113 protein-coding genes and 3 pseudogenes (2 of these 116 cut by a window edge) are annotated in these 110,947 nt (G+C 67.3%); 57 read left to right on the top strand and 59 right to left on the bottom strand.

Annotation, left to right across the window (positions count from 1 at the left end):
- Positions 1-1,670 carry the 5' portion of an amidohydrolase gene (locus ACNQVK_RS05950; RefSeq protein ID WP_418028791.1) on the bottom strand. The gene continues 43 nt to the left of window position 1, outside the view, so only the first 1,670 of its 1,713 coding nucleotides appear in the window; its start codon is at positions 1,668-1,670; its stop codon lies off the left edge, out of view.
- 72 nt (positions 1,671-1,742) lie between these two features.
- Between ACNQVK_RS05950 and ACNQVK_RS05945 the strand changes: the two genes are divergently transcribed.
- Positions 1,743-2,423, top strand: a complete 681-nt coding sequence (locus ACNQVK_RS05945; protein WP_418028790.1) for a response regulator transcription factor — start codon at positions 1,743-1,745, stop codon at positions 2,421-2,423.
- Here the strand turns inward: ACNQVK_RS05945 and ACNQVK_RS05940 are convergent.
- The 3 genes from ACNQVK_RS05940 to ACNQVK_RS05930 all read right to left on the bottom strand — a co-directional run bounded on the left by ACNQVK_RS05940 (position 2,420) and on the right by ACNQVK_RS05930 (position 10,919).
- A complete protein-coding gene (locus tag ACNQVK_RS05940; protein ID WP_418028789.1) occupies positions 2,420-3,886 on the bottom strand; it encodes a glutamate synthase subunit beta in 1,467 nt (488 codons plus the stop codon). The genes ACNQVK_RS05945 and ACNQVK_RS05940 overlap by 4 nt on opposite strands.
- The gene (gene gltB, locus ACNQVK_RS05935) at positions 3,879-8,468 is read right to left on the bottom strand and encodes a glutamate synthase large subunit (RefSeq protein WP_418028788.1); all 4,590 of its coding nucleotides are present in this window, start codon (positions 8,466-8,468) and stop codon (positions 3,879-3,881) included. The genes ACNQVK_RS05940 and gltB overlap by 8 nt, the downstream gene beginning before the upstream one ends.
- A 393-nt stretch (positions 8,469-8,861) precedes the next feature.
- The gene (locus tag ACNQVK_RS05930) at positions 8,862-10,919 is read right to left on the bottom strand and encodes a heavy metal translocating P-type ATPase (protein ID WP_418028787.1); all 2,058 of its coding nucleotides are present in this window, start codon (positions 10,917-10,919) and stop codon (positions 8,862-8,864) included.
- A 62-nt stretch (positions 10,920-10,981) separates the two neighbouring features.
- On the opposite strand from ACNQVK_RS05930, the gene ACNQVK_RS05925 reads away from it, so the two are divergent.
- Together ACNQVK_RS05925 and aqpZ are read left to right on the top strand one after the other, a co-directional pair.
- Positions 10,982-11,782, top strand: coding sequence for a hotdog domain-containing protein (locus ACNQVK_RS05925; RefSeq protein ID WP_418028786.1), 801 nt, complete (start codon positions 10,982-10,984; stop codon positions 11,780-11,782).
- A gap of 153 nt (positions 11,783-11,935) precedes the next feature.
- On the top strand, positions 11,936-12,697 hold the full coding sequence (gene aqpZ, locus ACNQVK_RS05920; RefSeq protein ID WP_418028785.1) for an aquaporin Z: 762 nt from the start codon (positions 11,936-11,938) through the stop codon (positions 12,695-12,697).
- A gap of 13 nt (positions 12,698-12,710) precedes the next feature.
- On the opposite strand, the gene ACNQVK_RS05915 is transcribed toward aqpZ, so the two are convergent.
- The 4 genes from ACNQVK_RS05915 to ACNQVK_RS05900 all read right to left on the bottom strand — a co-directional run bounded on the left by ACNQVK_RS05915 (position 12,711) and on the right by ACNQVK_RS05900 (position 15,461).
- Complete coding sequence (locus tag ACNQVK_RS05915) at positions 12,711-13,535, bottom strand: hydrolase (RefSeq protein ID WP_418028784.1); 825 nt, start codon at positions 13,533-13,535, stop codon at positions 12,711-12,713.
- A gap of 34 nt (positions 13,536-13,569) precedes the next feature.
- Positions 13,570-14,121, bottom strand: coding sequence for a Dps family protein (locus tag ACNQVK_RS05910; RefSeq protein ID WP_418028783.1), 552 nt, complete (start codon positions 14,119-14,121; stop codon positions 13,570-13,572).
- A 71-nt stretch (positions 14,122-14,192) separates the two neighbouring features.
- Positions 14,193-15,092, bottom strand: a complete 900-nt coding sequence (locus tag ACNQVK_RS05905) for a DNA-3-methyladenine glycosylase family protein (protein WP_418028782.1) — start codon at positions 15,090-15,092, stop codon at positions 14,193-14,195.
- A gap of 9 nt (positions 15,093-15,101) precedes the next feature.
- Positions 15,102-15,461, bottom strand: a complete 360-nt coding sequence (locus tag ACNQVK_RS05900; protein WP_418028781.1) for a DUF427 domain-containing protein — start codon at positions 15,459-15,461, stop codon at positions 15,102-15,104.
- 51 nt (positions 15,462-15,512) lie between these two features.
- Between ACNQVK_RS05900 and ACNQVK_RS05895 the strand changes: the two genes are divergently transcribed.
- The gene (locus ACNQVK_RS05895) at positions 15,513-16,493 is read left to right on the top strand and encodes an aldo/keto reductase (RefSeq protein WP_418028780.1); all 981 of its coding nucleotides are present in this window, start codon (positions 15,513-15,515) and stop codon (positions 16,491-16,493) included.
- A 20-nt stretch (positions 16,494-16,513) separates the two neighbouring features.
- Positions 16,514-16,969 (top strand): SRPBCC family protein, encoded by a 456-nt coding sequence (locus tag ACNQVK_RS05890; RefSeq protein WP_418028779.1) that lies wholly within the window; start codon positions 16,514-16,516, stop codon positions 16,967-16,969.
- A gap of 22 nt (positions 16,970-16,991) precedes the next feature.
- Here the strand turns inward: ACNQVK_RS05890 and ACNQVK_RS05885 are convergent, their stop codons facing one another.
- The gene (locus ACNQVK_RS05885) at positions 16,992-18,515 is read right to left on the bottom strand and encodes an HNH endonuclease signature motif containing protein (RefSeq protein WP_418028778.1); all 1,524 of its coding nucleotides are present in this window, start codon (positions 18,513-18,515) and stop codon (positions 16,992-16,994) included.
- 69 nt (positions 18,516-18,584) lie between these two features.
- On the opposite strand from ACNQVK_RS05885, the gene ACNQVK_RS05880 reads away from it, so the two are divergent.
- Together ACNQVK_RS05880 and ACNQVK_RS05875 are read left to right on the top strand one after the other, a co-directional pair.
- Positions 18,585-19,091: a DUF4262 domain-containing protein gene (locus ACNQVK_RS05880; RefSeq protein WP_418028777.1), complete on the top strand. Its 507-nt coding sequence runs from the start codon at positions 18,585-18,587 to the stop codon at positions 19,089-19,091.
- A gap of 136 nt (positions 19,092-19,227) precedes the next feature.
- Positions 19,228-19,446 (top strand): hypothetical protein, encoded by a 219-nt coding sequence (locus ACNQVK_RS05875; RefSeq protein ID WP_418028776.1) that lies wholly within the window; start codon positions 19,228-19,230, stop codon positions 19,444-19,446.
- 63 nt (positions 19,447-19,509) lie between these two features.
- On the opposite strand, the gene ACNQVK_RS05870 is transcribed toward ACNQVK_RS05875, so the two are convergent.
- The 4 genes from ACNQVK_RS05870 to ACNQVK_RS05855 form a co-directional block, all read right to left on the bottom strand.
- Positions 19,510-20,328 carry a class I SAM-dependent methyltransferase gene (locus ACNQVK_RS05870; protein WP_418028775.1) on the bottom strand — a complete coding sequence of 273 codons (819 nt, stop codon included), beginning with the start codon at positions 20,326-20,328 and terminating at the stop codon, positions 19,510-19,512.
- Positions 20,329-20,390: 62 nt separating this feature from the next.
- Entirely contained in the window at positions 20,391-21,407 is a 1,017-nt protein-coding gene (locus ACNQVK_RS05865; protein WP_418028774.1) for an NAD-dependent epimerase/dehydratase family protein, read from the bottom strand.
- A complete protein-coding gene (locus tag ACNQVK_RS05860) occupies positions 21,404-21,910 on the bottom strand; it encodes a nuclear transport factor 2 family protein (RefSeq protein WP_418028773.1) in 507 nt (168 codons plus the stop codon). Before ACNQVK_RS05860 ends, ACNQVK_RS05865 begins: the two co-directional genes overlap by 4 nt.
- 42 nt (positions 21,911-21,952) lie before the next feature.
- A complete protein-coding gene (locus ACNQVK_RS05855; RefSeq protein WP_418028772.1) occupies positions 21,953-22,357 on the bottom strand; it encodes a hypothetical protein in 405 nt (134 codons plus the stop codon).
- Positions 22,358-22,392: 35 nt separating this feature from the next.
- Between ACNQVK_RS05855 and msrA the strand changes: the two genes are divergently transcribed.
- Positions 22,393-22,908, top strand: coding sequence for a peptide-methionine (S)-S-oxide reductase MsrA (gene msrA / locus ACNQVK_RS05850; RefSeq protein WP_044513966.1), 516 nt, complete (start codon positions 22,393-22,395; stop codon positions 22,906-22,908).
- Between the two features lie 6 nt (positions 22,909-22,914).
- On the opposite strand, the gene ACNQVK_RS05845 is transcribed toward msrA, so the two are convergent.
- On the bottom strand, positions 22,915-24,276 hold the full coding sequence (locus ACNQVK_RS05845) for a cytochrome P450 (protein ID WP_418028771.1): 1,362 nt from the start codon (positions 24,274-24,276) through the stop codon (positions 22,915-22,917).
- 92 nt (positions 24,277-24,368) lie between these two features.
- On the opposite strand from ACNQVK_RS05845, the gene ACNQVK_RS05840 reads away from it, so the two are divergent.
- A complete protein-coding gene (locus ACNQVK_RS05840; RefSeq protein ID WP_418028770.1) occupies positions 24,369-24,986 on the top strand; it encodes a TetR/AcrR family transcriptional regulator in 618 nt (205 codons plus the stop codon).
- Here the strand turns inward: ACNQVK_RS05840 and ACNQVK_RS05835 are convergent.
- A complete protein-coding gene (locus tag ACNQVK_RS05835; protein ID WP_090429779.1) occupies positions 24,963-25,532 on the bottom strand; it encodes a TetR/AcrR family transcriptional regulator in 570 nt (189 codons plus the stop codon). The two genes, ACNQVK_RS05840 and ACNQVK_RS05835, sit on opposite strands and share 24 nt — an antisense overlap.
- Before the next feature lie 54 nt (positions 25,533-25,586).
- Between ACNQVK_RS05835 and ACNQVK_RS05830 the strand changes: the two genes are divergently transcribed.
- The gene (locus ACNQVK_RS05830) at positions 25,587-26,258 is read left to right on the top strand and encodes a class I SAM-dependent methyltransferase (RefSeq protein ID WP_418028769.1); all 672 of its coding nucleotides are present in this window, start codon (positions 25,587-25,589) and stop codon (positions 26,256-26,258) included.
- Here ACNQVK_RS05830 and ACNQVK_RS05825 read toward each other — a convergent pair.
- The 6 genes from ACNQVK_RS05825 to ACNQVK_RS05800 form a co-directional block, all read right to left on the bottom strand.
- On the bottom strand, positions 26,255-27,337 hold the full coding sequence (locus tag ACNQVK_RS05825; protein WP_418028768.1) for a prenyltransferase: 1,083 nt from the start codon (positions 27,335-27,337) through the stop codon (positions 26,255-26,257). The genes ACNQVK_RS05830 and ACNQVK_RS05825 overlap by 4 nt on opposite strands.
- A 9-nt stretch (positions 27,338-27,346) precedes the next feature.
- Entirely contained in the window at positions 27,347-28,084 is a 738-nt protein-coding gene (locus ACNQVK_RS05820) for a class I SAM-dependent methyltransferase (RefSeq protein WP_418028767.1), read from the bottom strand.
- Positions 28,078-29,322 carry a glycosyltransferase family 4 protein gene (locus ACNQVK_RS05815; RefSeq protein ID WP_418028766.1) on the bottom strand — a complete coding sequence of 415 codons (1,245 nt, stop codon included), beginning with the start codon at positions 29,320-29,322 and terminating at the stop codon, positions 28,078-28,080. Before ACNQVK_RS05815 ends, ACNQVK_RS05820 begins: the two co-directional genes overlap by 7 nt.
- Positions 29,323-29,452: 130 nt before the next feature.
- Entirely contained in the window at positions 29,453-29,833 is a 381-nt protein-coding gene (locus tag ACNQVK_RS05810; protein ID WP_418028765.1) for a PPOX class F420-dependent oxidoreductase, read from the bottom strand.
- A gap of 7 nt (positions 29,834-29,840) precedes the next feature.
- A complete protein-coding gene (locus ACNQVK_RS05805) occupies positions 29,841-30,812 on the bottom strand; it encodes an IS481 family transposase (RefSeq protein WP_043988055.1) in 972 nt (323 codons plus the stop codon).
- Positions 30,813-30,977: 165 nt separating this feature from the next.
- Positions 30,978-31,520 carry a hypothetical protein gene (locus tag ACNQVK_RS05800; protein ID WP_418033987.1) on the bottom strand — a complete coding sequence of 181 codons (543 nt, stop codon included), beginning with the start codon at positions 31,518-31,520 and terminating at the stop codon, positions 30,978-30,980.
- A gap of 124 nt (positions 31,521-31,644) precedes the next feature.
- Between ACNQVK_RS05800 and ACNQVK_RS05795 the strand changes: the two genes are divergently transcribed.
- The 7 genes and pseudogenes from ACNQVK_RS05795 to ACNQVK_RS05765 all read left to right on the top strand — a co-directional run bounded on the left by ACNQVK_RS05795 (position 31,645) and on the right by ACNQVK_RS05765 (position 37,150).
- A complete protein-coding gene (locus tag ACNQVK_RS05795; protein ID WP_418028764.1) occupies positions 31,645-31,935 on the top strand; it encodes a hypothetical protein in 291 nt (96 codons plus the stop codon).
- A gap of 36 nt (positions 31,936-31,971) precedes the next feature.
- Positions 31,972-32,766 carry a DUF427 domain-containing protein gene (locus ACNQVK_RS05790; protein ID WP_418028763.1) on the top strand — a complete coding sequence of 265 codons (795 nt, stop codon included), beginning with the start codon at positions 31,972-31,974 and terminating at the stop codon, positions 32,764-32,766.
- Between the two features lie 77 nt (positions 32,767-32,843).
- A pseudogene (locus tag ACNQVK_RS05785) lies at positions 32,844-34,669 on the top strand (hypothetical protein).
- Complete coding sequence (locus ACNQVK_RS05780; protein WP_418028762.1) at positions 34,666-34,851, top strand: hypothetical protein; 186 nt, start codon at positions 34,666-34,668, stop codon at positions 34,849-34,851. The pseudogene ACNQVK_RS05785 and the gene ACNQVK_RS05780 overlap by 4 nt, the downstream one beginning before the upstream one ends.
- Complete coding sequence (locus ACNQVK_RS05775) at positions 34,848-35,288, top strand: hypothetical protein (protein ID WP_418028761.1); 441 nt, start codon at positions 34,848-34,850, stop codon at positions 35,286-35,288. Before ACNQVK_RS05780 ends, ACNQVK_RS05775 begins: the two co-directional genes overlap by 4 nt.
- Positions 35,285-36,570 (top strand): annotated as a pseudogene (locus tag ACNQVK_RS05770) (hypothetical protein). Before ACNQVK_RS05775 ends, ACNQVK_RS05770 begins: the two are co-directional and overlap by 4 nt.
- A gap of 10 nt (positions 36,571-36,580) precedes the next feature.
- A complete protein-coding gene (locus tag ACNQVK_RS05765) occupies positions 36,581-37,150 on the top strand; it encodes an isochorismatase family protein (RefSeq protein WP_418028760.1) in 570 nt (189 codons plus the stop codon).
- Here the strand turns inward: ACNQVK_RS05765 and ACNQVK_RS05760 are convergent.
- Positions 37,143-37,958 (bottom strand): enoyl-CoA hydratase/isomerase family protein, encoded by an 816-nt coding sequence (locus ACNQVK_RS05760; protein WP_418028759.1) that lies wholly within the window; start codon positions 37,956-37,958, stop codon positions 37,143-37,145. The genes ACNQVK_RS05765 and ACNQVK_RS05760 overlap by 8 nt on opposite strands.
- Positions 37,959-38,027: 69 nt before the next feature.
- Between ACNQVK_RS05760 and glgX the strand changes: the two genes are divergently transcribed.
- The 6 genes from glgX (at position 38,028) to ACNQVK_RS05730 (ending at position 44,864) form a co-directional block, all read left to right on the top strand.
- Positions 38,028-40,145 (top strand): glycogen debranching protein GlgX, encoded by a 2,118-nt coding sequence (gene glgX / locus ACNQVK_RS05755; protein ID WP_418033985.1) that lies wholly within the window; start codon positions 38,028-38,030, stop codon positions 40,143-40,145.
- A gap of 290 nt (positions 40,146-40,435) precedes the next feature.
- Complete coding sequence (locus ACNQVK_RS05750; RefSeq protein WP_418028758.1) at positions 40,436-40,906, top strand: MarR family winged helix-turn-helix transcriptional regulator; 471 nt, start codon at positions 40,436-40,438, stop codon at positions 40,904-40,906.
- Positions 40,903-41,730 (top strand): ATP-binding cassette domain-containing protein, encoded by an 828-nt coding sequence (locus ACNQVK_RS05745; protein ID WP_418028757.1) that lies wholly within the window; start codon positions 40,903-40,905, stop codon positions 41,728-41,730. The genes ACNQVK_RS05750 and ACNQVK_RS05745 overlap by 4 nt, the downstream gene beginning before the upstream one ends.
- Before the next feature lie 10 nt (positions 41,731-41,740).
- A complete protein-coding gene (locus tag ACNQVK_RS05740; RefSeq protein ID WP_418033983.1) occupies positions 41,741-42,526 on the top strand; it encodes an ABC transporter permease in 786 nt (261 codons plus the stop codon).
- A gap of 71 nt (positions 42,527-42,597) precedes the next feature.
- On the top strand, positions 42,598-43,755 hold the full coding sequence (locus ACNQVK_RS05735; RefSeq protein WP_044514000.1) for an acyl-CoA dehydrogenase family protein: 1,158 nt from the start codon (positions 42,598-42,600) through the stop codon (positions 43,753-43,755).
- Between the two features lie 8 nt (positions 43,756-43,763).
- On the top strand, positions 43,764-44,864 hold the full coding sequence (locus ACNQVK_RS05730) for an acyl-CoA dehydrogenase family protein (RefSeq protein WP_418028756.1): 1,101 nt from the start codon (positions 43,764-43,766) through the stop codon (positions 44,862-44,864).
- Here the strand turns inward: ACNQVK_RS05730 and ACNQVK_RS05725 are convergent.
- The 3 genes from ACNQVK_RS05725 to treS all read right to left on the bottom strand — a co-directional run bounded on the left by ACNQVK_RS05725 (position 44,814) and on the right by treS (position 49,508).
- The gene (locus ACNQVK_RS05725) at positions 44,814-46,316 is read right to left on the bottom strand and encodes an MFS transporter (protein WP_418028755.1); all 1,503 of its coding nucleotides are present in this window, start codon (positions 46,314-46,316) and stop codon (positions 44,814-44,816) included. The genes ACNQVK_RS05730 and ACNQVK_RS05725 overlap by 51 nt on opposite strands.
- Before the next feature lie 124 nt (positions 46,317-46,440).
- Positions 46,441-47,763 carry a maltokinase N-terminal cap-like domain-containing protein gene (locus tag ACNQVK_RS05720; RefSeq protein WP_418028754.1) on the bottom strand — a complete coding sequence of 441 codons (1,323 nt, stop codon included), beginning with the start codon at positions 47,761-47,763 and terminating at the stop codon, positions 46,441-46,443.
- Positions 47,760-49,508 carry a maltose alpha-D-glucosyltransferase gene (treS, locus tag ACNQVK_RS05715; protein WP_273734140.1) on the bottom strand — a complete coding sequence of 583 codons (1,749 nt, stop codon included), beginning with the start codon at positions 49,506-49,508 and terminating at the stop codon, positions 47,760-47,762. The genes ACNQVK_RS05720 and treS overlap by 4 nt, the downstream gene beginning before the upstream one ends.
- Before the next feature lie 296 nt (positions 49,509-49,804).
- Between treS and ACNQVK_RS05710 the strand changes: the two genes are divergently transcribed.
- The 3 genes from ACNQVK_RS05710 to pyrE are packed head-to-tail and all read left to right on the top strand — an operon-like array spanning position 49,805 to position 51,626.
- The gene (locus ACNQVK_RS05710) at positions 49,805-50,194 is read left to right on the top strand and encodes a hypothetical protein (RefSeq protein WP_418033981.1); all 390 of its coding nucleotides are present in this window, start codon (positions 49,805-49,807) and stop codon (positions 50,192-50,194) included.
- A 31-nt stretch (positions 50,195-50,225) separates the two neighbouring features.
- A complete protein-coding gene (locus ACNQVK_RS05705) occupies positions 50,226-51,023 on the top strand; it encodes a HugZ family protein (protein WP_418028753.1) in 798 nt (265 codons plus the stop codon).
- 33 nt (positions 51,024-51,056) lie between these two features.
- Positions 51,057-51,626 carry an orotate phosphoribosyltransferase gene (gene pyrE / locus ACNQVK_RS05700; RefSeq protein ID WP_055118848.1) on the top strand — a complete coding sequence of 190 codons (570 nt, stop codon included), beginning with the start codon at positions 51,057-51,059 and terminating at the stop codon, positions 51,624-51,626.
- Positions 51,627-51,640: 14 nt separating this feature from the next.
- Here pyrE and ACNQVK_RS05695 read toward each other — a convergent pair whose 3' ends face one another.
- The 4 genes from ACNQVK_RS05695 to ACNQVK_RS05680 are packed head-to-tail and all read right to left on the bottom strand — an operon-like array spanning position 51,641 to position 55,477.
- On the bottom strand, positions 51,641-52,681 hold the full coding sequence (locus ACNQVK_RS05695) for an ABC transporter ATP-binding protein (RefSeq protein WP_044514012.1): 1,041 nt from the start codon (positions 52,679-52,681) through the stop codon (positions 51,641-51,643).
- Positions 52,678-53,451, bottom strand: coding sequence for an ABC transporter permease (locus ACNQVK_RS05690; protein WP_418028752.1), 774 nt, complete (start codon positions 53,449-53,451; stop codon positions 52,678-52,680). Before ACNQVK_RS05690 ends, ACNQVK_RS05695 begins: the two co-directional genes overlap by 4 nt.
- Complete coding sequence (locus ACNQVK_RS05685) at positions 53,448-54,332, bottom strand: ABC transporter permease (protein ID WP_418028751.1); 885 nt, start codon at positions 54,330-54,332, stop codon at positions 53,448-53,450. Before ACNQVK_RS05685 ends, ACNQVK_RS05690 begins: the two co-directional genes overlap by 4 nt.
- Positions 54,333-54,340: 8 nt before the next feature.
- The gene (locus tag ACNQVK_RS05680) at positions 54,341-55,477 is read right to left on the bottom strand and encodes an ABC transporter substrate-binding protein (protein WP_418028750.1); all 1,137 of its coding nucleotides are present in this window, start codon (positions 55,475-55,477) and stop codon (positions 54,341-54,343) included.
- A gap of 68 nt (positions 55,478-55,545) precedes the next feature.
- Between ACNQVK_RS05680 and ACNQVK_RS05675 the strand changes: the two genes are divergently transcribed.
- From ACNQVK_RS05675 to ACNQVK_RS05665, 3 genes are all read left to right on the top strand, one after another.
- Positions 55,546-55,977, top strand: a complete 432-nt coding sequence (locus ACNQVK_RS05675; protein ID WP_418028749.1) for a hypothetical protein — start codon at positions 55,546-55,548, stop codon at positions 55,975-55,977.
- 36 nt (positions 55,978-56,013) lie between these two features.
- Entirely contained in the window at positions 56,014-56,442 is a 429-nt protein-coding gene (locus ACNQVK_RS05670; RefSeq protein ID WP_418028748.1) for a TIGR03668 family PPOX class F420-dependent oxidoreductase, read from the top strand.
- 74 nt (positions 56,443-56,516) lie between these two features.
- Positions 56,517-58,676: an elongation factor G-like protein EF-G2 gene (locus tag ACNQVK_RS05665; RefSeq protein WP_418028747.1), complete on the top strand. Its 2,160-nt coding sequence runs from the start codon at positions 56,517-56,519 to the stop codon at positions 58,674-58,676.
- Here the strand turns inward: ACNQVK_RS05665 and ACNQVK_RS05660 are convergent.
- The 3 genes from ACNQVK_RS05660 to ACNQVK_RS05650 are packed head-to-tail and all read right to left on the bottom strand — an operon-like array spanning position 58,673 to position 60,694.
- A complete protein-coding gene (locus tag ACNQVK_RS05660) occupies positions 58,673-58,861 on the bottom strand; it encodes a ferredoxin (protein WP_418028746.1) in 189 nt (62 codons plus the stop codon). The genes ACNQVK_RS05665 and ACNQVK_RS05660 overlap by 4 nt on opposite strands.
- Positions 58,858-60,132 carry a cytochrome P450 gene (locus tag ACNQVK_RS05655; protein WP_418028745.1) on the bottom strand — a complete coding sequence of 425 codons (1,275 nt, stop codon included), beginning with the start codon at positions 60,130-60,132 and terminating at the stop codon, positions 58,858-58,860. The genes ACNQVK_RS05660 and ACNQVK_RS05655 overlap by 4 nt, the downstream gene beginning before the upstream one ends.
- A gap of 1 nt (position 60,133) precedes the next feature.
- Positions 60,134-60,694, bottom strand: coding sequence for a carboxymuconolactone decarboxylase family protein (locus ACNQVK_RS05650; protein ID WP_418028744.1), 561 nt, complete (start codon positions 60,692-60,694; stop codon positions 60,134-60,136).
- A gap of 104 nt (positions 60,695-60,798) precedes the next feature.
- On the opposite strand from ACNQVK_RS05650, the gene ACNQVK_RS05645 reads away from it, so the two are divergent.
- The 3 genes from ACNQVK_RS05645 to ACNQVK_RS05635 all read left to right on the top strand — a co-directional run bounded on the left by ACNQVK_RS05645 (position 60,799) and on the right by ACNQVK_RS05635 (position 63,508).
- A complete protein-coding gene (locus ACNQVK_RS05645) occupies positions 60,799-61,353 on the top strand; it encodes a TetR/AcrR family transcriptional regulator (RefSeq protein WP_418028743.1) in 555 nt (184 codons plus the stop codon).
- 43 nt (positions 61,354-61,396) lie between these two features.
- A complete protein-coding gene (locus ACNQVK_RS05640) occupies positions 61,397-62,113 on the top strand; it encodes an SDR family NAD(P)-dependent oxidoreductase (protein WP_211156588.1) in 717 nt (238 codons plus the stop codon).
- A 243-nt stretch (positions 62,114-62,356) separates the two neighbouring features.
- Positions 62,357-63,508 (top strand): MCE family protein, encoded by a 1,152-nt coding sequence (locus tag ACNQVK_RS05635; RefSeq protein WP_418033979.1) that lies wholly within the window; start codon positions 62,357-62,359, stop codon positions 63,506-63,508.
- An 8-nt stretch (positions 63,509-63,516) separates the two neighbouring features.
- Here the strand turns inward: ACNQVK_RS05635 and ACNQVK_RS05630 are convergent, their stop codons facing one another.
- Entirely contained in the window at positions 63,517-63,921 is a 405-nt protein-coding gene (locus ACNQVK_RS05630) for a DUF1761 domain-containing protein (RefSeq protein WP_418028742.1), read from the bottom strand.
- Positions 63,922-63,997: 76 nt separating this feature from the next.
- Here ACNQVK_RS05630 and ACNQVK_RS05625 point away from each other — a divergent pair, with 76 nt between their 5' ends.
- Positions 63,998-64,648, top strand: a complete 651-nt coding sequence (locus tag ACNQVK_RS05625) for a winged helix-turn-helix transcriptional regulator (protein ID WP_418028741.1) — start codon at positions 63,998-64,000, stop codon at positions 64,646-64,648.
- Here ACNQVK_RS05625 and ACNQVK_RS05620 read toward each other — a convergent pair.
- The 3 genes from ACNQVK_RS05620 to ACNQVK_RS05610 form a co-directional block, all read right to left on the bottom strand.
- Complete coding sequence (locus tag ACNQVK_RS05620; protein ID WP_418028740.1) at positions 64,645-65,544, bottom strand: DMT family transporter; 900 nt, start codon at positions 65,542-65,544, stop codon at positions 64,645-64,647. The genes ACNQVK_RS05625 and ACNQVK_RS05620 overlap by 4 nt on opposite strands.
- Before the next feature lie 115 nt (positions 65,545-65,659).
- A complete protein-coding gene (locus tag ACNQVK_RS05615; protein WP_273734125.1) occupies positions 65,660-65,947 on the bottom strand; it encodes a hypothetical protein in 288 nt (95 codons plus the stop codon).
- 118 nt (positions 65,948-66,065) lie between these two features.
- Complete coding sequence (locus ACNQVK_RS05610) at positions 66,066-66,758, bottom strand: histidine phosphatase family protein (RefSeq protein WP_418028739.1); 693 nt, start codon at positions 66,756-66,758, stop codon at positions 66,066-66,068.
- A 29-nt stretch (positions 66,759-66,787) separates the two neighbouring features.
- Between ACNQVK_RS05610 and ACNQVK_RS05605 the strand changes: the two genes are divergently transcribed.
- Together ACNQVK_RS05605 and ACNQVK_RS05600 are read left to right on the top strand one after the other, a co-directional pair.
- Positions 66,788-67,447 (top strand): O-methyltransferase, encoded by a 660-nt coding sequence (locus ACNQVK_RS05605; RefSeq protein WP_418028738.1) that lies wholly within the window; start codon positions 66,788-66,790, stop codon positions 67,445-67,447.
- A gap of 27 nt (positions 67,448-67,474) precedes the next feature.
- Complete coding sequence (locus ACNQVK_RS05600; RefSeq protein WP_418028737.1) at positions 67,475-68,293, top strand: DUF2127 domain-containing protein; 819 nt, start codon at positions 67,475-67,477, stop codon at positions 68,291-68,293.
- Here ACNQVK_RS05600 and ACNQVK_RS05595 read toward each other — a convergent pair.
- Positions 68,202-69,068 carry an AraC family transcriptional regulator gene (locus ACNQVK_RS05595; RefSeq protein WP_418028736.1) on the bottom strand — a complete coding sequence of 289 codons (867 nt, stop codon included), beginning with the start codon at positions 69,066-69,068 and terminating at the stop codon, positions 68,202-68,204. The genes ACNQVK_RS05600 and ACNQVK_RS05595 overlap by 92 nt on opposite strands.
- A gap of 24 nt (positions 69,069-69,092) precedes the next feature.
- On the opposite strand from ACNQVK_RS05595, the gene ACNQVK_RS05590 reads away from it, so the two are divergent.
- The gene (locus tag ACNQVK_RS05590) at positions 69,093-70,355 is read left to right on the top strand and encodes an amidohydrolase family protein (protein WP_418028735.1); all 1,263 of its coding nucleotides are present in this window, start codon (positions 69,093-69,095) and stop codon (positions 70,353-70,355) included.
- A gap of 4 nt (positions 70,356-70,359) precedes the next feature.
- On the opposite strand, the gene ACNQVK_RS05585 is transcribed toward ACNQVK_RS05590, so the two are convergent.
- Both ACNQVK_RS05585 and ACNQVK_RS05580 read right to left on the bottom strand, forming a co-directional pair.
- On the bottom strand, positions 70,360-70,863 hold the full coding sequence (locus ACNQVK_RS05585; RefSeq protein WP_418028734.1) for a hypothetical protein: 504 nt from the start codon (positions 70,861-70,863) through the stop codon (positions 70,360-70,362).
- Positions 70,860-72,068: a cytochrome P450 gene (locus ACNQVK_RS05580; RefSeq protein WP_418028733.1), complete on the bottom strand. Its 1,209-nt coding sequence runs from the start codon at positions 72,066-72,068 to the stop codon at positions 70,860-70,862. The genes ACNQVK_RS05585 and ACNQVK_RS05580 overlap by 4 nt, the downstream gene beginning before the upstream one ends.
- A 231-nt stretch (positions 72,069-72,299) precedes the next feature.
- On the opposite strand from ACNQVK_RS05580, the gene ACNQVK_RS05575 reads away from it, so the two are divergent.
- Positions 72,300-73,271 carry an IS481 family transposase gene (locus tag ACNQVK_RS05575; RefSeq protein WP_043988055.1) on the top strand — a complete coding sequence of 324 codons (972 nt, stop codon included), beginning with the start codon at positions 72,300-72,302 and terminating at the stop codon, positions 73,269-73,271.
- Here the strand turns inward: ACNQVK_RS05575 and ACNQVK_RS05570 are convergent.
- The 3 genes and pseudogenes from ACNQVK_RS05570 to ACNQVK_RS05560 form a co-directional block, all read right to left on the bottom strand.
- Positions 73,268-75,004: an ABC transporter ATP-binding protein gene (locus tag ACNQVK_RS05570; protein ID WP_418028732.1), complete on the bottom strand. Its 1,737-nt coding sequence runs from the start codon at positions 75,002-75,004 to the stop codon at positions 73,268-73,270. The two genes, ACNQVK_RS05575 and ACNQVK_RS05570, sit on opposite strands and share 4 nt — an antisense overlap.
- Positions 75,001-77,605 (bottom strand): annotated as a pseudogene (locus tag ACNQVK_RS05565) (ABC transporter ATP-binding protein/permease). The gene ACNQVK_RS05570 and the pseudogene ACNQVK_RS05565 overlap by 4 nt, the downstream one beginning before the upstream one ends.
- A complete protein-coding gene (locus ACNQVK_RS05560) occupies positions 77,605-78,324 on the bottom strand; it encodes a TetR/AcrR family transcriptional regulator (RefSeq protein ID WP_418028731.1) in 720 nt (239 codons plus the stop codon). The pseudogene ACNQVK_RS05565 and the gene ACNQVK_RS05560 overlap by 1 nt, the downstream one beginning before the upstream one ends.
- A gap of 102 nt (positions 78,325-78,426) precedes the next feature.
- Between ACNQVK_RS05560 and ACNQVK_RS05555 the strand changes: the two genes are divergently transcribed.
- Together ACNQVK_RS05555 and ACNQVK_RS05550 are read left to right on the top strand one after the other, a co-directional pair.
- Entirely contained in the window at positions 78,427-79,056 is a 630-nt protein-coding gene (locus tag ACNQVK_RS05555) for a TetR/AcrR family transcriptional regulator (RefSeq protein WP_418028730.1), read from the top strand.
- Positions 79,040-79,714, top strand: coding sequence for an enoyl-CoA hydratase-related protein (locus ACNQVK_RS05550; protein WP_418028729.1), 675 nt, complete (start codon positions 79,040-79,042; stop codon positions 79,712-79,714). The genes ACNQVK_RS05555 and ACNQVK_RS05550 overlap by 17 nt, the downstream gene beginning before the upstream one ends.
- Here the strand turns inward: ACNQVK_RS05550 and ACNQVK_RS05545 are convergent.
- Positions 79,711-80,613, bottom strand: coding sequence for an SDR family NAD(P)-dependent oxidoreductase (locus ACNQVK_RS05545; protein WP_418028728.1), 903 nt, complete (start codon positions 80,611-80,613; stop codon positions 79,711-79,713). The two genes, ACNQVK_RS05550 and ACNQVK_RS05545, sit on opposite strands and share 4 nt — an antisense overlap.
- Positions 80,610-81,314, bottom strand: a complete 705-nt coding sequence (locus tag ACNQVK_RS05540) for a TetR/AcrR family transcriptional regulator (RefSeq protein WP_418033977.1) — start codon at positions 81,312-81,314, stop codon at positions 80,610-80,612. Before ACNQVK_RS05540 ends, ACNQVK_RS05545 begins: the two co-directional genes overlap by 4 nt.
- A 53-nt stretch (positions 81,315-81,367) precedes the next feature.
- On the opposite strand from ACNQVK_RS05540, the gene ACNQVK_RS05535 reads away from it, so the two are divergent.
- The 3 genes from ACNQVK_RS05535 to ACNQVK_RS05525 are packed head-to-tail and all read left to right on the top strand — an operon-like array spanning position 81,368 to position 84,890.
- Positions 81,368-82,444: a VOC family protein gene (locus ACNQVK_RS05535; RefSeq protein WP_418028727.1), complete on the top strand. Its 1,077-nt coding sequence runs from the start codon at positions 81,368-81,370 to the stop codon at positions 82,442-82,444.
- Positions 82,441-83,379: a fumarylacetoacetate hydrolase family protein gene (locus ACNQVK_RS05530; protein WP_418028726.1), complete on the top strand. Its 939-nt coding sequence runs from the start codon at positions 82,441-82,443 to the stop codon at positions 83,377-83,379. The genes ACNQVK_RS05535 and ACNQVK_RS05530 overlap by 4 nt, the downstream gene beginning before the upstream one ends.
- Entirely contained in the window at positions 83,376-84,890 is a 1,515-nt protein-coding gene (locus tag ACNQVK_RS05525; protein ID WP_418028725.1) for a bifunctional 3-(3-hydroxy-phenyl)propionate/3-hydroxycinnamic acid hydroxylase, read from the top strand. The genes ACNQVK_RS05530 and ACNQVK_RS05525 overlap by 4 nt, the downstream gene beginning before the upstream one ends.
- On the opposite strand, the gene ACNQVK_RS05520 is transcribed toward ACNQVK_RS05525, so the two are convergent.
- The 5 genes from ACNQVK_RS05520 to ACNQVK_RS05500 all read right to left on the bottom strand — a co-directional run bounded on the left by ACNQVK_RS05520 (position 84,841) and on the right by ACNQVK_RS05500 (position 90,085).
- Positions 84,841-85,119, bottom strand: a complete 279-nt coding sequence (locus tag ACNQVK_RS05520; RefSeq protein WP_418028724.1) for a hypothetical protein — start codon at positions 85,117-85,119, stop codon at positions 84,841-84,843. The genes ACNQVK_RS05525 and ACNQVK_RS05520 overlap by 50 nt on opposite strands.
- 44 nt (positions 85,120-85,163) lie before the next feature.
- Complete coding sequence (locus tag ACNQVK_RS05515) at positions 85,164-85,586, bottom strand: Zn-ribbon domain-containing OB-fold protein (RefSeq protein WP_418028723.1); 423 nt, start codon at positions 85,584-85,586, stop codon at positions 85,164-85,166.
- Between the two features lie 5 nt (positions 85,587-85,591).
- Positions 85,592-86,743, bottom strand: a complete 1,152-nt coding sequence (locus tag ACNQVK_RS05510; RefSeq protein WP_418033976.1) for a thiolase family protein — start codon at positions 86,741-86,743, stop codon at positions 85,592-85,594.
- Between the two features lie 79 nt (positions 86,744-86,822).
- Positions 86,823-89,081 (bottom strand): acyl-CoA dehydrogenase family protein, encoded by a 2,259-nt coding sequence (locus tag ACNQVK_RS05505; protein ID WP_418028722.1) that lies wholly within the window; start codon positions 89,079-89,081, stop codon positions 86,823-86,825.
- Positions 89,078-90,085 carry an NAD-dependent epimerase/dehydratase family protein gene (locus ACNQVK_RS05500; protein WP_273734105.1) on the bottom strand — a complete coding sequence of 336 codons (1,008 nt, stop codon included), beginning with the start codon at positions 90,083-90,085 and terminating at the stop codon, positions 89,078-89,080. The genes ACNQVK_RS05505 and ACNQVK_RS05500 overlap by 4 nt, the downstream gene beginning before the upstream one ends.
- A 119-nt stretch (positions 90,086-90,204) precedes the next feature.
- Between ACNQVK_RS05500 and ACNQVK_RS05495 the strand changes: the two genes are divergently transcribed.
- Entirely contained in the window at positions 90,205-90,795 is a 591-nt protein-coding gene (locus ACNQVK_RS05495; RefSeq protein WP_418028721.1) for a TetR/AcrR family transcriptional regulator, read from the top strand.
- 11 nt (positions 90,796-90,806) lie between these two features.
- Here ACNQVK_RS05495 and ACNQVK_RS05490 read toward each other — a convergent pair whose 3' ends face one another.
- Positions 90,807-91,475 (bottom strand): GNAT family N-acetyltransferase, encoded by a 669-nt coding sequence (locus ACNQVK_RS05490; RefSeq protein ID WP_418028720.1) that lies wholly within the window; start codon positions 91,473-91,475, stop codon positions 90,807-90,809.
- 50 nt (positions 91,476-91,525) lie between these two features.
- Positions 91,526-91,684, bottom strand: a complete 159-nt coding sequence (locus tag ACNQVK_RS05485) for a hypothetical protein (protein WP_418028719.1) — start codon at positions 91,682-91,684, stop codon at positions 91,526-91,528.
- Between the two features lie 146 nt (positions 91,685-91,830).
- On the opposite strand from ACNQVK_RS05485, the gene ACNQVK_RS05480 reads away from it, so the two are divergent.
- Positions 91,831-92,931, top strand: a complete 1,101-nt coding sequence (locus tag ACNQVK_RS05480) for a helix-turn-helix transcriptional regulator (RefSeq protein WP_418028718.1) — start codon at positions 91,831-91,833, stop codon at positions 92,929-92,931.
- 2 nt (positions 92,932-92,933) lie between these two features.
- On the opposite strand, the gene ACNQVK_RS05475 is transcribed toward ACNQVK_RS05480, so the two are convergent.
- The 4 genes from ACNQVK_RS05475 to ACNQVK_RS05460 form a co-directional block, all read right to left on the bottom strand.
- Positions 92,934-94,154: a Dyp-type peroxidase gene (locus tag ACNQVK_RS05475; RefSeq protein ID WP_418028717.1), complete on the bottom strand. Its 1,221-nt coding sequence runs from the start codon at positions 94,152-94,154 to the stop codon at positions 92,934-92,936.
- Positions 94,147-94,653 (bottom strand): copper chaperone PCu(A)C, encoded by a 507-nt coding sequence (locus tag ACNQVK_RS05470; RefSeq protein WP_418028716.1) that lies wholly within the window; start codon positions 94,651-94,653, stop codon positions 94,147-94,149. Before ACNQVK_RS05470 ends, ACNQVK_RS05475 begins: the two co-directional genes overlap by 8 nt.
- Positions 94,646-96,049, bottom strand: coding sequence for a PepSY-associated TM helix domain-containing protein (locus ACNQVK_RS05465; RefSeq protein WP_418028715.1), 1,404 nt, complete (start codon positions 96,047-96,049; stop codon positions 94,646-94,648). Before ACNQVK_RS05465 ends, ACNQVK_RS05470 begins: the two co-directional genes overlap by 8 nt.
- A gap of 108 nt (positions 96,050-96,157) precedes the next feature.
- Complete coding sequence (locus ACNQVK_RS05460) at positions 96,158-96,700, bottom strand: hypothetical protein (protein ID WP_418028714.1); 543 nt, start codon at positions 96,698-96,700, stop codon at positions 96,158-96,160.
- Positions 96,701-96,762: 62 nt separating this feature from the next.
- Between ACNQVK_RS05460 and ACNQVK_RS05455 the strand changes: the two genes are divergently transcribed.
- The 5 genes from ACNQVK_RS05455 (at position 96,763) to lipE (ending at position 100,282) form a co-directional block, all read left to right on the top strand.
- A complete protein-coding gene (locus tag ACNQVK_RS05455; protein ID WP_418028713.1) occupies positions 96,763-97,398 on the top strand; it encodes a class I SAM-dependent methyltransferase in 636 nt (211 codons plus the stop codon).
- 115 nt (positions 97,399-97,513) lie between these two features.
- Entirely contained in the window at positions 97,514-97,867 is a 354-nt protein-coding gene (locus ACNQVK_RS05450; RefSeq protein ID WP_418028712.1) for an ArsR/SmtB family transcription factor, read from the top strand.
- Positions 97,864-98,499, top strand: a complete 636-nt coding sequence (locus ACNQVK_RS05445; protein ID WP_418028711.1) for an SRPBCC family protein — start codon at positions 97,864-97,866, stop codon at positions 98,497-98,499. Before ACNQVK_RS05450 ends, ACNQVK_RS05445 begins: the two co-directional genes overlap by 4 nt.
- 56 nt (positions 98,500-98,555) lie before the next feature.
- Positions 98,556-99,041 (top strand): peroxynitrite isomerase, encoded by a 486-nt coding sequence (locus tag ACNQVK_RS05440; RefSeq protein ID WP_418028710.1) that lies wholly within the window; start codon positions 98,556-98,558, stop codon positions 99,039-99,041.
- Positions 99,038-100,282 (top strand): lipase LipE, encoded by a 1,245-nt coding sequence (gene lipE, locus ACNQVK_RS05435; protein ID WP_418028709.1) that lies wholly within the window; start codon positions 99,038-99,040, stop codon positions 100,280-100,282. Before ACNQVK_RS05440 ends, lipE begins: the two co-directional genes overlap by 4 nt.
- 1 nt (position 100,283) lies before the next feature.
- Here lipE and ACNQVK_RS05430 read toward each other — a convergent pair whose 3' ends face one another.
- Positions 100,284-100,724: a PPOX class F420-dependent oxidoreductase gene (locus ACNQVK_RS05430; RefSeq protein ID WP_418028708.1), complete on the bottom strand. Its 441-nt coding sequence runs from the start codon at positions 100,722-100,724 to the stop codon at positions 100,284-100,286.
- Positions 100,725-100,773: 49 nt separating this feature from the next.
- Here ACNQVK_RS05430 and ACNQVK_RS05425 point away from each other — a divergent pair, with 49 nt between their 5' ends.
- On the top strand, positions 100,774-102,321 hold the full coding sequence (locus tag ACNQVK_RS05425) for an acyl-CoA carboxylase subunit beta (RefSeq protein WP_418028707.1): 1,548 nt from the start codon (positions 100,774-100,776) through the stop codon (positions 102,319-102,321).
- 3 nt (positions 102,322-102,324) lie between these two features.
- On the opposite strand, the gene ACNQVK_RS05420 is transcribed toward ACNQVK_RS05425, so the two are convergent.
- Positions 102,325-102,810: a GNAT family N-acetyltransferase gene (locus tag ACNQVK_RS05420; protein ID WP_418028706.1), complete on the bottom strand. Its 486-nt coding sequence runs from the start codon at positions 102,808-102,810 to the stop codon at positions 102,325-102,327.
- Positions 102,811-102,868: 58 nt separating this feature from the next.
- Here ACNQVK_RS05420 and ACNQVK_RS05415 point away from each other — a divergent pair, with 58 nt between their 5' ends.
- From ACNQVK_RS05415 to ACNQVK_RS05405, 3 genes are all read left to right on the top strand, one after another.
- The gene (locus tag ACNQVK_RS05415; protein ID WP_418028705.1) at positions 102,869-103,333 is read left to right on the top strand and encodes a DUF4383 domain-containing protein; all 465 of its coding nucleotides are present in this window, start codon (positions 102,869-102,871) and stop codon (positions 103,331-103,333) included.
- Between the two features lie 304 nt (positions 103,334-103,637).
- Positions 103,638-104,036 (top strand): heme-binding protein, encoded by a 399-nt coding sequence (locus ACNQVK_RS05410; RefSeq protein ID WP_418028704.1) that lies wholly within the window; start codon positions 103,638-103,640, stop codon positions 104,034-104,036.
- Between the two features lie 65 nt (positions 104,037-104,101).
- Positions 104,102-106,051, top strand: coding sequence for a CocE/NonD family hydrolase (locus ACNQVK_RS05405; protein WP_418028703.1), 1,950 nt, complete (start codon positions 104,102-104,104; stop codon positions 106,049-106,051).
- Here ACNQVK_RS05405 and ACNQVK_RS05400 read toward each other — a convergent pair.
- Positions 106,020-106,613: a class I SAM-dependent methyltransferase gene (locus ACNQVK_RS05400; protein ID WP_418028701.1), complete on the bottom strand. Its 594-nt coding sequence runs from the start codon at positions 106,611-106,613 to the stop codon at positions 106,020-106,022. The two genes, ACNQVK_RS05405 and ACNQVK_RS05400, sit on opposite strands and share 32 nt — an antisense overlap.
- A gap of 74 nt (positions 106,614-106,687) precedes the next feature.
- Here ACNQVK_RS05400 and ACNQVK_RS05395 point away from each other — a divergent pair, with 74 nt between their 5' ends.
- The 3 genes from ACNQVK_RS05395 to ACNQVK_RS05385 all read left to right on the top strand — a co-directional run bounded on the left by ACNQVK_RS05395 (position 106,688) and on the right by ACNQVK_RS05385 (position 109,408).
- Positions 106,688-107,566 carry a helix-turn-helix domain-containing protein gene (locus ACNQVK_RS05395; RefSeq protein WP_418028700.1) on the top strand — a complete coding sequence of 293 codons (879 nt, stop codon included), beginning with the start codon at positions 106,688-106,690 and terminating at the stop codon, positions 107,564-107,566.
- A gap of 89 nt (positions 107,567-107,655) precedes the next feature.
- On the top strand, positions 107,656-108,888 hold the full coding sequence (locus tag ACNQVK_RS05390; protein ID WP_418033974.1) for an esterase family protein: 1,233 nt from the start codon (positions 107,656-107,658) through the stop codon (positions 108,886-108,888).
- Positions 108,889-108,991: 103 nt separating this feature from the next.
- Positions 108,992-109,408: a cupin domain-containing protein gene (locus tag ACNQVK_RS05385; protein ID WP_273734088.1), complete on the top strand. Its 417-nt coding sequence runs from the start codon at positions 108,992-108,994 to the stop codon at positions 109,406-109,408.
- On the opposite strand, the gene ACNQVK_RS05380 is transcribed toward ACNQVK_RS05385, so the two are convergent.
- Complete coding sequence (locus tag ACNQVK_RS05380; protein WP_418028699.1) at positions 109,384-110,520, bottom strand: FAD-dependent oxidoreductase; 1,137 nt, start codon at positions 110,518-110,520, stop codon at positions 109,384-109,386. The two genes, ACNQVK_RS05385 and ACNQVK_RS05380, sit on opposite strands and share 25 nt — an antisense overlap.
- A 59-nt stretch (positions 110,521-110,579) precedes the next feature.
- Between ACNQVK_RS05380 and ACNQVK_RS05375 the strand changes: the two genes are divergently transcribed.
- Positions 110,580-110,947: the beginning of an acyl-CoA dehydrogenase family protein gene (locus ACNQVK_RS05375; protein ID WP_418028698.1), read on the top strand. The gene runs 835 nt beyond the window's last position; only the first 368 of its 1,203 coding nucleotides appear in the window; it begins with the start codon at positions 110,580-110,582; its stop codon lies beyond the right edge, outside the window.

Below are 110,947 nucleotides of genomic sequence, written 5' to 3'. Positions count from 1 at the left end.
AGGGTCCGGTGGACCTGGGTGTTCTTGAGGTCGTCGATGTCGCAGGTCGAAGGATCACGATCGACGAAGATCAGGTCAGCGTGATTTCCCGGCCGAATGGATCCGATCCCGCTCCAGCCCAGGATCTTCGCGGCGCTCGTCGTCCACATGGCAAGCGATTCCATGCGGGTGATCACCTGATCGGGGCCGTCGTTGCGAAGGTCGGTACCGGCGATCTCATGGGTCTGCGCGAGGGCGATCTGCTCCCACGGGCTCTTGGGTCCCCAATCCGAGCCACCGGAGACATCGAGACCCGCGTCGAGCAGACGCCGCAACGGCACCATGTCACGCCAGATGTGCCGGCCGATGCGCTCGTCGTACATCGCGCCTTTGCCCCAGGCGAATCCGACGGATGTGGTGATCTGGAATCCGAGAGCCTTGTACCGGCGCACATGATCGGGACTGATCGTGATGGCGTGCTGCAGAATCCAGGCCTTGTCACGGAAGTCGTGCTCGGTGACCACGCGCTCGGCGATCTCCAGGAAGTCGTCGTGCTCCCGGTAGGAGCCGATACAGATGTTCGCCCTGATCCCGTTCTGCGCACAGAAGCGGACGAACGATTCTTCCTTCTCCAGTGAGACGAATCGTTGGCCCTTGGTGGGCCGGCCGAACGGATCCGCATACGATTCGTGCATCGCGAAATGGCCTGCGAAGCAGGGGCCACCGGGGCTGATGGTCATGCCCGTGATTCGAAAGAGATCATCGGCGGTGTCGGATGACTGCGGGGCAAGGGATTTCAACCGTTCGTCGAAATCGGGCAGCGACATGGGCTCGAAGGGGTAGAAGATCACCGACTCCACGTCGAATGTCGCCTGCACCCGCATGGTGAGCATCCCGGCAGCACGCAACTGCTGATACATCGCCAGGTGCACGGGTTCCATCGCATGCCCCTCGTACAGGGTGGTCACCCCGCGGGCGGAGAAGCGGGCCATTTCGTCGAGGACACCGGGTACGGCGTGGTCGGGATTCAGCGGCGGCAGCTTGAGCAGGATCTGACCCCAGAACGGGTCGTATGTGTAGTAGTTGTTGACCGGTCCGCGCAGAATGCCGGTCAATCGGCCGGCTTCGTCCTTGTCGATCTCGACGTCGCAGACACGATCGGGGATGAAGTCCGACAGCCCCACGGCCCGCAGCCCCGCGCTGTTGAACGCCACGACGTTCGGCGTCCGGGGCGCCCACGCCTGGATGAGCACCGGATGGTCGACGGTGGCCAGGTCGAGGGTGTGACGGTCGGGCAGGCGGCGTTCGGCAAGGTCTCGCCATGACCTTCGGATGAAGTAATGGGCTTCACCGACCGGCGTGCAGACGATCCACTCGCCGGGGGGAGTCTCGGCGGCGCGGGCGCGGATCCGCGCGACGATGTCCGCATGGTCGACGGCATCGCTCAAATCGACCAGGCCGCCGCGTAGCGCGCCGAAGTGCATGACGTGGGGATGGGTGTCGATCAGCCCCGGCATGACGACCGCGCTTCCGGCATCCATGATTCGGGTGTCCGGACCGGCGGACTCGGCCAGCTCCGCGAAGCTACCGACCTCGACGATCACGCCGTCCTCGACAAGGAGCGCCTCGGCGGTCGGCCGCGTCTCGTCGAAGGTCAGGATCTTCGATGACCGGATCAGTGTTCTGCTCACGTGGGCACTCTATGAGCGGCCTACCCTGGTGAAAATCATCCGAAGGGATGAAGTCCCGTGGAGGTGTACGACATGGCGGTCACGCGCAACATCCAGTTCAAGCGCAACACCATGGCGTTCTTGTCCCGGTTCGTTCGTGTCTCGGGGATGGTCTTCTACTCGGTGGATCACCGCATGAATGCAGGCGAGCACGTGTTCGACCGGATCCGTCCCGAGGACAACGGCCCGTACACCGGCTATTTCCACGAATTGGACCCGTTTCATCCCCGCAGGTTCGCGGGGTCCGGTGCTGAGCTCGCGACGTCGCGCGATCTCGGCCAGCGATTGGACAGAACCGACTACTACGCGGGGTTCTTCCGCCCGATGGGCTACCGGTACGAGGCGGAGCTGTACCTGCGCCATGCCGGGCGCATCGTGGCCGGGGTCTCGCTGCTGAAGAGCGCCGACGACGGCGACTTCACAAAAGACGAAATCCAGTTCCTGCAGAAGTCACACGGATTTGTCGAGCAGTCCTACTGCATGCTCGGTCAATTGCCGGGTGCACCGAATTCCTCTGCGGTTCCAGAGCATTGGCAACTGTCTGCCCGGGAGCGCGACGTCGTCGAGCTACTCGCGCAGGGCGCGAGCAACAACGACATCTCCCGCGCCCTGTTCGTCAGCCTTCCGACGGTGAAGAGCCATCTGCAGCACGTCTATCGAAAATCGGGCGTGCATTCGCGGACCGAACTGGTCACCCGCCTGCTGAACGGCTAGCGCTGCGGTGCGGCGGTGGGCTTGATCGGCACCGGCAGGGCGGTGTTGCCCATCAGGTAACGATCCACGCCCGCGGCAGCGGCCCGGCCTTCGGCAATGGCCCACACGATCAGCGACTGCCCGCGACCCATGTCGCCGGCGACGAAGACGCCGGGCACCGAGGTCTGGAAGTTGTTGTCGCGTGAGACGTTTCCGCGGTCGGTCAGCTCGACACCGAGCTTGGTCAGCAGACCTTCCTTCTCGGGTCCCACAAAGCCCATCGCGAGCAACACCAGGTCGGCCTTGAGCTCGAAGTCGCTCCCTTCGACCTTCTCGAACTTGCCGGCGTTCATCTTGACCTCGTGCGCACGCAGGGCGGTCACGTGACCGTCGGCCCCGGTGAATTCCTCGGTGTTGACCGAGAACACGCGATCGCCGCCCTCTTCGTGGGCCGAGGACACCCGGAACATCAGCGGGTAGGTCGGCCACGGGGTCGAGTCGGCACGGGTCTCCGGCGGACGCGGCATGATCTCGAACTGGTGGATGCTGGCCGCGCCCTGACGGTGCGAGGTGCCGAGGCAGTCCGCGCCGGTGTCGCCACCGCCGATGATGATGACGTTCTTGTCCTTGGCGGTGATCGGCGGCTGGCCGTTCTCGTCGAGGACGTCATCGCCGAGCTGGACGCGGTTGGCCCAGGGCAGGAACTCCATGGCCTGATGGATGCCGTCGAGCTCGCGACCCGGGACCGGCAGATCGCGCCATGCGGTGGCACCGCCTGCCAGCACGACCGCGTCGTAGTTCAGCCGCAGCTGGGCCACCGTGATGTCGACGCCGACGTTGACGCCGGGCCGGAACTGGGTGCCCTCGGCAGCCATCTGCTCCAGACGCCGGTCGATGTGGCGCTTTTCCATCTTGAACTCGGGGATGCCGTAGCGCAGCAGACCGCCGATGCGGTCGGCACGCTCGAACACCGTGACGGTGTGGCCGGCCCGGGTCAGCTGCTGGGCGGCGGCCAGTCCGGCCGGTCCGGACCCGACGACGGCGACCTTCTTGCCGGTCTGCACATCGGGCATCTTCGGAACGACCCAGCCCTGGTCGAAGGCGTTGTCGATGATCTCGACCTCGACCTGCTTGATCGTCACCGGATCCTGGTTGATGCCAAGGACGCACGATGCCTCACACGGTGCGGGGCACAGCCGTCCGGTGAACTCCGGGAAGTTGTTGGTGGCATGCAGCCGCTCGATCGCGTCGCGCCACCGGTCTTTGTAGACCAGGTCGTTCCACTCGGGTATCAGGTTCCCCAGCGGGCAGCCGTTGTGGCAGAACGGGATACCGCAGTCCATGCATCGTGATGCCTGGTCCTGCAAGGAGTCGTGGGAGAAGTCCTCGTAGACCTCTTTCCAGTCCTTCAGGCGCAGCGGAACCGGCCGGCGGGACGGAAGCTCCTTTGAGGTGTGCTTGAGGAAACCGCGCGGATCAGCCATTGGCCGCCGCCATGATCGCCTCGTCCACATTGACGCCGGCCTGTTCAGCTTCGGCGATGGCGGCCAGCACGCGCTTGTAGTCGCGCGGCATGACCTTCACAAAATGCTTCAAGTTGTCATCCCAATCAGACAGGACCCGTTGTCCCACAGCCGAATCGGTTGCGTCGACATGGGCGGCAATGAAGTTGCGCAGCCACTCGACATCAGCGGCCTCCAAGGCCTCCAGCTCCACCATCTCGGTGTTCAGGTTCTCGCCCAGCACGCCGGCCGGGTCGTAGACGTAGGCGACACCGCCGGACATACCCGCCGCGAAGTTGCGGCCGGTGGGTCCGAGGATGACGACCTTGCCGCCGGTCATGTACTCGCAGCCGTGGTCGCCGACACCTTCGACGACCGCGTGGGCGCCGGAGTTACGGACCGCGAACCGCTCGCCGACCTGACCCCGCAGGAACGCCTCGCCGCTGGTGGCACCGAAGAGCACCACGTTGCCGGCGATGATGTTGTCCTCGGCGGCGAAGTCGGCCGGTGCTTCGTCGGCCGGGCGGACCACGATGCGGCCACCCGACAGACCCTTGCCGACGTAGTCGTTGGCGTCCCCGTAGACCCGCAGCGTGATGCCCTTGGGCACGAACGCACCGAAGCTGTTGCCGGCCGACCCGTCGAACGTGATGTCGATGGTGCCGTCCGGAAGTCCCTGCCCGCCATAGGCCTTGGTGACCTCGTGGCCGAGCATGGTGCCCACCGTGCGGTTGACGTTGGTGATCTTCGTCGAGAATCGCACCGACGAGCCGGAGTCCAGGGCCTCGCGGCTCTGGGTGATCAGCTGCTGATCCAGTGCCTTGTCCAGGCCGTGGTCCTGACGCGAGCTGCAGTACAGGTCCTGGTTCATGAACGCCGACTCGGGCTCGTACAGCACCGGCGTCAGGTCCAGCTTGTGGGCCTTCCAGTGTTCGGCTGCCTGGGTGGTGTCCAGTGCGCCGACCTGGCCGACCATCTCGTTGACTGTCCGGAAGCCCAACTGCGCCATGAGTTCACGGACTTCTTCGGCGATGAACATGAAGAAGTTCTCGACGAACTCGGGCTTGGCGTTGAACCGCTGACGCAGCACCGGGTTCTGAGTGGCCACACCCACCGGGCAGGTGTCGAGGTGGCAGACGCGCATCATGATGCAGCCCGCGACCACCAGTGGGGCGGTGGCGAAGCCGAACTCCTCGGCGCCCAGCAGCGCGGCGACCACCACGTCGCGGCCGGTCTTGAGCTGACCGTCGACCTGGACCACGATGCGGTCACGCAGGCCGTTCAGCAGCAGGGTCTGCTGCGTCTCTGCGAGCCCGAGTTCCCACGGTGCGCCCGCGTGCTTCTGTGACGTCAGCGGGGTGGCACCGGTACCGCCGTCGTGGCCGGAGATCAGCACGACGTCGGCATGCGCCTTGGAGACACCCGCGGCGACCGTTCCGACACCGTTCTCCGACACCAGCTTCACGTGCACACGAGCGGCCGGGTTGGCGTTCTTCAGGTCGTGGATCAGCTGTGCCAGATCCTCGATCGAGTAGATGTCGTGGTGCGGCGGCGGCGAGATCAGACCCACACCCGGGGTCGAGTGCCGCACCTCGGCCACCCACGGGTACACCTTGTGCCCCGGAAGCTGGCCACCCTCACCAGGTTTCGCACCCTGGGCCATCTTGATCTGGATGTCGGAGCAGTTGGTCAGGTAGTGACTGGTCACACCGAACCGGCCGGAGGCCACCTGCTTGATGGCGCTGCGGCGCCAGTCACCGTTCTCGTCCGGGTCGAACCGGTCGACGCTTTCGCCGCCCTCACCCGAGTTCGACCGGCCGCCGAGGCGGTTCATCGCGATGGCCAGGGTCTCGTGCGCCTCGGCCGAGATCGAGCCGTAGCTCATGGCACCGGTGGAGAAGCGCTTGACGATTTCGGCGGCGGATTCCACCTCGTCGATCGAGATCGGCTGGCGCACAGCTTCATCGCCGGAGCGGAACTTCAGCAGGCCACGCAGCGAGGCCATCCGCTCACTCTGGTCGTCGACCAGAGCGGTGTACTCCTTGAAGATCGAGTACTGGCCGGTGCGGGTGGAGTGCTGGAGCTTGAACACCGTGTCCGGGTTGAACAGGTGGTACTCGCCCTCGCGGCGCCACTGGTACTCGCCGCCGACCTCGAGCTCGCGGTGGGCGCGCTCGTCGGGGCGGTCCAGGTAGGCCAGTGAGTGGCGGGTCGCGACGTCGGCGGCGATGTCGTCGAGGTCGATGCCGCCCACCGGGCAACTCAGCCCGGTGAAGTACTGGTCGAGCACCTCCTGGGAGATGCCGATCGCCTGGAACAGCTGCGCACCGGTGTAGGACGCCAGGGTGGAGATGCCCATCTTGGACATCACCTTGAGCACGCCCTTACCCGCGGCCTTGACGTAATTGGCCTTGGCCTTATCGCTGTTGATTCCGGAGATCACGCCCCGGTCGACCATGTCCTCGATCGACTCGAAGGCCATGTACGGGTTGACCGCGGCGGCACCGAAGCCGCACAGCATGGCCATGTGGTGCACCTCGCGGGCGTCACCGGCCTCGACAACCAGGCCGACCTTGGTACGCGTGCGCTCGCGGACCAGGTGGTGGTGCACCGCGGCCACCGACAGCAGCGACGGGATCGGCGCCATGGTCTCGTTGGATTCGCGGTCGGACAGCACGATGATGCGGGCGCCCTCGCGGATCGCCTCCGAGACCTTGGCGCGGACGTTGTCCAGCGCCTCTTTGAGTCCCTGGCCGCCCCGGTTGACCGGGTACAGGCAGCGGATCACCGCGGCGCGCATGCCGTGCTTGTGGCCCCGGACCTCGTGGTCGGGATCGACGCAGACCAGCTTGGACAGGTCCGCGTTGCGCAGGATCGGCTGCGGGAGCACGATCTGCCGGCACGATTCCGGACCGGGGTTGAGCAGGTCGCCTTCGGGTCCGATGACGCCCTGCAGGCTGGTGACCACCTCTTCGCGGATGGCGTCCAGCGGCGGGTTGGTGACCTGGGCGAACAGCTGCTGGAAGTAGTCGAACAGCATCCGCGGCCGCGCCGAGAGGATGGCGACCGGGGTGTCGGTGCCCATCGAACCCAGCGCCTCGGCACCGGTGCGCGCCATGGGCGCCACCAACAGGTTCAGCTCCTCGTAGGTGTAGCCGAAGATCTGCTGGCGCAGCACCACTCGGTGGTGCGGCATCCGGACATAGTCACCCGGCGGCAGCTCGTCGAGGGGGAACAGGCCCGCCTCGATCCATTCCTGGTAGGGCTCCTCACTGGCCAGCTGAGCCTTGATCTCCTCGTCGGAGACGATGCGGCCCTGGGCGGTGTCCACCAGGAACATCCGGCCGGGCTGCAGGCGCAGCTTCTGGACCACGGTGGACGGGTCGAGCGGCAGCACGCCGGCTTCGGACGCCATCACGACGAGGCCGTCGTCGGTCACCCAGATACGGGAGGGGCGCAGGCCGTTGCGGTCCAGCACGGCGCCGATGACCGTGCCGTCGGTGAAGCACACCGAGGCCGGGCCGTCCCAGGGCTCCATCAGCGAGTCGTGGAATTCATAAAAGGCGCGGCGGGCGGGATCCATCGACTCGTGGCGTTCCCACGCCTCGGGGATCATCATCAGCACGGCGTGCGGCAGGCTGCGGCCGCCGAGGTGCAGCAGCTCGAGCACCTCGTCGAAGCGCGCGGTATCCGACGCGCCGGGGGTACAGACCGGGACGATCTTGTCGAGTCCGTCGGTGCCGAACACCTCGGTGCGGATCAGCGCCTCACGTGCGCGCATCCAGTTCTCGTTGCCCGTGACGGTGTTGATCTCGCCGTTGTGGGCGATCCGACGGAACGGGTGGGCCAGCGGCCAGGACGGGAACGTGTTGGTGGAGAAGCGGGAGTGCACGATGCCCAGCGCGCTGGTCATCCGGTCGTCCTGCAGGTCCAGGTAGAAGGCCTTGAGCTGCGGGGTGGTCAGCATGCCCTTGTAGACGAAGGTCTGGCCGGACAGGCTCGGGAAGTACACCGTCTCGCGGCCGGGACCGTCCTGGCCCGGGCCCTTGGTGCCCAGCTCGTGTTCGGCCCGCTTGCGCACGACGTACGCCTTGCGCTCCAGGTCCATGCCGGAGGCACCGCCGATGAACAGCTGCCGGAACGTCGGCATGGCGTCACGGGCCAGTGCGCCCAGTGACGAGTCGTCGGTGGGCACCTCGCGCCAGCCCAGCACCTGCAGGCCCTCGGCTTCGACGATCTTCTCGACGGCTTCGGCTGCCGCGGCCGCATCGCGCGAAGACTGCGGGAGGAAGGCCATACCGGTGGCGTAGCTACCGGGCTCCGGGAGCTGGAAGTCGACGACCTCACGCAGGAACGAGTCCGGGACCTGCAGCAGGATGCCTGCGCCGTCGCCGGTGTTCGGCTCGGCGCCCTGAGCACCGCGGTGCTCCAGGTTCACCAGTGCCGTGATGGCCTTGTCCACGATGTCTCGGCTGCGGCGACCATGAATGTCTGCCACCATTGCCACACCGCACGCATCATGTTCGTATGCGGGGTTGTACAGCCCGACCTTGCTGGGCGCCATTCCCACCTTGCCCTTCAACACGCTTCTACGAAGAAGCCGGCTCGGCGTGGGTGGCCTCCGTGCAGCACTGGACGACGGCTATGTCCCACACGCCATAAGTGGAGAAAACGATAAGGCAACTACCGTGGCAGATGCCAACTTAGCCAAGGCTAACTATACTCTGTCGCCAGCTTTTAACCCCGCGGACAGACCTGTCGCAGAAATCATCAATCACATTGCAGCCCTTGATATTTGACACATTCCCAACAGGGGGACCCCCACCCCCCTTCCGGGCCAACCACTGCCCGAATCATCAGATCTGTTTGCTGGGACATATAAAAACACTGTTATAGTGCTGTTATATCCACTTTTATATTTGCAGGAAAGCTTAGTCAGATTCTTAGATTTGCACAGTCAGCGCCCCGAGACCCGCGTAACGCTGCGTACGCCGGCCTCGGGCCGCAAGTCGAGGCGACGTAGCGACTGCGCATTGAGTGCCACGACAACCGTCGACGCTGACATCAATATCGCTCCGATGGACATCGGCATTACAAAACCCAGCGGAGCGGCCACACCGGCGGCCAACGGGACCGAGATCAGGTTGTAACCCGCTGCCCACCAAAGGTTCTGCTTCATCTTGCGGTAGGACTGCCGGGAAAGCTCGATCACCGAGAGCACCGATCGCGGGTCCGAGCTCGCCAGGATGACGCCCGCCGAGGCGATGGCGACGTCGGTACCCGCGCCGATGGCGATGCCGACGTCCGCGGCGGCCAGTGCCGGCGCATCGTTGACGCCGTCGCCCACCATGGCCACCCGCATGCCTTCGCGCTGGAGTTCGGCGACCTTGGCAGCCTTGTCTTCAGGCCGTACACCTGCGAATACGCGGTCGATGCCCAGCTCTGAGGCCACCGCGGAGGCCACCGGAGCGGCGTCGCCAGTGATCATCACCACTTCGATGCCAAGTTCGTGCAGCGCGTCGACGGCCTGCCGGGATTCCGGCCGGATCTCGTCGGCCAGGGCCAACGCGCCGGCCACGCTCCCGTCGACCAGGACGTGCAGCACGGTGGCGCCATCCCACCGGGCGGTGTCCGGCAGCGGGGCCTGCCCGGTCTGTTCGAGTAATGCGGGCCCGCCGACCTGCACGCGCTGCCCACCGACCAGGGCGCTGACCCCGACCGCGGGCGAGGAGCTGAAATCGCTCGCCGCCGGGATGTCGAGGCCGCGGTGCTGCGCTGCCGCGACGATGGCGCGGGCCAGCGGGTGTTCGGAATCCGCCTCCGCGGCTGCCGCCAATGCCAGTACGTCGTTCTCCGGACGGTCTGTGGCCACCACCGCGGTGACGGCCGGTTCGCCCTTGGTCAGGGTTCCGGTCTTGTCGAACAGGACCGCGCCGACCGTGCGCATGGTTTCCAGCGCCAGGCGGTCCTTGATCAGCACCCCGCCCCGGGCGGCCCGCTCGGTCGCGATGGACACCACCAGCGGGATCGCCAGCCCCAGGGCGTGCGGGCACGCGATGACCAGCACCGTGATCGTGCGTACGACGGCCTGGTCGGGTTCGCCCAACAGGGTCCACGCCAACGCCGTCAGCACAGCCGATCCCAGCGCGAACCAGAACAGCCAGCCCGCGGCCCGGTCGGCCAGGCGCTGCGCCCGCGACGAGGAGTTCATCGCCTCGCCGACCAACCGTTGGATGCCGGCCAGCGCGGTGTCGTCGCCGACGGCCGTCACCCGGATCCGCAGCCCGGAGTCGGTGGCGACGGTGCCCGCGACGACGTCGTCACCCGCACTTCGGCGCACCGTTCGCGACTCCCCCGTCACCATCGACTCATCCATGTCGGCGGCACCGTCGACGATGCGGCCGTCGACGGGCACGCTGCCGCCCGGCCGCACGATCACCAGGTCGCCGACCTGCAGATCGGCCGGGGCCACGGTCACCACCTGCTCGGCATCGCCGTCGTTCTCGACGCGTTCGGCTTCGTCGGGCAGCAGCGCGGCCAGCGAGTCGAGTGCCGAAGTGGTCTGGGCCAGCGACCGCATCTCGATCCAGTGGCCCAGCAGCATGATCACGATCAGCAGAGCGAGCTCCCACCAGAAGTCCAGCTCGTGGTGCAGCACTCCGAGGCTCGCCCCCCACGACGAGATGAACGCGACGGTGATCGCCAATCCGATCAACAGCATCATTCCCGGTGCGCGCGAACGTATCTCGCTGATCGCGCCGGTCAGGAACGGCCGTCCGCCCCACACGTACATGACCGTGCCGAGCACCGGCGAGATCCAGCGCGCCCCAGGGAAGCCCGGAAGGTCGTAGCCGAGGAGCATCGCGAACATCGGTGAGAGTGCCACCGTCGGCACGGCCAGCGCCGCCATGACCCAGAACAACCTTCGGAACTGCGCGACATGGTCGCCGTGGCCGCCATGCCCAGCGTGACCGGTGTGTTCGTGCTCGTGCATCGCGTGTTCGGTCGTGGTCATGTCGCCACTGTATACCCCTAGGGGGTATCTGGCCACCGTGATGGGCGTAACTGTTGACGGCGATGCACTATCCGCTGAACACCCCGCTGGGCCGCATGGGCGTACAAACCCTTGAAGAGGGCCCGGATCGTTGCGTGGCCTCCATACCCGTGGGCGGCCTGCTCAATCCGCTGACGCACGCCCCGACCCTCGCTCCGCTGGCGATGCTGGTCGACCACATCGGCGGCCTGGCCAACCACTATCGCCGCGATGAGGACGAGTGGACGGTGTCCAGCGAGCTGGCCATCGAGCTGACCCCGCACGCGCTGGACCTCGTCGCCGCGGCACCGGATGAACCCGTGGTCGCGACGGCACGGCCGTTCGGCCCGAAGGGCACGGGTTCGTTGAGCCTGTCCGAGCTGACCCACGGCGGCCGGCTGATGGCGACGGCGACGGTTCGGTCCTTCCACATCCACACCCCTGGACACATCGCCGCCTGGCCCTCCGACTCGACCGAGGGGACGCCGCCTGCCGCTCTCGAAGACCGCATTTCGGTCGAGATCGCCGAGACGGGCGGCCAGGCCGCGGTACTGCGGCAGCTGCCGGATCCCGTTATCAACAACAGCATCGGCATCGTGCACGGCGGGGTGTCCGCGGCGGCGCTCGAACTCGTGGGCTCCGCCGCCCTCGGCGACGGCACTGGTGCGCCGTGGCGGACGGCTTCGTTGCGGGTCAATTATCTGCGCCAGTTCCGCGGCGGCAACGAATCCCGTTATGAGGCACGGGCATTGCGCACCGGACGGAGCTCGGGAGTAGCCGACGCGCAGGCCATCGGCGATGACGGCGCGGTCGCCTTGATCGCCCGGCTAACCGCGTACCGCTGAGCAGCGGTCCCGTGTTTGAGCGTCTGATCTCGGGCTAGTTTCGTTGCTGCGGCGTAAATTTCACTATGCAATCGATTCGGCAACAACGATCCTGCCATTGGCCACTGGCGTGACACGCTCCGGGTGAACCACACCTATACGGAGGAGTTCGCCATGAGTACGCCAACCATGTCACATCGATTGGCAGCCGAGTTCATCGGGACGTTCTGGCTGGTCCTGGGCGGCTGCGGTAGCGCGGTGTTCGCCGCGAAGTTTCTCTCCGACGGCTTCTCCGTGGGTATCGGTTTCCTGGGGGTCGCCCTCGCGTTCGGCCTGACCGTGCTGACCGGCGTGTACGCCTTCGGCACCATCTCGGGCGGGCACTTCAACCCCGCGGTCACGCTGGGCGCCGCGCTGGCCCGCCGCGTCGAGTGGGCAGCCGTTGTGCCGTACTGGATTTCACAGGTCGTCGGCGGCCTGGTCGCCGGTCTGGTGATCTACGTGATCGCCAGCGGCAAGGACGGCTGGTCCGCCACCGGGAACATGGCCGCCAACGGTTTCGGCGAACACTCCCCAGGCGGGTACTCACTGGCCGCTGTGCTTCTCGCCGAGGTGATCCTCACCGCGGTGTTCCTGCTGGTCATCCTCGGTGCCACCGATGACCGTGCGCCGAAGGGCTTTGCCGGCCTTGCTATCGGGCTCACCCTGACGCTGATCCACCTGATCTCGATCCCGATCTCCAACACCTCGGTGAACCCGGCCCGCTCCACGGCAGTCGCCTTCTTCAACGGCAACGGCGCGCCCGCACAGTTGTGGGCGTTCTGGCTGGCCCCGCTGGTCGGTGCGGCCATCGCCGGCCTGGCCTACGCGTTCCTGTTCGGTACGGCCGAGGAGCTGGCCGACCGGCCGGTGCGTGAGGACGCTCTCGACCGGTAGCCCGCCCGCCAGATCAGGTCAGGTGGTCGAATTCACCACTGACCCAACGAATATGTGTCTCGGCCGACCGGTGCACTACATCCTTGGCGGCGCTGTCGATCTCGTCGCCGCCAAGGGTGTAGAGCCGGTCGTAGTCGTATTCGTCGAGCCGGTCCACGATCCGCCGCACCACCGCGGCCGACAGCGGGACGTGCTTGGGGAAATTCCGCTGGAAAGACACCCAGTTCCGGGCCAGCCCACCAGAGATGGTGTCCCCGACCAGCAGAGTGCCATCGGCCGTCAGCGCCACCGAACTGCCCCGCATGTGGCCGCCGACATGTATCAGCCGTAGCCCGGGCAGTGGTTCGGATTGCCCGCCCCACAGCTCGATCAGCGGATCCGGACCCGGAAGCCACTCGGCATCAAGGGAGTTCACATATACCGGCACTCCCCCGAATGCCCTGCTCCAACTGAGTTGCGCACCGAACATGTGCGGATGGCTGGCGGCAACAGCAGCGACACCACCGAGGCCGTGGACGAGGCCGACGATCTCGTCGTCCAGGTAGCCCGGCGAATCCCACAGCAGGTTTCCGTTCGCGGTCTGCACAAGGAACGACCGGTGCCCGATGGCGAACTTGGGCGCTCTGCGCAGGCTGTGCACCCCGCGGCCGTGGTCGACGTGTTCGGTGTGGTGTGCCTGAGCCGCCAGTTCATCCAGCGTGGTCCAGGTACCGTGCGGCGGCAGGTCACCACGTTCCTCGATCGATACCTCCTCGGACGTCAGCACGCAGCTGCTCGCCGGTTCGGTGTCGGAATCAGGGTGTTCCACACCGCATCCCGTGCAAATCCAAGTAGGCATACCGCCGAGCTTGGCACCTCAACAATGGTTCAGGTCAAGCGCTCTTACGTCGCGCCTTGCCCGCCGCGCCGCGCTCGGTGGGCGCGCCCTCATGGGCCAGCGTGCCCCCGGCGCTCTCCAGATGGGCCCGGACGAACCATTGGAACTTCTCCAGTTCGGCGGCGTGATCGATGAGAACGTCCTGGGAGACCAGGTCAAGTTTCTCCAGACGGGCGATCGCCTTACGGATGTCCTCGATCACCCCGTTGTAGACGAGGTCGAGCGCCGCGAGGTGGGCTTGCACCTTGTCACGCCCGACGGAGTAGTCGTCCCAGGTGCGGTCGGCGACGATGGCGCCCGGAGTGCCCTTCGGCGATTTACCCAGTGCGGCAATCCGTTCAGCGACCTCGTCGGCGTAGGCCCGCACCAGCTCCACCTGCGGGTCGATCATCTCGTGCACGCCGATGAAGTTCGGACCGACGACGTTCCAGTGGACATGCTTGAGCGTCAGATGCAGGTCGTTGTATGTGCTGAGCTGCTTCTGCAACAGCTCGGCCACGTCGCTCCCCTGCTTGTCCGTCAGTCCGGGAATGGTGAACGAGGTCATTGCGGCTCCTTTCGAGTCACGATCGGTTCCCGTCCCGGGTACCCGACAACCGCGGCGCGCAATCAGGCCGGCTACAACGAACGCAGATTCGGAATCGCCTGACGCGCTCCGAATCGCGGATTGGTGGCCAGCCCGCTGGCTTCCAGCAGTCGGACAGCCCGTTGCCGGTGTGGGCGCAGTGGTTCGAGCAGCTCCACCATGGCCGCATCATCGATCGGCCTGCCGAGCAGGGTGCGCCCCACCATCGTCGCCAGGTGATAGTCCCCCACCGACAGGGCGTCGGCGTCGCCGAAGGCACGCTGCACGGTTTCGGCTGCCGTCCATTCGCCGACGCCGGGCAGCGACCGCAGCGCCGACACGGCCCGTTCAGCGGTGAGCCGCTCGAGGGCGTCGGCACGCTGAGCGCACCCGACGATGGTGCGGGACCGGCCCGGGTCCACGTTGGCCCGGTGGAATTCCCACGACGGGATGCGTCGCCACGCCTCGGCCGTGGGCGGTACCCGCATCCCGGCGGGCGCCGGTCCCGGAGCCGGAGCGCCGTACGTCGTCACCAACCGCCGCCAGGCCCGCCAGGCATCCATGCCCGAGACGCGCTGCTCGATGATCGCGGGCACCAGGGCCTCCAGGACCCGGCCGCTGCGACCCAGGCGCAGATGCGGCACCCGCCGATGGGCCTCGGCGATCGTCGGTTCGACCGGGTCGAAGCCGGTCAGGTCGTCATCGGCGCCCATCAGCGCCGCGAACCCGTCGAGGAACTCCGCGCTCCCGGCGCCCCACGCCTCGCAGTCCACGGTTTCTGGGGCCGATTTGGTGATCCGCGCGGTGACCGGGCCGGTGTTCATCGCACTGACGCGCCAGATCGCACCGTCGGCACCGACCCGGTTACAGGGGTCGCCACCGCCGCGCCGCCATGGGCCCAACGTCAGGCCCGGGCTGGCCGGACCCTCGAATACGACGCTGGTTGAGGGCACAGCACCAGGTTAAGCCAGGGCGATCCGAGCCTTCTCCGGGTAGAACGCCAGGTGGCCGGCGATTTCGGCGACGGCCGGATACGGGTCCTCATACGTCCAGACCACGTCGGCGACTCCGCCCACGTTGTAGTAGTTCGCCTCACCTTTGTACGGACAGTAGGTGGTGTTGGCACTACGGGACAACGTCTCGAACACCACGTCGGTGCGCGGAATGTACTGCACCGCCGGGTAGGTCGACTCTTGCAGGGTCAGGGCATCATCGGTCTGGGCGACGATCGCGCCGCCGATCGTGACGGTGACCCGACGCCCGGTCGGGGTGATGGTGATGGGGTGGGCTGCGCTGGGCAGCAGCACCTGGCGCTCGGTCATATGCGGGACAACACCGAGGTGCTGCCACCGATTCCCGGGCAGACTGGGGAGATGGGAACTTTGCAGAAGGCGCGGCTGGGTGACCTTGAGGTGGCACGGATCGGGCTGGGCACGATGGGCATGTCTTTCGCCTACGGCAGCGCGGGTCGCGACGACGCCGAGTCCATCCGCACCATTCATCGTGCGATTGACCTGGGTGTCAGCCTCATCGATACCGCGGAGGTGTACGGGCCGTACGTGAACGAGGAGTTGGTCGGCCGGGCGCTTCAGGGCCGGCGCGACGAGGTCGTGCTCGCCACGAAGTTCGGGATGATCTCCCACACCGGACGAGACGGGGTGGACAGCAGCCCGGCCAACATCCGCACCGCCGTGGAAGGGTCACTGCGCCGGCTGGGCACCGACCACATCGATCTCTACTACCAACACCGGTTGGACCGGTCGACGCCGATCGAGGAGACCGTCGGTGTGCTCGCCGAACTCATCGGCGAGGGCAAGGTGCGCCACATCGGGTTGTCCGAGGTCGGAGTCGAGACCATCCGCCGTGCCCACGCGGTCCATCCGATCACCGCACTGCAATCGGAGTATTCGTTGTTCACCCGAGATCCCGAGGACGGGATTCTGGACACGTTGCGCGAGAACGGGATCGGTTTCGTGGCGTACTCGCCGCTGGGCCGCGGGTTCCTCACCGGGCAGATCCGGTCGGTCGACGATCTGGCCGACGACGACACCCGCCGGGACAACCCTCGGTTCGCCGGTGAGAACTTCGCGACGAACCTGCGCCTGGCCGACGAGGTGCGGGCGATCGCCGACGATTCAGGCGTAACGCCGGGGCAGGTAGCCCTCGCCTGGCTGCTGTCGCGCGGCCCCGACATCGTGCCGATCCCCGGAACCAGACGTGTCGAGCGGCTGGAGGAGAACGTCGCCGCCGATGCCGTGACGCTCAGTGCCGATCAGCTGTCCAGGCTCGACAACCTCGCGCCTGCCGCGGGCGACCATCACACCGCTGCTCAGATGCGAATGATCGACCGGTAGCCCGGGGCTACGATCGCCCCATGACCGAGCCTGTGAAAGCCACCGTGTCCATCGCCGCCGATCCCGCGGCGGTGTACGCACTCATCACCGACCTGTCCACGCTGGCCTCACTCGCCGAGGAGGCCCATGCGATGGAGTGGCAGAAGGGCTCCTCGGCCACCCCCGGTTCGGTTTTCAAGGGACACAACCGCAATGGCTCCAAAGCCTGGAGCACCGTCTGCACGATCACCGACGCCGAGCCGGGCAAGACCTTCGCCTTCGACGTGAAGTCCCTGGTGTTCCCGGTGGCCCACTGGCGTTACGACATCGCGGCCGCCGACGGCGGCTGCACGGTGACCGAGTCCACCTGGGATCGCCGCGCAGGATGGTTCAAGAAGGTCGCGGGGCTGGCCACCGGAGTTCCCGACCGTGACAGCGCCAACGCCGAGCACATCCAGCTCACCCTGCAGCGGCTCAAGGAGCGCGCCGAGGCTTGAGCCGAGGGCTACATCTGGTGGCTCAGAACGGTGGCGGTGGTCCGCATTCTTCGGCGAGCCAGGCTTGGTAGTGGCGTTCGATTTCGAGGTCGTTGTTGAGTTCAGCGCGTAGGCGTCGTTCGGCGGTGATGCGGTCTTGGCGGTCTTGTTCGCGGGTGTGGCGGCGTCTTGGCATCATGGCGCCGCGGTCCGGGCTCGCAGCTGGCGGTTCGGGCAGGTTCAGTTCTCCGGTCGGGGTGCCCAGGGTCGGGAACATGCCGGCGCCGTGGGGTTCGGTGGTGTAGGTGTGGCCGGTGGGTGCGGTGATTTCGACGGTGCCGTCGGGTAATTGGCGGTCCGACCAGCCGGGGCAGAACGTTTTGACCAGGTGATGGGTGCGGCAGTAAAGCTTGGTGTTGGACGGATGGGTCGGACCCAGCGGATAGGGCATCGTGTGGTCGATATCGCAACGCTGGACCGGGGCGTCACAACCCGGGAACCGGCAGGTCAGGTCCCGCCACCGGATGAACTCCGAGAGCGCCACCGACGGGCGATACCCCGGCTCAGACGCATCAGACGCCGTCGACGTATCAGCGGTCTCGCCGGACTCAGCGCAGTCGGTGGGTTTGGCCGCCTCACCGGATTCGGTTGGCGCAGGGGTGCCAGCCTTTTCGGCGGGCACATGCAACGGCTTGAGTTTCGCGCTTGCGGCCAGGTCGCGCACGCGGTCGGCGGGCAGGATCCCATACCCGGGTAGATAGCCCGGATCATCACTGGTGCCATCCAAGGTGGTGTGGTCGACCAGCACATGAATCACCGCGGCATTGGCGGCGGCCCGCTTCTGAGCGGCGGGGCACTCCGGTAGCCCGCACCGGCACACCAATTGGGATTCCAGCCGCGCCAACGGACCCACAGCATCACAGCGGCGCTGCTGCTGGGTGCGCGGATCGTTCTCACACACCGTCGCCGCCAAAGCATCCAGGCGTTGATTCAACGCCGCCCCGTCGGCGGCATCGACGTTGCCCCACACCGAGGCCCTACCCGGGCTGTGCGGCTCAATCTGCACAAACCGCTCCTCGACCAGATTCGGCGGCACCCGCTCCCCGTTCGGATCGAGTTTGGCGATCCACTGATCCACCCGATCCCGCAGTTTGGGTTCCGACAGCCGCATCCACCGATGCGCCCGCGCCGCCAACTCCGCATCCAACACCGCCCACACCTCCGGATCGGCGATGCCGGTACGGGCGATGATCATGCACACCACCCGATAATCGATCTCCCCGGCCGCCAACCGCGCCGCCACCAACGGCAGCTTGTCGCGCAACACCCGAGCCCGCTGAACCTGCGTGCCCGCGCGGCCCCGACTGATCCGCAACGCCGCCGACACCTCGGCAGCCACCTCCTCGAACGGATCAGTCCGCCAGAAAATCGACTCGATCAACTCCTGCTCGCGCAAAGAGTCCAACGCCCCGATCGCGGCCAACCGGGCCGCGATCGCCACCGACTCCGCCCGCGCGGTGGCACTGATCCTGTCGATCAACGCCACATCGGAATCGCTCTCGAACATACGTTCGAGTATGCCACCACCCACCGACACCCGCAGGCCCTTCCGGACATGTCGTACCCCGGGAGGAATGTGACGGCCGAGCACCAACGAAAGGGGAACCTGATGTGCTGGATCTGCGATCACCCCGAGGCAACCAGACAGGACTATCTCGAGTGCCTGCGGGAGAAGACCTTCAAGCGTGGCTGGGCCGTGCAATACGTCGAGCACGAACGCAGGCCGTTCGGCTACACCATCGGGCTCAGCGAGGCAGGGCTACCCGAGTTGCTGATCACCGGACTGGAGCCGCTGATGACGTGGAAGCTGCTGAACACAGTGGCGGAATACATGGTGGACGAGACGGAACCCGCCCCGGGCGACACCATCACGCTGCCCGATGACTGGTTCGCCGAGTTCGTCGAAGTCAGCGAGCCCACCGCCCATCTCGGCTTCGCGGTGGAGTTGTGCGGTTACGACATCCGCGCGCTGCAGGTCGTGTGGCATGACCGGCAAGGCCACTCGCCCTGGTGTTCCGAGTTCAACCGGGGCGGTCCCCGCCAGCCTGTTCTCGGCGTGCGGGTACCGCGCGAAACCGCTTGAACATGCTTCTTTCTGCCATGAGGCGATCAATTTCTGCCATCGGAAATTGTCGCTCTGAGCTCTCGGTTTACACAGTCATAACCGGCACGGACAGCACCAGAAACAACAGCCGGAAGTAACAGAGAGAAGCAGGGAAATGAAGAAGTTCGGATTCGCCATCGTCGCCGCCAGCGGACTGGGTGCAGCCGTTCTGGGGCTGGCCGCACCGGCCCAGGCCGCCGAGCCCGCTCACGTCGCAGCTCCCAACAGCGTCACCATCTCGGCAGGTGTGGACCACCTGAACTGGCTCGATCAGCTGCACCCGAAGCCGATGGTTCCCAAGGTGGACAACACCGTTCGCCACAGCGGCCGCTGATACCGGCAGACGACAGAGGGGCAGCCCAGAGATGGGTTGCCCCTCTTCGCTTTTCGGAGACACTCAGAACGCGTAGCGGTGATACTGCGCCATGTACCGCAGCACAGGTACCGGCTTCATGATGGCCAGCATCATCCGGTAGTACCAGGGCAGCGTGTTGAACACCTTGTCATCGAAGGGCGATGCCCAGGCCAACAGCCTGGTACCCGGTACCGCACGCAGGATGTCCTCGGGCTTGTTGATGGCCCAGTGCAGTTTGGCGCCGGACCGGCGCACCACGGTGTTGCTCCACTGCGATTTGATGCCGAGCGTGTTGAACGCATCGAATTGCAGTTCGCCGGAAGGGAATCCGTCGACGATGCGGCGCAGCAGCGCGACCCCGTCGTGTTCGGTGAGGTACATGGTGAGGCCTTCGCCGATCATCAGGGTCGGCCGATCGGCGGGGACGTCACGCAGCCAGGCCGGGTCAGTCACCGAGGCGGCCACCACGTGATAGTGCTCGGCCGACGGGTAGAGCTGCTCGCGCAGGTGCGCGACGTCGGGGTAGTCGATGTCGTACCACTCGACGCCGGGTCCCGGCCGCAGCCGGAAGAAGCGACCGTCCAATCCGCAGCCCAGATGCAGCACGACGGCCTCGGGGTGCACGGCCAGGAATTGGCGGGTCCACCGGTCGAAGTGCGCGCTGCGGGTGGTCACCGACGGTGACGTCGCCTCGGTGATCGACGTACGGCTCCAGTCATAGTCGATGCGGTCGGCGATGTCTTTCGCCATCTGGTCGCCGAGGATCGGGTTCGGCATCCCGGCGTCGAGCGCTTTGGCATAGAACGTCGCCAACATGGTCTGCGGAGCGCCGGACAGGTCGACTTTAAGCTTGTCGGTCATATCGCCAGGTTAGGCCGCAATACGCTTGCCGCCCAGTGGCTTAACACCCTTCGGCGTGGTGTTCAGCTGCTCTTCTGCGCGCGTTTGGCGGCGCGCAGGCCGACCCAGAACTTCGCCGCTTCGGCGATCGATTCCTCGACAGGCCTTGGCTGCCAACCGAGTTCACGCACGGCCTTGGAGTGATCGAGCTCGGCTTCGGCCCGCATGAGCCGCAGGGATTCCAGTGACAAACGCTCGTCGGTGCCACGCAGCTTGCCCTTGATGGTGCCCGCCGCGGCCAGCGCATAGGACACCGGCAGCGGAATCGACCGCTCGACAGGCGCGACGCCGGCCGCCTCGGCGGCCAGGCGCGCCACCTCGGCATTGCTGATCATCTTCTCCGAGATCAGATAGCGCTCACCCGGAGTGCCCCGGTCGGCGGCCAGGAGCATGGCCTTGGCCGCGTCGTCGATTCCGACGGCTTCCAGGTCGATCCCGCTCATCACGAACGGCAGCTTGCCGAACGCGGCACCGGCGATGATCGCACCGTGCGGGGTCCGGCCCCAGTCGCCGCTGCCGTAGGTGGTCGACACGCACATCGCGACGGCGGGCACACCACGCTCACGTGCGTACCGCAGCACCAGGTCCTCGGCCTCTACCCGCGACCGTACGTAGGGCGTCACCTTCGAGACGTCGACGATGTCGGCTTCGGTGGAACGCTTTCCGCGCTTGCGGCCGACGGTGACGTAACTGCTGGTGTAGACGAACTTTCGCAATTCGGGGAACTCGGCGGCCACGTCGAGCACGTTGCGGGTGCCCTCGACGTTGGTACGGAACAGCGGCGCGGGGTCGCGCAGCCAGCCACGGGCATCGACGACGCAGTGGTAGACGACGTCGCAGCCGGTCATCGCCTCGCGCAGGGCCTCGGTGTCGAAGACATCCCCGAGTACCCGTTTGACGTCGAGATCGTCGATCCCGATGGTGTTGGCGTTCGGCCGCACCATGGCACGGATCTCTGACCCGTCGTCGGCAGCGACCAGTTGGCGCAACACATGAGAGCCGAGAAATCCGTTGGCCCCGATGACCAGCTTGGCGCTCACTTGCCGCCCCCGAACTGCTTCCACCACTGCTCGGCCTCCTCGGTCAGCGTCCCGAGTTCGGCGGCCTTGCGGCACCATTTACGCGCCGCGGAGACAAATCTGAGCGGGTTGTAGACGTCTTCCTGACGCGACCACAGGCCGTCGCCGGCGTAGGTCAGGATCGAGATGTTGGTGGCGCTGATGATGGTGCCGTCACCGGGGTCGCGCATAGGGTTGTCTAGCTCGCAGATGATCCGTCCGGTGGGTTCGTCGATCACGTGCCACAACGACGGGAACGCCGTCATGTAACTGCCGGGGAACGAGGTCATGGTCTTCCAGATCCACGGCCGCACCTGCTCGCGCCCCTTCATGGTGCCCACGGCGTGCTCGATGTAGTCGACGTCGACGGTGTAGTGGTCAGCCCACACATCCCAGTTCTTGGTCTGCGCGGCCCGGTCGACGGTCTGCTCGAACGTTTCGAAGGCAGCGGCGAGTTCCTCGCGGCTGAAGGGGCTGCTCGTCACCCCAAAACTAGAACACGTTCTATCAGCGTTTGTCGAGACCCGTCACTGCACCGCCAGCACCTGCCGGGAACCCAGCGGGGCCTGCAGGGCCACCTCGGCACTGCCGTGCACCGCGAGCGCGATACACATGCGGCCGACGGACTCCGGTGGCGTTCCTCCGCGAAGCTCGATCGTCACCGCGTCGGCGGTCTCCCGCGTGACCAGGTGCACGCCGAAGCAATCCGGGGTACCCGCGGTGAAGTTGACCAGCAGGCCGTCCCCATCGCGGCTGAAGGATTCGATCGTGGTCACGTGAGGGTCGACGATCGCGGGGTTGTCGGTGAACAGCGTCCTGCCGGGATCAGGCGCCACCTCGGGCAGCACGACCGGGTTCGGCTCGGCCGCCGCGGTGGGGCATCCGGCCAGCAGGAGTAAACCGGCGGCCGCCGAGGTTGCAACTAGACGCATGACCACCACGGTAATCACGGAGCACAATGGGGCACATGGGCAACTATTCGACAGCGATTCTCGCGGGCGGCTGCTTCTGGGGCATGCAGGACCTCATCCGCAAGCAGCCCGGCGTGGTCTCCACCCGGGTCGGCTACACGGGCGGCCGCAACGACCATCCGACGTACCGCAACCACCCGGGCCACGCGGAGGCCGTCGAGATCGTCTACGACCCGACTCAGACCGATTTCCGCGCGCTGCTGGAGTTCTTTTTCCAGATCCACGATCCGTCCACCAAGGACCGGCAGGGCAACGACGTCGGCAGCAGCTACCGGTCGGCGATCTTCTACCTCGATGACGAACAGAAGCGCGTCGCGCTGGACACCATCGCCGATGTGGACGCGTCGGGACTGTGGCCGGGCAAGGTGGTCACCGAGGTGACCCCGGCGAGCGACTTCTGGGACGCCGAGCCTGAGCACCAGGACTACCTGGTGCATTACCCGAACGGGTACACCTGCCACTTCCCGCGCGCGGGATGGAAGCTGCCCAAGCGGCAGACCGCGAGCCAGTAGAGCAGGTCAGGCCCCCAGCGGCGTGGCGCGGCGGCGCACGACGATGCGCCCGCCCGCCGCGGGGGTGTAGGCCACGCCGCGGGAGTGCACCTTTTCTCCCGGTGCGGTGGTTGTCTCGATGACGAAGTGGCGCAGCACCGTTCGCAGCACCACATCCATCTCTACGTTGGCGAACACCGCCCCGACACAGCGCCGGGTGCCGCCGCCGTACGGGAGCCAGCCCAACCCGGGCCGGCTGCCGACGAATCGCTGCGGGTCGAACCGGTCCGGATCGGCGAACTCCCTTTCGGCCTCCTGGATCTGGGAGATGGCCACGATGATCGAATGCCCACGCGGAATCTCCCACTCGCCCAGCCGGATTGACGGTGCGTAGACGTGACGGCCGGCGAAGTCGATGACGGTGCGGTTGCGCTGCACCTCCAGGATGGTGGCCTGACGGTATTCGTTGCCGTCGGTGGCAGCCTCGGCCACCAGTCCGGCCAGCACCTGCGGGTGACGGCTGATCCGCTCGAAGGCCCAGCCCAGGGTCGAGGCGGTGGTCTCGTGACCGGCGGCCAGCAGGGTCAGCAGCTCGTCTCCGATGTCCTTGCGGGACATGGCAGATCCGTCCTCGTACGTGCTGCGCAACAGCAGAGCCAGGATGTCGTCGCGCTTGTCGAAGTCGGGGTCGGCTTCGACGCGGTCGATCAGCCGGTCGATGACGGCGTCGTAGCGACGGCGGTACGAGGCGAGCCGGCCCCACGGGCTGAACCGGCCGAACGTCCGGGTCGGGGTCGGCACCACCACGAGCCTGGAGCCCAGCGTGACCCAGGGCGGGATGATGCGGCGCAACTCGTCGAGCTGTTCACCGTCGGCGCCGAACACCGCACGCAGGATCGCGTTGAGGGTGATCCGCATCATCGGCTCGAGCGTCTCGAACTCCTGCCCTTGCGGCCAGTTCGCCGTTTCCCGCAGGGTCTCCTCTTCGAAGATCTGCTCGTAGTTCTTGATGCTCTTGCCGTGGAACGGCGGGGTGAGCAGCTTGCGACGGCGACGGTGATCGGTGCCGTCGAGGGCGAACACCGATCCGGATCCCAGGATGCGGCTCAGGTTGGGCTGGATGTTGCCGACGTCTTCGGTGTTGGCCGTGAAGAGCTGCTTGGCCAGCTGGGCGTCGGCGATCATCACGGTGGGGCCGAAGATCGGGAGCTTGAGGCTGAACACGTCGCCCTGACGGCGGGCGATCTGCTTGACCACCCAGCGCCTGGCGAGGGCGAAGCCGATGGCCTGCAACGGCTTCGGTACCCGCGCGGGCGGCGGTGTCCGGCCCGGCGCGACGCTCTCGATGGGGTTCTCGGTGGCCTTCTCAGCAGCTGCAAGCTCGGTCATACCATCTCCCGCCCGTCCTGGTACCGCCCAGTACCAATCGTTATGAGGTACGGTACTCCCAGGTACCAGGCAGCGCAAGGGGGTCGGCCACTATGACCGCAGTCAGCCATGCCGAATCTCCGGCTGACACCTACCGGCTGCGGTTGCTCGAAGGGCTCGCCGCGGCGATCAACGACAAGGGCTACCGCGAGACCACGGTGGCCGACATCGTCCGCCACGCCCGCACCTCCAAGCGCACGTTCTACGACCAGTTCGGCACCAAAGAGGACGGCTTCCTCGAACTGTTGCGTGCCAACAACGCCGCACTCGTCGACGGCATCACGGCCGCCGTCGACCCCGAGGCGGCCTGGACGGATCAGATCGGGCAGGCGGTCGGCGCCTATGTCGACCACATCGCCGCTGCCCCGGCGATCACCCTGAGTTGGATCCGCGAACTTCCCGCACTGGGCAGCAGGGCCCGCCCGCTGCAGCGTGCGGCCCTGCGCGAACTCACCGATCTGCTGATCGAACTCAGCGGCAGCGCCGGCTTCGAGCGTGCCGGCCTGCCCCGGCTCACCCAGCCGATGGCCATCATCCTGCTGGGCGGGCTACGCGAATTGACCGCACTGATCGTCGAGGACGGTGGCGACATCCACGACATCTACGGACCCGCGGTTGCCGCGTCGACGGCGATCATGACAGCGAATTCAGCTGAGCAGCAACCGCGCTGATTTCTCGAGCCGGCGCGAGATGCCGGCGTAGGTCTCGTACCCCATCCCGGCCCACACCAGGGTGCCGGTATAGAGCAACTCCAGCGCTTCGATCACGTCCATGTCCACATCCGGTCCGAGCGCGGCGACGAGCCTGCCCCGGATGTCAGCGCCGATACGCTGCCGCAGCGCGTCCACATCGGGATCCTTGCCCAGCAGGGCGTTGGTCACCGCGCCGGCGAACTCGGGTTCGTCGGCCACCAGCGACGCGATGTGTTGCAACACCTCGACCACTCGGGTGGCCGGGTCGGCCGACTCGTGCGCGGCCAGCGGAGCGGCAGAGAGTCTGCGCCAGAACACCTCGGCCACGAGGTGTTCCTTCGACGAGAAGTAGGTATAGGCGGTCGCTGCCCCGACCCCGGCCTCGGCGGCCACCCGGCGCACTGTCAGCCCGGCGAAGCCGTCCCGGATGATCAGCTCCACCGCGGCCCTACCCAGGCGTTCCACGGTGTCGGCCTGCCGGGCACTCAGACGGCGGCGCGTCGACTCCAGAGCCGCATCAGACACGTGTCCGGACGCTACTACAACAACCAATCACCAGCAACGGTAGGTTGTGCATTCATGAGCACCGCTGACACCGCCCTGCCGCCCCGCGCCGAGCGCCTGTTCACCCTCGCCGAGCAGGTCACCGGCTTCATGCCGGCCGACGAGGGCCGCGCGCTCTACGACGCCGGCCTGCGCTACCTGAGTGGCGGGGTCGGGGTCGAGATCGGCACTTATTGCGGCAAGTCGACGGTGATGCTGGGCGCGGCCGCGCAGGAGACGGACTCGGTGCTGTACACCGTCGACCACCACCACGGCTCGGAGGAGCACCAGGCCGGCTGGGAGTACCACGACACCACGATGGTCGATCCGGTCACCGGACTGTTCGACACCCTGCCCACGATGCGCCACACCCTGGACGCCGCGGGCCTGGACGAGCACGTGGTGGCTGTGGTCGGCCGCTCACCCGTGGTGGCCCGCGGATGGCGAACTCCGTTGCGGCTGTTGTTCATCGACGGTGGCCACACCGAGGAGGCCGCGCAGCGGGACTTCGACGGCTGGGCCCGCTGGGTCGAGGTGGGCGGTGCGCTGATCATCCACGACGTGTTCCCCGATCCCAATGACGGCGGCCAGGCGCCGTTCCACATCTACCAGCGCGCACTGGCGACCGGCGCCTTCACCGAGGTCGCCGTCATGGGTTCGATGCGGGTGCTGGAGCGGACCGCCGGCGAGCCGGGGCAGCTGGACTAGAGGTCGCCGGCTTTCCTACCTGCCACACACTCGCAGTCGTATTCGCCCTCCAGGCCGCGCGGCAATCCTTCACCCCGGAAGATGCCGCTGGCCGCGGTGGTCTGCGACAGCGCGTCGGCGGCCAGGACCATGGCGGCGCCGGTCCAGGTGGTGCGCTCCTCGGGCCAGCGTTTGCCGTCTGCGAAAACCAATCCGGTCCAATAGGATCCGTCGTCCTCGCGCAGGTGCTGCATGGCAGCGAACTGCTCGTGGGCCCGTCGGGTGTCACCGATCGCGTCCAGGGCCATCACCAGCTCGCAGGTCTCCGCGCCGGTGACCCAGGGCCTGTGGTCGACGCACCGGATGCCGAGTCCTGGCACCACGAAGTCGTTCCACCGCTCGTCGATCCGCGCTTGGGCGGCCGCCCCACGAAGGGCGCCGCCGAGCACCGGGTAGTACCACTCCATCGCATGGGTGTCCTTGGCGGAGAACGCCTCTGGATGAGCGGCGATGGAGTGGCCGAGACGCCCGACGGCGACTTCCCATTCCGGCTGGGGATCGTCGAGGTAGTCGGCGAGCGCCAGCCCACATCGGATGCTGTGGTACACACTGGCGCAGCCGGTCAGCAGCGCCTCCTCAACCGGGCCGGACGGACTTGCCGCCCAGTAGATCTCGCCGCCGGAGGCCTGCAGGCCCAGCACGAAGTCGAGCGCCCGGGTCACGACCGGCCACATCAGCTCGGCGAAGGCCCGGTCCCTGGTGATCAGCACGTGGTGCCAGACCCCGGTGGCCACGTAGGCACAGAAGTTGCTGTCGCTGTTGGCATCTTCGATGACGCCGTTGCGCAGCTGGATCGGCAGGGAGCCGTCGGCGCGCTGCACCGTGCGGCACCAGTCGAACGCCGCGCGGGCGGGTTCGATCAACCCCGCCACGGTCAGCGCCATGGCGTTCTCCACGTGATCCCACGGGTCGGTGTGGCCACCGTCGAACCACGGCAGGGCTCCCGACGATTCCTGGGTAGCGGCAATCGAACGCGCCGTCTGCAGGCAGTCGTCTGGCGTCAAAACTCCGGGCACGCCGGGGATCTCGGGAACTAGCACTACTGGTGCCTACCCGTTGGATTCCGGTGCGCGGAAAGCGGGCTTACGGAAGTAGAGCGCCACGCTCTTGCCGATCACCGGGTTCAGCAGCGACTCGGCCGTACGGGTGAGCCACGGCCGGCCCATCATGTCCCACACCAGCAGCTGGTGGTAGGCCTTGACCGCGGGATGGTCGTTCTTCTCGGTGCCGACAAGACATTTGAGCCACCAGTACGGAGAGTGCAACGCATGCTCGTGGTGCGTATGGGCGAGGGTGAGCCCGTGCGCCAGGACCTTGTCGCGCAGCTCGTCGGCTTTGTAGATGCGGATGTGGCCGCCCTCGTTGGCGTGGTACTCGTCCGACAGCAGCCAACAGAGCTTCTCCGGAAGCCAGCGCGGAACCGTGATGGCCAGCGAGCCGCCGGGTTTGAGAACACGCACCAGCTCGGATATGGCCCGATCGTCCTCCGGGACGTGCTCCAGGATCTCCGAGGCGATGACGCAGTCGAAGCTGGCGTCGGGATACGGGAGGTCGAGCGCGTCACCCTTGACGGCCTCGCCCTTGGCAGACAGCGGGACCTCACCCGCTTCCCGCATGGCCTGCAGCATCGTGTCGACGTCGTTGAGGTCGGACGCACTCTGGTCGAAACCGATGACGTTCGCTCCGCGCCGGTACGCCTCGAACGTGTGCCGGCCCGCGCCGCAGCCGACGTCGATCACCGTTGTGCCCGGCCCGACACCGAGACGGTCGAAGTCGACGGTCAGCATTGCGTCACCTTTCCTGCCCGGTCCAGGGCCATCTCGTACACCGATACCGTCTGTGCGGCAACCGATTCCCAACTGAAGACATCGAGCGCCCGCTGCCGGCCGGCCGCGCCGAGCCTGCGCCGCTCCAGCGGCGAGTCGAGCAGTTCGCCGAGGACGGCGGTCAGCTCATCGACGTCGGCCGGGCGCACCAGGCGGGCGCAGGCCCCGTCGTCCCCGACCACCTCGGGCAGTGCGCCCGCGCGGCTCGCCACGATCGGGGTGCCACTGGCCATGGCCTCCACCGCGGGCAGGGAGAAGCCTTCGTACAGCGACGGGATGCAGGCCACCTCGGCGGAGGCCAGCAGCGCGGCGAGTTCCTCATCGCTCAGCCCGCTGGAGCTGTGCACGATGTCGGAAATGCCGAGCTCGGCAATGAGTTTCTCGGTCGGCCCGTTCGGCTCGAGCTTGGACACCAACTGCACGTCGAGGTCGCGCTCCACCCGCAGCCGGGCCACCGCATGCAGCAGGTTGCTCACACCCTTGAGCGGCACGTCGGCGCTGGCGATCGCGATGATGCGTCCGTTCACGCGGTGCTCGGCCGGTTTGAACAGTTCGGTGTCCACCCCCAGCGGCACGATGTGCAGCTGGCTCGGCGCCACCCCGAAGTCCTCGGCGATGTCGGCGGCCGAGGACGACGAGACCGTGAGCAACTCGGGGATCTTGCGGGCCACCTTCTTCTGCATCTCGGCGAACCCGTACCAGCGCCGCACCAGCGGCTTGCGCCACCACTTGGCGGCGGCGATCTCGACCACCCGGTCGCGCGTGATCGGGTGGTGCACGGTGGCCACGACCGGCAGTCCGCTCCCGGCGATCTTCAGCAGTGCCGAGCCCAGGCTCTGGTTGTCGTGGACCACGTCGAACTCGTCGCGGCGGTCGGCCAGGATCCGGGCGACCCGCATCGTGAAGGTCCGCGGCTCGGGGAACCCGGCGCTCCACATGGTGGCCAGCTCCAGGGCGTCGATACCGTCGCGGATCTCGCTGGGCCGGGGCACGCGGAACGGGTCCGGCTCGCGGTACAGGTCCAGGCTGGGGACCTTGGTCAGCTTGACCCGCGGGTCCAGGCCCTCGGGGTAGGGCTGGCCGGAGAACACCTCGACCTCATGGCCGAGTTCGGCCAGCCCGCGGCTCAGATGGCGCACGTAGACGCCCTGGCCACCGCAATGGGTCTTGCTCCGATAGGACAGCAACGCGATACGCATAATCAGATCACCCGACGGCCGGAATCGTGCTGAGCTGGGAATACACGCTCACGCGTCGACTCCGAACCCTCTGGACATGTGTCCAGACTATAGTTTGACCTGCTATCCAACGCAACGCGTCGGCCGCCGTCTACGCCGGAGGAAAGCCACCTGTGGCAACGGGACCCCACCGGACCGGCGTGATCCGGATCAGGCACTTGCCCTGATCCACCATCGCCTGCCGGTACTCATCCCAATCCGGGTGTTCACCGGCCACCGCCCGGAAGTAGTCGACCAGCGGCTCCACCGCATCCGGCAGTCCGATCACCTCGGCGTCACCGTCGACTTGCACATACGGTCCGTTGAACTCCTCGGACAGGACCGTCACGCTGGCCCGGGGCGTGCGCCGGAGATTGGCGGCCTTCGCCCGCTGCGGATAGCTGGCGATCACGATCCGGCCCTGATCGTCCACCCCGCCGGTCACCGGCGAGGTCTGCAACGAGCCGTCGGCGCGGAACGTGGTGAGCACCATGTGGTGTCTAGGTGTTCTTCACGGGTAGGTTGTGAACGCGTAGGCGCTCGATTGGTGTCATTCCGCCGATGCCGGTGTGGGGTCGGTGGTGATTGTAGTGATGCAGCCAGTGCTGGTAGGTTCCGGCGCGTTCGGCCTCAGAGCGGTAGGTCTGCGCATAGGCCCATTCGGTGGTCAGGGTGCGGTTGAATCGCTCGACTTTGCCGTTGGTCTGTGGCCGGTAGGGCCGGGTCCTCTTGTGGGTGATGTCGGGGCCGAGCGCTTCAGCGAAATTCTTTGACCGGTAACAGGATCCATTGTCGGTCAACACTCGTTTGACGGTGATGCCGTGGTCGGCGAAGAACGCGTTGGCGCGTTTCCAGAATCCCGCGGCGGTTTCTTTGCGTTCGTCGGTGAGGTCCTCGGAGTAGGCCAGCCGGGAGTGGTCATCAACGGCGTGGTGCAAGAACGTGTATCCCATGCCGCAGCGGTTGCGCCGGCCGGCTTGGCGACCCAGCTTGCGATGGCCGCCCCCGTCGGGGATGCGGCCCAGTTTCTTGACGTCGACATGGACCAAGTCGCCGGGAGCCGGGTGCTCATAGCGGCGGGGTTTGGGCCGGCGTACCGGTAACCCGGTGTTTTGGTCCAGGTGCCGCAGCAATGGCATCCGGTAGCGGCGCAGCACCGCCTCAACGGTCGAGCGTGGCAGGTGCAGGTAAGCGGCGATGCGATGTGGGCCCCAGCGCCGGGTGAAGCGCAGGTTGACGATGCGCCGCTCACGTCGTTTCGGCAACCGCAACGGACTGCGATGCGGCCGGCTGGGCCGGTCTACCATCGCTGCTTCGCCACCGTCGCGATAACGGTCGGCCCATTTCTTGGCTGTGGCCACCGAACATTGGAACCGCTCAGCCGCGCGCCGCAAACTCCAGCCCTGATCAACAACCGCCTGCGCAAGCCGCAACCGCCCACGAGGAGTCAACGAAGCATTAGCGTGGACCATGAGGACCTCTCGGTAATCGGATGTGCGTATTTGGTAACCACACCGATACCGGAGGTCCTCACCTACTTCCGCTCACCACGCCGTTCACAACCTGTCTGGGAGTTACATCTAGGGCGCACGAAGTCCAGGAGTTCCTCGATACCCACGGTGTCGGCGGTCGCGTATCTACGGGCCATCCCTCGACGGTAGGACAAAGGCGAACGGCCGGGGAAAACCCAGCCCGGTGAGCCGCGCGCCCCGCACTGCGGCGGGATCGATCGGCAGCACCTTTCCCGAGGACGGTTCGTAGCACTCCAGGGCATCCTGGCCCGCGCCGACGATCAACACCCAGTGCCGCGGAATTCCCCGCTCGCCGATCAGCATGGCCACCGGCCAGCCCTCGTCGACGGCACTCCGCACATCCGACAACGCATCGCGGGCACCGCGGAAGCGCCGCCATCGGTATGTCACTCCGCGTTTCGCGCTGTGGCCGGTCAGCGCGCGGGCCATCCCCGCGGGCGTGGTCCCCAGTTGCCGTGGCCAGATTCGGTTGACGGCGGCGTGAATTCGGCCCTGCTCGGCAGCGAACCAGGCCTCACCGTCAGAGTTCAGCAACTCCGCGCTGTAGGTGTGATCCAGCATGGCACCGGCCACCACCGCGACCGTCGGACCACAGGTGATCCCGTCACGCTGCCGTAGCCGTAGGGCCGCCAATCTCGCTGGCTTCACACAGATCCGGTCATCGCGTCGATCAATTTCTGCCATCGGAACTAAAGCTTCTGAGCTGCCGGTTTCAACCGATATACCGCAGCGTACCGAAACTGCCGGCGAACCAAGACAAGAAAGACACCCCATGCGAAACACAACCGGAAAGTCGCGAATCCTCGCCGCCGCCGTCGGTGGACTTGCCGCCGCCGTCATCGGGTCGGCCGGCCTCGCCACGGCCGCACCGAATGGCCCCAGCAATGCCCAGCAGACGATCAGACAACTTCAGTCCCAGGGCTACACCGTGATCGTCAACCGCCTGGGATCCTCACCGCTGGATCAGGCTTCGGTCGTCGCCGTACGACCCGGGCCGAACTTCAGCCGCACCGACACGCTGAGCGCCGTCACCACCCGCACGGTGTACGTCGACGTCAAGTAGCAGACAGCCACCGCCATCGGAGTCGATAATGACCAGATGGCAGTGAAAATGGATGATCTGCTGGGCCGCAACCTGGGCGCTCTGCGATACCAGCCCACTGCCAAACGAATTCGCGTCTGCCTGGGCGGCGAGCCGGTCGCCGATACCGGTGAGGCGGTCCTGATCTGGGAGCCGCGGCGGGTGGTGCCGACGTACGCCGTGCCGCGTTCGGCATTTGCGGCACAGCTCGTCCCGGCAGGCGGGGATGTGGGCGACGACGAGATCCCCGGGTTCCTGGACCCGTCGGTGCCGTTCACCGCGCACACGTGTCCGGGGACGGCGTTCGACGTCATCGCCGGTGACGAAACCGGCGCCGCGGCGGCGTTTCGGCCGGACGATCCGGAGCTGGCCGACTACGTGATCCTGGACTTCGCGACCTTCGAATGGCGCGAGGAGGACGAGCCGATCGTCGCGCACCCGCACGACCCGTTCCACCGGATCGACATCCGGCGCAGCCGACGACGCATCCGCATCGAGCTCGACGGGAAGGTGCTGGCCGAATCCTGCAGTGCCATGCTGCTATTCGAGACCGGACTACCCACCCGCCACTATCTCCCCCGCGAAGACGTGACCGCCGTTCTCGACGTGAGCGACACCGTCACGTACTGCGCGTACAAAGGACGGGCCACCTACTATTCACTGCCCGGTGGACCCGCCGATCTGGCCTGGTCCTATCACGAGCCCTTGATCGATGCGGTGCAGGTACGCGACCACATCTGCTTCTTCGACGAACGGGTCGACGTCTTCGTCGACGGCGAACGCAAGGAGCGTCCCGTCACGCCGTGGAGCTGACAGGAACGCCTGTTTCGGCCGGGCTGGTTCTGGCAACATCAGTCACCGACACCACAATCGGTCGACCGGAGGTCATGATGGGCACATCGGATGTCACGCTCACCGCAGCCGCCGGCACCGAAGGCGGTGGTGCCGCACTCGATCAGGTGATCGGCATGTCGGTGGTCGCCCTGATCGTCACGGTCGCACTCCTGTGGATCGGCTACCTGCACCGCAACCGGCGCATCACCTGGCTGAACAACTTCGCCGAATGGCTGGGCCGCAAGTTCCACCGGCCACCGTGGGTCGCGTTGCAGGTGTTCCTGTTCACCGCGACCATCATCTGCGCGCTGTTCGGTTTCATCTGGGACGTCAGCCTGCACATCGGCAAGGGACGTGACGCCGGACCGCTGGCCAACCCCGCGCACTACTTCATCCTGATCGGGCTGTTCCTGCTGTTCATCGCCGGTTCGATGGCCATCGTGCTGCCCTACGACAAGCCCCGGCCGCCATCAGGATCACCCGCACCTGGTACGCGCCGGTCGGCGGCGTCCTGATGGCGCTGTGCGGGCTCTATGCCCTCATCGGATTCCCGCTCGACGACATCTGGCACCGCATCTTCGGCCAGGACGTCACCCTCTGGGGGCCAACGCATTTGATGCTGATCGGCGGTGCGGGGTTGTCGCTGATCGCCGTGCTGTTGCTGGAGCACGAGGGCAGGGTCGCGATGGGCCCGGAAAGCGTGGGTGAGGACAGCAAGTTCAACAAGTTCCTCTATTTCCTGTCCTTCGGCGGCCTGTTCATCGGACTCTCGGTATTCCAGATCGAATACGACTTCGGCGTCGAGCAGTTCCGCCTGGTACTGCAGCCGATGATGATCGCGGCTGCCGCGGCGCTGGCCGCGGTCGCTGCGCGACTGGTGCTGGGCCCGGGCGCGGCCCTGATCGCCGCAGGGTTCGCGATAGCCCTGCGCGGGGCCGTGGCCTTCATCGTCGGCCCGGTCCTCGGTGCGCCGACGAGTTGGTTCGCGCTCTACCTCGGCCCGGCACTGGTGGTCGAACTCATCGCGCTGACCCCGCTTGTCAAGCGGCCCATCCTTTTCGGCGCGGTGGCCGGTCTCGGCGTGGCGACCGTCGGGCTGTGGCTGGAATCGTTGTGGATCGGTGCGGTCTATCACTATCCGTGGCCGACCAGCATGTGGGGTGAGGCGCTGGCCATGGCCATCCCGGTTGCCATCGCGATGGGTCTGTGCGGTGCGCTGCTGGCGCTGGTGCTCACCGGTCAGCCGCTCCCCCGGCCCGCGGTCGGGATCTCCATCGTGGTGGCCACCGTGCTGGTGATCGGCGGTGCGGTGGCCAACGGGCTGCGCACCGAGGTTCCGCAAAATGCCAGCGCCACCATCACTTTGACGGACCTCCCGGCTGACAACGGGCACCGCATGGCCTCGGCCGACGTCCAGATCACCCCGGCCGGCCTGGTCGGCGACGACCCGGAGTGGGTGTCGATCCTGGCGTGGCAGGGTGGCCTGGCCAACCATCGCGGCTTGGTCATCGACCGGTTGGAGAAGGTGGGCCCGGGGCACTACCGCTCGACGCAGCCCATCCCCGTTTCGGGCAGTTGGAAGACCTTGCTGCGCGTGCAGGACGGAACCACCATGGCCGGTGTGCCGATCTTCCTGCCCGCCGATCCCGGTATCGGTGCCGCCGAGACGCCTGCGCTGTCGTCGAGCACCCGGGAGTTCGTGCAGGAGATCACGATCCTGCAGCGCGAACGCAACCTCGATCACCCGTCCTGGCTGTACAACGTGGCTTCGCTGGTGGTCCTGGTGTGCACGCTGATCCTGATCGCAGGGCTGACCTGGGGTGCCGGCCGGATCAATGCCAGGGAGCTGGCCGCGGGGCGTGAACCCGCCGGGCTCACATGATCCGATACCAGGCCGACCACACGCTGCTGCTGGCATTGCCTGCCTTCGCTCCGGCCCTCGTGGTGGTGGGCGTCGTGGTGTACGTCGCCATGCGGGACAGGCGCCGCGGCGACGACGACGAAGCCCAAGTTGATGCTCAAGAAGAAACTCCGGACTCCTCAGGCGAAGATGGTTCACCGTGATCAACCTCAAAAGCAGTGTCATCGTCCTGGCGTCCGCTCTCGCCCTGGTGACGGCCGGTTGTGGCGGCTCCGGCGACACTCAGAAGACCGACGGCTCAGCCGGTTCCGCCACTCCTTCGGCCACCACGGTCAATCCGTCGGACATGACCAACCAGCAACAGGTGCCGACCAGACTGCTGATCGACGTCACCATCAAGGGTGGCGAGGTCACCCCGACCAACCAGCCGCTGAAGGGCAAGGTCGGCGAGCCGATCGTGGTTCGGGTGAACAGCGACGCCGCCGACGAGCTGCACGTGCACTCCAATCCCGAGCACAGCTTCAAGATCGAGCCGCGTAACGGCCAGCAGTTCCAGTTCACCGTCGACGTACCCGGAACCGTCGACATCGAGCTGCATCAGCTGAACCGCACGATCGCCAGCGTGCAAGTGCAGCAGTGACGCCCCGGTCGACCGCGGTCCTGGCCCATGGTCTGGGCGGTTCGACCGATCTCCCGATTCCCTATACCTACGCGCTGATCGGCGCGGCATGGACGTTGACGTTCACCTTCGCGGTGGTGGCACTGGCCTGGCGACGGCCGAGGTTCGATCCGGAGAAGCCGGCCTGCCACTGCCGTCCTGGGTCACGACGACCGTGGACTCCGCCGTGACGCGCTGGGTGGTGGGCCTGCTCTCCCTCGCCCTCACCGGGTGGGTGGCGTACACCGCACTCACCCGGCCGGCGGGCGCCAATCCGCTGCCGGGTGTCTTCTATGTCCTGCTGTGGGTGGGCCTGGTCGCGGCCTCGGTGTTGTTCGGCCCGGTCTGGCGGCTGATCTCTCCCGTCCGCGCGCTGTACCGGTTCCTGCCCGGTCCTGACCGCCGGCGCTACCCGGAACGTCTCGGCTACTGGCCGGCTGCGGCGGGGCTGTTCGCCTTCGTGTGGCTGGAGCTGGCCAGCCCGGACCCGGGATCGGTTGCGGCCATTCGCAACTGGCTTTTGGTCTACCTTGCGGTGACACTGGCCGGCGCACTGTGCTGCGGGCAGCGCTGGCTGGAGAGCGCCGACCCGTTCGAGGTGTACAGCACGGTTGCCTCGCGGGTCTCGCCGTTGCGCCGCCACGACGGTCGGATCGTGCTCGGCAACCCTTTCGATCACCTGCCCTCGATGCCCGTGCGACCGGGGCTCGTCGCTGTGCTGGCAGTCCTGTTGGGGTCCACGGCGTTCGACAGCTTCTCGGCCATGCCCCAGTGGCGCAACTTCGTCGACGCGCACGCCGGATCCCCGCTGGGCTCCAGCCTGATCCGCACCGCGGGTCTACTGGTGTTCGCCGCCACGGTGGCGGTCACATTCTGGGCCGCCACCCGCACCACCGGCGGGGTCGATCGCCGGCGGCGCCGCGAATTGCCGGGGCTGATGGCGCATTCCCTGATCCCCATCGTCATCGGCTACGTGTTCGCCCACTACCTGTCCTATCTGGTGGAGCGGGGCCAGCAGACGGTGATCCTGCTGTTCGGGCTCCACGATGTGCAGGTCAGTTACTTCTTGTCCGTTCACCCAACGCTTTTGGCCAGTCTGAAGGTCGGGTTCGTGCTGGCCGGTCACGTCGCAGGCGTGATCGCGGCACACGACCGGGCACTGCGCCTGCTGCCGAAGCAACACCAGCTCACCGGCCAGCTCGCGACGATGCTGGTGATGGTCGGCTACACCTTTACCGGGCTGTACCTGCTGTTCGGCGGGTAGCGTCGGGATCATGCGGAGGTCCAAGCAGGCTCGGGCACTCATCGTCGTCGATGTGCAGAACGATTTCTGCGAAGGCGGCTCGCTGGCGGTCGCCGGCGGCGCCGAGGTGGCGCGGGACATCACCGCACTCCTGGCCACCGACCACGGCTACGACCATGTCGTGGCCACCAAGGATTTCCACATCGATCCGGGTGAGCATTTCTCCGACACTCCCGACTACAAGACCTCATGGCCGCGGCACTGCGTGGCCGATACTCCGGGTGCCGCTTTTCATCCAGAGTTCGATCCGGCCGCGGTCGAGGCGGTGTTCGAGAAGGGCCACCATTCGGCGGCCTACAGCGGATTCGAGGGTGTTGACGGCTCGGGGACGACGCTGGCGGACTGGCTGGCCCGGCGGGGCGTCGAGGCGGTGGACGTGGTGGGCATCGCCACCGACTACTGCGTGGCAGCCACCGCTGCCGACGCGATCAGGGCTGGGCTACGCACCCGGGTGCTGACCGGCCTGACCGCCGGTGTCGCCCCCGAGACCTCCAGGGCGGCAATCGATGAACTTCGCGGCGCCGGAGTGGAAATCACCTAGTCGGGTCGACGGGCCGCCCCGACCAGCGCGGGTCACGCCGCTCGACATAGGCACGCACCCCCTCGCGCGCGTCGTCGTGCTCCATCAACCGCAGGTGGATCTCGGTCTCCCTGGCACCGACGCCGGCACGGTCGAGGTCATACGAATCCCACAGCAGCCGCTTGCTGGCCGCGACCGACATCGGCGCGGTGTTGACCGCGATGTCGCGCGCGAGTTCCAATGCGGCGGGTAGCACCTGATCGGCCGGCAGTACCCGGCTGCCGATGCCGAGTTCGACGGCGCGGTATCCGTCGAAAGTGGCTCCGGTCAACAGGATCTCCGCGGCATTGGCCAGACCAACCAGCCGGGGCAGGATCCAGTGCGAGTACGCGTCGCCGACCATGCCGCGACGGGCCTGCACCACGCCGTAACGCGCATCCGCGGCGAAAAACCGGATGTCGCACTGCAATGCGAGAGTCAGGCCGATGCCGATGGCGTGTCCGTTGACCGCGGCGATCACCGGTTTGCCGAGCGTCCACGCCGGGACGGCCAGGCCCGCGGCACTGAATTCCTGACCGGGCTCGGTGAAGGTCTGCTCCCCCGCACCGAGGTCCGCGCCTGCGCAGAACGCGGGTGGGGCGCCGGTCAGCACGATCACCCGGATGGCGTCGTCGCCGTCGCAACGCAGGTAGGCGTCGGCCAGTTCTTCGCGCATGCCGCCACCGAAGGCGTTGCGCTGCTGCGGGCGGTCCAATGTGATGATCGCCACGGACGCGTCGACTGTGACCCGCAGGGTCTTGTACTCCGGCAGCTCAGAGCGTGTGGTCACACGCGTAACGTACCGCCGCCCGTTCGACCGGCCGCAGTCGCCCGAGCGCCGTATGGTCGATTTGTGACCTTGGAAACGTGGCGGGGCAGTCCATACCCACTCGGCGCCACCTACGACGGCTCAGGCACCAACTTCGCGTTGTTCAGTGAGGTCGCCGACCGGGTCGAGCTGTGCCTGTTCGATCCCGACGAATCCGGGACCCTGCGTGAGACCCGGGTGACGCTGCCCGAGGTGGATGGATTCGTCTGGCACGGCTTCGTTCCGGGGATCGAACCCGGCCAGCGCTACGGCTACCGGGTGCACGGCCCGTACGACCCGGCGTCCGGTCAGCGCTGCAATCCGAACAAGCTCGTGCTGGACCCGTACGCCAAGGCCATTGAGGGCGCCTTCGAATGGGGCCAGCCGTTGTTCTCGTACAACTTCGACGACCCGGGCAGCCGCAACGACGACGATTCGGCGGCCGGCATGCCGAAAGCGGTAGTGATCAACCCGTATTTCGACTGGGGCGTCGACCACCCGCCAAGTCACGAGTACGCCGACACCGTCGTCTACGAGGCTCACGTCAAGGGACTCACCCAGACCCACCCGGACATTCCCGAACAGATGCGCGGAACCTACGCCGCCGTCGCCCACCCGGTGATCATCGAGCATCTGAAGGCGTTGCGGGTCAACGCCATCGAACTGATGCCGGTGCACCATTTCGTCGACGACTCCACGCTCGTCGAGAAGGGCCTGTCGAACTACTGGGGCTACAACACGATCGGGTTCCTCGCGCCCGACCCCCGCTACAGTTCGGCAGGCACCCCCGGCGGTCACGTCCAGGAATTCAAGGCCATGGTGCGCGAACTGCACGCCAACGACATCGAGGTGATCCTCGACGTCGTCTACAACCACACAGCAGAGGGCAACCACCTGGGACCGACCCTGTCGATGCGCGGTATCGACAACGCGGCCTACTACCGGCTGGTCGACGACGACAAGCAGTACTACATGGACTACACCGGCACCGGGAACAGTCTCAACGTCGGCCATCCCCATTCACTGCAGCTGATCATGGACTCGTTGCGGTACTGGGTCACCGAGATGCACGTCGACGGGTTCCGCTTCGACCTGGCCGCCACGCTGGCCCGCGAGTTCTACGACGTGGACCGGCTGAGCGCGTTCTTCGAACTGGTGCAACAGGATCCGATCGTCAGCCAGGTGAAGTTGATCGCCGAGCCGTGGGACGTCGGCCCCGGCGGCTACCAGGTGGGCAACTTCCCGCCGCAGTGGACCGAGTGGAACGGCAAGTTCCGCGACACCGTGCGCGACTACTGGCGCGGCGAGCCTGCCACGCTCGACGAGTTCGCCTACCGGCTGACCGGTTCGGCCGATCTGTATGAACAGACGGGCCGCCGCCCGTTCGCCTCCATCAACTTCGTCACCGCACATGACGGCTTCACCCTGCGTGACCTGGTGTCCTACAACGAGAAACACAATCAGGCCAATGGCGAGGACAACCGCGACGGGGAGAGCAACAACAAGTCGTGGAACTGCGGCGCCGAAGGTCCGTCGGACGATCCGGCGGTCACCACGCTGCGCGCCCGCCAGCAGCGTAACTTCCTTGCCACTCTGCTTCTTTCGCAGGGCGTTCCGATGCTCTCGCACGGTGACGAGCTGGGGCGCACCCAGCGCGGGAACAACAACGTCTACTGCCAGGACAACGACATCTCCTGGATCGACTGGGCCACTGCGGATTCCGATCTGATCGAGTTCACCCGCTCGGTGTCGGCGCTGCGTGCGGCACACCCGGTGTTCCGGCGCCGCCGGTTCTTCGACGGCCGGCCGGTGCGCGAGGCGGGCACCGAGGGATTGCCCGACATCGCCTGGTTCGCGCCAGACGGCTCCGATATGACGGCCGAGGACTGGGAGACCGGGTATGCCAAGTCGGTGGCCGTGTACCTGAACGGACAGGGCATCGCCGATCCCGATGTCCGGGGACAACGCGTGGTGGACGACTCGTTCCTGCTGTGCTTCAACGCGCACTACGAACCGATCGAGTTCGTTTTACCACCGGCACAATTCGCCGCCCGCTGGGTTCCGGCGATCAGCACTTCGGCAAACTCCACACGCGATGCGGTCGCCGCCGGCAACACGGTGAAAGTGGATGCCCGGGCCGTCCTCGTACTGCAGTCGGAATCAGATTGAACGTCAATTCAGAAAGTTGCTCATCAGTCGGATGTCCCTGTCCTAACCAGGAAGTCTGGTACCTTGAGCATGTAGCAGCCGTGGCCGCCTAAGTAGACATTGAGCGCTTGTTCGATGTCACCGGCCGGGCGGGCTGGGGGGTACGAGCCGAAGAGCGGCGGCAACTACCCTGCGGCCACGGCTGCGGCCTCTGAGCGGCTTTGCCGCAAGACTTCCAACCTCATTCAAATCGGTTTCTCATCGCGCCCCTAGAGTTCTCTCATCCGCAATACCTCTGCTACAGAGGTATTGTGGAAAACGTGCAGGAAAAGCGCGATCTCGTCAGTGAGCTGTTCTCGGTCGTCGGCCGGTTCCGCAGACAACTGCGCCGGTCCACGGGAGGCGGTTTCGACGCCACCGGATTGACCCAGTCCCAGGGCGAACTGTTGCGCCTGGTCGGGCGCAGGCCCGACATCTCGGTGCGGGAATCGGCCGCCGAGCTCAGCCTGGTACCCAACACCGCGTCCACGCTGGTGTCACGGCTGGTCGCCGACGGACTGCTGACCAGAACCACCGACGACGCGGATCGCCGGGTGGTCCGCCTGCGGCTCACCCCGCCCGCACAGGCGATCGCCGACGAGTCGCGGGCCGCCCGCCGGGCGGCGCTGGCGGCCGCGCTGACCCAGCTCGACGACAGCCAGATCACGGACCTGGCAAACGGATTGGACGTGATGACCGAACTCACTCGGCTACTGCACGAGGGCGAAAAGGGGGAAGAGTGACCACCCCGGCCATCGATTGCAGCCACCTGACCCACCGCTACGGCAGCTTCACCGCCGTCGACGATCTGACGCTCCAGGTCCATCGCGGTGAGACCCTGGGCCTGCTCGGCCCGAACGGGGCAGGCAAGACCACCGCCGTGCGGGTGCTGACCACCCTGACGCCGGCGCAGCAGGGCGAGGTGCGGATCTTCGGCCTCGACACCGATCGGCACACCATGGACATCCGGCACAACATCGGCTATGTGCCGCAACAACTCTCGATCGAGGCGGCGCTGACCGGCCGGCAGAACGTCGAGTTGTTCGCGCGCCTGTACGACGTGCCCCGCGCCGAACGCAGAGCGCGGGTGGACCAGGCGCTGGAGTCGATGCAACTGCTCGACGTCGCCGATGCCGTGGCCGGCACCTACTCCGGCGGTATGGTCCGCCGCCTCGAGCTGGCCCAGGCACTGGTCAACCGCCCGCTGCTGCTGATCCTCGACGAGCCCACGGTCGGGCTGGACCCCATCGCCCGCGACAGTGTCTGGACCCAGGTCGGCCGGATGCAGGACGAGTTCGGGATGACGGTGCTGCTCACCACGCACTACATGGGCGAGGCCGACGCGCTGTGCGACCGGGTGGCCCTGATGCACCACGGGCGGTTGCAGGCGCTGGGTACACCCGCTGAACTGAAGCAGCGGGTTCTCAAGGCCACCGACACCCAGGACGCCACCCTGGAGGATGTCTTCCGCCATTACGCCGGTTCCGACCTGACCGACGACGGGCAGCAGCCCGGCGCCATGCGCGAGGTGCGCGCGACCCGGAGGACGGCCCGCCGTGTCAGCTGATGTTCTGGTCATGGCCCCGCGCGGAATCGCCCGGGTCCGCGCGATGGCCCGGCGGATGTCGGCCTTCGCCCTCGTCGAACTGCAGAAGCTGCGCCACGACCGCACCGAGCTGTTCACCCGCATGGTGCAGCCTGCGCTGTGGCTGCTGATCTTCGGCCAGACCTTCAGCCGGCTGCACCTCGTCAACACCGGCGGCGTGCCCTACCTGGCCTTTCTGGCTCCCGGCATCATCGCTCAGTCGGCCCTGTTCATCTCGATCTTCTACGGCATCCAGATCATCTGGGACCGCGACGCCGGCATCCTGGCCAAGCTGATGGTCACCCCCGCGCCGGCCTCGGCACTGGTCGCGGGCAAGGCGTTCGCGGCCGGGGTGCGCTCGGTGGTGCAGGTCCTCGGCGTCGTGCTCCTGGCATACCTGATGGGGATCGCGATGACGGTCAATCCGCTGCGCATCCTGGCGGCGATGGCCGTGGTGGCGCTGGGCGCGGCGTTCTTCGCCTGCCTGTCGATGACGCTGGCCGGGCTGGTGCGCAAGCGGGACCGGCTGATGGGAATCGGCCAGGCCATCACCATGCCGTTGTTCTTCGCGTCCAACGCGCTGTACCCCGTCGACATCATGCCGACGTGGCTGCGCTGGCTTTCCACCGTCAACCCGCTCAGTTATGAGGTCAACGCGCTGCGAGGGCTGCTGATCGGCACCCCGACCAATTGGGTGCTGGACATCGGTGTGCTGGTCGCGTCGGCAGTGCTGGGCGTGGCCGTCGCCTCGTTGTTGTTGCGCCGGCTGGTTCGCTAGGAGCAGCCCCGATACGCCCGACCAACCGGGTGGTTTAGTGTGCAGACAGATCCACCGACAGGGAGACGGTCATGCAACTGGCGCTCACACCGGAGGAAGCAGCTTTCCGCGATGAGCTGCGCACCTTCTACACGACGAAGATTCCCGCCGAGATTCGCGAACGAAATCGGCTCGGGTTGCCCATCGGCAAAGAGGGCATCGTCACGGCGCACAAAATCCTCCATGAACACGGACTTGCGGTGCCCAACTGGCCCGTCGAGTGGGGCGGCAAGGACTGGACCCCCAACCAGCACCAGATCTGGCTCGACGAGATGCAGCTGGCCAGCGTCCCCGAGCCGCTGACCTTCAACGCCCGGATGGTCGGACCGGTGATCGCCGAGTTCGGTTCGCAGGCGGTCAAGGAGCGCTTCCTGCCGCCGACCGCGGCGCTCGACATCTGGTGGTGCCAGGGCTTCTCCGAGCCCGAGGCCGGCTCCGACCTGGCTTCGCTGCGCACCACCGCGGTCCGCGACGGCGACAGCTACGTGGTCAACGGCCAGAAGACCTGGACCACGCTGGGGCAGCACGCGGACTGGATCTTCTGCCTGGTCCGAACCGATCCGCAGGCCCCCAAGAAGCAGGCCGGCATCTCGTTCCTGCTGTTCGAGATGGACACCCCCGGTGTCACGTTGCGCCCGATCAAGCTGATCGACGGCAGCTACGAGGTCAACGAGGTGTTCTTCGAGGACGTCCGGGTGCCCGCCGACCAGCTCGTCGGCGAGGAGAACCAGGGCTGGACCTACGCGAAGTTCCTGCTCGGCAACGAGCGCACCGGCATCGCCCAGGTGGCCCGGACCAAGGTGCGTCTCGCCGAGGTCAAGGAACGCGCCGCGGCCAACGGCCTGCTGGCCGACCCGCTGTTCGCCGCACGACTGGCCGAAGCCGAAAACGACGTGCTGGCACTGGAACTCACCCAGATGCGGGTGACCTCCGATTCTGCCGACGGCAAGCCGAGCCCGGCCTCGTCGGTGCTGAAGCTGCGCGGCAGCCAGCTGCAGCAGACCGCCACCGAGCTGCTGGTCGAGGTCGCCGGCGCCGACGCGCTGCCCTACGAGGCGGGCGATATCGCCTCACCCGAATGGGCCCAGCACGCGGCCCCGCACTACCTCAACTACCGCAAGACCTCGATCTACGGCGGTAGCAACGAGGTGCAGCGCACCATCATCTCGTCCACCATTCTCGGATTGTGAGTTGAGCCATGGACTTTCAGCTGACCGACGAACAGACCCTGCTGGCCGACACCACCCGTGACCTGCTGTCGGGTTACGACACCGAAAAGCGGAACAAGGTGGTGGAGTCCGAGCCCGGGTTCGACCGCCAGATCTGGGGACAACTCGCCGAGGTCGGCGTTCTGGGCCTGGGTTTCGATGAGGACTCCGGTGGCCAGATCGAGATCATGGTGGTGCTCAACGAGCTCGGGCGCCGGCTGGCACCCGAGCCGGTGCTGCACGGCGCGATCGGCCCCGGTGCGATCATCGCCGAGGCCGGCACCGACTCCCAGCGCGCACTGCTCGACGAAGTCGCTTCGGGCGAGCGGATTCTGGCCTTCGCCCACGCCGAGCCCGGTGTGCGCGGAACGGCCGGCGTGACGACCACCGCGGCGCGCAGCGGCGACGGGTGGACCCTGAGCGGCACCAAGAATCCGGTGCTGGCCGGCGACGTCGCCGACACACTGATCGTCAGTGCGGCCCTGCCCGACGGCGGCACCGGACTGTTCCTGGTCGACGCCGCCGATGTCACGCGTCAGGGTTACCGCACCTTCGACGGCCAGCGAGGCGCCCAGGTCACCCTGGATGCCACACCCGCAGAGCCGCTCGGCGAGGCCGCCGATGCCGGTGTCGCGATCACCAACGCACTGGTGCGGATCTCGGCCGGGCTGTGCGCCGAGGCCGTCGGCGTGATGGACGAGTCGCTGCGCCTGACCACCGACTACCTCAAGCAGCGCAAGCAGTTCGGGGTCACGCTGAGCAAGTTCCAGACGCTGACCCAGCGCGCCGCCGACATGTACATGTCGCTGGAGCTGGCGCGCAGCATGGGCACCTACGCCGCGATGTCCATCGCCGATGGTGAGCTCGACCCGGTGATCGCGGCACGCGCCAAGCTGCAGATCGGACGGTCGGGCCGGCACATCTCGCAGGAATCGATCCAGCTGCACGGCGGCATCGGTGTCACCGCGGAGTACCCCGTCGGTCACTACGCCGCCCGGCTGACCGCGATCGAGCACACCCTGGGCTCGTCGTCCGATCAGCTACGGACGCTGGTGGGCCAGCTCGACAGCTACGAGATCGCCACCCTCTGACACCAAACGCTCGGCAGCTTCTGAAAGCGCCCCGTCCGGTTCTGTGTCAGCCGGCCGGGGCGCTTTCGGAATCGCCATGGCGATGAGGGCGGCACCGGCCGCCGCGACAGCGGCGATCAACAGGGCGGCGCGGAAGCCGCCCAACGACGGCAACGCGTGCCCGGCGATCGTGACGGTCATCTGGGCCAGCACAGCGGTCATCACCGCACTCGACGTCGAGGTACCCAGCGAGCGGGCCAGTGAGTTGATGCTGTTGGCCGACGCGGTTTCCGACACCGGCACCGCGGCATTGATCAGGGCGGGCAGTGCCGCGAAGGCGAACCCGACGCCGAAGCTGACGATCAGGCCGAGCACCATCACCCCGATCGGCGTGCCGAGCAGGACGATGCCGGCCAGGTAGCCCGCGGCGATGATGACGCTGCCGATCACCAGCACGATCTTCGGTCCCCTTGCGGCCACGACCCGGGCGGCCACGGGTGCGGCCGCCATCATCGCCAGCCCGCCGGGCGCCATCCAAAGGCCGGTGGCGATCATGCTCTGCCCCAACCCGAAACCCGTTTCTCGGGGCATCTCCAGCAGCTGAGGCCCCACGAGCGACAGCGCGAACATGCCGAAGCCCACCGCGATGGACGACAGATTCGTCAGCAGCACCGGACGTTTCAGCGTGGTCCGCATGTCCACGATCGGCGAGGGCGCGCGGTACTGCCACCAGGTGAACACGCCGAAGGTCACCGCTGCCGCCCCGAACAGGCCAAGCGTCGTGACACTGCCCCAGCCCCACATCCCGCCCTTGGAGATCGGCAGCAACAGCATCACCAGACCGGCCCCCAGCGCCAGCGCGCCGATCGGATCGAAGCGGTGATCCGACGACACCGGTTCCAGGTCGGGCACCAACAGGACGAACAGGACCCCGGAGGCCAGGCCGAGGAAGGCCGAACACCAGAACAGCGCATGCCAGTTGAAGTGTTCGGCGATCACCGCCGACAGCGGCAGACCCATCGCACCGCCGACGCCCAGCGACGCGCTCATCAGACCCATCGCCGAGGCCACCCGCTCGGCGGGCAGGGCGGAGCGCAGCACGCTGATGCCCAGCGGGATCACCGGAGCGCCGAATCCCTGCAGGCCGCGTCCGATGACCAACGGGATGAGCGACGTGGTGGTGGCTGCGATGACCGATCCGGCGAACAGCATTGCGGCGCACAGCACCAGGATCCGTTTGGGGCCGTACATGTCTCCGAGCCGGCCCAGCACGGGCGTCGCGACGGCACCGGTCAGCAGGGTCGCGGTGATCGCCCACGACGCGTTGGCCGGGCTGGTGTCGAGCAGCGCGGGCAGTTGCGGGATGAGCGGGATCATCAGGGTCTGCATGAGCGAGACGCTGATACCCGCCGCCGCGAGCACCGCGATCAGCAGCCCACCGGACGCCGATCGGCGCGTGGGCTGATTAGGCATACTAATGAAGATAGCGGCCACTTGGGCGAGCAGACGCGCAGGTACCCGAAAACGCTCAAGAAAGGGTGCGTTCGATGGGGCCCCTCCCGCTTGCGGGGGACTGTTCGCGCTGGGAAGGTGAGCCTCAGCCGATCAGTCGCGCCACCGACCCCAGCGGGATGGGCAACCAACTGGGCCGGTACCGGGCCTCGTAGGCCGCCTCGTACACGGCCTTGTCCAGTTCATAGGCCGCCAGCAGGGCGGCATACTCGCGGGGATCGACGCCGGCCACCGCGGCATAGCCGTCGCAGAACGCCGCGCTGTTGCGGTCGGCCCATTCCCGCGCCCTGGCAGCAACCTGCCGGGCCCGCTCGTCGTCTCCTGCCAGTTCCACCAGCCGTGCGTACGCCGCGTACTCGAACGACCTCACCATGCCCGCGACGTCACGCAGCGGGGAATCCGGGCTTCGGCGCAGCTCCAGTGGCTGGCCGGGTTCCCCTTCGAAGTCGATCAGCAGCCACCGCTCCGGGGTCCGCAGCACCTGGCCCAGATGCAGATCGCCGTGGATCCGCTGCACGCGAACCTGCTCGTCGGCCAGTTTGCGGTAGCGGTCCTCGATCAATGAAACATGTTGGTGCAGTTCGGGTACCGCTTCCGCGGCGGTGGCCAGGCGGGCGGACATGAGGTCCGCCGGGAACGGCACCGACGCGGTGCCGAGTTGCTCGGCCAGACAGGCGTGCACCGAGGCGACCGCCTCGCCCAGGCGGTAGGACTCGGCGGCGAAGTCGCCACCCACCTCGTCCGCGTAGAGGTCCCCCTCGGCGAACAGATCCCGGGTGCTGGCGGTGGCCATATCCCAGCCTTCGGCGGAGTTGGCGGCGAACTCCGTCACCATCCCCAATGCGAAAGGCTCACCGTCCCAGTCGATATCCATCGATCCGAGCAGTGTCGCCACGTGCGGGTTGCCGGCCCTGGCCAGCACGCGGTTGAGTTCGATGTCGGGATTCACGCCCGGGGTGATCCGGCGGAACACCTTGAGCACGGCGTCCTGCCCGAACACCACGCTGGTGTTGCTCTGCTCGGCCGCGGACACCCGGGGCGGGGCGTCCAGGGGCAGGACGGCCCCGGGCTCCTTGCCGCACCTCAGCCCGGCCACCGTGGCAGACCGGTCGATCAGTTGCAGCAGATACCGCGCCGCGTCCTGGTCGTAGAGGGCGTCATAGGCGGTCCGCCCGTCGGAACCACCGATCGTGGCCACCGAGCTGTACTCGTCGATCGGCTCGGCATCCCACTTCACCAGCACCTGGTAGCGCTCGGTGCCGCCGTCGGCATAGGACACCTTCAGCAATGTGAGTTCGAGGTCCGGCCCGAGCTCGACCACCAAACCCGGTGCGGCGGAGACCAACTCGCGGCCGCGGCCGGCATACCACCGTTGCTGGCCTAGCCAGTCACCGAATTCGATGCTCATTGCTGCACTCCAGGGTCTTGCTCGGGCTCGCGGAGCTGGAACCAGTAGAACCCGTGCCCCGGCAGGGTCAGCAGGTACGGCAGCTGGCCGATGCTGGGGAACTCCACGTAGCCGGACAACTCGATGGGCGTATACCCGTTCCACTCCTGCAGATTAAGTTCGATGGGCTGCGGGAACCTGGACAGGTTGTTGACGCACAACACCGCATCCCCGTCGCCCTCGATCTGACGCACATACGCCAGCACCGACGGATTCGAACCGCCGAGCTCGCGGAACTCCCCGATCGCGAATGCGTCGTGGCGGCCCCGCATGGCCAGCATGCTTCGGGTCCAGTTCAGCAGTGACGTCGAACTGTCCCGCTGGGCCTCGACATTGACCGACTGGTACCCGTAGACCGCGTCCTGGTTCGGCGGCAGGTACAGCCGCCCCGGGTTGGCCGTGGAGAATCCGGTGTTGCGGTCCGGCGTCCATTGCATCGGGGTGCGCACGCTGTCGCGATCGCCGAGCCAGATGATGTCGCCCATCCCGATCTCGTCGCCGTAGTACAACATCGGGGACCCGGGCAGGGACAGCAGCAGCGCGGTGAACAGTTCGATCTGGTTGCGGTCGTTCTCCAGCAGCGGGGCCAGCCGGCGCCGGATGCCGACGTTGGCCTTCATCCGTGGGTCCTTGGCGTACTCGGCGTACATGTAGTCACGCTCGTCGTCGGTGACCATCTCCAGGGTCAGCTCGTCGTGGTTGCGCAGGAAGATCGCCCAGTGCGCCATGTCCGGGATCGCCGGCGTCTGCGCCAGGATCTCCGAGATCGGGAACCGCGACTCCCGTCGCACCGCCATGAAGATCCGCGGCATCAGCGGGAAGTGGAAGGCCATGTGGCACTCGTCGCCGCCGGTGTCCGGATCGCCGAAGTACTCCACGACGTCGGCCGGCCACTGATTGGCCTCGGCGAGCAGCACCCGGCCGGGGAACTCGTCGTCGACCACCTTGCGGCAGCGCTTGAGGAACGCGTGGGTCTCGGGCAGGTTCTCGCAATTGGTGCCCTCGCGCTCGAACAGATAGGGCACCGCGTCCAACCGGAACCCGTCGATGCCCAGATCCAGCCAGAACCGCAGGACGTCGATCATCGCTTCCTGCACGGCCGGGTTCTCGTAGTTCAGATCGGGCTGGTGCGAGAAGAACCGGTGCCAGTAGAACTGCCGGCGCACCGGGTCGAACGTCCAGTTGGACTCCTCGGTGTCGACGAAGATGATGCGCGCGTCGGCGTAGCGGTCGCTGCTGTCGCTCCAGACGTAGAAGTCGCCGTACGGGCCGTCGGGGTTGTGTCGCGACTCCTGGAACCACGCGTGGGAATCGGAGGTGTGGTTCATCACCAGATCGGTGATCACGCGGATGCCCCTGCGGTGCGCGCCGTCGAGCAGGGTGACGAAGTCCTCCACGGTGCCGAACTCCGGCAGCACCTTGTAGAAGTCGCGGATGTCGTAGCCACCGTCGCGCAGTGGCGAATCGTAGAAGGGCGGCAGCCAGAGGCAGTCCACACCCAGCCATTTGAGGTAGTCGAGCTGTTGGGTCAGGCCCTGCAGGTCGCCGACACCGTCGGCGTTGGAGTCGTAGAACGCGCGGACCAGAACCTCGTAGAACACCGCCCGCTTGAACCAGTCCCGGTCGGTCGGCAGCGTTCTGGCATGGCTGAAGTCCTCAGCGGTCGGATGCTCGACCAGTGGCTGATCGTCCTGAACGTTGTCCATCAGCCTTCCAACGTACCCACTTCGTCCGCACTCGACACCCGCACGGAACCGCGGACGGACCGTGGCATCCCGAAATGATCCTGCAGCAACGTTTTTCGCCGGCACGGCCGTGTTTGCGGAAAAACTAACGGTTGAATAAGAGACGGCGACGGGTTACGTTTTTCCCGCATTTGATCTCCTCGTCGGCTATGGGCCGGCGATCACGAACATTCGACGAGGGATGGCCTGTGGGTGAGTCCGCACCAAATGACGGTGAAGCACCAGTAATCGTTGGACTGTCTGATGCGGCGATGCACATGTACATCGCAGCGATCGACGCGCTACCGCCGATCGGCGACCCTGAGTACGCCGACCGCGCTGCGGTTGTCCTCAGCGGTCTGCGCAAGCTGCAGACGTCGCTGTCGGAGGCGGCGGGACGCAGCCGCGTCACCCCGTCCGTCATCGTCGCGCTCAGCGGTGTGCGGCACCGCTACGACGAGCTGATGACGACGGCGGCCGAAGGCCCCGCCGCCACCCTCGGTCAGCGTCTCTATGTCGCACGTGGCCGCGCGAAGCTGTCCACCCAGGAAGCCGCCAACGGCGTCGGCCTGCGCAAGGACCTCATCGAGGCCGTCGAGGCCGAAGAGCCCGCGACCGAGGCAGAAACCGCTCAGATCAAGGATCTGATCGCTGCCCTCGGCGGCTAGCCGGCCAACACACGAACGGTAGGGTCGCCGCGTGACGAGAGATCATGGCGACCCAGGTGATGCCCCCTCGGTTCCTCCCCCGTTGACGGAGGTGGTCGAGGGGGCTCGTCCGTCTGCGGCCGAGGAAGCGCGCACGGTCGCCGCGTCGACCAACGAGGGCACCCTGGCCTCCCTCACCGCCGACGGCGACCCGTGGGCGTCCTTCATCACCTACGGACTGCTGGCAGGCGCACCGGTGCTGTGCGTGTCGAACATGGCCGAGCACGGCCGCAATCTCGCCGGTGACCCTCGCGCCAGCATCTCGATCGTGGCGCCCGGCGCCGGGTCGGATCCGTTGGCCGGCAGCCGGATCACGCTGGCCGGGGTCGCCGAACGACCTACCGGCGACGAACTCGCCGCGGCCCGCCAGGCCCACCTGGATGCGGTGGCCGCCGCCCGCTACTACATCGACTTCAGCGACTTCTCGCTCTGGGTGCTGCGCGTGCACCGGGTGCGCTGGGTCGGCGGATACGGCCGGATGGACTCCACCACCGGCGAGGCCTACTCCCGAGCCGAACCCGATCCGGTCTCACCCCACGCCGCGGGCGCGATCGACCATCTCAACGCCGACCACGCCGATTCGCTGGCCGACATGGCCCGCACCCTCGGCGGCTATCCCGACGCGGGCGCTGCGGTGTGCACCGGCGCCGACCGCTACGGCCTGGATCTACGGGTCACCACCGAGCGCGGGATGGCCTACACCCGCGTCGGCTACGCCGCGCCCATCAGCTCGTACGGCGAGTTGCGGGCGGCCACAGTCGAGTTGGCCCAGCGCGCCAGGCAGGGCTGAGACCCCGTCGCCCCGTGCAATACGATCGCGGGTATGCCTGAGCGCCCGGAGACCTGGCAAGCCGCCTTCGACCTGATCCGCACCCGCGGTTACGAACACCGCGAGGAACCGTTCCGGCTGGCCAGCGGGCAGCTGAGCCACGACTACATCGACGGCAAGTTCGCCATCGACACCGGCGAACGGATGGCCATCGTCAGCCGTGCGGTCGCCGATCTGGCGGCCGCCAGCGGCATCGAGTTCGACGCCGTCGGCGGGCTGACCATGGGCGCCGACCCGCTGGCCCACGGTGTCGCGATGGTGACCGGCAAGGCCTGGTTCTCGGTGCGCAAGGAACAGAAGTCGCGCGGCCGCGAGCAGTGGATCGAAGGCACCCGCCTCGAGCCCGGCACCCGCGTGCTGCTGGTCGACGACGTGATCAGCACCGGCGGCTCCACCGAGATCGCCTACGAACGTGTGACCGCCGTCGGGGCCGTCGTCACCGGCGTCATCCCGATGGTCGACCGCGGAGACGTCGCGACGGGACGGTTCGCCAAGCGCGGCGTGCCGTTCGCGGCGCTGGTCACCTACCGGGATCTGGGCATCGAACCGGTCAAGGATGTCTAGGGCCGGCGGCTGAGCTAGACCACCAGCACCGGCGAACGCTCCAGCGCGAGGCTGACCACCAGCCCCGGCCTGAAGGCCCGCGCCCGTGAACTCGGCAGCTGCGCGTGGATCACCGAGCCGTCCGGCAGCGACAGATAGACGTGGGATATCGGGCCGAGGAACGCCACCGATTCCACCACCGCGTGGCCGTCCGGATCGGCGCGCACCCGGAACGATTCCGGACGCACCATCGCCGTCCCCGTTCCTGACGTCACCGACCCGGGCAGGGTCGGCACCACCGTCCCCAGCAGCCGGGCGCGGTCGCCCGAAACCCGCGCGCGCACCTTGTTGTGCAACCCGATGAACTCGGCGACGAAGCGGGTCGACGGACGGGCATAGAGCACGGCCGGTGCTGCGAGTTGCTCGAGTTTGCCGTGGCTCATCACACCGACGCGGTCCGCAACGGCCATGGCCTCCTCCTGGTCGTGCGTGACGAACAAGGTGGTGGTGCCGACCTCCAGCTGTACCCGGCGGATCTCGTCGCGCAACTGGGAGCGCACCTTCGCGTCCAGCGCCGACAGCGGCTCGTCGAGCAGCAGCACCCTCGGCTCGATCGCCAGGGCCCGGGCCAGTGCCACGCGCTGCTGCTCACCGCCGGACAACTCGCCGGCGAACTTGCCCTTGTGCGCCGCCAGGCCGACCAGGTCAAGCATGTCTGCGGCCCGGGACAGCCTGTCCCGCTTGGATTTTCCGCGCATCTTCAAACCGAAGGCGACGTTGTCCAAGACGGTCAGGTGCGGGAACAGGCTGTAGGCCTGGAACACCATGCCCATGTCTCGTCTGTTGGCCGGCACCGAGCTGATGTCGCGCCCGTCCACCAGCACGGCGCCGGAGCTGGCCTCCTCCAGCCCGGCCAGGATTCGCAGCGCCGTGGTCTTGCCGCAGCCCGATGGCCCGAGCAGTGCCACCAACTCCCCCGGCTCGATGGACAGGCTCAGCCCGTCGAGCGCGTTGACGTTGCCATAGGTGCGGGTGAGGTCACGAAGTTCAACCCGCACACCGACACTGCCACTCACGCCTGGACTCCTGACCTTCTGCGGCGGCCCCGGGTGAGGGCCGCCAGCACCAACAACAATGCGAACCCGAGCAGCAGGGTGGCCAGCGAGGCCGCCACCGAAGTCGGGCCGTCGCTCTTACCGATCGCGACGATCTGAACCGGCAGCGTCTCGAATCCGATCAGGGAGGCGACGGTGTACTCGCCGAGCACCACCGCGATCGAGATGAAGGCCGCGGACAGGATCCCGGACCAGATGTTGGGCACGATCACCCGACCGATCGTCGACCACCAGCCGGCGCCCAGAGACCGGGCGGCCTCCGACAACGTCTGCAGGTCGATGGCGGCCAGCGCCGAGTCGATCGACCGGTAGGCGAACGGCAGCACCAGCACCACGTACACGAACGTCAGGGTGAGCGCCGATTCGCCGAGAAGGTAAGTGACCCAGAGATACACGTTGCGCAGGCCCACCACGATCACCAGGGCCGGGATGGTCAACGGCAGCAGGCAGAGAAACTCCACGAACCGTCCGGCCCAGCGGGCCCGCAGGCGTACCCAGATCATCGTCGGCACCAGCAGCACCAGCATCGCGATGACGGTGAACACCGCGAGCAGCAGCGAGATCAGGATGGCCTGATAGAGCGCGTCGTCGGCCACCAGGTTGCGCCACGCCGCGGCGGTGCGCCCACCGGCGATGAGGTCGCGGGTGGAGAAATCTGCCATGGCGTACAAGGGAAACAGGAAGAACAGGCCGAAGAGCACCCAGAGAACCGGCCGGTACACCCGGTTCATTTGAGCCACCTCGCCGTCCGGCGCACCAGCGCGTTGTAGGCGATCATCACCGCGGCCACCACCACGATCATCTCGCACGCCAGTGCGTAGGCGAAGCCGGACTGACCCAGCACGACCTCACTGGTGAGTGCGGCGCGGATCAACAGCGGCACGATCGGACTGCCCTGGCTGACCAGCGCGGCCGCGGTGGCATAGGCGGCAAAGGCATTGGCGAACAACAACAGTGCCGAACCGAGGAAGGCCGGGCTCAGCAACGGCACGGCGACCTCCCGCAGGTATTGCCACTGCGACGCGCCGAGGCTCACCGCGACCTCGTGCCACTGTTGGCGCAATCCCTCGAGGGCGGGCAGGAACACGATCACCATCAGCGGGATCTGAAAGTAGGTGTAGACCAGGATCAGCCCGGGCAGTCCGTACAGCCAGCCGGAGCCGGCCAGGTCCCAGCCGAGGTTCTCCTTGACCCACAAGGTCAGCACGCCGTTGAGCCCGATGGTGGCCAGGAACGCGAATGCCAGTGCCACGCCGCCGAACTGGGCCAGCACACTGCACAGGGCCAGCACCGCGCGCCGAAGCATCGACGCCGGCGGGCTGCTGACGATCAACCAGGCCAGCACCGCACCCAGCACCGCTCCGATCAAGGCTGTACTGGCCGACAGCACAATGCTCTTGGCCAGTGCCGCCAAGGCGGTTCCGGAGAACAGTGCGGCGATCCGGTCCAGCGAGAAGGATCCGTCGGCGAAGAACGCCATGACGATCACCGTCACCGTGGGCACGATCAGGAACACCGTCACCACCGCCACGAAGGGCAGCAGCGGCAGGGCATCCCGGACACTCCCGCGGATGTCCGTCCGCAGATCCCGACGAGTTGTACTACCCGGCATAGAGGAACTCAGCCGATCGCCTTGGCCCAGTTGTCGGCCAGATACTTGTTGGCGGTGTCGGTCTGGGCCTGGCTCGCGACGGTCACCGGGCCGTCGATCGGGGGCAGCTGGCCGAACGCCGCGCGGTCGGCGGTGCCTGCCAGGATCATCTTGTCGGCGCGGACCGGGCGAACGCCGCCCTGCGCGTACAGGTTCTGCCCCTCGTCGCTGAACAGGAACTCCTGCCACAACCGGGCCGCCGCCGGATGCGGCGCGTCCTTGTTGATCGCCTGGTAGTAGTAGCCGGCGACCAGCGCCTCGTGGGGAACGATCACCTGCCAGCCGGGGACCTTCTGACTTTCGGTGCCGTTGAGGTAGTTCCAGTCGATCACCACGGGCGTCTGTCCCGATGCGATGGTGGCCGGGGTCGGGTCGAGCGGCAGGAAGTTGCCCGCTTCGTTGAGCTTTGCGAAGAACTCGACTCCGGGCGCGATGTCATCGGCCGATCCACCCTGGGCCACCGCTGCCATCAGCACCCCGGCGAATGCGGCGCCGGCCTGGGTCGGGTCGCCGTTGAGCGCGACCTTGCCGTGGTACTCGGGCTTGAGCAGGTCCTCGACGGAGGTGATCGGCGGAACCTTGGTCGAGTCGTACCCGATGGACATGAAGCCGCCGTAGTCGTTGACCCAGGTGCCGTCGGGGTCCTTGAGCTTCTCCGGGATGTCGCCGAACGTGGCCACCTTGTAGGGCGCGAACATCGACGTGTTCGCGAGCGCGACCGACTGTCCCAGATCGAACACGTCGGGCGCGGTGCTCTTGCCCTTCTGCTGGTTGGCGGCGTTGATCTCCTCCTGGCTGGAACCGTCGGGCTGCGCCGAGTTGACCTTGATTCCGTACTTGTCCGAGAAGGCCTTGATGATGGCGCCGTAGTTCGCCCAATCCGGGGGCAACGCAATCACATTGAGTTCGCCTTCGGCCTTGGCCGCCTCGACGAGCTTGTCCATCCCGCCGAAATCGGCTGCCGACTTGGCCTCGGCGACCTTGACCCCGGTGTCGGTGTTGCCACCGGCGGCGCCCTTCTCCGGCGGCGCGCACGCTGCCAGGCCCACCGCGATGAGTGCCGACGCGGCGAGGGCGGATACCGTCGCGATCCGGGATGCGATCATTGCCAATTCCTCCGATGGTCTCCAAGCGCGCACCGGCACCCTATCGCGACGGGCGTTAGCATCGCGTGATGTCTGTTCCCGGTCCCGGAGGCGGCTTCGACCTCGACGGCTGGAGCTTCAAGCCGCCACCGGTGCCCTGGTACCGCACCCGACCGGCGATGATCGCCATGCTCGCCGCCGCCGTGGCCGCAGGCGCCATCGTGGTCTCGGGTGTGCTCTTGCTGCTGAGAGATTCACCGGCCGGCCAGGAGCCGGCCACGTCACCGTCACCCCGGCCGTCGGCCACGGCTCCCACACCGTCGCCGTCGCTGCGGGTGGGCGTGCCGCCCGCTCCCCCGGAACCACCACCCGCCCCACCTCCTGAGACCCAGCAGGCCCCGGTGTACCGCCCCACCCACCGGCCCACCGAGACCAAGAAGCCCGAGATCGGCGTCACCCGGACTCCGGTCACCCGCTCGCCGATCAGCGTGGCCCCGCAGCCGCGACATCCCCGCAACTGAGGCCTCCGCCCAACGGAGTGCGCCTACCCTGGGGCCATGTCCGGGCTCGACGCCATCGCCCAGTTCGCAGGCGCACCCTGTGCGGTGCTCGCGACGCTGGGCGCCGACGGCGCACCACACCTGGTGCCGGTGGTGTTCGCGGTCCACGTGCCTGCCGACCCGCACGCCGCGGCCACCATCTACACCGCGGTCGACGCGAAACCGAAGTCCACCCAACGGCTGCGGCGGCTGGCCAACATCGAAGGCGACGGCCGGGTCAGCCTGCTCGTCGACCACTACACCGACGAGTGGGCGCACCTGTGGTGGGTACGGGCCGACGGACGGGCCGCGGTCCATCACAGCGGTGACGCGATGGCCACCGGTTACGGCCTGCTGCGCGCGAAATACCCGCAGTACGAGCGCATTGCGCTGAACGGTCCGGTGATCACCGTCGACGTCACCCACTGGTCCTCCTGGCAGGTCTGATCACCGGCCCTGCGGGACTTGTGTCGTAGGTCACATCAGGGAATGGTGGAGAACAGGACACCAGGAGGAATGCCATGGCGGACAAGACGCACTCAGCCGGCAACGGGGCTGTCCCCACCGCGGACAGTCCGGCCGCCATCCGCAACGTGGTGCTGGTCGGCCCGTCGGGTGCGGGCAAGACCACGCTCGTGGAGGCGCTCCTGGTCGCCGCGGGCGTGCTGACCCGGGCGGGCTCGGTGGTGGACGGGTCGACGGTGTGCGATTTCGACGATGCCGAGGTCAGTCAGCAACGCTCGGTCGGCCTGGCACTGGCTCCGTTGCAGCACAACGGGATCAAGGTCAACCTGATCGACACCCCCGGATACGCCGATTTCGTCGGGGAGCTGCGCGCCGGGCTCCGTGCCGCCGACTGCGCACTCTTCGTCATCGCGGCCAACGAGAACGTCGACGAGCCGACGAAGTCGCTGTGGCAGGAATGCGCGGCGGTCGGCATGCCACGTGCCGTTGTCATCACCAAGCTCGACCACGCCAGGGCCAACTACGCCAATGCCCTGGCCGGCGCCCAGCAGGCCTTCGGTGACAAGGTGGCGCCGCTGTACTTCCCCGCCGGGGACGGCGTGATCGGCCTGCTCACCCGCACGTACTACTGCTACAGCGGCGGCACCCGCAGCACCCGGTCGCCCGACGGCGCCTACGACGATCAGATCGCCGAACTGCGGGGCTCTTTGATCGAGGGGATCATCGAGGAATCCGAGGACGAGACGCTCATGGAGCGCTACCTCGGCGGCGAGGAGATCGACGAGTCCGTGTTGATCGCCGACCTGGAGAAGGCCGTGGCCCGCGGCTCGTTCTTCCCGGTGATCCCGGTGTGCAGCGGATCCGGGGTCGGCACGCTGGAACTGCTGGAGATCGCGACCCGCGGCTTCCCGTCACCGCCCGAACACCGCCTGCCGGAGGTGTTCGCAGCCAGTGGCGCCGCCCGCAAGCCGATGGCCTGCGATCCGTCGGGTCCGCTGCTGGCCGAGGTGGTGAAGACGACGTCGGATCCCTATGTCGGCAGGGTCAGCCTGGTCCGGGTGTTCTCCGGCACCATCAGGCCCGACGCCACCGTGCATGTGTCGGGCCATTTTTCTGCGTTCAACGGGTCGGTGACACCGGCCGGGTCGCACGGGCATGCCGACCATGACGAGGACGAGCGCATCGGCACCCTGTCCTTCCCGCTGGGCAAGCAGCAGCGCCCGGCTCCGTCGGTGGTGGCCGGGGACATCTGTGCGATCGGCCGGCTCAGTCACGCCGAGACCGGTGACACCCTCAGCGACAAGGCCGATCCGCTGGTGCTGCGGCCGTGGACGATGCCCGATCCGCTGCTGCCCATCGCGGTGCAGCCCCGCGCCAAGACCGACGAGGACAAGCTCTCGGTCGGATTGCAGCGGCTGGCCGCCGAAGATCCCACCCTGCGCATCGAGCAGAATCCCGAAACCCACCAGATCGTGCTGTGGTGCATGGGTGAGGCGCACGCCGGGGTGGTGCTCGACGGCCTGTCGCGGCGCTACGGGGTGTCGGTGGACACCGTCGAGCTGCGGGTGCCGCTGCGGGAAACGCTTGGCGGCAAGGCAAAAGGACATGGCAGGCACGTCAAACAGTCCGGCGGGCACGGCCAGTACGCGGTGTGCGACATCGAGGTCGAGCCGCTGCCAGAGGGCAGCGGATTCGAGTTCGTCGACAAGGTCGTCGGCGGAGCCGTACCGCGCCAGTTCATCCCGAGCGTCGAGAAGGGTGTGCGGGCCCAGATGGAGAAGGGCATGGCCGGCGACCACGGGGACGGGTACCCCGTCGTCGACATCCGGGTGACGCTGGTGGACGGCAAGTCCCACAGCGTCGACTCCTCGGATTTCGCGTTCCAGATGGCCGGCGGGCTCGCGCTGCGCGAGGCGGCCGCGTCCGCGGGCGTGAACCTGCTCGAGCCGATCGACGACGTGACCGTGGTGGTGCCCGACGATCTGGTGGGTGCGGTGATGAGCGATCTGGCCGGCCGCCGCGGCCGGGTGCTCGGTACCGACAAGGCAGACGAGGGCCGGACCGTGGTGAAGGCCGAGATTCCCGAGGTGGAACTGACCCGCTATGCGATCGACCTACGGTCGCTCTCGCACGGCGCCGGGGCCTTCACGCGGGGGTTCGCCCGCTACGAGCCGATGCCCGACGCTGCCGCCGCCCGGGTGCGCAAAGCGGTTTAGCCGAGCGTGATCGCGTGCTCCGGGCACCCGGTGACCGCTTCGGGCAGCTCGGAGGCCAGTTCAGGCGGCACATCGTCGACGAGTGCCTCCGCGTAACCACCGTCGGTCAGGGTGAACACGTCCGGGCACACCGCCACACAGACCCCGTGTCCACGGCAGCGGTCGTCGTCGACGCGGACCTTCATCGCGGGGTGACCTCGAGGTGCAGGACGGTCAGGCCACGCAGGATGTAGGTCGGGACGTAGTCGAACCGGCGGTCGCCTTCCGGGCCGTGTTCGGTTTCTGACAGCCGGATCTGGCTGGTGCGGGCCAGGATTCGCTCCAGGCACACCCGGGCCTCGGCCCGCGCCAGTGGCGCACCGGGACAGGAGTGCACACCGCGCCCGAACGCGATGTGCCTGCGGGCATTCGGGCGGTCGACGTCGAAGGTGTCCGGGTCTTCGAACTGGCGCGGGTCCCGGTTGGCCGCACCGTTGCACACCATCAGCGTGGCCCCGGCCGGCACGTCGACCCCGCCGATCGTGGCCGCGCTGCGCGCCAGCCGGAAGTCACCCTTGATGGGGCTCTCCCACCGCAACGCCTCTTCGATGAAATTCGGGATCCTGGCGGGTTCGGCACGCAGCAGATCCTGTAGATCCTGGCGTTCGGCAAGCAGTTTGAGCGCGGAACTCAGCAGCCGCACCGTGGTTTCCTGGCCGGCCAGGTAGAGGTTGGCGGCCAACCGCACCACGTCGATGACCTCCGGGGTCGAGCCGTCCGGGAACTTCGCTGCGGCCATCTCGGCGAGGGTGTCCGCACGCGGGTTCGCCCGGCGCTCGGCGATGTAGGCCGAGAACTTCTCGTACAGGTACTCCAGCGGATTCTGCTGGACGGACTGCTCGGCGGTGCTGCCGATGCCGGCCTGATCGTGCCCACCCATCCGGGCCGCGAACTCGTCGCGGTCGTCCTCCGGGACACCGAGCAGGTCGGCGATCACCAGAAGCGTGAACGGACCGGCGAATTCGGAGATGAACTCGCCGCCACCGCGGGTCAGGTAGGGCTCCAGTGTCTGATCGGCCAGCCGCCACATGAAGTCCTCGTTCTGCTTGAGGCGCTTCGGCGTGATCAGCCCCATCAACAGCGCGCGGTGCTCGGTGTGGGTGGGCGGGTCGAACGTGGTGATCTGGTCGCTCATCGGCAGTTCGTCACGGTGCCTGTCGATGAGATCGCTGACCTCTTGATCGGAATGTCCCTCCAGCGCGACCGGAAATCCGGGAAACGGCCCGGTCACCGAGGTGGCCGAGGAGAACGTCGCAGGGTCGCCGCACACCGCGACGGCCTCGTCGTAGCCGGTCACCATCACCACGTTCTGATGCGGTTCCCGCTGCACCGGACAACGCTCCCGCAGCCCGGCCAGGAACGGATAGGGGTCGGGCACGAGGCTCTCGTCGCGAAAGAAATCCCGGTTGTCAGTCATCTCAGCTCCCCATCGAGGCGTAGAACTCGTCGGTGCCCGCGCCGTCCTCGAGTTGGACGTCGAAGGTGTTGAGGGCGAAAGCCAGCGTGCTGTAACCACCGAAGGTGAACATCAGGTCCATCCGCTGCTGGTCGTCGAGCCGCAGTCCCAGGCGCTCCCAGGTCTGCGCGGAGATCCGCGAGCCGGCGTGCAACTCGTCTACCGCATCGAGCACGGCCTGATCGAATTCGTCTGCTGCTGAGCCACTTCGGGTCGACTCGACATCGTCCTCGGTGAGCCCGACCTGCGTGGCCATCGCGCTGTGATGTCCCCATTCGTACACACAACCGTGGTGGTACGCGGTCCGCAGGATCACGAGTTCGCGAATGCGCTCAGGCAGCGTGGAGTCCTTCTGCAGGTAGGTGTTGAACGGCAGGAACGCGCCTGCCAGGACCGGATGGCGGACCAGGGTCGAGAGCGCGTTGCCCGCGTTGTCGGGGTTGCGCCGCTCCGGCGGCACCGTGGAGGCCAGCGCCTCACGCGCCTGATCGTCCCAATCCTCTGCAGGCAACGGCGTCAGCATCCGCGCAGTCCTTCCAACATGCCGATCTGCTTTACGATCGACTAGTAACGTACTTTACGATCGTAAAGTAGATCGGCTAAGAATGCACACGGAGGGAGGGCGGAATGCAGGAAGTGGCCACCCGCGAGCGGCTCGTCGAGGCCGCCGTCCGGCTGATCACCCGGCACGGCTTCGCCGGCACATCGCTGCAGATGATCGCCGACGAGCTGGGGTTCACCAAGGCGGCGATCTACTACCACTTCCGCACCCGCGAACAGTTGTTGGGCGCGGTGGTCGAACCGTTCCTGGCCCGGCTACAGACCGTGATCGAAGAAGCCGAGGGACAGCGCAGCGCAGCCGGCCGTGCCGATCAGATGGTGCGCGGCTACGCCGAACTGGCGGTCCACAACCGCGCCCTGGTGTCGGTTCTGGCCAGCGATCCGAGCGTGAACGAGGCGCTGCGGAACCGGCCGGAATGGGACGGCGTGATCAACAGGCAGATGGCGCTGCTGACCGATGTCGATCCGGGCCCGGCCGGGACGGTCAAGGCCGCGATGGTGTTCTCCGGTATCGCCGGCGGCGCGGGCGTCGCCGGCGAGGACACCTCCGATGAGGACCTCTCCGGCTACCTGATCGACGCGGCGCGCCGCACCCTCGGCCTGCGGGCTCCCCGGCGCTGACGAAAACGATTGATATTCAAATGAATTACCGAAAGGAACTCCCATGACCACCCCGCAGCAGAAGACAGCGCTGGTGACCGGAGGCGCGTCCGGAATCGGCAAGGCGATCACCGACCGCCTCGTCGCCGACGGATACCGGGTCGCCACGCTCGACCTCAATTCGACCGGCGCCGAGTACTCCTACGCCGCCGACGTCACCGACCGGGCCCAGGTCGATGCGGTCTTCAAGGCGGTCCGCGAGCAGTTGGGCCCCGTCACGATCCTGGTCAATTCGGCCGGTCTCAGCGATTTCACACCGTTCACCGACCTCACCTTCGAGCGCTGGCAGAAGGTCATCGACGTCAATCTCAACGGCGTCTTCCATGTCGTGCAGGCCGCCCTGCCCGACATGATCGAGGCCGGCTGGGGCCGCATCGTCAACATCTCGTCGTCGAGCACGCACTCCGGTGTCCCGTACATGTCCGACTACGTGGCCGCCAAGTCCGCCGTCAACGGGCTGACCAAGTCGCTGGCGCTGGAATTCGGTCCGGCCGGGATCACCGTCAACGCCGTACCGCCGGGTTTCATCGACACGCCGATGCTGCGCGCCGCGGAATCCCGAGGCGAACTCGGCGACATTCGCGACACCATCAAGGCCACGCCAGTGCGCCGAATGGGCAAGCCCGAGGACATTGCCGCCACGTGTTCATTTTTGATTTCAGAAGAAGCCGGCTACATCACCGGCCAGATCGTCGGCGTGAACGGCGGTCGTAATACCTGATCAGCGCCTACGCTGTGACGGGGGTCTCCTGGTACCGGCGGTTTGATCTTCGCCGCACCGGGGCCTCGGTAGTTGCACTTATCTCTGGTCTTTTGGGACAGTTTGCTGAACTTAGTTTTTTGGCTGCGTCAATAATTCGGAGGTTTGCGCGTGGCCTCATCCACCGCGACACTGCGGGACCGCTTCGAACAGCGGTTCAAGCACTGGCGGTACGACCCGCCGTACAAGTCCGCGTGCGCGGGCATGGCCATTCTGCTGGTCGCGGTGCTGGTGTTGACGTGGATGCAGTTCCGGGGTGCTTTCGAAGAAAAGACGCAGCTCACCGTGCTGTCCAACCGATCCGGCCTGTCGATGGACCCGGGCTCGAAGGTCACCTTCAACGGGGTGCCCATCGGCCGGCTGACCGCCGTGAACGTGGCTGAGGTCGACGGCGAGCAGCAGGCCGAGCTGACCCTGGACATCAAGCCCAAGTACCTGAAGCTCATCCCGGAGAACGTGACCGCCGAACTGAAGGCCACCACGGTGTTCGGCAACAAGTACATCTCGTTCGTCGCCCCGGACAATCCGTCGCCGCAGCGGATCTCTCCCGACACGCCCATCCGCGCCAAGGGTGTGACCACGGAGTTCAACACGTTGTTCGAGACCATCACCGCGATCTCCGAACAGATCGACCCGATCAAGCTCAACGAGACCCTGACCGCCACCGCCCAGGCCCTCGACGGCCTCGGCGACAAGTTCGGCCAGTCGATCGTCAACGGCAACGACATCTTGGGCGACCTCAACCCGCGCATGCCCCAGATCCGCCGCGACATCTCCGGACTGGCCGACCTGGGCGAGGTCTACGCCAACGCGGCCCCGGACCTGTTCGACGGCCTGAGCAACGCGGTCACCACCGCCCGCACGCTGAACCAGCAGCGCGGGAACCTGGACCAGGCCCTGGTGGCGGCGGTCGGCTTCGGCAACACCGGCGGCGACATCTTCGAGCGCGGCGGGCCGTATCTGGTCCGCGGCGCCCAGGACCTGCTGCCGGTCAGCGCCATGTTCGACCGCAACAGCCCGGCGCTGCACTGCATGATCCGCAACTATGCCCAGGCCGCCCCGAAATTCGCCCAGCAGACCCGCAACGGCTACGGGTTCGAGCTGCAGGACTTCCTGGTCGGCGCGCCCAACCCGTGGGTCTACCCGGACAACCTGCCCCGCGTGAATCTCACCGGCGGGCCCGAGGGCCGGCCCGGCTGCTGGCAGCCGGTCACCAAGGATCTGTGGCCGGCCCCGTATCTGGTCATGGACATCGGTGCCTCGATCGCGCCGTACAACCACTTCGAACTCGGCCAGCCCCTGGTGTCCGAGTACGTGTGGGGCCGCCAGATCGGCGAGAACACGATCAACCCGTAGGGCCTGCGCTAGAAGAGCCCGATCACGAAGCTCATCGCGAGGAACAGCGCGAGCTGATACGCGGTGTTGATGACTGTCAGCTTCGGTGGCTTGAGTTCGAACGCGTTGTGCTGAAGGAGCGTCGTCGCCGAGAACGTCAGCCATGCTGCGAACCCGACGGCGAGTGCGAGCCACACCGAGTGGATCCCGGTTGCCGAAGCGGTCACGTCGACCGCGGCAGCAAGCCCTATCGCGGTGACCGCGTTGGCGATCAACAGCTGGATCATGTTCCGCTTGCCGGCCGCCTTGGACTGCTCCGGCGTGATGCCGGTCAGATTCCACCAGATCTCGACGAACAGCTTCCCGTACCAGACGCCGGCGACCACCATGCCCACGATCAGGGCGAGCGCGACACCGAGCCAATTGATCTGCATCCCAAGCCATCCTGACTGTTGGTTGACCGAAACAAACCCTTGCGGCGATGTAGTGCACTTTATAAAATCAACCACGATGGATGAAGTCAAGCGTATTGCCCCACGCTCTTACGGCCAGTTCTGCGCCCTGGCACGGGCGCTCGACGTCGTCGGAGACCGCTGGAACCTGTTGATCGTGCGAGAACTGCTACCCGGTCCCCTGCGATACAGCGAACTGAAAGGCTCGCTCGGCGGAATCGCCACGAACCTGCTCACGGAGCGGTTGAGGAGCCTGGAAGGCAGCGGGATCCTTGAGCGCCGACTTGCCGAATCAGGGGTCGTCTACACCCTCACGCGTTGGGGTTCCGAATTACGCGAACCGATGGAAGCGCTGGGCCGGTGGGGTGCGCCGCTCCTGGCGTCAGGCCGTGGCGACGATGTCTTCCACCCGCGCTGGCTCGTCCTCGCGATCCCCGCGCTCCTGCAGGGCGCGACGGCGGATCCGCCGGTCTCCGTCGGCCTCGAGGTCGACGGGTACCTCATCGATCTCCGCATCGATCAAACCGGTCCTCACGCCACCGCCGACCTCGATCCGCGACCGAGCACGGTCTTGAGCGCATCGCCGGACACCGTGGTCGCCCTCGCCGCCGGCGCGATCACGGTCGACCAGGCGATCGACGCGGGTCACCTGGAAGGTGACGAAAAGGACCTGCGCAGGGCGTTCGGGCGAAACCCGCCGAAAACCTAGCGATCGGCCGCCTTGATCTCCAGTTCGGCCTCGAGCTTCTCCTCGTAGGCGCCCTCGTCACGGCCCAGTGCGATGGTGGCTGCGGCCATGGCGCCGATCGCCACGGACAGGGCCACCGGTTCCCAACCGGTGATCGACAGGTGCTCACCCAATACGACAGAGCCGAGCACCACCGCCACCACGGGCTCGAGTACCAGCATGGTGGGCACCGAGGTCTGCAACGATCCGGCGTGAAACGCCGACTGCTGCAGCAGCGTCGCGACGACCCCGAGCGTCACCACCAGATACAGGGCGGGCGTGGTCAGCACGGCGAGGACACCGTCCACGGCGATCGTGTGCATCACGATCTTGGTCAGCACCGCGACCACCCCGAACATCACGCCCACCGCAAGCGCCAGCAGCACCGCGCGACGCCAGTTCGTGCTCCGGGTGGCGGCCAGGACGCACAGTCCGACCGCCGCCGCGCACACCACGACGACGGTGACCGTGGTGGCCACCGACACCCCATAGGTTCCGGTGCTGGCCCTGGCCAGCGCGACGAACACGGTCAGCGCCCCGGTCAGCAGCAGGGCCCAGAGCCATTCGGCACGACTGACCCGGCGGTGGGCCAGCCGGGCGCTGAGCGGAAGCGCGAACAACAACGCCGATACGAGCACCGGTTGGACGAGCAGCAGCGAGCCGAATCCGAGCGCCAGCGCCTGGAACGCGTACCCGGCCACCGCGGACGCGGTTCCCGCCCACCACAACCTGCGGCGCAGCAGTGTGCGCAGCATGACTGTGCTGACACCCTTCTCGGGCGGAACGTCCATGGTGGCGCGCTGTCGCACCACGATGCCGACAGCCGCGAAGACCGCTGCGCACAGGGCGAACAGCACCGCAAGACTGTTGCCGAGCAAGCCTCGTCAACCCCTTTCGGGCCAGTGTGTCGGCCCCCTCTAGAGGGGAGAAGGCCAGTGCCCTCCAACCGTAGAGCGCTGACGGTTGGCGCGCCGCTCGGGGTTGTACCGGGATCTAGACAACCTGCAGATGCCGCTTCGGGGGCTCGTCGGTGGATCCTGCGGGGTCGGCCGGCGGCTCGGGGGCGATCTTGTCGTTGACGTTGGCGACTGCCAGGTCGACGCGGTTCACCGCGTTGTCGCACAGGTCGCGGACCCGGCCGCTGGCAGTCTCGACCTCGTCGGCGGCACTGCGCAGGTAGGCCCTGAGGTTGACCCGGAGCCGCTCGCCGGCCCTGCGTGCCCGCAGCCGCACTCGGTCGTCGACCTCGACGGTCACGTATGGCAACAACCGAAACCTCATAGCCCCGCTCCCATCTGCGATTGCCTTGGCACACAGTATCCGCGCCCGGCCGCGGTTCGAGCCAGACGTGACGGGCACCGCATTTCGGCAGTCTATGACCGGCAGGTCACATCGGCAGCTAGCTTCCGGCCCCGTCCCAGTCGGTCAGGGTCCAGCCGTCTGTCGGATTGCCCTTGATGACGACATAGCCGGTGTTGTCCAGCGGGTGTTGCATGAGCAGTTGGGGATTGGGATTGCCGATGTTCATCTGGACCCACAACATGATCGCGGCGCCGTGCGAGTACGCGACGGGTTTGTCGTCGCCGCTGTCGTAGATCTGCTGCACCGCCCCGTCGAACCGGGCGTCGAACTCGTTGCCGTCGATCGAACCGGGTATCCGCGCACTCCGGTCGCCGCGCAACCACTGCTCCGGCGCCGCGAAGTACGTCTGGACCGCGCTCGCCTCGGGTTGGCCCTCGTAGACGCCTGCCTCGACCTCATGGAGCCCGGGCAGCACGGTGATCGGCTCGCGCAGGGTGTCCGCCATGGGCTGGGCGGTCTGTTGGGTCCGGACCATGGTCGAGGCGAAGATGCCGTCGTAGTGGTGGGGCGCGAGCCGCTGCGCGCTGGCGACGGCCTGCGTCCGGCCCAGGTCCGTGAGCGACGGGCCCGGGGTCGAGCTGTCGATCAGTCCCGAGGCGTTGCCCGCCGACTGTGCGTGCCGGACGAAGGTCAGCGTGATGGAGCGGTAACCGCCCGCGGCCGCCGGCGGCGCCGGCAGGGTCGCGACGACGAGCGCAATCGCCGCGCCCAGGATTTGTAGCCGACCCATTCTCAGCCTCTCCGCGTAGTTTCATTAGCATGACTACCCTTAACGATGACAGGGTCGCACGGGCCCTGGACCGCATGTACACCGCGTCCGCGGAACAGTTCTCGAAAATGCGTGAGGACGGCGCCCGCCGGTTCGCCGACCTCTCCAATGCCAGCGCGCAGGAGCGTGCCGATGCGCTCAGCGACATCTACATGCCGGTGACCCCAGAGGCCGGCCGCCTGTTGTACTCGCTGGTGCGGGCCACCAAGCCTGCGGTCGTGGTCGAGTTCGGGATGTCGTTCGGGCTCTCGGCACTGCACCTGGCATCTGCCGTACGCGACAACGGTTCTGGGCGGGTTTTCACCACCGAGCTCAGCACCGCCAAGATCGCGGCGGCCAAGCAGACGTTCGCCGAGACCGGCCTCGACGACGTCATCACCGTGCTCGAGGGCGATGCGCTGGAGACACTGAAGTCGGTGAGCGGCGACATCGGGTTCGTCCTCCTCGACGGTTGGAAGGAGCTCTATCTCCCCGTGCTGCAGCTCCTGGAGCCTCAGCTGACCACCGGCGCCCTGGTGGTCGCCGACAACACGTCGATGGCCGACACCCAGCCTTACCTGGATCGGGTCCGGGATCCGTCGAACGGATATGTCAGCGTCAACTTCCTCGCGCGCGACAGCGACAGCATGGAGCTCAGCTGCCGGGCCTAGCGCACCGCGCACCGTTACGGTGCTGGCATGGTGGATTTCGCCCTGCGGTCATGCGGGTTGCGCGGGCACGCGACGTTCGCCCCCGACGAACCCGAGCTACGCGACCGGCTGCGGGTGGACACCCCGGTCGGGGAGGCATGGCGCTGCCTGCGGTGCGAGACGTTCGTCGTCGGCCCGCCGCGCGGTCACGGGCCTGCCGACACCGCACCGGAGATCCCTCGTGGGCGGCTGCTGCGCGACCGCACCCTGATGCGGCTGCTGGCCGCCGAGCGGGCCGTGCGCGGAATCGTCCTCGTCCTGCTGGCCGCGGGCATCCTCAAGGTCCGTGCGTCCCGCAGTGAGCTGCAGGACGCATTCGAGAAGGACATTCCGCTGATGCGTCCGCTGGCCGATCAAATCGGCTGGAACATCGACGATTCCAAGATCATCCGGCACATCGGTGAGGCCTTCACGTTGTCGCCGACCACCCTGCTGTGGATCGCCGTCGGGGTGGCCGCCTACGCCCTGATCGAGTTCGTCGAGGCCGCCGGCCTGTGGATGATGAAGCGCTGGGGCGAGTACTTCGCGGTGGTCGCCACCGGCGTCTTCCTGCCGCTGGAGATCTACGAGCTGACCGAGAAGGTGACCGTCCTGCGGCTCGGTGCGCTGGCGATCAACCTCGCCGCGGTGATCTGGTTGCTCTGGAGCAAAAGGCTTTTCGGGATCAACGGCGGCGGCGTGGCCTACCGCGCCGAGCATCACACCGAGAGCCTGCTCAGCGTCGAGCGGGCCGGGTTGGCCGCTCCAGGTGCTCCTCACGGGCGCGAGACCGATACGCCGACGGAGTCTCACCGCAGAACTGGCTGAAGCACCGGGTGAACGAGCTGAGGTTCTCGAATCCCACGGCCGTCGCAGTCGCCTGCACCGACTGATCCGGCCCGGCCAGCAATGCCATCGCCCGCAGCATCCGGGCATGCAGAAGGTATGTCCGCCACGAGATTCCGATCGTCTCGGTGAACAAGCGGCGCAGCGTCCGTTCGGACACGGCCACGGCCCGGCTGACGTCCTCGGCCGTCACCGAGGCGAGGTGTTCCTTGGTGTGGGCCAGCGCGGCGGCCACGATCGGGTGCTCGGTGGTCGGCAGGCTCAGCGGCGCCTCGTGATCGAGCGCGTCGGCGACGAGGTTGGCCAAGGTCCGGAAGAACGTGTCGGACGTGTCGTCGCCGTGGGCACGGTCGACCGGCCAGCGCAACCCGTAGATCATCATCTCGCGGATCAGCGGCGACACCGCGATGATCCTGGCCCGGTCCCCCGGATCGGCGATCAACTGCGGATCGAACATCACGGCGACGGTTTTGACGTCGGGGTTCATCACCGCCTGGTGTTGCAGGCCGGCCGGAATCCAGGCGGCCTGCTGTGGCGGCAGCAGATAGTGCGCGGCGTCGGTCTCGACCTCGACCACGCCGTGCAGCGCGTACTCGATCTGGTGCACCTCGTGGGAGTGCCAACCGGTGATCAGCCCGTCACCTTCGTAGAGGTAGCTGCCGGCCAGTGCACGACCGCCACGGCGCAGCTCGATAACCGGCCGGGACAGGTTGGCCGATTGAGTCAAACCTCTGTCCGAAAGTGCAGAGACGGTCACACTGCTAGACGGTACTACTGAACTATGCGCCCTGACGACCTGATCCTGATCAGCATCGACGACCACGTCGTCGAGCCGCCCGACATGTTCCTCAACCACGTGCCGGCCAAGTACAAGCCCGAGGCGCCCATCGTGGTGACCGACGACAAGGGCGTAGACCAATGGATGTATCAGGGACGCCCGCAGGGCGTGTCCGGGCTGAACGCCGTGGTGTCGTGGCCGGCCGAGGAGTGGGGACGTGACCCGGCCGGGTTCGCCGAGATGCGCCCGGGCGTGTACGACGTGCACGAGCGGGTCCGCGACATGGACCGCAACGGCATCCTGGCCTCGATGTGCTTCCCGACCTTCACCGGGTTCTCCGCACGCCACCTCAACATGCACCGCGAAGAGGCGACGCTGGTCATGGTGTCGGCCTACAACGACTGGCACATCGACGAGTGGGCCGGGTCGTACCCGGGCCGGTTCGTCCCGATCGCGATCCTGCCGACGTGGAACCCCGAGGCCATGTGCCACGAGATCCGCCGGGTCGCCGCCAAGGGCTGCCGGGCAGTCACCATGCCCGAACTGCCACACCTCGAAGGACTTCCGAGCTACTTCGACGAGGACTACTGGGGCCCGGTGTGGCGGACCCTGTCCGAGGAGAACGTGGTGATGTGCCTGCACATCGGCACGGGCTTCGGCGCGATCTCGATGGCCAAGGACGCCCCGATCGACAACCTGATCATCCTGGCCACCCAGGTCTCGGCCATGTGCGCCCAGGACCTGCTGTGGGGCCCGGCGATGCGCAACTACCCCGACCTCAAGTTCGCCTTCTCCGAGGGCGGAATCGGTTGGATCCCCTTCTATCTCGATCGCAGCGACCGCCACTACACCAACCAGAAGTGGCTGCGCCGCGACTTCGGCGACAAGCTTCCCAGCGATGTGTTCCGCGAGCACTCGCTGGCCTGCTACGTGACCGACAAGACCTCGCTGAAGCTGCGTCACGAGATCGGCATCGACAACATCGCCTGGGAGTGCGACTACCCACACAGCGACTGCTTCTGGCCCGATGCGCCCGAGCAGGTGCTGGCCGAGCTGAATGCCGCGGGCGCGAGCGATTCCGACATCAACAAGATCACCTGGCAGAACTCGGCCCGGTTCTTCAGCTGGGATCCGTTCAAGCACACCGCGCGTGATCAGGCCACCGTCGGCGCGCTGCGCGCCAACGCGACCGATGTCGACACCTCGATCCGTCCGCGCGCGGAGTGGGCCCGTCTCTACGAGCAGAAGCAGCTCAGCAAGGCCTGACCCGTCAGGCGCGGAGAGGTACGCCGCCGCCCTGTGCGTTCACCGATGTGAAGGCCTCGGCGGCGGACACCTCGTCGGCAGAGATGCAGGCAGCGGTGACGGCCAGGGTTTTGAAGGCCCGTGCGGCCGCGCTCAGGCTGTGCCCGAACAGATGGGCCGGATCCGGCGATTCTCCCCAGACCAGGGCCTCCACGTACCCGGACGGAAGCTGTTGGCCGTCACCGGAAATCGCGCGCGCATACGCGTCGGCACCCATGACAAGTACACACTGTTCCTCGTCCGGGAGCCCCGGCGATGTCGCCGCGTCGACGAGCTCGGCGCCGAGGATCTGGACCGGGCGAGTGTCCCCGGGCGCGTCGGCGTTCTCGAGGAGCTGCACGCTGACCCGCCAACCGCTCATCATCCGGTCGACGATCAGTCCCCCGGCGTTGACGGCCAGTTCCGCGGCATCGCGGGCCATCACGTGCATGCGGTATCCCACGGCGCCGCAGCTCTTCTCGCCTCTCATCGCAGCACCCGCACCGGCACATGCGCCCACCCGGCGACGTTCTGCATGCTCACCCGTTCGCACCGGTCCCAGGCCACCTCGTAGCGGGGCATGAAGTCGAGGAGCCGGTCCAGGGCGATGCCGCATTCCAACCTGGCCAGCGCCGCGCCGAGGCAGCTGTGGATCCCGTATCCGAATCCGAGGTTCTGGGCTTCGGTGCGGTCCCTGTCGATGTCGAACGTGTCGGGGTCCGTCCACGCGTCGGGGTCACGGTTCGCCGAGCCGCCGACCAGGAACACCGGCTTGCCCTCGGGAATCGTCACGCCGTGCAGGTGAATCTCCCGCTGCGAGCGACGCACGTTGTACTGGGCCGGGGCCTCGTAGCGAAGCAGTTCCTCGATCGCGGCCGGGATCTTGCCGCGGTCCTCGCGCAGGCGCTGCCATTGTTCGGGGTGGCGGCCGAACATCACCACGGCCGCGCCGACCAGCTTGGTCACCGTCTCCGCTCCGGCACCGCCGAGAAGGGTGGCGAATCCGGCGATTTCAGAATTGCGCAGGCTGGTCAGCTCGCCGTCCTCACGCACGATCTCGGCGGAGATCAACCTGCTGATCATGTCGTCACGCGGCTCGGCGCGGCGCTGTTTGATCAGGTCGTAGTACATCAGCCAGGTCTGGGCCATCGCCTCGACGCCGGCCTCGGAAACCTCGATCTGACCCGGCTCGCGGTGCAGTTGCTCGTCGATCCACAGCCGCACCTGCTGGCGTAGCTCCGCGGGGACCCCGAGCATCGCGGTGATGACCTCGACGGGGAAGAACGCCGAGAAGTCGGCGACCACATCGAATTCCTGTGGATCGACGCCCGCGAGATAGCGGTCGATCTGCTGCGACACCATGTCCTGCAGGGCACTGATGGCCCTCGGTGTGAACACCTTGTTGACCAGGCTGCGCATGTGCCGGTGCTCGGGCGGATCCATCGAGATGATCATCTTCGCCGGGACCTTCTGCCCGGTCCGCACCATGGCGAGGTCGACCCCGTACGCCGACGAGTACGTCTCGAAGTCCTTGAACGCGAGGGACACATCGGCATGTCTGGTCAGCGCATAGAAGTCGTACTCGGCGCTGTAATAGACCGGCGCTTCCTCCCGCATGCGCCGATACGTCTCGTACGGACCGTTGAAGAAGTCCGCCGAAAACGGGTCGAACACCACCTGCGACGTCGTCAACATGACCTCCGGCCGGATAGGCAACCTGCCCCGATGTCACTCTGGGACGCCCAACTGTAATGGTTACAGTAGGTTCAGTTCAACTATCCGATCGGCTAGCACGCGGTTCGCGTCGCAGCGCCCTAGTTGTAACTCCCAGACAGGTTGTGAACGGCGTGGTGAGCGGAAGTAGGTGAGGACCTCCGGTATCGGTGTGGTTACCAAATACGCACATCCGATTACCGAGAGGTCCTCATGGTCCACGCTAATGCTTCGTTGACTCCTCGTGGGCGGTTGCGGCTTGCGCAGGCGGTTGTTGATCAGGGCTGGAGTTTGCGGCGCGCGGCTGAGCGGTTCCAATGTTCGGTGGCCACAGCCAAGAAATGGGCCGACCGTTATCGCGACGGTGGCGAAGCAGCGATGGTAGACCGGCCCAGCCGGCCGCATCGCAGTCCGTTGCGGTTGCCGAAACGACGTGAGCGGCGCATCGTCAACCTGCGCTTCACCCGGCGCTGGGGCCCACATCGCATCGCCGCTTACCTGCACCTGCCACGCTCGACCGTTGAGGCGGTGCTGCGCCGCTACCGGATGCCATTGCTGCGGCACCTGGACCAAAACACCGGGTTACCGGTACGCCGGCCCAAACCCCGCCGCTATGAGCACCCGGCTCCCGGCGACTTGGTCCATGTCGACGTCAAGAAACTGGGCCGCATCCCCGACGGGGGCGGCCATCGCAAGCTGGGTCGCCAAGCCGGCCGGCGCAACCGCTGCGGCATGGGATACACGTTCTTGCACCACGCCGTTGATGACCACTCCCGGCTGGCCTACTCCGAGGACCTCACCGACGAACGCAAAGAAACCGCCGCGGGATTCTGGAAACGCGCCAACGCGTTCTTCGCCGACCACGGCATCACCGTCAAACGAGTGTTGACCGACAATGGATCCTGTTACCGGTCAAAGAATTTCGCTGAAGCGCTCGGCCCCGACATCACCCACAAGAGGACCCGGCCCTACCGGCCACAGACCAACGGCAAAGTCGAGCGATTCAACCGCACCCTGACCACCGAATGGGCCTATGCGCAGACCTACCGCTCTGAGGCCGAACGCGCCGGAACCTACCAGCACTGGCTGCATCACTACAATCACCACCGACCCCACACCGGCATCGGCGGAATGACACCAATCGAGCGCCTACGCGTTCACAACCTACCCGTGAAGAACACCTAGTGCGTGATCTGCCAGTCCGCGGCCTCGCGCTGCTGGTTCCAGAACTCATCAAAGCGTCCATGCGCGGCCAGCAGTTCGTCGATGCTGCCGTCCTCGACGATCCGTCCGCCGTCGAGGAACAGCACCCGGTCCGCGTGCCGGATACTTGCCAGCCGGTGCGCGACGATCACCCGGGTCCGCGACCGCTCATCGGCGGTCAGGGCATCGACCACCGCCGCCTCGTTCTCGGTGTCCAGGGCACTGGTCGCCTCGTCCACCAGCAGCACGGGCGCCGGCTTGACCAGGGCGCGCGCGATACTGACCCGCTGCCGCTCGCCGCCGGACAGTGCCGTGCCGGCCTCACCCACCTTGGTGCCGTCCCCGTCGGGCAACCGCCCGGTCAACTCGTCCACGCGAGCCAGCCGCGCCGCGGTGGCGAGTTGCTCGGCATCGGCATCCGGATCGCCGACCAGGATGTTGTCCCGGATCGTCCCGTCGAACAGGTAGGGATGCTGGAAGACCACACTCGTTGCCGCCCTGCGCGTTTCGGTGTCCATCTGGACCGTGTCGACGCCGTCGATCAACACCCGCCCGGCGCTCGGTTGGTGCAGCCCCGCGATGAGCGACAGGATGGTGCTCTTGCCCGAGCCAGACGGCCCGACGATGGCGGTGGTGCCGCCGGGCTCCAGGACGAAGCTGACGTCCTGCAGCACCGGGGTGTTGCCGTAACCGAAAGTGACACCGTCGAATTCGATCCGGGGCGCGCTGTCCCCGGTCAACGTGGCCGTTCCGGTGACCATCACCGGGGCGTCCAGCACCGCGCGGATCCGGTCGAGTGTGGCCCGGGTGGATTCGATCGCCGGGGCCAGCTCCGACAGTGACGTGAACGGCTCGAGATAGCGCGCGGCGACGACGATCATCGCGATCGCCTCGGGTACACCGAGGGTGCCGCGCACCGTCAGGAAGGTGGCCATCCCGGCCAGGATCAGCAGGGCCAGCTGGCTGGCCAGGCTGAACAGCAGCTGCCCCGGCACCTGCATCAGCAGCAGTCGCATACTGGCACCGTGCTGCGCGGCCAACGCGTCGCCGACCATGCTGCGGGCCGGCTCGACCCGTCGGGCCGCGCGCAGCGCCTGCTGGGTGCGGGCGAACTCGATGATGCGTTCGGTGAACGCCCGGTTGGTCTCGTCGGCCACCCCGTCTGCCTTGCGGCTCAGCCGGCCCGAGGCCCAGAACGCCCCGAGCAGAATCACCACGCCGGCCAGCGCGGCCAACCCGAGCGGGACCGAGATGACCAGCAGGGCAAGCGCGATGGCCGCGGGCAGCAGAATCGCGCCGATCAGCGGGGTCAGCAGGTTGACCACCATGCCGACCAGTTCGGGTCCGGTGGCGGCGATGGCCTGGCGGGCATTGGCGGTGTTCGCGCCGCCGTCGCCACCCAGCCAGTCCATCCGGATGCCGGGCAGCCGGTCGGCCACGTCGTGCTGGGTGTGGTCGAGCAGCGCGAAGCCGAGATCGAATCCGAGCCGCGAGGTCGCGGTGTCGACGATCCAGCCGATGACGGTCGCGGCGGTCAGCCAGCCGAGCCACGGCAGCGCGTCGCGCGGCGCGTCGCTGAACAACGCTGCCACGAGGGGAATCAGCAGCACCGTGCCTGCCGCACGGATCACCACGGACACCAGTGTGAGTGCGGTGTAGATGCCGACCTTGCCGCGGCGGTTGGCCGGGATGAGGGCGATCAGGGTGCGGATCATCGTGCGGCCTCTCCTGCCGTGACGGCGTCGCCGGGGTGCAGCGACTGCCCGGTCTGCCAGAGCTGGTGGTATCTCCCGCCTGCGGCCAGCAGTTCGTCATGCGTGCCGGTTTCGGCGATGTGTCCGTCGTCGAGCACCACGATCTGGTCGGCGTGGGTGATGGTGTGCAGCCGGTGGGCGATCACCAGTACGGTCCGGTCCTTGGTCAGCCGGTTGAGTGCCTGCTGCACAAGGTATTCCGATTCCGGATCGGCGAAGGCCGTGGCCTCGTCCAGGATCAGTACCGGGGTGTCGGCCAGGATGGCCCTGGCGATGGTGAGCCGTTGCCGTTCACCGCCGGACAACGCCGAAGCCGCACCGAGCACCGTCTGATACCCCTCGGGCAGCCGCAGTATGCGTTCGTGGATCTGGGCATCACGCGCGGCCTGTTCGATCCGTGCGGGGTCGGCCTCCGGGTCGGCCAGCGCGATGTTCTCGGCGACGGTCCCGGCCACGAGCTGGGTTTCCTGCAGCACGAAGCCGATGCGGCGATACAACTCGTCGGCGGACAACGACCGGATGTCCTTGCCGTCCAGCCGGATCGATCCCGAGTCGACGTCGTGGAAGCGGGCGAGCAACGCGGCGAGCGTGGACTTTCCCGATCCCGATGGGCCGACCAGCGCGGTCACGGTGCCCGGGCGCAAGGTCAGCGACACGTCCTTGATCACCGGGACACTCGGCCGGTAGCCGAAGGTCACCCCGTCGAACAGCACCGCACCCGGAGCGCCCGGTTCGTCCTCGTTCTCCAGCAGGGCGAGGTCCGCCTCGTCGAGGGCGTTCTGGATGCGCCGGGCGGCCAGCATGCCGCCGCGGATTCCGCCCAGCCCGTAGCCCACGCCCAGCAGCCGCACCCCGAATGTGGTGCCCAGCAACAGGAACGGCAGCAGGTCGACCGGATCCATCGAGCCGCCGATGATCATCGGGGTGCCGACGGCGGCGATCAGCCACAGGAAGGTGCCGGGCCGGGTGACCAGGTCCATCAGCGACTTCTTGCCGGTGAAGGGACGCTGCCAGCCGACCAGGAAGCCGATGTACTCGTCGAGGCGGCGACGGAAGCTCGACGATGCGGCACCGCCGAACACCCGGACGACGGGCTGGCCTTCGAGGTAGGCGCCGGCCTCGCCGCTCATCCGGTCGGCCCAGCGTTGCGCCTGACCGATCTTGGCACCGGACTGGATGGTCATCACCGACATCAACACCACGTAGGTGAGCACCGGGATGAACAGGACCAGGGCCAGCCGCCAGTCGACGGTGAACAGGTAGACCAGCACCGCCACCGGGGCCACCACCGCGGCAACGGCATCCGGGATCGCGTGCGTCACCAGATAATGCAGCGACAAGGTGTCGTCCTGCACGAGTTGCTTGATCGAGCCCGACCCACGTGCGGTGAACCAGCCCAGCGGCAGCCGCGACATCTTGGTCAGCAGCCGGGTCCGCAGCTCACGGGCGAACTGCGCGTCGAGGCGATGCAGCCACAGGGTGCAGCCCGGCGCCCAGCAGTGCGCCGAGGCCCAGCAGCCAGACCGCGGTCAATCCCAGTGTCCACAACCGGGATTCCTCGGCACCGGCCAACAGCAGCCGCGCCAGCTCGACCAGGAGCACGAACGGGGCGAGCTGGATCAGGGTGATGATCGCCTGCAGCACACCTGACACGATCAGCGGGGTTTTCAGCGGGGACAACAACCGTCCGGCACCCTGTGCCCGCCAGGTGCCGCGTGCGGGCGTAGCCGCGGCCGCCGCGGAAACAGGTTCGGCGACAGCGGTTTCGGCCGCGGCAGATTCGGGCTTGGCCTCTGCCTTGGCTTCCGGATTTTCCTCGGTGCGATCGGTGCCCATCGCCCGGCCCTCGGTCCAGTAAGCCTGGGCGTGCAGCTCGGACTTGGGAAAGCCGAACTCATCCTTCAACCGCGTACGCAGATGCTTCAGCGAGCCGGCTTCCGGCGTCACCCAGCAGTACCAGTCCGACCAGTCCCGGGCTTCGATCGCGGCGGCCAGCGATGTCGTGTCGCGACGCTCGACCCAGTGCACCCGCAGCCGCGGGTGCTCGGCGATGGGGATCAGCAGGTCATTCTCGTCGTGCTGCTCGAGATAGACCTCGATCGGAATGTCCTGTGGCAGCGCGCCGATGATCCCGTTCACCGCCGGTATGGCCGCCGCGTCACCGATCAGCAGATAGCCGGCGGGCAGGTCGTCGGGCACGGTGAATCCCGGCGAACCCAGGGCCATCACGGGGATGGTGTCGCCCGGCTTGGCGGTCCTGGCCCACTTGGACGCCGGCCCCGACGGTTCGTGCAGCACCACGTCAACCGAGAAATGCCCGGTCTCGGGTTCCATCTCGGACATGGTGTAGCCCCGCTGGAACTCGGTCTTCGAGCCGTCTGGGTCGGGAACCCAGAACCTCAGATAGGACGTCGGTTCGGCGACGGCGTCGTCGAACACCGTCGGTGACACCATGCGCAATCGCAGCATGTTCGGCGTCAGGTAGGTGGTCTCCACCACCGTTGCCTGGTGATCGCGCGCGCCGAAGCCGCGCATCATCACTCCCTGAAATCCGCGTGCCATCAGAGGTCCCCTCCCCTGGCGGTCAGATCCGCCACGATGTCGGTAATCGGCCTACCGGGCGTCACGAACGTCAGTAGCCCCCGGATCAGCCCGTTCATCAGAAGTTCCAGATACTGCGGGCTGCTCAGTTGCATTCCCGCGGTGTGCACCGGCCCCAGCGCGACGTCACCGGCCAGGCGTTGAGCGGCGGCATCGCGCTCAAGGACGAATTCGTCGCCGCCGCTGGCCTCGGCCTTGAGCTCGTGCTGGGCCGCCAGTCCGATGGCCAGCACCGCCACCGAACTGCTCAGCAGCGCCGCGCCCTCGGCGGTGTAGCCCCGCCTGCCCAGCGCGGCGACCTCGTCGGCCAGCAGCTTGGCGCCGGCTTCCCCACGCGGGAACAGCACCTGCATGTAGGTGGCCAGGCCTGGATTGTTCAGGGTGTAGCGGTGCAGGCAGACCCCGAAGGCCAGCAGGTGGTCTTCGACGGATCCGGCCGGATCGTCGACGAACTCGAGCTCGGCCAGCAGACTCTCTCCGACGAGGCGTTCGAGCTCCCAGCGCCCGCTGATGTGGCGGTACAGTGCGGTCGCCGACACCCCGAGACGAGCGGCCACGGCGTTGATGCTCAGGTCGCGCATGCCGAGGTCGCGTCCCGCGGCGACGATGTCGGACACCGCGATGAGCGGCGGGCGCCCACCGACGCGCGCCACGCGCGTGGGGACACCGGATCCGGCCACGACCACCTCCACAGGAAAGTTACCCCCACAAACTAAGGGTCACCTTAGTGCGCGTCAACCGCTTCGTGGATAACAGAGCATTTGCTCTGTTACTGTGACGAGGTGCCACGCCCTCGCGTCTACGACCCCGACACGGTCCTCGATGCCGCGGAATCCCTGGCCGTGCACTCAGGACCGGCATCGGTGACCATCCGGGCCATCAGCGAGGCGGTCGGTCTGTCCAACGGCGCGCTGTACCACTCGTTCGGTTCACGGGCCGGCCTCCTGGGTCAGGTTTGGCTCCGCGCCGGGCGGCGGTTCCTGGCCCTGCAGCGTGAACTGGTCGAGGCGGCGCAACAGGGTGCCGACCGGATCGCCGCGGCGGCCTACGCCCCGGTGATCTTCGCCGAGCGCCACCCGGCCTCGGCACGGCTGCTGCTACAGGTCCGGCGTGAGCAGGTGCTCGGCCACGATCTGCCCACCGATCTGGCCGAGCAGGCACGCGAGCTGGAAAAGCAGTTGGTGGACTTGATGATCGAACTCGCGGTGGCTGCGTGGGACCGGCGCGACCGGGCGGCCGTGGACACCGTGACGACGTGCATCGTGGACCTGCCCACGGCCGTCCTGCTGCAGCGCAACCGCCTGCACGACCCGACCGCCCGCCACCATCTCAGTGCCGCCGTGGCGGCGGTGCTGGCGGTGGGACCCGCCCCCAACCCCCGAAAGAAGGAATCCCATGGCCACAAACCTTGACTACGACGGCGACATCGCCATCCTCGACCTCGGCGATGATGAGAACCGGTTCTCCCCCGAATTCCTCGACGAGGTCGACGTACAGCTCGACGCCATCCTGGCCAAGGGGGCACACGGCCTCGTGACCACAGCCGACAGCAAGTTCTACTCCAACGGCCTCGACCTCGATTGGCTTGGCGCCCACAGCGATCAGGGCGATTGGTATGTCGGCCGGGTCCAGGGCCTGTTGGCGCGGATGCTGACACTGCCGATCCCGACAGCCGCCGCCGTGGTCGGACACGCCTTCGGGGCCGGCGCGATGCTCGCCATCGCCCACGACTTCCGGGTGATGCGTGACGACCGCGGCTTCTTCTGTTTCCCCGAGGTCGACATCCGGATCCCGTTCACCCCGGGAATGGCCGCGCTGATCCAGGCCAAGCTCACCCCGCAGGCGGCGGTCGCGTCCATGACCACCGGCCGCCGGTTCGGCGGCGTCGATGCCAAGGCCTACGGGCTGGTCGATGCCACCGCGCCCGAGGGCTCGGTGACCACGGCGGCCACCGATCTGCTGCGCCCGTTGGGCGGCAAGGACTCCGGCACCCTGGGCGCGATCAAGCAGGGCATGTTCGGCCCCGCCGTCGGAGCCCTGACGGCCGGCCGATCGGGGACAGCCGGCTAGACCGGAATGGCGGTGCCTGTCTCCCGCTCGGCGAATTCGACGACGCCTGCGGCGATTTCGTAGTCGCAGGCCATCGCGGAGCGACCGATCAGTACCGGACCCCCGCGCAGGCCGAACTTGCCGTCGACGCCGACGTAGCTTCCGGGCGGGATCGGCTCGCTCAGGCAGTACAGCGTCGGCGCGGCCCCGGCGTCGATGTCGTTGGCGAACACGTCGGCCACCGCCTTCACACCGCGCTGCACCGCACTCATGAACGGTTTGTCGGAGACGTTCGGCAGGTTGGAGGCCACCCAGCCCGGGTGCGTGAGTTGGGTGACCACCGGCGATCTGGCGGCCCGTAGGCGGCGGTCGAGCTCCAGGCCCCACAACATGACGGCCAGCTTCGACCGGCCGTAGGCACCCATCACCGTCCATTTGTGGTGACGCAGGTGCATGTCGTCCAGCCGCAACGTCGCCGACTTGTGCGCTTCCGAGCCGACGTTGACGATCTGCGTCCGGATCCGGCCGAACAGCAGATTGGTCAACGCGAACGGCCCGAGAAGGTTTGTGCCGATGGTCATCTCGAAACCGTCGACGGTGTCGGTGCGGTGCTCGGTGAGCGCACCGGCGTTGTTGATCAGGATGTCGACGTCACCGTCGAGGCGGCCGGGAAAGGCCCGCACCGAGGACAGGTCGGCGAGGTCGAGTTCGATCACTTCGGTGGATCCGCCGATCTCCGCCGAGCGTTGCGCGCCCAGAGCGGTGTTGCGGACCGCGAGGATCACGTGCGCACCGGCGCGCGCCAGTGCCCTGGCCGTACCGAGGCCGACCCCGTTGGTCGCCCCGGTCACGATGACGCGGGTGCCGGTGAGATCGCCGAGACGGCCGGGCGTCCACCTGAGGTTTCCTTGAGTCGTCACACCGCCGACAGTAGCGACGCATCGAGGTCGGGCAGCGGCCTGCGGCAGATCTCGGTCGCCTCCGCGGCGGCCATGCCGAGCATGCGCAGCACATCCTCGGTGACCTTGTCGGCGGCCGCGGCGTCGTCGCGGTCGGGTTGATCGCGCAGCAGCCGGCCCAGACCCATCAGCGCGCCCGCCGCCACGGCCAGGGCCAGATCGGGGTCGTCCACCGCGAACCGCCCGGCACGCGCGCCGGCCTCGATGTCGCGCCGGGCCCTCGGCGCCAGGCCCCGATCGGATGCCAGCAACTGCAGCCCGTTGGCGAGCATGATCTGGCTTTCCTGCGGACGCCGGCGGAACAGCCGCCCGGTGAGCCGGAAACTGCTGGCGAACACTTCGGCCGGGTCGTCGAGATCCTCGGTGAGCCGGTCCATCAGGGCGCCGTGGGCATCGAGCACCTCGGCGACGGCGGCGTCGAACAGCTGCTCCTTGCTGTCGAAATGGTTGTAGAACGAGCCCATTCCGACATCGGCGGCCTGGGTGATCTCCAGCACCGGTGCGTTCAGCTTCCCGGCCGCGATGAACGACTGCGCGGCACCGATCAACGCCGCCCGGGTGCGTTGCTTGCGCCGCTCGAGCCGGCTCGGTTGCTCGGGGCCACTCACAGTCACCCAGGCTAACAGGCCGCATTCAGTTCTGATGATTTCGTCAGAAATTATTGACTGATGGTTACGTCGCATGTGACGATTTCGTCAGCTGAAGGGAGAATGCGATGGAGGAGCACCCCGGCCGGGCCTCCAACCCGGTGATCAAAGTCCACGACCTCGCCTGGCTGGAATTCGAGAAGCCCGATCTGGACAGGGCCGAAGTCTTCGCCCGGGCCTTCGGTTTCGGCGTCGCCGCACGCACATCCGCCGAACTGCAATTGCGGGGCACCGACCCGGGTTCGCCCTGCGTACTTGCCCGGCCGGGTGCCCGCTCGCGCTTCACCGCCGTGGCGTTCACCGCGGCCGACGAACGCGACGTGCACACGCTGGCACAGCACACGGGCGCTCCGGTCCAGCCGCTGCCCGATTCGCTCGGCGGCATCGCCGTCGAGTTGGCCGATCCGACCGGCCTGCCGGTGCGTGTGGTCAGCGGAACCCACCAACTCGCGCGATCTGAGCACCAGGAACCGCTGCCGCTGAACTTCGGTCACGACGCCCCGCGCATCAATTCCACCCAGCGCCCACCGCGGGCGCCGGCCAAAGTGCAGCGCCTCGGACATCTGGTCCTGCAGAGCACCCGCTACCGCGAGACTCTCGACTGGTATCTGCAACACCTCGGGCTGATCGTCAGCGATTTCCTGTTCTTCCCCGGACAGCGCGAACGCGGCCCGACGATGAGCTTCATCCGTTGTGACCGCGGCAGGACGCCGACCGACCATCACACCCTGGCGCTCGCCCTCGGACCCGCAAACCGCTACGTGCACTCGGCCTTTCAGGTGTGCGACCTCGATGCGCTGGCCGCGGGCGGTGAGCATCTTCAGGACCGCGGCTACCAGCGGTCATGGGGTATCGGCCGCCACATCCAGGGTAGTCAGCTGTTCGACTACTGGCGGGATCCGGACGGATTCCTCGTCGAGCACTTCACCGACGGCGACATGTTCGACTGCACGACCGCGCCCGAATGGACCCCCTTCACCGCGTCCGGGCTGGCCCAGTGGGGTCCTCCGGTCACCCGGGACTTCCTCGGCATCGGCCCCAGATCGATCCCCGGCGAGGCCCGTTCGATGCTCGCCGCCCTGCGTTCCGACAACGAGTTCGACCTCGACCGCCTGCTCGGCCTGATGAAAGTTGCCCAGTCATGACACTTTCCGTCCTCCGCACCACCGAATCATGGTGGCTGCACACATCTTCCGGTGCGGCCAGGATCGCCACGACGGCCACCACCACAGCCGGGCTGCTGGCCGACCGCGACGCGGTACGCGCGGCGGCAGCCAGCACCGAGACCGTACCGGTGGACTCGTTGGACCTGGTGTCCCCGATCACCAGGCCCTGCCGGGTGGTGGCCCAGATGACCAATTACGCCTCACACGTCCGGGACTCCGGGATGGACCCGGACAACGTCCCGCTGACGTTCTTTCGCAAGTCGTCGGCCTCGATCACCGGCCCGCACGGCGACATCGTCAAGCCGCCTCACGTCCGCCTGCTCGACTACGAAGTCGAGATCGGGCTGGTGATCGGGCGTGAGATCCCGGCCGGCACTGCCGTTTCCCCAGACCGTCTCGCGGACTACATCGCAGGCCTGGTTGTCACCAACGACGTGTCAGCCCGCGATGTCCAGTTGCCGCAGACGCAGTTCTACGAAGCCAAGTCCTACCCGAGCTTCACCCCGGCCGGACCCGCGCTCGTCCTGCTCGACAGCGACGAGCTTGCCCGGTTCGGCGAGCTGAGACTGCGGCTTCGGGTCAATGGCGAAGTCCGTCAGAACATGCTGGTCGATGGCGACATGTTGTACCGGCCCGCCCAGGCGTTGCAGTCCCTGGCCCGATTCCAGGACCTGGCCGCCGGTGATCTCATCCTCACCGGCACCCCGGCGGGCACGGCGTTGAGCGCGCCACCCAAGCCTGTCGAGATGATCGGCGCGCTGCTCCCGCCCGCGGTGAAGTGGAAGGCCTTCTTCAAACGCCAAGCCGGCAACCCGCGCTACCTGCACCACGGCGACGTGGTCGAGGCTGCGGTCTCCACCGACGACGGCGCGATCGACCTCGGCTGCCAACGCAACACCGTGCGGTACGAGTGACCTCGGTCGTCATCGTCGGCGCCGGACCGACCGGAGTCGTCGCCGCGACCCTGCTGGCCCGACACCGCGTCGACTGCCTGGTGCTCGATCGCTGGCCAGAGGTGTATCGCCAACCACGTGCCGTACACCTCGACGATGAGATCTACCGCGTCCTGGCCGATCTCGGTGTCGCCGAACGGTTTGCGGCCATCTCCCGGCCCGCGGCCGGTTTGCAGCTGCTCGACGCCGACCTGCGGGTGCTGGCTCGGTTCACCCGCGAGCCCGTCGGCAAGCATGGTTTCCCCCAGGCCAACATGTTCGACCAGCCTCAGCTCGAGGACCTGCTGCGCGCGAATCTGGCGCAGTATCACCAGGTTCGGCTGCGGGGCAACGTCGAGGTCACCGGTTTCACCCGGCTCGCCCAAGGCCGCGTTCAGGTTGCGTTCGTCGACCGCACCACCGCGGCCATCGAACACGTCGACGCCGACTACCTCCTCGGCTGCGACGGCGCCAACAGCGTGATCCGCCGATCTCTCGGGGTGGCGATGACCGACATGCACTTCAAGCAAAGGTGGTTGGTTGCCGACATACGGAGCGCCGTCGACCTCGAGCAGTGGGACGGGGTGCACCAGGTGTGCGACCCGGCCCGCGCCGCGACCTACATGCGAATCGGGAACGACCGCTACCGCTGGGAGTTCCGGCTCCTGCCGAACGAATCGGCTGCGGACTATTCGACGCTCGAGACGCTTCGACCGCTGATAGCGCCGTGGGTGGGTGCCTCCAACGACATCGAGTTGGTACGAGTGGCCGAGTACACGTTCCGGGCGGCGATCGCCGAGCGCTGGCGTGTGGGAAACGTATTCCTGCTCGGGGATGCCGCACATCTCACACCGCCGTTCATCGGCCAGGGCATGGGCGCAGGTGTACGGGATGCGGTGAACCTGTGCTGGAAACTGGCCGCGGTGATCGCCGGTGACCTGCCCGAGCACATCCTGGACAGTTACCAGCGGGAACGAAAGCCGCATGCCCGCGCCCTGATCCGGGTCGCGCTGGCAATGGGTTGGGCGATGACCGCCGGCGGTGGGTTCGGCGACAGCGTGCGCCGCGTGCTGCTGCCCGGAGTCGGCCGCATTCCCGCGCTGCGTCTCCGACTGCTCGACGGAGTCACCCCGGCATTGCGAAGCTCAGCGCTCGTGCACCGATCGTGGCGTCACCGGTCGCTCGCGGGCACGCTGTGCCCCAATACAGTGCAGTCGGAAGGCTTTACGTTCGCCTCCACGACACCGCTGCCCGCCGCTGTCCACGGCGAACTGACCGACCGCGGGACGACCGTCCTCGTGGTCGAACCCAACAGCGATCTGGGCCGATGGTTACGCACCGGACGGGCTACCGCCGCGATCATCCGGCCCGACCGCACCGTGATGCGATCGGGGACGGATGTCGCGGCGCTTGCCCGGTTGGTGCCGTCGTCAGCCGGGTTGGTCAGTTGCCCCAGCCGCGCTGGCCGTCCCAGCCACCGCAGACACCGTTGAGGCAGCCGTGGCCCCAGCCACCCTGGGCCGGGTTCCAGCCGCCACAGCCGTTCCAGCCGGGACCGCTGTCGCAGCCACCGCCACCGCCGGCGTCACCGCCGCCGCTGGGCTGAGCACTGATCGTCGTCGCGGGCGCGTCAGTCATAAGTGCGGCCGTCGGCCCTGCTGCAATCGCCACCGCGGCTCCCGCTACGAACACTGACCCCATGAGTTTTCGTATGGTTAGCATGGCTCCATACTCCTCTCCTGTGAGCCTCCTGCCAAGTGATGTGATCAAGCCCGCGTGTAGCGCAGCATTGTCACACCAGTCCCAGCAAAGGCGTCCGGGTAGTCGCAGAAAACGGGCTTGACCCGCATTCCGACACAGAGTTCGTCGGGTGCGATGTCAACGAGTTCCGTCGAGAACCGCGGACCCTCATCCCATTCCACGATACCCAAAATTTGCGGAACGGCGTCGGCGAAGTGTGGCCCCACGGGGCGGCGGGCCACGGTGAACGAATAGAGCGTGCCCATCCCCGAGATCTCCCGCCATTCGAGGTCATCGGCGAGCGTCCGGGGCGCCAGCACCCTGGGGTAGAACACGTAGGCCTGGGTCGACGGCGAATATTGGATGACGATGCGATGTTGCGCCAACGCATCCCAGAACGGTGCGCTGGTAGGAGTTTTCACCGGCATCGGCCGGGCGAATCCGGTCATCGGTCTCAGTCGCCTTCCAGGATCAGAGTGGTTTGCTCGGACAGGATGCCGCCGTTGCCCGACACGAACGCTCGGTTGCAATCGGCGACCTGGGCGGCGCCGGCGCGGCCCATGATCTGGCGGGTGGCATCGCAAACGTGATGCATGCCGCCGGCCAAACCTGCTTGCCCGAAACCAAGTTGGCCGCCGGCGGTGTTCAGCGGGAAATCGCCGCGGAAAGTGAGGTCATGATCGGAGACGAAGGACATCCCCTTGCCCTTCTCGCAGAACCCGGCGTCCTCCAAGCTGAGCAGCACCGTGATCGTGTAGCAGTCGTAGATCGAGACCACGTCCATCTGATCGCGGGTGAGCCCCGTCATCCCGAACGCGGTATCGGCCGCCTTGCGGATCGGTGTGTCCAACAGATCCTCGGCGTACGTGGGTGTCTTGAAGGGCACGTGCTCTCCAAAACCCTTGACCCACACCGGCCGGTTGCGAGCCCGGGCGGCGACCTCGGCGCTTGCCACGACGACGGCGGCCCCGCCGACGCACGGCATCACGATCTCCAGCATGTGCAGCGGATCGGCGATCACCGGGCTGGCCAGCACATCCTCGACACTCAGCGGAGTGTCTTTCCAGATGGCGCCGTCGGTGTGGTTGGCGTTGACCCGCTGGTCCACCACGATCTTGGCCATCGCCCGCTCGTCGTAGCCGTACTCGTAGGCGTAGCGCTGGGCCACCTGCCCGTACGGGCCGTTCTGGCCGAGGTTGCCGTAGGGAATCTCGAATTCCGCCTGCGGTGAACCGAATTGGTTGCTCGACGACCCGAAGAACACCGCGTCGGTAAGCATCTTCGGCTTCAATTCCGAGCTCGAGGTGATGTAACGGGCAGGTAGGGCGCACAACACCACGTCGCACAGGCCGAGTTCGATGGCGGCGGCAGCCCGCCACACCATGCCCGCCGCACTGGCCCCGCCGAGATCGAGCAACTCGGCGAAGTTAGCTCGTACACCCAGGTATTCGGCCACCGTCGACGGAACGAAGATCTCCGACTCACCCAGGTGCGAGGTGACGATCCCGTCGACCTGCTCGGCCGACAGGCCGGCGTCCTCCAAAGCTGCGGCGGCCAGCAGGGCCCACTGTTCCAGGGTGAACGGTGCCGGCGCCGCCTTGTTCATCTTCTCCGGCGGCAGTTCGACGTAGCCGACGATCGCGGCCTCGCCCTGTAGTCCCCTACGCGATCCCAATGTCGTCTCCTTACTTTCGGGGCAGACCCAGAATCATCTGGGCGATGATGTTGAGCTGGATCTCGGTGGTGCCGCCGCCGATCAGTTCGGCGGGCAGGTCCAGGTACGGCGCCACCACGGCGGGTTGGCTGTCCTGTTCCAGGGCCAGTGGTCCGGTGAGGCCCAGGGTGAGCTCGGCCGCCCGGCGCAACATCACGTTGGTCGCCACCTTGGCGATGCTGGACGCAGGACCCGGGGCCTGCCCGTCGAGCAGCCGCAGGGTCTCCCGCACCCCCAGCGCCTTGAGAGCGTTTGTGTAGGCGTCGATCTCGCCGATGGCGTGCAGCACCGGATCGGGGTCCGGGCTCACCGCGCACGTGAGGAGCAAACTCGGATCAGCGACGAGTTCGCGCAGCGCGCCCATCCGGTCGATGTTGACGTAGCCGCTGATCGCCACCCGCTCGTGAGCCATGGTGCTGATGGCCAACTGCCAGCCCGACGCGGGGTCGCCGAGCACCATCTCGTCGGGAATGAAGACATCGGTGAGGAACACCTCGTTGAACTCGGACCGTCCGCTGGACTGGGTGATCTGCCGGAACTCGACTCCGGGTGACCGCATGTCGAGAATGAAGTAGCCGATGCCGCGGTGTTTGGGAGCGTCCGGATCGGTACGCGCCAGCAGCGCGCCGAAATCGGCTCGATGCGCCAACGAGGTCCAGATCTTGTGTCCGTTGATCTGCCATCCGCCCTCGACGCGCACGGCCCGGGTACTCAGAGACGCCAGGTCGGACCCCGCACCCGGTTCACTGAACAGCTGGCACCAGGACAGCTCGCCGCGCAGCGTGGTGGGCACGAAACGTTCTTGCAGTTCCGGGGATCCGGCCGCCATGACGCTGGGCAGAATCCATTCGGCAATGCCGACCGACGGCCGCACCAGGCCGGATCGCTTGCCGAACTCCTCGTCCACGATGAGCTGCTGGCGCACGGTCGCGTCGGATCCCCACGGCGCGGGCCAGTGCGGGGCGATCAGCCCGGCATCGGCCAGCAGGACGCGCCGCGCCCCGACCGCGAACTCCGGATAGTCGCCTTGTCGTCCGAAACCGTTGTCGGACAAGGTCAGTGCGTGGTCCAGGGCTTCGCCGACCCGGGACCGGAAATCGGCGTCCGACTCGCCGAGGTTTACCGTCATGTCCCGCGTGGCGGTGGCCGACAGTTCACCGAGGTTGCGGGTCCAGCGCGATACCGGGCCGATCGAGGCGGCCAGGCTGGTGGCCCGGCGCCAGTAGAGGTGCAGGTCGTGTTCCCAGGTGAATCCGATCGCTCCGAGCATGGTGAGCGCCTCGAGCACCAGGCCGGGAACCGGCATGACCGCTCTCACCGCGGCAGAGCAGGCAGTCAGCCGGTGCTGGTCGGAGTCCGTCGAGCTGCCGAGGGCGCGCACCGCATCCCAGGCCGCCGCGGTCGCCAACGCACTGTTCACCAGCAGCATCGCCGCCTTGTGCTGCAACGCCTGGAACGTCCCGATCGGCTTGCCGAATTGTTCACGGGTGCGCAGGTGTTCGGTGACGGCGTCCACACACCACTGGGTGATGCCTGCGGCCACCGACGCGGTGAACGCCACGGTCAGCTCGGTGACCAGGTCGGCGTCCAGCCCGGTCAGCACGGCATCGGCCGGCACCGCGTGATCGCGCAGGCGCAGCAGACCCAGATCCGTGGTCAGGTCGGTGCCGCGGCGCGACTCGACCTGACCCTCAGTAGGACTCAATGCCGCCCATCTGAGCGCACCGGTCTCGTCGGCGAAGGGCACCACGACGCGCTGCGCCGAACACATGCCCAGCGTCAGGCCCGTCGAACCGGTGAGACGCCAACCGTCGCCGGCACGGTGGCCCGCGATGTCGGACTGTTCGCGCGGCACCACGACTGCGGTGGCACCCGCGGCGATCTCCTTGAGCAACGTCTCGGCATCGGCGCCCTGCAGCGAGGCCAGTGCGGCCCCGGCGACCGCCGTGGTGAGCAGGGGACCCGGCAGCAGCGCCGATCCCGCGGCCTCCAGCACGCAGGCCATGTCTTCCAGCCCGCCGCCCTGCCCACCCACCGCTTCGCGCAGGTGCACGGCATGAAAACCGTTGTCCACCAGTGCGCTCCACCAGGACGGCAGCCGCCCTGCAGCCAGGTCCTCGAGTCCTGCCCGGGTTGCGTCGATCGGTGCGTGCCGTTCGGCGAACTGCTCGACGGCCTGGCTCAGCTGTTGTTGTTCGGGTGTCAGTGCGATGGAGATGTGGGTGGTCATGCGCGCCGCCTGGATGCGAAGAGACTGGAGGTGAAGAATCGTGCGGCCTCGGCGATGGCCTCGGTCGTCGGCCGCGGCTGCCATCCGAGTTCGCGAACCGCCTTGCCGTGATCCATCGGCGACATCACATGCATCAGTCGCACGGTCAGTGGGCTGAGTTGGTTCTCCTTCTTGCGCAGCCGGGCCAGGGGGTCGACGACCGCACCGGCCGCTGCCAGCAGACGGATCGGGACCCCGCGCCGAGGCGCTTCGACATCGACAGCAGCACAGGCGGTTCGGTAGATCTCCCGGGCGGTCATGAAACGCTCGGACACGATGTAGCGCTCACCGACCCGGCCCCGTTCGCCGGCCAGGATCAACGCCTCGGCGGCATCGGCGATGCCGACGGTCTCTGCAGCCGCCCCGTTGACGTAGAACGGCATCCTGCCGCGCACCGCGGCGGCGACCAGGCCCCCGTGCGGCGTCGGCAGCCAGTCGCCGGGGCCGTAGGTGTTGGACACACACATCGCCACCGCGGGCAGTCCGTGCTCGCGGGCGTACCGCAGCACCATCTGTTCGGCGAGCACCCGGGTGTGCACATAGTCACCGCCCACGTCGAGCCAGTTGTGCGGCAGATCCTCAGTGGCAGGGCCGGATTCGGCGATGCCGATGGTGGCGATCGAGCTGGTGAAGACGAACTTGCTCAGCCCCGCCTCGACGGCGACATCCAGGACTTCTTGCAGCCCTTCGATGTTGGTTCTCCACAGCGGGGCCGGGTCGCTCAGCCACGCCCGGGCGTCGACGACGCAGTAGTACACGACGTCACAGTCGTCCATCGCGGCACGCACGGAATCGGCGTCGAAGATGTCGCCGTAGACCCGCTCCACGTCGAGGTCGTCGATCCCGCGGGTGGAACTGGTGCTGCGGATGAGCACCCGTACGTCCTCGCCACGCTCCACCAGTCGCCTGGCGACATGCGAACCGAGGAATCCGCTGGCCCCGATGACCAATTTTTTTGTTGCCATGCGCCCTTGCGTCCGTCGTTCTCCGGCATTCACGAGACGCTACGTCTCGTCTTGTGGGAGACTACGGTGGGTAGCTTGCCGTGTAAAGATCCGTTCACAGGACCGACGAGGACGTACCGATGATCCCCACTGCCGATGAGGTGACTCCCCCGCGGCGACGCAGCGAGAAGTCGCGGGTGGCCATCATCGAGGCCACCCGCGCACTACTGCTGGAGCGGGGCTTCGACGGGCTGAGCATCGAGGCCGTCGCCGCACGAGCCGGGGTCGGCAAGCAGACCATCTACCGCTGGTGGCCGAGCCGGCCCGCACTGGTCGCCGATGTCCTGCTGGCGGACGCCGACAAGATTCTGGCCACCATGCCGCACACCGGCGATGTCACCGCCGACCTGGCCTCCTGGGCCGGAACCCTGGCGTCGGCCCTGACCACGAAGCGCGGCAATGCCATGCTGCGCATCCTGACGGCGGCCTCACTCGAGCACGAGGACACCGCCGCACGACTGCGTGCGGGCTTCAGCCGCCCGCTGGTCGAATCCGTGCGCAACCGGCTGCTGGCCGATCACATCGACGCCGACCTGGCGTCAGCCGCGGCCGACGCCCTGCTCGGCGGCGTGGTCTATCCCGTCCTGTCGGAAGGGCGGAACTACTCCAGGCAGCGCGCCGAAGGCCTGGCCCGCATCATCGTCGCGAGCCTGCACAGCCAGACCGGCTGAACGCCGGGGCGTTACGCCCCGGGAAGGGCCCCGGGCGCCCGTACCACCATCGGAACGGCCGGAAAGTACGTCGCCATCTCGGAGCGACACTTGCGCAGGGCGGCAGTGCCGTACCCGCGCTTACGGAAGTCCGGGTGGATCCAGATTCGGACGTTGACCTCGCCGTGGGTCAGTTCGCCGAACACCATGCCGACCTTCTGGTCGCCCTCCAACGCCACGAACCAGGCGGCTTCTTCGGCGTCCACCCGGCCCAGCGCGGCGCGGATCTCGTCGTCGACATCGGCCGCGGGCGCGCCCGAACCGTCGCCGGAGGCACCGACGTCGGTGGTCCGGGCGATGAAGATGTCGCGGTCGGTTTCGGCGGCGAACGGCCGCAGATCCAGAGATTCACCCGAGGCTGCCGGACGCTCCGACACCGTGAAGCTGAGCTGGCTGTTGAGGTCGTCGAGTTCGGCCGCGATCGCGCGTCGCGAGTCCTTGGTGATCTGCGCGAACGACAACCCCACCACGGCCTCGGCCGCGGCGTGCGAGGTGCCGAGCAGTACAGCAACCGCATCGATGGCAGCCGGGCGATCGTCGGCATCCACGATCACGTCGAGCACTTCGTGGCGCCGGTTGAGGGCGTTGAGCAGAGCGTCGGCAATTTCGCGCCGGGCCGCGGCTTTGTCGTGATCGGTCATACCGCGAGAGTAGATCAGCAGCGTGCGGTCTGTGCAGGGCAACCGTCAGCTCAGAGCCGGTCCATTTCGCGCGCCATCTCCGACCACTCGAAATAGACCAACCTCGATGCGCATTCAAAGGGATGGCGGCCGTGGTCGTGACCGTCGATCTGCAGATGCCACGGCTGACGGGCAACGTCCATCGGTCGTGACGGGGTGGACGAGAACATGGCCGGCCCCCTTCGCTAGCTCGTACCCGCAGACAACCACCCCGCTCGCGCCGATACATCATTCATCCGGTTGATATTGATTTGGATTACTCTGACGTCAGGGCCAGGCACATGAACTCGACGACGAACGAATCGGGATCCGTGACATGTTCACGGTCGAAGGATTCTCGCGCCTAGTAGCCGGCATCTACGCCGCCGCGATCGCTCCCCAGCACTGGGAGTCCACGATCCGCGACATCCAACGCACCATCGGCGGCAACGGCGGCGCGCTTCTCACCGCCGAGCAGTCCGTCTGGTCGATCCAGAACTCGATCCTTCCGGTCGGCGCGGCCGCCGGCTACGCCGCCTACTACCACCGGCTCGACGCCCCGATGGCCGCGGTGGAGAAGGGTGCGGTGGGTACCGTCCGCACCGGAACAGAACTGGTCATCCCGATTCGACGTTCGGAGTTCTACGCAGATTGGCTACACCCCAACCAATTGGAGGACGGCCTGTTCATCCGGCTGTCCCGGGGCTCTCACCCGGCGTGCTTCCTGCTGCACTCCGCGGTGACGTCCGAACCGTTCGGCACGAGGGAGCGGATCCGGCAGTTCAGCGGCCTGGTACCGCACCTGCAACAGGCACTGCGAGCGCAAGGCGCGCTCGACGGCTTCGCCCACGAGGACGCCGACCTGCACGCCGCGCTGGATTCGGTGGACCACGGCATCGTCGTGGTGGGACCGAACGGGCAGGTCCTCAACCTCAACGCGGCCGCTGAAAAAGCCCTGCGCGGCGATGACGGACTTCAGGTCACCGCCGGTCGTATCACGGCGGCCGACGCCGCGGCCAACAGGACTCTCAACCGCGCCCTCAACTCGGCACTGACCGGCACCTCCGACAACATTCGCAGCGGGATCTCGTTCACCGTCCAAAGACCCTCGGACGCAAGGCCGTTCATCCTCCACGTCCTGCCGTTACACCGCCTCGAGGAGCCGGACCGGAGACGGGCGCTGGTGATACTGATCGATCCTGCCCACGAAGCCGAACCCAGCACGGCACTCCTGCAACGTCTGTACCACCTGACCCGTACCGAGGCCGATATCGCGCTGCGCGTCGCCCACGGCGCCGAACCCAAACACATCGCCGAGGACCTGTCGGTATCGATCACCACCGTGCGTACGCATTTGCACCGGATATTCGACAAGACCGACACGCACCGCCAGGTTGAACTGGTCCGACTGCTGCTCACCCTGCATCCGGTGGCCTGAGTTCAGCCGATCAACTCCTGCCCCAGATAACCGTCGGCTGTCCGCACCCCGCCGGGCACCACGAACACCGACGACCCGATGGCCGTGGTCCACTGGTTGAGCGCATCGAACTGGGCGAGGCGGCGCTGCACCGGCAGGAACTGCTCGTCGATATCGCGTTGGAAGGTCGCAAAGATCAACCCGGTGTTCGAAGTCTGACCTGGTCCCGGCGGATCGTCGTAGTTGTAGGGCCTGCGCAGAAAGCGTTCCCGCGTGCCGCGATGGTGCGCCAGCGCAACATGCGAGTTCTGCGGAATCACCGGAATTCCGTTGTGCATCAGGGAGAAATCCGGTTCGTCCGCCTCACAGCTGCCGGTCAGTGGAGCCCCGGAATCCAGGGTGCGACCGACGGTGAACTCCTTGCTCTGACGGTCTAGCTCGTCCCAGGTGTCCAGGTGCATGGCGATCCGCCGGATGACCATCAGCGTGCCGCCGGCCAGACCCGGGTGCACCGGGCCGGACATCCAGACCAGATCATCGAAGTCGACGGCGGTGAGGTTCGCGGTGCCGTCGACCTGTCCCATCAGGTTGCGCATGGTGGTGCCGTTCGCGTCGGCGCCGCGGGCATTGCGGAACCCGGCCTGCCGCCAGCGCGGGGTCGCCATGGACCGGACGTTCTTGGTCAACACCCGGTTGGCGTGGGCCACCGTCACCGGATCGTCGGCACAGATCTGCAGCACCAGATCACCGCCGGACCATCTGTCTTCGAGCCGGTCCACGTCGAACACAGGCAGCTCACGGGCCGACCGCGGCCGGGAACCTGCCGGCCCGATGCGGTCGAACAGCCCGATTCCGAGTCCGACGGTGATGGTCAATCTGGCTGGGCGGGTGGCGAGTTCGGGTTCCGTGTCGGCCAGCGCGGGGGCACCGCGGGTCAAGCGGGCGGCGTCGGCCGTCCACAACCTCAGGATCGCGGCGACCGTTTCCCGTTCCGTGCGCCGCGCGTCGGCCTTTCCGCCTTCGTTCAGATCGAATGCCACGAACAGCCCGTGCGACTGCGGTGCGGTGGCGATGCCGGCCTGGTGCGGTCCGTGGAACGGTTCCACGTCGACACCGAAACCGCTTCGCACAGTGGCGGAATGGGCCGCGCCGGACTGGTTCAGGACCGCGCCGCCGGCCAGCGCGGCAGCGCCCCCGGCGAGGAGACGCCGCCGGTTGACCGCCAGGCGGGAGGGCTCAGCCATGTCCGTGCGGGGACGCCGGCTGATAGTTCTCGTTGCCGCCGGCGAAATCCCGCACCTGGGCCGTGACCGGGAGGGACGATCCGTCGTCGAACACCAGGGAGACCGGAACGTCGGCGCCGGGCTGCAGCGGCGCCTTCAGATCCATCAACATCAGGTGGTCCCCGCCGGGGACCAGGTCATGGGTATCCCCTGCCGCGATGCTGAGCCCGCCGTCCTTGGGCCGCATGGTTTTCGACCCGTTGCCGTCGCTGACCACCTCGTGCAGTTCCACCATGCCGGCCGCGGGCGAGGTCGCCGAGACGATGCGAACGTCGTGGTGGCCGGTGTTCTTGAGCGTGCCGAAGACAGCGGTCATTCCGGTATCAGCGGCACTGGCCCATTGCTCACTGATCTGAACCGTGTCGGCCATCTTCTCGTCGTGATGACTCTCGGTGCACGCGCCCAGTCCCACTGCCAAGGCCAATGCGGCCCCCGTCAGAACAGCTGCGACCTTAGACATTTGATCTTTCCTTCCACCACGCCACAGCGACATCGACCAGCAGAAACGCGACCAGGCTCAACCCGAACAGCGGGAGGGACCACCCGATGACGGCTGCGACGGCGACGATCGCCACGCTGCCCCAGGGCGGTAACTGCCGCAGCGCCCCGCGCAGCGGCGGCCGGCCAACGGCCCAGGCCGAACCGCGCGTCGGCCTGCGCTGCCACCACATTCGGTAGCCGCGCACGATGACGGTGATCAGCCCCACCATGGTGATCGCCAGCACGATCTGGTTGGCGATACCGAACAGCAGGCCCATGTGGGCATCGATCGTCCAGTCCGTGAGCTTGGCCAGCAAGGGCCACTGCGCCAGGTTCACCCGATCGGTCACCGCCCCGGTTTCAGGGTCGACCGCGATCGCGTCGGCACGGGTGGGCCAATCACGTTTGCGCTCGGCGACTTTCCAGGCCTCACCGGCTTCGGCCGGCGGGTACAGCCACATCGGGCCGCGCAAACCGGCCTGCTCGGCGGTCCGCAGCACGATATCGGCGCCGCGCAACTCGGACTGGCCGCCGCCGTGCTGCCCGTGGTGTGCCGCCTCAGGCGCCGGCGCTCCGGACAACGCGGTGTCCACGGCAGGCGCCGTCGTGTTCAGCCGTGCCTGAATGCTGTTGACCGTCTCCCCCGCATAACGCGACCAGGTGATACCCGACACCGACAGCGCCAGCAGCACGGCCACGATCCACACGCCCACCGCACCGTGCCAGGACAGCGTGCGGCGACGGCCCGAGGCCGTCCGATCGGGCAGAACCAGATCGCGCATCGTCCGGTTCTCCCGGCGCCGCATGACCCACAGGGCCAGCCCGGCCAGCGCGATCACCCACATCCAGCTGGCGGCCAGCTCGCTGTAGTTGCGGCCCAACGCACCGAGATGCAGGTTGCGGTGCAGCTCGTCGAACCAGGCCCGCATCGGCATCCACTGCCCGTAGGTGGTCAGCGCCCCGCGCACCTCGCCGGTGTAGGGGTCGACGAACACCGTGCGCGAGTAGTCCGGTGGGACGTCCTTGAATTCCGGGCCCACCAGCAGGCTGAACTGGGTGGTCTCGTCGGGGGCCGCGGGCGGGCGGATGCTCTCCACCGTGCCTTCCGGATGAGCATGGCGCGCCGCGGCCAGTTGGTCGGCCAGTGGCAGCCGCTCGGTCCCGACCTGCGCGACCGTCAGCTCGTGCCGATAGACGAAGGTGTCGATCTGCGGGATCAGCGCATAGAGCAGACCGGTGACGGCCGCGATCAGGATGAACGGACCGACGAACACGCCCGCGTAGAAGTGCAGCCGCACCAGAAGGGGACGGACGGAGTTGGACTTGACGGGCGGAGGGGACTCGTCGCGTAGTTGATCGTCAGGGGTGATGGTCATGGAAATGCCTTCGCGGAAAAAGATCTTTGAGAACACCAGAACAGTGCGCGGGCGCACAAACGGGTAACAGCCCGTCAGTTCGACGGGCTCAGAATGAAGAGGCGGGCGTCAGCCGACCGTGCCGGGCGCCGCCGGCGGTGCCCGCATCCCCAGGCCGGCGTGCAGCAGAACAGGCCGCGCCACAACCACATTCGAAGGCCACCAGAGCTCACGCACCAACGGGCGGATCCGGGCGGTGGCGAAGATTCGCAACCAGGACAGCACCGAGGCGCCGACCACGAACAGGTACTCGGCCATGCCGATCACCAGACCGAGGCCCACCGCGGCCGCGGCGTGCATCCCGATCATGGGTGCGGTGAGAAGCGATGCCGCGTGATGGTGCCCGCCGGACATCGCCAGTGCGAAGTGACCGAGTAGCTGCCCGGCGCCCAGGCCCGCGATGAGCAGCCCGGTCTTGGCCGGGCGCGTCTGCGGGTTCAGGCCACCGACGGCGGCGCCGAGCACCGCGCACAGCAGCAACAGCACGATCAGCGGGCTGCTCGTCGGGGCCATCCCGCCGCCCGCGGTGTGCGCGACCGTTGCGGTGAGTGCCGAGCACGCGCCGACCAGACCACCGCGCAGACGCGCGGCGTGCTTGGCTGACGTGCTCACCTGCGGAACCTTACCGTGTGGCCTGAGCTGGGCTTCCGGCGTCGGGTCCTAGAGTTGGCGCAGTGGGTGGCCAGGCATATGAGCAGTACGACCTGATCGCCGACGAGTACGCCCGGACGTTCGCCGGCGAGTTCGAATCCCGCCCCTTCGATCGTGCGGTTCTGCGGTCCTTCGCGGACCTGGCGGTGCGGTCCGGCGGCACGAGAGCACTCGATGTGGGATGCGGGCCCGGGGAGGCTGCCGCCGAACTTGCTTCCTGCGGGCTGCGCACCGAAGGCGTCGACGGCTCGGCTGCGATGATCGGCCTGGCCAGGCAGAATGCGCCGGGAGTGCGGTTTCAGACCGCCGACATGTTCGACCTCCCGCATGAGGCAGGGACCTTCGACGCGGTGTGCGCGTGGTACTCGATCATCCACACCCCCGCCGAGGCATTGCCTGAGCTGTTCACCGAGTACCGCCGGGTCCTGGCCGATCCGGGGTGGTTGCTGCTGGGGTTCCAGACCGAGGGCGAGACGGCGGTCTACGACCACGCCTTCGGCCGGGACGTGGCGCTGACGTTCCTCCGTCACGAGATCGCCACGGTATGCACCGCGCTGGAAGCGTCGGGATTCACCGTGTACGCGACCACCAAACGAGCGCGTCAGGCACAGCTGGACGAGCCCACGGCCCAGGCCATGGTCATCGCGCAGACTGCGTGACCGCGAGCGACCCCAAAATGTCGCTGTTTCACGGCATGTTGCGTGCAGACACGGTCGTTCGCGATGCAAAGTTCAGTCTTGACTTATATAAGTCATACCTTCTACTGTGGGTCGCGTGCACGCCTTCGACATCCTCGGAGACCCGGTGCGCAGGCGGATCCTCGAGCTCATCCAGACCGGTGAAATGTCTTCCGGTGCCATCACCGAGGTGATCCGGGCCGAGTTCGAGATCAGCCAGCCTGCGGTATCGCAACACCTCAAGGTGTTGCGGGACAACGGTTTCGCCAGCGTGCGGGCAGAGGGCACCCGCCGGCTGTACAGCGTCGACACCGCGCCGCTGCGCGAGGTCGACCAGTGGCTAGAGCGGTTCCGGCGCAACTGGACACCGCACCTGGACGCCCTGGCGACCGAGATCACGCGCGGCAAACGTGAACGAAGAAGAACCACGAACAAGGAGGCTTCCCCGTGATCGACGTCCAGCACCAGCTCAACGCAGTCCGCCGCAGCGTGGGCCGCAAGACGTTCGAGGCCCGTGAGGCGCGCGTCGTGAGCGTCAGCCAGACCTACGACACCGACGCCGCCGATCTGTGGGATGCCTGCACCAGCATCGAACGGATCCCCCGCTGGTTCCTGCCGGTCACGGGCGACCTGCAGCTGGGCGGCAGTTTCCAGCTGGAGGGAAACGCGTCCGGCGAGGTGCTGAGCTGCGATCCGCCGCGTTCGTTCACGACCACGTGGGAGGCCATGGGGGCGACCAGCTGGGTCGAGGTCACCATCACGGCCGCAGGTGAGGACCGGGCGACCTTCACGCTCGACCACATCATGCACTCCGGCGACGACGACGAGTTCTGGTTGCAGTTCGGACCGGGAGCGGTCGGAGTCGGTTGGGACTCGGCCCTTCTCGGTCTGGCCGGATACCTCGCCGGCGGCGACCGCATCACGCCGGAGGAGGGTGCGGCCTGGGCAGCCGGCGAGGAGGGCCGCGGCTTCATGACCGCTGCGAGTGAACTCTGGTACCAGGCGGACCTGGCGGCCGGTGAGGATCCGGCACAGGCCCGCGCTGCGGCGGATCGCACCGCCGAGGCCTACACCGCGAGCTGACCTGGGCCGAAGCGACGCGATGGGGCCCCGCCATGCCGTCGCCGTACCCTGTCGTTGTGCCCGACCTCCACCCGAACCTGACCGTGCTGGCTCCGCTGCTCGGCACTTGGGCCGGTCCCGGCGCCGGTGAGTATCCGACGATCGAATCGTTCGAGTACCTCGAAGAGATCACCTTCGGCCACGTCGGCAAGCCGTTCCTGGCCTACAGCCAGCGCACGAAGGCACGCGACGACGGCCGGCCGCTGCACGCCGAGACCGGATATCTCCGGGTCCCGGCGCCCGGCCGGGTCGAGTGGGTGCTCGCGCATCCGACCGGCATCACCGAGATCCAGGAGGGCACGGTGCGCGTCGTCGACGGACGCATCGACCTCGAGCTGACCGCGACCACCATCGGGCTGACCGCGTCGGCCAAAAATGTTGCGGCACTGTCGCGTTCAGTCCAGGTCGTCGGAGACCAGCTGACGTACAACCTGCAGATGGGCGCCGTCGGACAGCCACTGCAGCACCACCTTTCCGCGACCCTGACCAGGAAGAGCGAATGAGCCAACAAGCCCCGACCGGCAAGATCGCCCTCCCCTCCGACCTGGATGCCGTCACCGACATCGGCGACGAGGACCATTCGGAGATCGACCCGAGGGCCGTCGAGCGGATCTGGGAATCCGTCCGGTACTGGTACGGATCCGGCCTGCACCCGGCCATCCAGGTGTGCTTGCGGCGCAACGGAAAAACCGTGCTGAACCGCGCGATCGGCCACGGCTGGGGCAACGGACCCGACGATGCGCCGGACGCCGAGAAGATTCCGGTCTCCACCGCGACCCCGTTCTGTGTCTACTCGGCGGCCAAGGCGATCAGTACGACCGTGGTCCACATGCTCGTCGAGCAGGGACATTTCTCCCTCGACGACCGGGTCTGCGACTACCTGCCCAACTACACCAGCCACGGCAAGGACCGCACCACGATCCGGCACGTGATCACCCACAGCGCTGGCGTGCCGATCCACACCGGACCACGGCCCGACGTCACCCGCGTGGACGACAGCGAGTACACCCGTGAGCAACTCGCCCTGCTCAAACCGGTCTACCGGCCCGGCCTCGTGCACATCTATCACGGCCTGACCTGGGGCCCGTTGGTCCGTGAGATCGTCTCGGCAGCCACCGGCCGCAACATCCGCGACATCCTCGCCGACGAGATTCTCGACCCGCTGGGGTTCCGGTGGACCAATTACGGCGTTGCCGCAGAAGAGGTTCCGCTGGTGGCGCCCAGCCACGTCACCGGCAAGCCGCTGCCCGCACCGATCGCCGCCGCGTTCCGGGCTGCAGTCGGCGGGACGCTGGACCGCATCATCCCGCTCAGCAACACCCCACTGTTCCTGACCAGTGTCATCCCGTCGTCGACCACCGTCTCCAACGCCGACGAGCTGTCACGGTTCGCCGAAATCCTGCGCCGTGGAGGAGAACTCGACGGAGTCCGGATCATGAAGCCGGAAACGTTGCAGGCCGCGACGGCGCCGTGCCGGCGCATGCGCCCGGACGTGGCGACCGGCCTCAAGCCGATGCGCTGGGGCACCGGCTACATGCTCGGCGGAAAACGCTTCGGGCCGTTCGGCCGCAACACCCCGTCGGCATTCGGGCACACCGGGTTGGTCGACATCGCGGTGTGGGCCGACCCGCAACGCAGCCTGTCGGCCGCGATCGTCAGCAGTGGCAAGCCCGGGGCGCACCGGGAGGCCAACCGCTATCCCGCGGTGCTGGACCGGATCGCGGCCGAGATTCCGGTCGGCTGAGTCAGCGCAGCTTCTCCCCGTAGGCCCGTTCGACGGTCAGCCGCATGAGCACCCGGCGATCGGCCACCATCACCGACCGGTACTCATCCCAGTCGGGGTGCTCCCCCGCTGCGCTGCGGTAGTAGTCGACCAGCGCCTCGACCTCGGGGCCGTGCGGATCGGTACCCGGGCCGGTCAACGTCACCGACCCCTCGGCAGTGGCCCAGGCCCAGCCGTCGCCGCTGGTCACCTCCAGCGCGGCCCGGGGGTCACGGCGCAGGTTGACCGTCTTGGCGCGGCCTTCGGTCATCGACACGTAGACGACCCCGGCAGCCCGGTCGTAGAACGGCGTCACCGGCGACAGCTGCGGGATACCGGAGGCCTTGATGGTGGCCAACACGCCCAACCGGGCCTCGGCCAAGAGTTCGTGCGGATCGAACGGGTTAGATGAGGTGGCGGTCACATGTGTGCGCAACCTCCGACCGCACGCCCGCTATTCCAGGAGCCTGCCGATGCCCGACGAACCGCTCCGCGACGATCTCGCCGAACTGCTGCGCCGAAGGGCGTTGACGCAGGACGCGGGCCGGCCCGACGCGGTCGCCCGCCGGCACGCGGCAGGGGGCCGCACCGCCCGGGAGAACATCGCCGACCTGGTCGACGACGGATCGTTCGTCGAGTACGGGCGGTTCGCGATCGCGGCTCAGCGGCAACGTCGCGCCCTCGGCGATCTCATCGAACGCACACCCGCCGACGGTCTGCTGGCCGGAACCGCACGGATCGGCGGCGCCGCGTGTGCAGTGCTGTCCTACGACTACACGGTGCTGGCCGGTACCCAGGGCGCTCTGGGCCACCGCAAGAAGGACCGGCTGTTCGAGATCATCGAGCGGCTGCAGCTGCCGACGGTGTTCTTCGCCGAAGGCGGCGGCGGACGCCCCGGCGACACCGATTTTCCGACGGTCTCGTCCCTGGAGATCCGCGCCTTCGCATTGTGGGCGGGGCTGTCTGGCGTGGTGCCACGGATCGCCGTGGTCAAGGGCAGGTGTTTCGCGGGCAATGCGGTGATCGCCGGCGCGGCCGACCTGATCGTCGCGACCCAGGACAGCTCCATCGGGATGGGTGGGCCCGCGATGATCGCCGGAGGCGGCCTCGGGGATGTCGCGCCCGACGACGTCGGCCCGATCTCGGTGCAGGCGCCCAACGGTGTGGTCGATGTCGTGGTGGCCGACGAGGCGGAGGCGGTCACGACCACCCGGACCTTGATGGGTTACTTCACCGCGCTGGCCGAACCCGGCCCCACCGCCGACCAAACAGCTCTGCGCACAATGGTTCCCGAACGCGCCCGGCGCGCCTACCCGGTCGCACCGATCATCGAGACGCTCACCGACACCGGCTCGGTCACGGTCCTGCGGGAGAAGTTCGCCCCGGAGATGGTGACGGCCCTGGCCCGAATCGACGGCAGGCCGGTGGGCATCATCGCCAACAACACGATGGTGATGGCCGGTGCCATCACGGCCGCGGCGTCCGACAAGGCCGCCCGGTTCCTGCAGTTGTGCAACGCATTCGGCCTGCCGGTCGTCTCGCTGGTCGACTGCCCCGGCTACATGGTCGGCCCGGCCGCCGAGGCCGAAGCCCTGGTGCGGCGCGGTTCACGGCTGTTGGTCGCCGGTGCGGCGCTCACGGTGCCGCTGGTCGCGGTGATCCTGCGGCGGGGTTACGGCCTTGGGGCACAGGCGATGTGCGGGGGCAGCCTGCACGAGCCCCTGCTCACGGTGGCGTGGCCCGGCGCCCACCTGGGCCCGATGGGCCTGGAGGGAGCCGTCCGCCTGGGCCTGCGGAAGGAACTGGAGGCCATCGCCGACGACGACGAGCGCAAGCAGGCCGTGCGGGCCGCCACCGCGGCGGCAGAGGAGAACGCGCGGGCACTCAACTCCGCCACGCTGTTCGAGATCGACGACGTCATCGACCCGGCGGACACCCGGGAGCTGATCGCCGCCACGCTGGCCGCGGCTGCGCAGCACGAGCGTCCCGCGGCCCGGTCACGGTTCGTCGACACCTGGTGACGTTCACAGCTCCAGGTACATGATGTGCAACCCGACCAGGCCCTGGGTCCGGGACCGGTAGGCCTTCGGCACGGTGCCGATGATCCGGAAGCCGAGGTCCTGCCAGAGCGCCACGGCCCGCCCATTCGTCTCCACCACCGCGTTGAACTGGATTGCCCGATAACCGTTTTCCCGATGCCAATCGATCACCCACCGCGCCATGGCCCGCCCTACGCCGCGCGCCGACGACGCCGGATCGACCATGAAACTCGCGGTGCCGACATGATCACCGCGACCGGGCTTGTTGGGCCCCATCCGCGCGGTGCCGACGACGGCCCCGTCAACCACCGCGACGATGGTGTGACCGGGCGCGGGAGCCGGCCAGAGTTCTTGGATCTGCCGGTCGGTCAGGTCCTCGGGGTACGTGTAGCTTTCGCCGTCGGCGACGATGGCCCGGAAGAACGGCGCGATGGCGGCAATGTCATCGGCCGTGGCGGTGCGGATCTCCACGCACTGACCATACGACCGCACCGTTGACTACACGCTGTAGTAGACGTAACGTCCGACTGTGCCCAATCGTCCTCCTCGCGTGCGGCGGCAGAGGTGGAGTTTCGCCCAATGGGGACTGCTGATCATCTCGCTGTTCCACGTGGTGCAGGCAATCATCGGTTTCATTGCCGAGCCGAGTTTCGCGATCGGCCCCGACGCACCGACCACTCCGATTCTCGGCATGGACTACAACGGCTGGCATGCCGTGGCCGGCCTGGCGTTGTTCGGCCCCGGTCTGGTGTTGTGTTGGCGAAAATCCTGGGCAGTGCTCTATCTGCTCCTGGCCGCGGTGGCCGGCGCCCTGCCGGGAATCTGGGCGCTCTTCTCCAACCAGGTGGCCTACGTATTCGCCTTCCCCAACAACATCACCGACGCGGTCGTGCACATGGCAACCGCCGGGGTGATGCTGTCCGTGGCAGGTGTGCAGATGTACCGCGATGGCGGGCTGCGCAACTCACTGTCCGGGCTAACTCTCAAGCGATGAACTGATCAGTTAGCTGGACCTCTCCCGGATAACAATTCGGTCACTACATCGGGCACCACAGATCACGATCAATTAAGAATGGCTTCCGGTCTCTGAGACATTTCAAGATCATTGACCGCGATTCGTTGGAATTGAGGCGTAGTTCACCACGGCAGGCGGTAACACCACCACACCCGTCACAGCCGTTTCACAGCGCGGATGTTTTGCTCGGCCGCTTCGCGGCTACTTTCGAATTCGGGCCGGGGACAGCGATCGAGAAATCGCGAACCGATGAAGATCTCCAGAATCCCGAAGGAAAATGATCATGAAATTCACTGATATCACCGCACGCCGTGGAATTGCCGGCGCTTGCGCGGCCGGCCTGCTCGGCGGGGTTGCCGCGGCAATGATCGGCGCACCGGCGGCCGCCGCCGCACCCGACTGCAGCGCCAGCGGGGTGGCCGGCACGGTCAGCAGCACCACCGGTGCCGCGCGCGCGTATCTGGACAGCCACCCGGGAGCCAACCAAGCCGTCACCGCCGCGTTCACCCAGCCGCGTCCGCAGGCCGCGGCCACGCTGCGCGGTTACTTCACCGCGAACCCGCAGGAGTACTACGACCTGCGGGGCATCCTGGCCCCCATCGGTGACACGCAGCGCGCGTGCAACGTGACGGGACTGTCACCCGAACTGGCCTCGGCCTACTCGGAGTTCATGGCCGGGTAGTCCGTCGGCACGATGCTCGGCCCACTGGATACCGTGGTGCCAGGCCGACACGTCAAGGAGGACGGATGGCGAACCAGTGGCAGACGGTCCGAGGGAATCGTGGCACCAAGGTGGCCGGACAATCGGCGGCACGCGCACGCAAACGCAACCCGTCACCGCTTGAACCGACCTGGACGGCCCCGCCTGCCCGCTACGGCGTCGGAGTCCACCACAACGTGGCGATCCGCGCCTCCGACGGCACGGTGCTACGTGCCGACATCCACTATCCGACGGTCCCCGAGACCGGCGCGCCGGCAGTGGGGCCGTTCCCGGTGCTGCTGTCCATCACGCCGTACGGCAAGAAGGCCCCGCCGCCTGCCGCCCAGATCGGCGGCGGGGCCACCCCGTACCTGATCCGGCGCGGCTACATCGAGGTGATGGCCGACGTGCGGGGCACCGGGGCCTCGGGCGGATCGTTCGAGATGCTGGGCGCCGTCCAGGTCCAGGACGGCGTCGATCTGGTCAATTGGGCTGCGCGGCTGCCGAATTCCAACGGCCGGGTCGGAATGTTCGGCATCTCCTACCTGGCCATCAACCAGCTTCTCACCGCCGCCGCGGTCGGCCCCGACTCACCGCTGAAGGCGATCTTCCCGGTGATGGCCGCCAACGACTTCTACCGCGACGTGGTCACCATGGGCGGGGTACCGCACATGCGCACGGTGCGGGCCTACGGCGCGGTCTACTCACTGCTCAACGTGGTCAACCCGGCGCTGGAGTTCGCCAAGCGCGGCGCTCACGAGCGGCCCCGGGTCGGTGGCCTGGCCGCGGTCCGCCAGCGCGGGCGTGACCAGCGCCAGTACTTCCGCACCATGATCGGCGACGCCACAGCCGGCGGGGACACCGCCTTCGACGGTCCGTTCTGGGACACCATGCGGGCCTCGGACGTGCTGCCCGACATCGCCGAGAACAAGGTCGCGGTCTTCCTGGTCGGAGGCTGGCACGACGCCTTCCAGCGCGGCGCCCCGCTCAACTACGCCGCGCTGCAGAACGCCTACACGGGCCGGCCGACCAATGCTCCGATGCAGCCCGGCCAGCCGCTCACGGACCGGGTGCAGTTGATCATGGGCCCCTGGTATCACGTCTCGGATCTGGACGGTCTGCATCTGCATGCGCTGCAGCTGCGCTGGTTCGACCGCTGGCTCAAGGACGACGCCGATGCCGCGGTCACCGGTTCGCCGATCCGCTTCCAGGCCATCGGCAGCAAGACCTGGTTCCAGGCTCAGGACTATCCCTTCCCCGAGGCCACGCCGACGCGGCTGTATCTGGCCGAGGGCGGGCACCTCGCCGCCGAACCGGCCGGTGAGCAGACCGAGGCCATCCTGCGCTACGCGGTGCGTGGCCCGATATCCGGTCGCAGCCTCGAACAGTGGACCCTGGGGATGGGCAGCTTCATGGCCGGCCAGGCGGGCCGGCGCATCCGCTACGACCTGGACAACCGCCGGCTTCAGCGAGAGGCCCTGACCTACACCACGGCCGAGTTCACCGAAGCCCAACTCATCGCCGGCCCAGTCACTTTGACCGTGCAGGCGACGGCCGACAGCACCGAGACCCTGTGGGTCGCACACCTCGACGACGTGGCGCCGGACGGGGCCAGCCGACCGCTGACCCAGGGCGCGCTGCTCGGATCGCACCGGGCGCTGGATCCGGAGAAGACCTGGTACGCGCCGGACGGAACCGTCATCCGGCCGCATCACGTGAGCACCCGCACGGCCGCCGAGCCGGTGGTGCCCGGTGAGCTGACCCGCTACGACCTGGAGATCTTCCCCACCGGGGCGCTGATCGAGCCGGGGCATCGGCTACGGCTGACCCTGACCACCTACGACTTCCCCCACCTGGTGCCCACCCAGCCGGCCCGGCAGGCGCTGGCCGGCGGCACCTACCGGATCCAACAGGGCGGAGACGCGCCGTCGAGTCTGCTCATCCCGCTCGCCGACCCCGCGGCGTTCACGCCGGACGAGTCGCCCGGAGATAAGTAAGCCTTCCGGCCAGCCGGATGTGCCCGGATCCCACCACCGCGCAATCGAATCCGGCATCCTCGAACAGCTGGGACAGGGCGTCGCCGCGCACGTCGACGACATGCAGTCTGCCGCCCGGTCGCAGCACCCGGAACAGCTCGCGGGCGGCCGCGATCTTGGTGGCTTCGTCGAGATGGTGCAGCATCATCGACGACAGCGCCCGGTCGAACTCGCCGTCGCCGAACGGTAGTTCCTGGGCGTAGGCCCTGGTGAATCCGATACCGGTCATGCCCTTGGTTTTTCGTTCCGCTCGCCGCAGCGCCCGTGGATCGGGATCCGTCCCGACGATGTCGGCGCCGGGGCATGCCCTCTTGGCGCGGACGGTGAGGTTGCCTGTTCCACAACCTATTTCGACGACCCGCTGGCCGTCTACGAGTCCGGCCTGCGCGACCAGGTCGCGGTAGGCGGGATTCATCCCCAGGACCCGCGTCAGGAGGTCGTAGCCGGGCAGGAATGCGTCGTGACCCGCAGCAGGCAGGTAGTCATGCCGGTTTTTCAGAAGATACGGACGATGTTCGGTCATGAGTTCCATGATTCATCGGTTTCCACCAGAAGAGTTGGGCGAAGATTGGGCAAATCAGGACTATCTTTGGTGCGATGCCCGATGTGTCTCGATTGGTCCGCCACCGCGACGGCGTCCCCGTCTACCGGTACTGGACGGACCGCGAAGCACCGCCGGTTTCGGTGACCCGGGGCCGGCGCGCCGAGCTCCCCGAGCATCGTCCGCACATCCACGACTTCCCGGTGCTCTGGTACGTGGCGACCGAAGGGGTGGTCTACGTGGTGGCAGCCGGCGAGGTGATCGACCCTCGCCCGCTGACGGCCGAGTCCGACGGGATCGGCGTGTACTTCGACCCCACCGCACTGGGCTACGACACCGGCTCCCCATGGCCCACCTGGCAGGCCCACCCCCTGTTGTTCCCGTTCATCCACGGGAAGTCCGGCGGATTACTGCGATTGCACATACCCGCCGATCGACAGTCGCTCTGGGAGGGCACGATCCGATCGATCGAGGCGGAGCTCAACGGCCGGCGCGAGGGCTATCGCCAAGCCGCGCTGGCCCATCTGACCCTGTTGCTCATCGACCTGGCGCGCCTCGCCGACGACGTGGTCGGCGACCTACGGCGCAGTGGAGAGCCGTTGCTGGCCGAGGTGTTCTCGGCCATCGACCGCAGGTTGTCGGAGCCGCTGTCGTTGCGCGACGTCGCCGACGAGGTCGGAATGACAGCGGGACATCTCACCACGTTGGTCCGCCGGCGGACCGGGCGCACGGTCGGCGAGTGGATCAACGAGCGCCGGATGAGTCGGGCTCGTGCCCTGCTCGGCGGTACCGACCTCTCGGTGGCCGAGGTCGCCGCGCGGGTGGGGATGGCAGACCCCGGGTACTTCAGCCGGCAGTTCCGGCGGTCGCACGGCCGCTCACCGCGCGAGTGGCGCCGATCCGGGCCCTCCGGCATCGGAACCGAATCACCTTGATAACGGAGGGGTTACGCCAGGCGCGGCCCCGGTAGCCGCAACTGAGGCGTTGTTAGCGTGCCGGTGTGAGACTGAGAATGTTCGGTCGGATGTCGCGCCGCGTGGCGGCCGCAGCGATGGCAGGGTTGATGTTGCCGGCACTCGTGATGGCCGGTCCGGCGCCGACCGCTGCGGCGTATTCGCGCGACGGGCTGCCGGTGGAACGCCTGCAGGTTCCGTCGGCCGCGATGGGCCGCGACATCACGGTGCAGTTCCAGGGCGGCGGTCCGCACGCGTTGTACCTGCTCGACGGGTTGCGCGCGCAGGATGACGACAACGGCTGGGACATCAACACCGCCGCGTTCGAGTGGTTCTACAACTCGGGCATCTCGGTCGTCATGCCGGTGGGCGGGCAGTCCAGCTTCTACAGCGACTGGTACCGGCCCGCGGCAGGCAGCGCGGGCACCACCACCTACAAGTGGGAAACCTTTCTGACCCAGGAACTCCCGGCCTACCTGGCCGCCAAGCGCGATGTGGCGCCGACCGGCAACGCCGTCGTCGGCCTGTCGATGTCCGGCGGGGCGGCGCTGACCCTGGCGATCTGGCATCCCGCCCAGTTCATCTTCGCCGGCGCCCTTTCCGGATTCCTGAATCCGTCACAAGGCCTGTGGCCCACCATGATCGGCTTCGCGATGAAGGATGCCGGCGGGTACAACTCGACCGACATGTGGGGCATCTCCAACGATCCCGCCTGGCGTCGCAACGACCCGATGGTCAACATCAACCGCCTGGTGGCCAACAACACCGCGATCTGGGTGTACTGCGGCAACGGCGTTCCCTCCGAACTCGACGGTTCCGGCGGCAACTTCGGCACGCTGTACAGCGCGCAGTTCCTGGAGAACATCACCATCAACTCCAACAAGGAGTTCCAGCAGAAGTACGTGGCCGCGGGCGGGCGCAACGCGAAGTTCGACTTCCCGCCGAACGGAACCCACAACTGGAACTACTGGGGATCTCAGCTGCAGCAGATGAAGCCTGACCTGCTGCGGGTGCTCAGCCAGAACGCGGCAGCGGCGGCTGCTCCGCCTGCGCCGGCGGCTCCGGCACCAGGAGTGCCCGGCCAGGTCGCGCCGGTGCCCGGCCAGGTACCGGGTGTCGCCGCGGCCCCGGCTGCTCCAGTCGTTCCGGGCCAGGTGGCTCCGGTGCCCGGCCAGGTCGCGCCGGCGCCCGGAGTGGCCGCAGTGCCTCGGGTGGCGGGGGTACCAGGTGTGGTTCCGGCGCCGGCTGCTCCCGCTCCGGTATATCCCGGCCTGCAGACCGTGCCCGTGGCGCTGCCGCGGTGACGACCGCGTGTGTCACAAACGCGAAGCAGCCATCGCTGCTACAGATGGCTTTCATCAAAAAGCATCGTTGGACTCGATGAGCTGAGGCGAGTGTCATGGAGGCATGACACGCACCCGCCTTGCCCTGGCCGCCTTCGCATTGAGCACCGCCGCGACCGGCGCTCTGATCACCGCCCCGGCCGCGCTCGCCGATGACCCGACGGCGGGTGTGTCGCGCACCGAGCTTCAGCGTTCCGCAGCTCCCACGCCGGGATTCGAGATCGTCCAGACCAGGTTCGAGATCCCGGTCGGCAAGGAGTCCGGCCGCCACAGTCATCCGGGGCCGGAAGTGGGCTACATCGTCCAGGGAGACGTGGACATGGTGTTCGACGACCGGCCGACCCAGCACCTGCATTCGGGCGACCCGTTTCTCATCCCACCCGGCGTCGTCCACAACGCGCACAACGTCGGCACCGTGCGGACCCTGATGCTGTCCACCTACGTGGTGCCCGTCGATCAGCCGTTGGTGACCATGTACTGATCGTCGGACCGCACGCCACGGTAGATTCCGCGGCGGACGATCCACGGCTGCAGCACCCGTTCGATGGACCAGGACGGGAACCGGAACGCAAACCCGTTGGGTGCGAACACTTCCAGCCCGTCCGGCAGCACACCCAGTACCGATCCCCAGCGACTGGCCGGCGGACGGTAACCGCGCATGCGGCCGCCGGTGAAGTAGGCGCTCACGTTCCGGGCCAGCAGTCCGTCGGCCCGGTTGCGGGCCGAGGAGCGCAGCGGGTCGGTCGCCGCCACATCGCCCACGGCGAACACGCCGTCGTGCCCGGGCACCCGTAGTTCCGGTGTCACTCGCACGAACCCGCGCTCGTCGAGGATGTCCGCGGGCAGCCAGGCCGTGTTGGGCCGCACCCGGCCGATGGCCCACAGCACGGCATCCGCCTGTACAGGAGCCTGGCCGCCGCTGAAATGAACGGGTTCGGAGGTGATGGCCGCGCAGTCGAAGCCCTCGGGCACCACTGCCCGGTGTCCGGGGTGCAGCGTCACGCCCGCCGCGGCCAACCTGCCTTCGACCCGCTTGCGGGCCCGCCAATGATGCTGTGGCAGAACGTGTTCGCCCGGATAGTAAAGACCGACCCGGGTATCCGGCCACCGGACGGCGATGTTGGCCGCGCTGCTGGCCGCCGCCGCGCCGCCGCCGATGACGGCGACCGACCCTGCCGAACCCAATCGCTCGTGCGCGGTCCGCAGCCCGGTATCGACATCCCCCACGGACTGCAGAACGGCTTGTCGCCAGAAGCCGTTGGTGACACCGGTGGAGATGACCAGCGCGTCATAGGGTTCCACCCGCTCGTTCCCGTCGGCCTCACGCACGCTGACCGTACGGGCCGAGAAGTCGGCGCCGGTCAGCGTGCCGTGCACGGTACGGACGCGATCGAGTTCGCGGAACCGGTCGAATCCGATCCAGTAATTGCGTGCCCAGTCATCGGGCCGGGCCAGCCGCGTGCCGAGCTCCTGACCGCTGACCAGTCCGGGGTTCACCGAGATGCCGACGACGTCGAACCGACGTGCCAACCGGATCGCGGTGAGCACGCCGGTGTCACCGAGCCCGGCGATCACCACGCGCTTTCGGTCCATGACCGGTGACGCTACCGCCCGCGCGCGGGCCGCTGAATCCCTTTCCCTATCGTGGCTGGATGAGCAGCGTCGCTGATGCGGACCGGGTCGCCGACCTCGCCCGCCGGGTCGTGGCCGACCACGACCCCAAGAAAGTCCCGATCCCCGAGTACCTGGCCGCCTGTTACGACGCGGGCCTGTCCTGGGTGCACTTCCCCGAGGGCCTCGGAGGTCTCGGGGTGTCGCGTGGTCTGCAGGCCGTGGCCGACCGCATCCTGCAGGGCGCGGGCGGCCCCATACCGCTGGGCCTCAATCCGATGGGCTACGGCATGGCCGCACCGACGGTGCGTGAGCACGCTCAGTCCGAGGAGCTCAAGAAGTCCTGGCTGCGACCGCTGGCGAGTACCGAACACATCTGGTGCCAGTTGTTCTCCGAGCCGGGCGCGGG

The organism is Mycobacterium sp. 134, assembly GCF_048282715.1.
GTDB classification, from domain to species: domain Bacteria; phylum Actinomycetota; class Actinomycetes; order Mycobacteriales; family Mycobacteriaceae; genus Mycobacterium; species Mycobacterium septicum.
The sequence above is the reverse complement of the archived record's forward strand: the minus strand, read 5'-3'. Positions and strand labels throughout refer to the sequence as shown.

What these genes read in the sequence shown, in the direction of transcription:
- ACNQVK_RS05945 (WP_418028790.1), top strand. Translation starts at nt 1,743, where the DNA reads ATGGCGGTCACGCGCAACATCCAGTTCAAGCGCAACACCATGGCGTTC.
- ACNQVK_RS05940 (WP_418028789.1), bottom strand. Translation starts at nt 3,886, where the DNA reads ATGGCTGATCCGCGCGGTTTCCTCAAGCACACCTCAAAGGAGCTTCCG.
- gltB (WP_418028788.1), bottom strand. Translation starts at nt 8,468, where the DNA reads ATGGCGCCCAGCAAGGTCGGGCTGTACAACCCCGCATACGAACATGAT.
- ACNQVK_RS05930 (WP_418028787.1), bottom strand. Translation starts at nt 10,919, where the DNA reads ATGACCACGACCGAACACGCGATGCACGAGCACGAACACACCGGTCAC.
- ACNQVK_RS05925 (WP_418028786.1), top strand. Translation starts at nt 10,982, where the DNA reads ATGCACTATCCGCTGAACACCCCGCTGGGCCGCATGGGCGTACAAACC.
- aqpZ (WP_418028785.1), top strand. Translation starts at nt 11,936, where the DNA reads ATGAGTACGCCAACCATGTCACATCGATTGGCAGCCGAGTTCATCGGG.
- ACNQVK_RS05915 (WP_418028784.1), bottom strand. Translation starts at nt 13,535, where the DNA reads ATGCCTACTTGGATTTGCACGGGATGCGGTGTGGAACACCCTGATTCC.
- ACNQVK_RS05910 (WP_418028783.1), bottom strand. Translation starts at nt 14,121, where the DNA reads ATGACCTCGTTCACCATTCCCGGACTGACGGACAAGCAGGGGAGCGAC.
- ACNQVK_RS05900 (WP_418028781.1), bottom strand. Translation starts at nt 15,461, where the DNA reads ATGACCGAGCGCCAGGTGCTGCTGCCCAGCGCAGCCCACCCCATCACC.
- ACNQVK_RS05895 (WP_418028780.1), top strand. Translation starts at nt 15,513, where the DNA reads ATGGGAACTTTGCAGAAGGCGCGGCTGGGTGACCTTGAGGTGGCACGG.
- ACNQVK_RS05890 (WP_418028779.1), top strand. Translation starts at nt 16,514, where the DNA reads ATGACCGAGCCTGTGAAAGCCACCGTGTCCATCGCCGCCGATCCCGCG.
- ACNQVK_RS05885 (WP_418028778.1), bottom strand. Translation starts at nt 18,515, where the DNA reads ATGTTCGAGAGCGATTCCGATGTGGCGTTGATCGACAGGATCAGTGCC.
- ACNQVK_RS05875 (WP_418028776.1), top strand. Translation starts at nt 19,228, where the DNA reads ATGAAGAAGTTCGGATTCGCCATCGTCGCCGCCAGCGGACTGGGTGCA.
- ACNQVK_RS05870 (WP_418028775.1), bottom strand. Translation starts at nt 20,328, where the DNA reads ATGACCGACAAGCTTAAAGTCGACCTGTCCGGCGCTCCGCAGACCATG.
- ACNQVK_RS05855 (WP_418028772.1), bottom strand. Translation starts at nt 22,357, where the DNA reads ATGCGTCTAGTTGCAACCTCGGCGGCCGCCGGTTTACTCCTGCTGGCC.
- msrA (WP_044513966.1), top strand. Translation starts at nt 22,393, where the DNA reads ATGGGCAACTATTCGACAGCGATTCTCGCGGGCGGCTGCTTCTGGGGC.
- ACNQVK_RS05845 (WP_418028771.1), bottom strand. Translation starts at nt 24,276, where the DNA reads ATGACCGAGCTTGCAGCTGCTGAGAAGGCCACCGAGAACCCCATCGAG.
- ACNQVK_RS05840 (WP_418028770.1), top strand. Translation starts at nt 24,369, where the DNA reads ATGACCGCAGTCAGCCATGCCGAATCTCCGGCTGACACCTACCGGCTG.
- ACNQVK_RS05830 (WP_418028769.1), top strand. Translation starts at nt 25,587, where the DNA reads ATGAGCACCGCTGACACCGCCCTGCCGCCCCGCGCCGAGCGCCTGTTC.
- ACNQVK_RS05820 (WP_418028767.1), bottom strand. Translation starts at nt 28,084, where the DNA reads ATGCTGACCGTCGACTTCGACCGTCTCGGTGTCGGGCCGGGCACAACG.
- ACNQVK_RS05815 (WP_418028766.1), bottom strand. Translation starts at nt 29,322, where the DNA reads ATGCGTATCGCGTTGCTGTCCTATCGGAGCAAGACCCATTGCGGTGGC.
- ACNQVK_RS05810 (WP_418028765.1), bottom strand. Translation starts at nt 29,833, where the DNA reads ATGGTGCTCACCACGTTCCGCGCCGACGGCTCGTTGCAGACCTCGCCG.
- ACNQVK_RS05805 (WP_043988055.1), bottom strand. Translation starts at nt 30,812, where the DNA reads ATGGTCCACGCTAATGCTTCGTTGACTCCTCGTGGGCGGTTGCGGCTT.
- ACNQVK_RS05795 (WP_418028764.1), top strand. Translation starts at nt 31,645, where the DNA reads ATGCGAAACACAACCGGAAAGTCGCGAATCCTCGCCGCCGCCGTCGGT.
- ACNQVK_RS05790 (WP_418028763.1), top strand. Translation starts at nt 31,972, where the DNA reads ATGGCAGTGAAAATGGATGATCTGCTGGGCCGCAACCTGGGCGCTCTG.
- ACNQVK_RS05780 (WP_418028762.1), top strand. Translation starts at nt 34,666, where the DNA reads ATGATCCGATACCAGGCCGACCACACGCTGCTGCTGGCATTGCCTGCC.
- ACNQVK_RS05765 (WP_418028760.1), top strand. Translation starts at nt 36,581, where the DNA reads ATGCGGAGGTCCAAGCAGGCTCGGGCACTCATCGTCGTCGATGTGCAG.
- ACNQVK_RS05740 (WP_418033983.1), top strand. Translation starts at nt 41,741, where the DNA reads ATGGCCCCGCGCGGAATCGCCCGGGTCCGCGCGATGGCCCGGCGGATG.
- ACNQVK_RS05735 (WP_044514000.1), top strand. Translation starts at nt 42,598, where the DNA reads ATGCAACTGGCGCTCACACCGGAGGAAGCAGCTTTCCGCGATGAGCTG.
- ACNQVK_RS05730 (WP_418028756.1), top strand. Translation starts at nt 43,764, where the DNA reads ATGGACTTTCAGCTGACCGACGAACAGACCCTGCTGGCCGACACCACC.
- ACNQVK_RS05725 (WP_418028755.1), bottom strand. Translation starts at nt 46,316, where the DNA reads ATGCCTAATCAGCCCACGCGCCGATCGGCGTCCGGTGGGCTGCTGATC.
- ACNQVK_RS05720 (WP_418028754.1), bottom strand. Translation starts at nt 47,763, where the DNA reads ATGAGCATCGAATTCGGTGACTGGCTAGGCCAGCAACGGTGGTATGCC.
- treS (WP_273734140.1), bottom strand. Translation starts at nt 49,508, where the DNA reads ATGGACAACGTTCAGGACGATCAGCCACTGGTCGAGCATCCGACCGCT.
- ACNQVK_RS05710 (WP_418033981.1), top strand. Translation starts at nt 49,805, where the DNA reads ATGTACATCGCAGCGATCGACGCGCTACCGCCGATCGGCGACCCTGAG.
- pyrE (WP_055118848.1), top strand. Translation starts at nt 51,057, where the DNA reads ATGCCTGAGCGCCCGGAGACCTGGCAAGCCGCCTTCGACCTGATCCGC.
- ACNQVK_RS05690 (WP_418028752.1), bottom strand. Translation starts at nt 53,451, where the DNA reads ATGAACCGGGTGTACCGGCCGGTTCTCTGGGTGCTCTTCGGCCTGTTC.
- ACNQVK_RS05685 (WP_418028751.1), bottom strand. Translation starts at nt 54,332, where the DNA reads ATGCCGGGTAGTACAACTCGTCGGGATCTGCGGACGGACATCCGCGGG.
- ACNQVK_RS05680 (WP_418028750.1), bottom strand. Translation starts at nt 55,477, where the DNA reads ATGATCGCATCCCGGATCGCGACGGTATCCGCCCTCGCCGCGTCGGCA.
- ACNQVK_RS05675 (WP_418028749.1), top strand. Translation starts at nt 55,546, where the DNA reads ATGTCTGTTCCCGGTCCCGGAGGCGGCTTCGACCTCGACGGCTGGAGC.
- ACNQVK_RS05670 (WP_418028748.1), top strand. Translation starts at nt 56,014, where the DNA reads ATGTCCGGGCTCGACGCCATCGCCCAGTTCGCAGGCGCACCCTGTGCG.
- ACNQVK_RS05665 (WP_418028747.1), top strand. Translation starts at nt 56,517, where the DNA reads ATGGCGGACAAGACGCACTCAGCCGGCAACGGGGCTGTCCCCACCGCG.
- ACNQVK_RS05660 (WP_418028746.1), bottom strand. Translation starts at nt 58,861, where the DNA reads ATGAAGGTCCGCGTCGACGACGACCGCTGCCGTGGACACGGGGTCTGT.
- ACNQVK_RS05655 (WP_418028745.1), bottom strand. Translation starts at nt 60,132, where the DNA reads ATGACTGACAACCGGGATTTCTTTCGCGACGAGAGCCTCGTGCCCGAC.
- ACNQVK_RS05650 (WP_418028744.1), bottom strand. Translation starts at nt 60,694, where the DNA reads ATGCTGACGCCGTTGCCTGCAGAGGATTGGGACGATCAGGCGCGTGAG.
- ACNQVK_RS05645 (WP_418028743.1), top strand. Translation starts at nt 60,799, where the DNA reads ATGCAGGAAGTGGCCACCCGCGAGCGGCTCGTCGAGGCCGCCGTCCGG.
- ACNQVK_RS05640 (WP_211156588.1), top strand. Translation starts at nt 61,397, where the DNA reads ATGACCACCCCGCAGCAGAAGACAGCGCTGGTGACCGGAGGCGCGTCC.
- ACNQVK_RS05635 (WP_418033979.1), top strand. Translation starts at nt 62,357, where the DNA reads ATGGCCATTCTGCTGGTCGCGGTGCTGGTGTTGACGTGGATGCAGTTC.
- ACNQVK_RS05630 (WP_418028742.1), bottom strand. Translation starts at nt 63,921, where the DNA reads ATGCAGATCAATTGGCTCGGTGTCGCGCTCGCCCTGATCGTGGGCATG.
- ACNQVK_RS05625 (WP_418028741.1), top strand. Translation starts at nt 63,998, where the DNA reads ATGGATGAAGTCAAGCGTATTGCCCCACGCTCTTACGGCCAGTTCTGC.
- ACNQVK_RS05615 (WP_273734125.1), bottom strand. Translation starts at nt 65,947, where the DNA reads ATGAGGTTTCGGTTGTTGCCATACGTGACCGTCGAGGTCGACGACCGA.
- ACNQVK_RS05610 (WP_418028739.1), bottom strand. Translation starts at nt 66,758, where the DNA reads ATGGGTCGGCTACAAATCCTGGGCGCGGCGATTGCGCTCGTCGTCGCG.
- ACNQVK_RS05605 (WP_418028738.1), top strand. Translation starts at nt 66,788, where the DNA reads ATGACTACCCTTAACGATGACAGGGTCGCACGGGCCCTGGACCGCATG.
- ACNQVK_RS05600 (WP_418028737.1), top strand. Translation starts at nt 67,475, where the DNA reads ATGGTGGATTTCGCCCTGCGGTCATGCGGGTTGCGCGGGCACGCGACG.
- ACNQVK_RS05590 (WP_418028735.1), top strand. Translation starts at nt 69,093, where the DNA reads ATGCGCCCTGACGACCTGATCCTGATCAGCATCGACGACCACGTCGTC.
- ACNQVK_RS05585 (WP_418028734.1), bottom strand. Translation starts at nt 70,863, where the DNA reads ATGAGAGGCGAGAAGAGCTGCGGCGCCGTGGGATACCGCATGCACGTG.
- ACNQVK_RS05580 (WP_418028733.1), bottom strand. Translation starts at nt 72,068, where the DNA reads ATGTTGACGACGTCGCAGGTGGTGTTCGACCCGTTTTCGGCGGACTTC.
- ACNQVK_RS05575 (WP_043988055.1), top strand. Translation starts at nt 72,300, where the DNA reads ATGGTCCACGCTAATGCTTCGTTGACTCCTCGTGGGCGGTTGCGGCTT.
- ACNQVK_RS05570 (WP_418028732.1), bottom strand. Translation starts at nt 75,004, where the DNA reads ATGATCCGCACCCTGATCGCCCTCATCCCGGCCAACCGCCGCGGCAAG.
- ACNQVK_RS05550 (WP_418028729.1), top strand. Translation starts at nt 79,040, where the DNA reads ATGGCCACAAACCTTGACTACGACGGCGACATCGCCATCCTCGACCTC.
- ACNQVK_RS05535 (WP_418028727.1), top strand. Translation starts at nt 81,368, where the DNA reads ATGGAGGAGCACCCCGGCCGGGCCTCCAACCCGGTGATCAAAGTCCAC.
- ACNQVK_RS05530 (WP_418028726.1), top strand. Translation starts at nt 82,441, where the DNA reads ATGACACTTTCCGTCCTCCGCACCACCGAATCATGGTGGCTGCACACA.
- ACNQVK_RS05520 (WP_418028724.1), bottom strand. Translation starts at nt 85,119, where the DNA reads ATGCTAACCATACGAAAACTCATGGGGTCAGTGTTCGTAGCGGGAGCC.
- ACNQVK_RS05515 (WP_418028723.1), bottom strand. Translation starts at nt 85,586, where the DNA reads ATGACCGGATTCGCCCGGCCGATGCCGGTGAAAACTCCTACCAGCGCA.
- ACNQVK_RS05510 (WP_418033976.1), bottom strand. Translation starts at nt 86,743, where the DNA reads ATGAACAAGGCGGCGCCGGCACCGTTCACCCTGGAACAGTGGGCCCTG.
- ACNQVK_RS05505 (WP_418028722.1), bottom strand. Translation starts at nt 89,081, where the DNA reads ATGACCACCCACATCTCCATCGCACTGACACCCGAACAACAACAGCTG.
- ACNQVK_RS05500 (WP_273734105.1), bottom strand. Translation starts at nt 90,085, where the DNA reads ATGGCAACAAAAAAATTGGTCATCGGGGCCAGCGGATTCCTCGGTTCG.
- ACNQVK_RS05495 (WP_418028721.1), top strand. Translation starts at nt 90,205, where the DNA reads ATGATCCCCACTGCCGATGAGGTGACTCCCCCGCGGCGACGCAGCGAG.
- ACNQVK_RS05490 (WP_418028720.1), bottom strand. Translation starts at nt 91,475, where the DNA reads ATGACCGATCACGACAAAGCCGCGGCCCGGCGCGAAATTGCCGACGCT.
- ACNQVK_RS05485 (WP_418028719.1), bottom strand. Translation starts at nt 91,684, where the DNA reads ATGTTCTCGTCCACCCCGTCACGACCGATGGACGTTGCCCGTCAGCCG.
- ACNQVK_RS05480 (WP_418028718.1), top strand. Translation starts at nt 91,831, where the DNA reads ATGTTCACGGTCGAAGGATTCTCGCGCCTAGTAGCCGGCATCTACGCC.
- ACNQVK_RS05475 (WP_418028717.1), bottom strand. Translation starts at nt 94,154, where the DNA reads ATGGCTGAGCCCTCCCGCCTGGCGGTCAACCGGCGGCGTCTCCTCGCC.
- ACNQVK_RS05470 (WP_418028716.1), bottom strand. Translation starts at nt 94,653, where the DNA reads ATGTCTAAGGTCGCAGCTGTTCTGACGGGGGCCGCATTGGCCTTGGCA.
- ACNQVK_RS05465 (WP_418028715.1), bottom strand. Translation starts at nt 96,049, where the DNA reads ATGACCATCACCCCTGACGATCAACTACGCGACGAGTCCCCTCCGCCC.
- lipE (WP_418028709.1), top strand. Translation starts at nt 99,038, where the DNA reads ATGAGCCAACAAGCCCCGACCGGCAAGATCGCCCTCCCCTCCGACCTG.
- ACNQVK_RS05425 (WP_418028707.1), top strand. Translation starts at nt 100,774, where the DNA reads ATGCCCGACGAACCGCTCCGCGACGATCTCGCCGAACTGCTGCGCCGA.
- ACNQVK_RS05410 (WP_418028704.1), top strand. Translation starts at nt 103,638, where the DNA reads ATGAAATTCACTGATATCACCGCACGCCGTGGAATTGCCGGCGCTTGC.
- ACNQVK_RS05405 (WP_418028703.1), top strand. Translation starts at nt 104,102, where the DNA reads ATGGCGAACCAGTGGCAGACGGTCCGAGGGAATCGTGGCACCAAGGTG.
- ACNQVK_RS05400 (WP_418028701.1), bottom strand. Translation starts at nt 106,613, where the DNA reads ATGACCGAACATCGTCCGTATCTTCTGAAAAACCGGCATGACTACCTG.
- ACNQVK_RS05395 (WP_418028700.1), top strand. Translation starts at nt 106,688, where the DNA reads ATGCCCGATGTGTCTCGATTGGTCCGCCACCGCGACGGCGTCCCCGTC.
- ACNQVK_RS05390 (WP_418033974.1), top strand. Translation starts at nt 107,656, where the DNA reads ATGTCGCGCCGCGTGGCGGCCGCAGCGATGGCAGGGTTGATGTTGCCG.
- ACNQVK_RS05385 (WP_273734088.1), top strand. Translation starts at nt 108,992, where the DNA reads ATGACACGCACCCGCCTTGCCCTGGCCGCCTTCGCATTGAGCACCGCC.
- ACNQVK_RS05380 (WP_418028699.1), bottom strand. Translation starts at nt 110,520, where the DNA reads ATGGACCGAAAGCGCGTGGTGATCGCCGGGCTCGGTGACACCGGCGTG.